Source organism: Bacillus sp. AR8-1 (assembly GCF_008042345.1).
GTDB classification, from domain to species: domain Bacteria; phylum Bacillota; class Bacilli; order Bacillales; family Bacillaceae_G; genus Bacillus_A; species Bacillus_A cereus.
Genome location: NZ_QNUB01000018.1, coordinates 228,737 through 310,719, shown reverse-complemented (window position 1 = coordinate 310,719; position 81,983 = coordinate 228,737). Strand labels below are relative to the sequence as shown.

Sequence of the window (81,983 nt, the reverse complement as noted above, 5' to 3'; positions counted from 1 at the left end):
ATGATGCCGATAATGGATAATAATCAACCACCGAATATGATGCCATATCAAATGCCGTATCAACAGCCCATGATGCCGCCGAATCCCTATTATCAACAACCAAATCCATATCAAATGCCATATCAGCAAGGAGCGCCGTTTGGACCACAATATACGTCTATGCCAAATCCGAATATGATGCCAATGGATAATAATATGCCGCCGCTTGTGCAGGGTGAGGAAGATTGTGGATGCGGAGGAGAAAGTAGACTATATAGTCCACAACCAGGTGGTCCGCAATATGCGAATCCTTTATATTATCAACCAACTCAGTCTGCATATGCACCACAGCCAGGAACGATGTATTATCAACCAGATCCACCAAATGTATTTGGAGAGCCCGTTTCAGAAGAAGAGGACGAAGAAGTTTAAAAAGGCGGGAGTATTCCCGCCTTTTTTGCATTCGTGTTAATTAAGAAAATGCAGTTTTTTTATGAAGTGCTAGAAAATTCCCAGTGAAATATTAACAGTGTAAAAACCTTCTCTGTTACTCATCATAAGAGGGAGCTTTTCAGTAGAGAAGCTCATTCTAACAGAGGGGGTTTTTGTATTGAATACGAAAGTAAAAGTGATTGCTGCTTCTTTGTTAGTTACCAGTGCATTAGCTGCATGTGGTACACCGAAAGATAACAATGCAATGGATGGACGTAACTACAATTACGAACGTACATCTTATAATGATACACACCAGTATCGTGATAATGTGACACGTAATGATCGTTATACAGATTATGTAACATATAGAAATGGTCGTAACGATACAGGATACAATTATTATCGAGATGTAAATTACAATGGACAAATTGCTAATCCGCATCCAACTCGTAATATTACAATGAACAATTCATACATTAACAATGATGGTAAAACAGCTGAAAGAATAACAAATCGTGTGAAACGTATGAATAACGTAGACCGTGTGTCTACAGTTGTATATGGAAACGATGTAGCGATTGCGGTAAAGCCACGTAACACAGTGACAAATGAAACGGCGATGGCGAACGAAATTCGTCAAGCGGTTTCAAATGAAGTTGGAAACAGAAACGTATATGTTTCTGTAAGAAATGATATGTTTACTCGTGTCGATGCAATGAGTACGCGTCTACGTAACGGTACAGTTACAAACGATTTTAATCGTGACATAGTGAATATGTTCCGAGACATTCGTTACGGTTTAACTGGTACAGTGCGATAACAAAACAAAAGAGGAAGGGTGAGCCCTTCCTCTTTATTCATCGTTGTCTTGTAAACGACGTTTTTTAATAAAATAACTAACGGAGTAAGAAACTAAAAAGCATATGAAAAGAATACTACCTGTTAAAATAGCTTCAAACAGTGGTCTTTCTGGACTGAAAATAATATAAATAATAGCCATAACGATTCCTACAATAAGGGAGCGGAAGACAAGTTTATAATAAGGAGTTAACTTTATTTCCTTTTCACTTTCTTCTACATCGATTGAAACACTTAACTGTAAATAACTAAGGACGATACTTGTAAGAATAAATAATAGCCATAATGGAGATTTCGTAATTTGATCCATTCCTTCAGTGAATCCGATATAGCCTAAAATGCCAATTATACCAAGCGATTGAAAAAGAAAGGCAATACGTATGTTTTTTAATGTTTTCAGAATGAGACGTTCATCCTTTATTTTTTTCACAATATCCATCTCCTGTTTATTATGATTTCGCTGTTATATTAATTGTAACATATATGTTACTTTTATCAATTTATAATTTGCATATTATTCAGTTGGATAAAAGAGGGAATAAAATATTTTTATAAACATGTTGCACTTATAATTTATTAATGTTATATTAACAAAGCGATGAGCTAATTTACGTAAGACGAGAGATATGCTTAAGTGCTAAACACGCGAATGTGGTCGCCTGGTCTCTCGCCGTAAACGCATCAAGACGCCTGCTTTGCAGGCGTCTTTCATTTTATATAAAAGTAAATGATACATGCAGATGAGGTAAACCCTTATCTGCATTTTTTATTTTTCGAAAGAAATGTAATATGGATAAAACCCCCATTTCCGGAAAAACTACTAATGAAAGTATGATCTTGCCTAAAAGAGGTGAACGGAAATGAAATGGATACTGATTGCGATGCAAGCTTTCGTTATGATGTTTTGTTTCGTTTATGAAACGAATGTGAAGGCGGAAGGGCCAGTACCAGAAGTAACGGAAAAAGAACCTGAGGTTACAATTTTATTAGAGCGTATGTATGTTGATGGAGAAGTAAGTGAGGAAATACTTACAGAAAAAGTAGCGGATTTAGAAAAGTTTTTACAGCAATATAAAGAATGGCAACTTGTTGATCGTGATGATGTACAAATCGTATTACAAAAGAAAGTTGATGATATTTCTCCGTTATTGAAAACGAGCGGATATTTTGGTGTTTCAGAGGAAGGGATATTACAAATTTTCAAAGGTGTGCCAAAAAGTGATAATGCGATCCATTCTTTCTTTCAAATTGATATGAAAAAGCTTGAGAGTTATGAGCGTGCGAAATTGAAGCGTGGTATTCGGATTAAATCAAAAGAAGGTTTTGTAAAGACGATTGAAAAAATGAAACAATACGCAGTGCAAAATAAGAAAAAAAGCAGCTCATGGTGAGCTGCTTTTTCTTACTTATTTTTAGCTAAAATTTCTTTTGCGATTTCATCAATTAGCATATCTTTTCCAATTGGATTGAATGCTTTCGTATTGAAGACTTCATTTGATACTTCATATACGTGATTATTTTTAACTGCTTTATTGTCTTTCCAAACGGCACTGTTTTTGTAGTCTTCGTACACTTTATCAGCTTCGCCGCCGAAGTTTACAATAAACATTTGATCAGGCTGGAATGCAACTAGACCTTCTAGTGATACTTGCGCCATCGTTTGTTTTAAATCTGTACCTTTTGTTGCAGGAAGTTTTAAGTCGTTAAAGATGATGTCACCGTATCCGAAGCTGCCGTATACACGGAAGTTTTGAGGTGTAACTGCAACGAACATAAAGTTCTCATCTTTTGTTTTCTCTTTAATTTTTTTAGATAAAGAGTCTGCTTTCTTATCGTAGTCTGCAATCCATTTGTCTGCTTTCTTCTCTTCGTCAAATAGCTTACCTACTTCTTTAAACTTACCACGCCAGTCTTCTAAGTTTGTTTCTAGAACAACTGTAGGTGCAACCTTTTCTAGTTGATCATAAATTTTTAATTGACGGTTGTTTAAAATTATTAAGTCTGGTTTTAAAGCAGTAACAGCTTCTAAATCAACTTTAGGTGCCCAGTACCAACCAACTGCTTTTACTCCATCTAATTTGTCTGTTAAGTGATTTTGGATTTTATCTTTATATGTATTTGCTGTACCAACAGGTTTGTGTCCAAGAAGTAATAGTTCTTCTGTTGATCCAGATAAGTCAACAATTCTCTTTGGATTTACTGGAATTGTAGCTTCACCTTTAGCATGTTTTACAACTTTTGTTTTCGGTTGTTCTTTTGCTTTTGATTCTTCTTTTTGAGAAGAACAGCCAACGATAGAAAGAACAACAAGCATAATAGTAAATAAAATAAATAGCTTACGTTTCATCCTGATGTAACCCCTTTAATTAGTATTGATAATCATTATCGACCTCTGTATATTAAGGTGCTTTAACCTTTCTGTCAATGGAAAATAACAGAAGTTTCAAGTGGAGAACATTTGTTGGGGCAGTCTCGCTTTTCTATCATTAAATATGTTAAAATGGAATACATGATTTAAGAGGGAGAGATCGTATTTTGTTTGAATATGTTACAGGTTACGTGGAGTATGTAGGGCCGGAATATGTCGTAATTGACCATAATGGAATTGGTTATCAAATTTTCACACCGAATCCGTATGTATTTCAAAGAAGTAAGCAAGAAATCCGTGTCTATACATATCATTATGTGAGAGAAGATATTATGGCACTTTACGGGTTTAAAACACGTGAAGAGCGTTTATTATTTACAAAGTTGTTAGGCGTGTCTGGCATTGGGCCAAAAGGCGCTCTTGCAATTTTAGCTTCTGGTCAAACAGGACAGGTCGTTCAAGCGATTGAGCATGAAGATGAGAAGTTTTTAGTGAAATTCCCAGGCGTCGGAAAGAAAACAGCACGCCAAATGATTTTAGATTTAAAAGGAAAACTAGCAGATGTCGTACCAGATGCATTTGTGGATTTATTCTCAGACACAGAACGTTTTGATGAGAAGAAAGGTTCATCAGCTGAGCTTGATGAGGCACTGGAAGCTCTGCGCGCACTTGGATACGCAGAACGCGAAGTTTCTCGCGTTGTACCAGAGTTATTAAAAGAATCATTAACGACGGATCAGTATATTAAAAAGGCACTTAGTCTTTTACTAAATGGTAAGAGGTGAGTATAATGGACGAACGTCTCCTTTCAGGGGAATCTGCATATGAAGATGCGGATTTAGAATATTCATTACGGCCACAGACGCTCCGTCAGTATATTGGCCAAGATAAAGCGAAACATAATTTAGAAGTATTTATTGAAGCAGCGAAAATGCGTGAAGAAACGTTAGATCACGTGCTTTTATATGGACCGCCAGGTCTTGGTAAAACGACGCTTGCGAATATTATTGCAAATGAAATGGGCGTTAATGTTAGAACAACTTCAGGTCCCGCGATTGAAAGACCAGGAGATTTAGCTGCTGTATTAACAGCGCTTCAGCCAGGGGATGTATTATTTATTGATGAAATTCATCGTTTGCATAGATCAATTGAAGAAGTATTGTATCCTGCGATGGAAGACTTTTGCCTTGATATCGTAATTGGAAAAGGGCCTTCAGCACGTTCTGTACGCCTAGATTTACCGCCATTTACATTAGTTGGAGCAACGACACGCGCCGGAGCATTATCGGCACCGCTTCGTGACCGCTTCGGTGTACTTTCAAGGTTAGAGTACTACACAGTAGATCAGCTTTCTGCGATTGTTGAACGTACAGCAGAAGTGTTTGAAGTTGAAATCGATTCGTTAGCTGCATTAGAAATTGCAAGACGTGCTCGTGGTACACCTCGTATTGCGAATCGTCTTTTAAGACGTGTACGTGATTTCGCGCAAGTTCGTGGTAACGGAACGGTTACGATGGAAATTACGCAAATGGCATTAGAGCTACTGCAAGTAGATAAATTAGGTCTAGATCATATTGATCATAAATTACTGCTTGGTATTATTGAGAAATTCCGTGGTGGTCCAGTTGGATTAGAAACGGTTTCAGCAACAATTGGAGAAGAATCTCATACGATTGAAGATGTGTATGAGCCGTATTTATTACAAATTGGCTTTTTACAACGAACGCCAAGGGGCCGAATTGTAACGCCGCTTGCGTATGAACATTTCGGAATGGAGATGCCAAAAGTATGATGGAGATGCCCAAAATGCTTATTACAGCGGGAATCTTACTCATCGTTGTTGGATTAGCTTGGAAGTTCATTGGCAGGCTTCCAGGCGATATTTTTGTGAAAAAAGGAAACGTTACCTTTTATTTTCCTATCATTACATGTATTGTGTTAAGTATTGTACTATCTTTTATTATGTATATAATAAATCGATTTAAATAAGAAATAGGTGGATATAGCTATGGATATAAATCTGTTTGATTTTCATTTACCAGAAGAACTTATTGCACAAGTCCCGTTAGAAGATCGTGAAACATCAAGATTAATGGTGTTAGACCGTGAAACAGGTGATATTGAGCATAAACATTTTACGGACATTCTTTCTTACTTACATGAGGGGGATTGCTTAGTTTTAAATGAAACGAAAGTTATGCCTGCTCGTTTGCACGGTGTGAAAGAAGATACAGGCGCGCACATTGAAGTACTTCTTTTAAAACAAGAAGAAGGCGATAAGTGGGAAACGCTTGTAAAGCCAGCGAAACGTGTAAAAGAAGGAACTGTTATCTCTTTTGGCGAAGGGAAATTAAAAGCAACTTGCACAGGAACTGCAGATCAAGGTGGACGTCAGCTTGAATTTTCATATGACGGCATCTTCTATGAAATTTTAGATGAACTTGGGGAAATGCCACTTCCTCCATATATTAAAGAGACGCTAGAAGATCGCGATCGCTATCAAACAGTATATGCGAAAGAAATCGGTTCAGCAGCAGCGCCGACTGCGGGACTTCACTTTACAGAAGAGTTACTTGAGAAGTTAAAGCAAAAAGGCGTTCAGTTGGCATTCATTACACTTCACGTAGGGCTTGGAACATTTAGACCAGTTTCTGCAGACACGATTGAAGAACACCATATGCACGCAGAATATTACCATATGTCTGAAGAGACAGCGGCATTATTAAATCGTGTGAAAGAGAATGGTGGACGTATTATTACTGTAGGTACGACATCAACTCGTACGTTAGAAACAATTGCAACAGATCATGACGGTAAGCTTTGCGCCGCTTCTGGATGGACAGATATTTTCATGTATCCGGGATATGAATTTAAAGCAATTGATGGTTTAATTACAAACTTCCACTTGCCGAAATCAACATTAATCATGCTTGTAAGTGCATTTGCAAATAGAGATAATGTACTTCATGCTTATAATGAAGCAGTAAAAGAAAAATATCGTTTCTTTAGCTTCGGTGATGCAATGTTCGTTGCATCTCACGCTAAAATGAGAAACAAATAAAAGGAGTAAGTTATGACAGCAATTCGTTATGAATTTATTAAGACATGTAAACAAACGGGTGCCCGTTTAGGTCGTGTGCATACACCGCACGGTTCATTTGATACACCAACATTTATGCCAGTTGGTACACTTGCGACAGTTAAGACAATGTCACCGGAAGAATTAAAAGCAATGGATTCTGGCATTATTTTAAGTAATACGTATCATTTATGGCTACGTCCAGGTCATGAAATTATTCGTGAAGCAGGCGGCTTGCATAAATTTATGAACTGGGATCGTGCAATCTTAACAGACTCTGGTGGTTTCCAAGTATTCAGTTTAAGTGACTTCCGTCGTATTGAAGAGGAAGGCGTTCACTTCCGTAATCACTTAAATGGAGATAAATTATTCTTATCACCAGAAAAAGCGATGGAAATCCAAAATGCATTAGGTTCGGATATTATGATGGCATTTGATGAGTGTCCGCCGTTCCCGGCTACTTTTGAATATATGAAGAAATCTGTAGAGCGTACGAGCCGCTGGGCAGAACGTTGCTTAAAAGCGCATGAACGTCCGCAAGATCAAGGTTTATTCGGTATTGTACAGGGCGGGGAGTACGAAGAGCTTCGTCGTCAAAGTGCGAAAGACCTTGTTTCAATGGACTTCCCTGGTTACGCTGTAGGTGGTTTATCTGTTGGTGAACCGAAAGATATTATGAACCGTGTACTTGAGTTTACAACACCACTTCTTCCAGATAATAAGCCTCGTTACTTAATGGGTGTAGGTTCTCCTGACTCATTAATCGATGGTGCAATTCGTGGTATTGATATGTTTGACTGCGTACTTCCAACTCGTATCGCTCGAAATGGTACATGTATGACAAGTGAAGGTCGACTCGTTGTAAAAAATGCGAAATTCGCAAGAGACTTCGGTCCGCTTGATCCAAACTGTGATTGCTACACATGTAAAAACTACTCACGTGCGTATATTCGTCACTTAATGAAATGTGATGAAACGTTCGGAATTCGTTTAACGTCTTATCACAACCTTCATTTTCTGTTAAACTTAATGGAGCAGGTGAGACAAGCTATTCGTGAAGACCGTCTTGGCGATTTCCGCGAAGAGTTCTTTGAACAGTATGGCTTTAATAAACCGAATGCTAAAAACTTCTAATACATAATTTAAAAGGAGGAACAAAAGATGAATGCAGGTATGATGAATATCGTTATGATCGTTGCGATGTTTGCGATTTTCTATTTCTTATTAATTCGCCCGCAACAAAAACGTCAAAAAGCAGTTGCTCAAATGCAAAGTGAGTTAGCAAAAGGTGATGCTATCGTAACAATCGGTGGTTTACACGGTACAATCGAATCAGTAGATGAGACGAAAATCGTTATTAAATCTGGTGGTTCACACTTAACTTTCGATCGCAATGCGATTCGTGAAGTTGTGAAAAACTAATGTGGAAGGCCCTGCATGAAATGTGCAGGGCCTTTTTTAGTTACTTTGCTTTGACATATTTACACCGAAAATACCACCGAGTGTACTCGCCCCCATTAATGCTAATTGATAAAGTAATTGTGAGTTCGATAAGGTTTGAGAAAAGCCTAAATAGTTAACTAAAAAGACGAGTATAGTGAATGTGAGCCCTGTTGTGAAACCTACTAGCCAACCTTTTCCTTGAGCCTTTTTGCCGGCAGTAAATCCAGACATAAGCATAGATAAAAGAGCGAGTATAAAAATAGTAACGGTTAATGTCCCTTCATTTATATTTGTAAACTTTAATAAAAGAGCCATAATCATACTAGTAATAGATGCGAGAATTAGTAGTGTAACAATACCGAAGCCAATTGCAGTTGATAATTTTTTCGTTCCATCCATTTATGCATTCCCCCTTTTTAATACAAGCATATTTTCCTTTTGCCCAAGTTAGACTAGTTTCTTTTTTATAGGGGAGTCTATACGTAAAAAAGGAGATGTAGAAATGGAATGGATATCAATAATTGGACGGACAATGCTTTTGTATATCATCATCTTAATTATTTTTCGTCTTATGGGTAAACGTGAGATAGGAGAGCTAAGTGTATTAGATTTAGTCGTATTTATTATGCTTGGAGAAATGGCTGTAGTGGCAATTGAAAATACCGATAAATCACTTTGGCATCAATTAGTTCCGATGACTTTTCTTATGTGCATCCAAATTATTTTGTCAGTCATTTCCCTAAAGTATCAACGCTTTCGGCATTTAATAGAAGGTGAGCCAGCTATTCTTGTAAACGCGGGGAAGATTGATGAAAAGAAGATGAGAAAGCAACGGTATAATATAGATGATTTAATGATGCAATTAAGGGAACAAGGAGTTGGAGATATTCGGGATGTAGAATATGCTATTTTGGAACCGTCTGGGAAGTTATCTGTCTTTCAAAAACAAAAAAATAAACAAGATACATTACAGTTTACGCTTCCTCTTATTATTGATGGAGAAATTCAATCTAGTCATTTACAAATGATTGAGCATACAGATGAATGGCTTATTGAGAAATTAAAAAACTTAGGTTATAACGATGTAACACAAATTTTATACTGTAGTTTTCAAAACGGACAATTTTTTGTTGATGTAAAAGAAAATTAGAGATTTATCCTTTGAAAGAGTAAGAATGATTGGTTTAACTAATAATCAGTGGAGATTACCCCACTGATTAAAGTTTCATCTTATTTCAAAAATGAAAGTTTACGAATGATAGGGAGACGACTTAACTCTTCTTTTCGAATGAGTTTGAAAGTGAAGAGAAGTACGATATAAACAATTGTTGTTAAAGTGATTTCCCATAATGTTTGTATGCCAAGGGAATGAGAGAAAATAATATATTTATGGAGATAAAAACCGAAGGCGCCTGCGATACCGATGGCAAGTCCGCCGAAAATATAGTCTTTTGCGTAAATGGTAAATGTAATCTTTTTTAAAACAGTAGCGTAGTGAAGAAATGTTACTGTTACAATATTTGCAGCGATAGCAAGTGCAACCCCCATCATTTGAAATTCTGGCCTTGATGCTAGTACAAAAATAACGATTAATTTCACGATGGCACCAATAAATGTATTCATCATTGCAGCCCTTGCTAAGTTTAAAGCTTGCAAAACAGAGGTAAGTGGACTTTGGAAATAATGAAATAAAAAGCAAGGCGCAAGAAGTTGAATGAATGCTGTTGCGCTGTCTGATCCATACATAAGAGTTAAAACAGGAGAAGCGAATACGTATAATATAACGACAGACCATCCGCCGGTAATTAATGAAATTCGAAGTGCTTGTTGTAAACGGTGCTCTACTAATTTATGTTGTCTTTTTGCCATTGCTTCACTAATAGAAGGAACGAGCGCTGTAGAAAGAGCGTATGTAATAAAGGCGGGTAGTGATAGGAGCGGGAATGCATAACCGTTTAATATACCGTATTGCTGGGTTGCAACAGAAGCAGCGACACCAGCGATTGCTAAGCTTTGCATAACGACAATAGGTTCAAAAAAATATGAAACGGAGCCGATTAAACGACTTCCTGTAGTTGGAAGGGCAATATCCATCAGAGAATAAAATGTCCCTTTGCTTTCCTTTACAGTAGTGAAAAATCCAGAGCGTATTGATAAATGTTTTTCTCGCTGAAATAACGTGAGTAAAAATAATAAGGATGCAACTTCACCGAGAACAGCTGATAACATAGCGCCGGCTGCAGCGTATTCTATGCCGTAAGGTAAAAATAACTGGATGCATATAGCGATAATGGTAATGCGGACGACTTGTTCTAGAACTTGCGCATAAGCGCTAGGTTTCATGTTTTGTTTCCCTTGAAAGTAACCACGCAAAACAGAAGAAACAGCAATAACGGGGACAACGGGCAAAATAGCCATTAATGGATAGTACGTTCTTTCGTCGGTTAATAATGTTTTTGCTAAAATAGGCGTGAGGAACATAATTCCGATTGTTAAAATGATACTAATAACGGATGTAACAGCTAGTGATACGGTTAATATTTTTTTAACTCTTTGTTTATCGTTCACAGCTTCTGCTTCTGCTACAAATTTTGCGATGGCGACAGGAAGACCAATTTGTGTCAATGTAATTGCTAAAATGAATGTAGGAACGGCCATCATATAAAGACCAACGCCTTCTTCTCCTAAAATACGTGCCATTACTATGCGGTTGATAAAGCCGAGTATTTTTGTAATAAAGCCGGCTATCATTAAAATAAATGCGCCTTTTAAAAAGCTTTGTCTCGTCATGTTCTTCTCCTACCTTCTCAAAATCAATGGAATGATTTACAATAATTTATATGCACGTACGAGACAAGAATGACAAGCATTTAAGAGAGTGAAGTATGATAGTGCTCTTGAAAGTAGTTATTGCTGTCCATTAGAGCGGGATTAAAGCGACTTTTTCGTGCTGAAATAAGAAGGAGATGTTATAAATGTTAGATAGAGAGGCTTTGGTAGAATCATACCGCGGACAGTTACAAGTCGTTTTAGAAAGTAAAGTAGAAGAGTTTCAAATGTTCGGTTACGACCGAGTAACAGATGATGACATTTGGAAGTTTCTCAAAGTGAAAAAGTGGAAGAAGATAGACAACGATGTTAGATTGTATGAATTAGTTAATGACGTATTAACAGTAAGTACTAATGAATATATGACATATTTAACTGTTGAAGCTTACCAAGCACCGCTTTGGTCATTTGATGAGTACGAAAATAAATAACCGACTGCAATTGGTTTGTTCTTCCTTTTGCAGTATAATGATATGTATTGATAAAGAGGAAATAATTGTGTCTAAGATTATATATAAAGGAGGTAGTGAAGAGGAAAATAAATGATGAAAGTGTAGGGAGTGTAAAAGCTTACCTATACAGCTAGTGATGAGCTAGCAAAAATTATAGAAAGGAAGTCTACTAACTAGGCGTATGCACACGTATAGCAGTGAATCGTAAAAGATTTATTGAAAGTGTTAGTAGCAGAAAGAGGGTACATATGGCAAAGCGTGGTACGAGAATTGCCGCCTTTTTCCTCATCGTCTTATTAATCGGTGGAGTAATTGGTGCGGCAGGAAAAGACATAGCAAAAGGAATTAGTCTAGGACTAGACCTTCGCGGTGGTTTTGAAATTCTGTATGAAGTAAAACCAGCCAAAAAAGGTGATAAAATCGATCGAGACGTACTTGTAAGTACAGTAGGTGCTCTTGAAAATCGTGTCAATGTTCTCGGTGTAAGTGAGCCGAACATTCAAATCGAAGGGCAAGATCGAATTCGTGTACAGCTTGCTGGTGTACAAGATCAGCAAAAAGCACGTGAAATGTTATCAACACAAGCGAAATTAACATTCCGTGATGTGGATGATAACCTTCTTATGGATGGAACGGATTTAAAAGGCGGCGGAGCGAAGCAAACATTTGATGAGCAAGGCCGTGCGAGCGTAGGTCTTACACTAAAAAGCGCTGAAAAATTCCGTGAAGTAACTGAAAAAATTTCTAAAATGCCACCACCAACGAATTTAATGGTAATTTGGCTTGATTTTGAAGAAGGAAAAGATTCGTATAAAGCAGAATCTGCAAAACCGAATCCAAAGTTCTTATCAGCAGCAACAGTAAACCAAGTATTTAACCAAGCTGAAGTATCTATCGTAGGTGGAAACTTCACAGTTGAAAGTGCGAAACAACTTTCATCTTTATTAAATGCAGGTGCACTTCCTGTTGATTTAAAAGAAATGTATTCAACATCTGTTGGAGCGAAATTTGGTCAACAAGCGTTAGAGCAAACGATTTTCGCTAGTGCGATTGGTATCGCTCTTATTTTCTTATTTATGCTTGTATTCTACCGTTTACCAGGACTTGTAGCGGTTATTATGTTAGGTTTATACATTTTCGTTACATTACTTGTCTTTAACTGGATGCATGCAGTTCTTACGTTGCCAGGTATTGCGGCGTTAGTGCTCGGAGTAGGTATCGCAGTTGATGCGAATATTATTACGTACGAGAGACTGAAAGAAGAGCTGAAAATTGGTAAGTCCATGATGTCGGCATTCCGAGCTGGTAACCATCGTTCATTAGCAACAATTTTAGATGCAAACGTTACGACTCTTGCAGCAGCTGGTGTGTTATTCGTTTATGGTAATAGCTCTGTAAAAGGATTCGCAACAAGTTTAATCGTAAGTATTTTAGTTGGTTTTATTACGAACGTATTCGGTACTCGTTTCTTACTAGGTTTACTTGTAAAGAGCCGTTACTTCGATAAAAAACCAGGATATTTTGGTGTGAAACAAAAGGATATTATTCCATTAACAAAAGGTGTAGTGCATCCGCCAACGAGATTTGATCGTATTAACTTCGTGAATATCGGTCATAAATTCCTTATCTTCTCAATTGTAGTTGTAATTGCGGGTGCAATTATCTTACCAATTTTCAAATTGAATCTTGGGATTGACTTTGCAAGTGGTACACGTATTGACTTGCAATCAAAACAAGCCGTTACGGTATCTGATGTTCATAAAGATTTTAAAGAATTGAACATTGATGTGAAGGAAGAAAATATTGTACCGACTGGAGATGACAATAAAGGTTTCGCAGTTCGTACATTAGGTGTTTTATCAAAAGATGAAATTGCCAAAACAAAAACATTCTTCCACGATAAATATGGTACAGATCCAAACATAAGTACAGTTTCACCGACAATCGGTAAAGAAATTGCACGAAATGCATTTATCGCTGTACTGATTGCTTCTGCAGTTATCATTTTATACGTAAGTATTCGATTCCGATTTACGTATGCGTTATCTGCAGTGCTTGCGTTACTACATGACGCATTCGTTATGGTTGTTATGTTTAGTATTTTCCAATTAGAGGTAGACTTAACGTTTATCGCTGCAGTACTAACAATCATCGGTTATTCTATTAATGACTCAATTGTTACATTTGATAGAAACCGTGAATTATACAAGCAGAAAAAACGAGTGCGCGATATAAAAGACCTAGAAGAGATTGTAAATGCAAGTATCCGCCAAACGCTTGGTCGTTCGATTAACACCGTATTAACAGTGTTATTCCCAGTAATTGCACTGCTTATCTTCGGTAGTGAGTCACTACGTAACTTCTCGTTTGCGTTACTTGTTGGATTAATTGTAGGTACGTACTCTTCTGTTTTCGTTGCCTCTCAAATTTGGTTAATGCTTGAAAACCGTCGTTTGAAAAAGGGGAAAAACAAGAAGAAGGTTGAGAAAGTAGAATCTGAACCGCAAGTATAGAAAAGATGATGCCTTATTATGAGGCATCTCTTTTTTCGTTTGTGGATACAATAAGATAGCAACTTTTTGATGGGAAGAAGATGGAAGAAAGTGGTGGTGTTATCGCTGTTTTTGTTAAAATAAAAAGATAGGTTAAGAAAAGAAGGGATTTTAATTATGGAAAAAGATGAACGTTTTAAACAGGCCGAGTTTGGTGCTATTGTCGGGATCGTTGGTAATATTATATTAGCAATTGTAAAGGCGGTAATTGGTTATATTGGGAACAGTAAAGCACTGCTAGCAGATGCGGTGCATTCTGCATCAGATGTAATTGGTTCGCTAGCTGTACTTTTTGGATTGCGAGCGGCAAAGCAGCCACCTGATGAAGATCATCCGTATGGTCATGGTAAAGCGGAATCGATTTCAGCGATTATTGTTGCGGTATTATTATTTATTGTGGGACTTGAAATCGCGATTTCATCTATAAAAGCTTTTTCGCAAGAACTAGAACCGCCGAAAGGAATTACGATTTTTGCTGTTGTTCTTTCAATCGTCGTGAAAGAAGGAATGTTTCAATATAAATTCCGACTAGGGAAAAGGGTAAATAGTGATGCAATTATTGCAAATGCATATGAGCACCGTTCGGATGTATTTTCTTCAATTGCAGCTTTAATCGGTATTTGTGCAGCTATACTCGGTGGTAAGCTTGGTATAGACTGGCTTGTATATGCTGATCCGATTGCAGGATTAGTTGTTTCGCTTCTTGTTGTAAAAATGGCATGGAGCATTGGAGCGGAAGCAATTCATGCAACGCTTGACCATGTTCTTCATGAGGAGGATGTTATTCCGCTTAGAGAAGCAGTTCTTCAAGTAGATGGTGTGAAAAAAATTGGTTCTTTATATGCACGGGAGCATGGTCATTATGTTATTGTCGATATTAAAGTGTCTGTAGATCCATACATTACTGTAGAAGAAGGACACCGTATTGGAAAACATGTGAAAGAAATACTTATGAAACAAGATAATGTACAAAATGTATTCGTACATATAAATCCGTATTCTCCAAATTAAACATCATTAACATTTTAGTATATAGATATTGCATCGTAGTTTGCATTATATTGTCACCCCTTAATCTGTCTTGTATAATGAACAGGTTAAGGGGTGATTTCGTGTTACAACCGAAGACGCGTTGGAAAGAAAAAGAATATAATGACGAACGAGTGAGTGAATTAGCAAGTAAATTACAGTTATCGCCACTTGTCGTTTCATTATTCCTCGGTAGAGGACTAGATACAGAAGATAAGATTTTAGATTTTTTAAATACAGAAAATCAAGAATTTCATGATCCATTTTTATTAGAAGGAATGGATAGAACGGTAGAACGTGTAAATAAGGCGATTCAAAATGGAGAACAAATATTAATATTTGGTGATTACGATGCAGACGGAGTAAGTAGTACAACTGTGTTATATCTTGCTCTTCAAGAATTAGGTGCAGAAGTAGAATTTTATATTCCAAATCGTTTTACAGAAGGGTATGGGCCGAACGAAGAAGCGTTTCGTTGGGCGCATAGCGCAGGGTTCTCACTGATTATTACTGTCGACACTGGCATCGCAGCAGTACATGAAGCGAATGTAGCGAAAGAGCTTGGAATAGATCTAATTATTACAGATCACCATGAGCCACCGCCAGAATTGCCAGAAGCACTTGCGATTATACATCCGAAATTAGATGGCGGTGTATATCCGTTTCACTATTTAGCTGGTGTAGGTGTTGCGTTTAAAGTTGCGCATGCACTATTAGGCCGTGTACCAGAACATTTATTAGAGATTGCAGTAATCGGTACAGTAGCCGATTTAGTGTCACTTCATGGTGAAAATAGGTTGCTAGTGAAACGCGGTTTAAAACATATGCGTATGACGAAAAATATTGGTTTAAAGGCATTGTTTAAAGTTGCTAACGTTTCGCAAAGTGAAATTACAGAAGAGAGTATTGGCTTCTCAATTGCACCGCGTATTAATGCGGTCGGGCGTTTAGAAGATGCAACGCCGGCTGTACACCTTTTATTATCAGATGATCCTGAGGAAGCGAAAGAGTTGGCCGAAGAAATTGATGAGCTGAACAAACTGCGAAAAGATATTGTAAAGCAAATTACAGAAGAGGCTATCGCTGAAGTTGAAAATAACTTCCCACCAGAAGAAAACAAAGTGTTAGTACTTGCAAAAGAAGGTTGGAATCCAGGTGTAATTGGGATTGTCGCTTCTAAATTAGTTGAACGTTTTTATCGTCCGACTATTGTATTATGTATTGATCCTATAAAAGAAACAGCAAAAGGCTCAGCGCGTAGTATTGCAGGATTTGATTTGTTTGCAAATTTATCAGATTGTAGAGAGTTATTGCCACACTTCGGAGGGCATCCAATGGCAGCGGGAATGACGCTACATATGAATGATGTAGATGAATTACGTCGCCGCTTAAATGAACAAGCAGATGCAATTTTAACAGAAGAAGATTTTATTCCAATTACAGCAGTTGATGTTTTTTGTAAAGTAGAGGATGTAACACTAGCGGCAATTGAAGATATGCAAAAACTAGCCCCGTTTGGTGTTGGAAATCCGAAACCACGTATTGCAGTGAAAGATGCAGAGTTAGAAAGTATTCGCGCGATCGGATCAGATGGCTCTCATTTAAAAATGGCTCTTCGTGATGGACAAGCAACACTGGATACAATTGGATTTGGTTTTGGTGCATATGCGAAAGAAATCTCTCCAGTTGCAAAAGTATCTGTAATAGGAGAAGCATCCATCAATGAATGGAATAATTTTAAGAAGCCACAATTAATGGTACAAGATATTGCTGTAGAGGCGTGGCAATTATTTGATTGGCGTAGTATGCGTAATGCAGAAGCAAATTTAGCAGAACTTCCGAAAGAAAAAATAACAATGGTGTATTTTTCTGAAGAGGTATTGAATAAATTTTCTTTAGAGAGCTATAAAGAAAAGCTCATGCATGCTTCAGAAGTAACGCATTTAGATGATCAATATATCGTGTTACTTGATTTACCAAAAGGAACAGATGAATTAAGTGAGCTATTTAAAGTAGGATTCCCAGCGCGAATTTATACGCTATTTTATCAAGAGAATAACCACTTATTTAGTACAGTTCCGACGAGAGAACACTTTAAATGGTACTATTCTTTCTTAAGCCAAAAAACACCATTTTCTTTAAGACAATATGGAGAACAACTATGTCGTCATAAAGGTTGGTCAAAAGATACAGTAAATTTCATGACACAGGTGTTTTTTGAGTTAGAATTTGTTACAATAAAAGATGGCGTCATTTTTATGGCAGACAAAAAACAAAAGCGTGATTTAATTGAATCGAACACATATCGTGAGAAAATGAACCACTTACAATTAGAAAAAGAATTGGTTTATAGCACATATCAGCAACTATATACATGGTTTGAAACGATTCGTAATCATAAAGAAGTAGAACAGTTAGGGTAAAGGATTTGTATTTACAAACCTTTTAGATCTGAGGAGGATTCAGAAATATGGATTTCAAGCAACATATCGCAATTGTACCGGATTATCCGAAAGAAGGTATTGTGTTTAAAGACATTACACCTTTAATGAATGACGGTAAAGCATACAAAGCAGCAACAGATGCAATCGTTGAGTACGCAAAAGAAAGAGATATCGATGTTGTAGTAGGACCAGAAGCTCGTGGTTTCATTATCGGTTGCCCAGTTTCTTATGCGTTAGAAGTAGGATTTGCACCAGTTCGTAAATTAGGAAAATTACCACGTGAAGTAATTACTGTTGACTACGGTAAAGAATATGGTAAAGATGTTTTAACAATCCATAAAGATGCAATTAAGCCAGGTCAACGCGTATTAATTACAGATGATCTATTAGCTACAGGTGGAACAATCGAAGCGACAATTAAGTTAGTTGAAGAGCTAGGCGGAGTTGTAGCAGGGATTGCATTCTTAGTAGAGCTTACTTACTTAGATGGTCGTAAAATGTTAGATGGTTACGATGTATTAGTATTAGAAAAATACTAATCACTATATAGGTAAAACTACGGTGATAAAAAGTACCCGTGAATCTCTTGGAGAGGAGCGGGTACTTTTGTATAATTGAACAAAAAATCATGGTGAAATGTCAGTAAAATCTTTTCCTTTTCACAATTCACAATCATTGGGTTATAATGATAGAATATAATTTATTCTATTAAATAAAGATAAAGTCAATTTTCAATAAAAGGTGATTCGATGGCAAATGAGCAGGTACTAACAGCTGAACAGGTACTCGAGAAAGCAAGTCAATATTTAGCGGATGAAGATATTGAGCTAGTGGCACGTGCCTATGAATATGCACGAGATGCGCATAGCGAACAATATAGAAAATCGGGTGAACCGTATATTATTCATCCGATTCAAGTTGCAGGTATTTTAGTTGATTTACACATGGATCCAGCTACGGTATCAGCAGGTTTCTTACATGATGTAGTGGAAGATACAGAGATCACGTTAGAAGATATTGAACGGGAATTTAACAAAGAAATTGCTATGCTTGTTGATGGTGTTACAAAGCTTGGGAAGATCAAATATAAATCTCACGAACAACAACAAGCCGAAAACCATCGCAAAATGTTTATTGCAATGGCTCAAGACATTCGAGTTATTTTAATTAAATTAGCTGATCGTCTTCATAACATGCGTACATTGAAACATTTGCCTCAAGAGAAGCAGCGTCGCATTGCGAATGAAACGTTAGAAATCTTTGCACCTTTAGCACATAGACTCGGAATTAGTACTATTAAATGGGAGCTAGAGGATACGTCACTTCGCTATTTAAATCCACAGCAATATTATCGTATTGTAAATTTAATGAAGCGTAAACGTGCAGAGCGTGAAGAATACTTAGACGAAGTAATGACTGGTATTCGTGAGAAATTAAAAGAAGTTGCAATTCAACCTGAGATTTCTGGAAGACCGAAACATATTTACAGTATTTATCGTAAAATGGCACTGCAAAATAAGCAGTTCAATGAAATTTACGATTTATTAGCTGTACGTGTCGTTGTAAATAGTATTAAAGATTGTTATGCGGTGCTTGGAATTATTCATACGTGCTGGAAGCCGATGCCAGGTCGTTTTAAAGATTATATTGCAATGCCAAAAGCAAATCTATATCAATCTCTTCATACGACTGTAATTGGACCAAAAGGTGATCCACTTGAAGTGCAAATTCGTACGAAAGAAATGCATGAAATTGCAGAATTCGGGATCGCGGCACACTGGGCGTACAAAGAAGGAAAAACAGCAGAAACAACAGGTACATTAGAGAAGAAACTCACATGGTTCCGTCAAATATTAGAATGGCAAAATGAAGCTTCTAATGCAGAAGAATTTATGGAGTCATTAAAAATTGATTTATTTTCTGACATGGTATTCGTCTTTACACCGAAAGGCGATGTAATGGAATTACCACTTGGATCGGTTCCGATTGATTTCGCGTATCGTGTCCATTCGGAAATTGGGAATAAAACAATTGGTGCAAAAGTAAACGGTAAAATGGTGACTTTGGATTATAAATTAAAAACAGGCGACATCATTGAAATTTTAACGTCGAAACATTCATATGGCCCAAGTCAAGATTGGGTAAAACTTGCTCAAACATCTCATGCGAAAAATAAAATTCGTCAATTCTTTAAGAAACAACGTAGAGACGAAAATATTGAAAAAGGCCGTGAACTTGTTGAAAAGGAAGTACGTGGTCTAGAGTATGAGATGAAAGAAGTATTAGCGCCTGATAACTTAAAACGCGTCGCTGAGAAATTTAACTTTGCAAATGAAGAAGATATGTTTGCAGCAGTTGGATATAGCGGAATTACAGCTTCGCAAATTGTTACGCGACTAACGGACAAGTTCCGCAAACAACGCGAAGAAGAAGAAATTGTTGAAGTTAAAGAAGTTCGTAAACCGATGAAAATTCGAAAATGGGATTCTGGTGTAAAGGTAAGCGGTGCTGATAATTTATTAATCCGTTTATCGAAATGCTGTAACCCAGTTCCAGGCGATGATATCGTTGGATATATTACGAAAGGCCGAGGTGTATCGATTCACCGCCGTGATTGTGTAAACGTTCATACAGAAGAAGCTGTAGAACGTTTATTAGAAGTAGAGTGGGAAGGTAGCCCTGAAAAAGAAATTGAGTATAACGTTGATATTGAAATTTCGGGTTACGATCGCCGTGGTTTATTAAATGAAGTACTGCAAGCTGTTACAGAGACGAAAACGTACATTTCAGCTGTTTCTGGTAGAAGTGACCGTAATAAAATGGCAACAATTAATATGTCAATCTCGATTCGTAACTTACAACACTTGAAAAAAGTAGTAGAACGCATTAAACGCGTTCCAGAAATTTATGCAGTACGACGCATGATGCATTAATAGGGAGTGTAGAAAGATGAGAGTTGTTTTACAACGATCAAAGAAAGCGTCTGTCACAGTAGACGGTGAGATCGTAGGACAAATTCCGTTCGGTTTAACATTACTAGTTGGCATTACGCATGAAGATACAGAAAAAGATGCAACTTATATTGCGGAAAAAATTGCAAACTTACGTATTTTTGAAGATGAGAGCGGAAAGATGAATCATTCTGTACTTGATGTAGAAGGACAAGTTCTATCTATTTCGCAATTTACATTATACGGAGATTGTCGCAAGGGAAGACGTCCAAACTTTATGGATGCTGCGAAACCTGACTACGCAGAGCGTTTATACGATTTCTTTAATGAAGAAGTTCGCAAACAAGGATTGCATGTGGAAACAGGGAAGTTCGGAGCAATGATGGACGTTTCTTTAATCAATGATGGTCCGGTGACCTTAATTGTAGAAAGTAAATAGTGTTGATAAAAAAGAGAGGGTTATATAATCCTCTCTTTTTTATACATTGTTGTATGTTTTGTTCATTTATTTGGAATCAATAGCAGTTTCGGTTATGTATAACTCTCTCATCAATATGGAACAATAAAAAGTAAAACATCCATATTGAATGTGAGGGATATACGTATGCGTATGAATGAAAAAGGGCATTCTGTTACAAATGGTGCAAATCAACTGTTTAACGTGAATTTTCATGATTTTATTTCAAAAGAGCAAAATAATACTTCAATGGAGCTTGCTTCCGAGTTTGGGATTTCTCTTCAAGATGTAAAGCGTTTAAAGAAGCAGATTGAACGTTCTTAGAGCACTTGACAATCCTACTTAACAAACGTATAGTAATTTTATATTTACATATGAATATAACCGTTGATAGAGAAGAGTAAATGAGATACACATGGAAAGAGAAGGAATGTCTTAGGCTGAAAACATTTCTGCATGATGACTGATTGAATGACACTCTAGAGGTTTCAACTTGAACGGCATATATGCTTAGTAGGGATGAACGCATATTTAAGCGTTATTAAAAAAGTGGAAGCATACGTGCTTCAATTAGGGTGGCACCACGGGTATAATACTCTCGTCCCTACTGTTTAAACAGTAGAGGCGGGAGTTTTTTTATTTTTATTAAGATTAAAACAATTTGAGGAGGAACTGAATATGTCTATTCAAATCCCACGCGGAACGCAAGATATTCTTCCAGGCACTGTTGAGTTATGGCAGTATATCGAAGGGCAAGCACGCGAAATTTGCCGTCGTTACAATTATAAAGAAATTCGTACACCAATTTTTGAGCACACTGAGCTATTTTTACGCGGTGTTGGTGATACGACAGATATCGTACAAAAAGAAATGTACTCATTCCAAGATCGTGGAGAGCGTAGCTTAACATTACGTCCAGAAGGTACTGCACCTGTTGTACGTTCTTACGTTGAAAATAAAATGTTTGGTGATGCAACACAACCAACGAAATTATACTATATCGGTCAAATGTTCCGTTATGAAAGACCACAAGCAGGTCGCTATCGTCAATTCGTACAATTCGGTATCGAAGCAATCGGCAGTAATGACCCTGCAATTGATGCAGAAGTAATTGCACTTGCTGTTGAATTTTACCGCGGCATGGGCTTAAAAAATATTAAAGTTGTATTAAACAGTTTAGGTGACGCAGCGAGTCGTCAAGCACACCGTGATGCATTAATCGCACACTTTGAGCCACGTATCGGCGAATTCTGCTCTGACTGTCAATCTCGCTTAGAAAAGAACCCACTTCGAATTTTAGACTGTAAGAAGGACCGTAACCATGAATTAATGGCAACAGCTCCATCTATTACAGAATACTTAAACGAAGATTCAGCAGTATACTACGACAAAGTACAAGAACTATTAACGATGATGGATGTTCCATTTGAAAAAGATCCGAACTTAGTGCGTGGTTTAGACTACTATCAACATACTGTTTTTGAAATTATGAGTGAGGCAGAAGGTTTCGGTGCGATCACTACATTAAGCGGTGGTGGCCGTTATAACGGACTTGTACAAGAAATCGGTGGACCAGAAATGCCAGGTATCGGTTTTGCAATGAGTATTGAACGTTTAATTATGGCGCTAAAAGCTGAAAACATTGAATTACCACTTGAACATAGCATTGATTGTTACGTTGTAGCGCTTGGTGAAAAAGCGAAAGACCATGCTGCAAAAGTGGCATTCGATCTTCGTAAAGCTGGATTGTCGGTTGAAAAAGATTATTTAGATCGCAAAATGAAAGCACAATTTAAATCAGCAGATCGTCTAAAGGCGAAATTTGTAGCTGTATTAGGAGAAGATGAGCTAGATAAAGGCATCATTAACTTAAAAGATATGGCAACAGGTGAACAAGAAGAAGTAGCGTTAGATGTATTTGCTTCATACGTAGCAGAGAAATTAATATAGGGGGAACTTACAGTGGCTGAAAGAACACATGCATGTGGAAAAGTAACAGTAGAAGCTGTTGGACAAACAGTTCAATTAAAAGGTTGGGTACAAAAACGCCGTGACTTAGGTGGATTAATCTTTATCGATTTACGTGACCGTACAGGTATCGTACAAGTTGTATTTAACCCAGAAACATCAAAAGAAGCGTTAGAAGTAGCAGAAACAATTCGTAGCGAATACGTATTACACATAGAAGGTACAGTTGTTGAACGTGGTGAAGGCGCAATTAATGACAATATGGCAACTGGTCGTATTGAAGTACAAGCAACAAAAGTAAATGTACTAAATGCAGCGAAAACAACACCAATTATCATTGCTGATGATACAGATGCATCAGAAGATGTGCGTTTAAAATATCGTTATTTAGACTTACGTCGTCCTGTAATGTTCAACACATTCAAAATGCGTCACGACGTAACAAAAACAATTCGTAACTTCTTAGATACAGAAGAGTTCTTAGAAGTAGAAACACCAATTTTAACGAAAAGTACGCCAGAAGGAGCTCGTGACTATTTAGTACCAAGTCGTGTACATGACGGTGAATTCTATGCATTACCACAGTCACCACAGTTATTTAAACAGCTTCTTATGGTCGGCGGATTTGAGCGTTACTATCAAGTAGCACGTTGTTTCCGTGATGAAGATTTACGTGCAGATCGTCAACCGGAATTCACGCAAATCGATATCGAAGCTTCATTCTTAACACAAGATGAAATTTTAGAAATGATGGAGCGTATGATGACGAAAGTTATGAAGGATGCAAAAGGTGTAGAAGTTAGTGCACCATTCCCTCGTATGAAATATGCTGATGCAATGGCTCGCTACGGTTCTGATAAGCCAGATACACGCTTTGAAATGGAACTAACAGACTTATCTGAGTTTGCAGCAGGTTGTGGCTTTAAAGTGTTTACAAGTGCTGTAGAAAGCGGCGGACAAGTAAAAGCAATCAATGCAAAAGGTGCTGCAAGTAAATATTCTCGTAAAGACATCGATGCATTAACTGAATTCGTGAAAGTATACGGTGCAAAAGGTCTAGCTTGGCTTAAAGTTGAAGAAGACGGCCTAAAAGGACCGATTGGGAAATTCTTCGGTGAAGAAGATGCAAATGTGTTAATGAGCACATTAGAAGCTACTGCTGGCGACTTATTACTATTCGTAGCAGATAAGAAGAGCGTTGTTGCAGATAGCTTAGGCGCACTTCGTTTACGTCTAGGTAAAGAGCTTGAGTTAATTGATGAAAGTAAATTTAACTTCCTATGGGTAACTGATTGGCCACTTCTTGAGTACGATGAAGATGCAGATCGTTATTTCGCAGCTCATCACCCATTCACAATGCCATTCCGTGAAGACGTTGAGCTACTAGAAACAGCACCAGAAAAAGCACGTGCACAAGCATATGACCTTGTATTAAACGGTTATGAGCTTGGTGGTGGATCACTTCGTATTTACGAGCGTGACGTACAAGAAAAAATGTTCAAAGCACTTGGATTCTCACAAGAAGAAGCGCAAGAGCAATTCGGATTCTTATTAGAAGCATTCGAATACGGTACACCACCACACGGCGGAATCGCATTAGGTTTAGATCGTCTTGTTATGTTACTTGCAGGCCGTACGAACCTTCGTGATACAATTGCATTCCCAAAAACAGCAAGCGCAAGCTGCTTATTAACAGAAGCTCCAAGCCCAGTTGCAGAAGCACAGCTTGAAGAGTTAAACTTAAAATTAAGCTTAAAAGAAGAGAAGTAAGAATAGGGTCTAGATGGTTATACTAATACCATCTAGACTTTTTTAATGGATATTTAAAAGAAGAAACAAAATCCCAGTTTACACTATGTTTTCATTATCGAAATATGTATTTTTAGGAATTCTATAACTTTTTCTATACAAATAGTCGGAAAAACGCTAGAATACATGGTAGACCATTTTTGTAATAGGAGTGTAGAGCTGAATGTTACATCAATTTTCACGTAATGAATTAGCCTTCGGTAAAGAAGGACTTGAAATATTAAAAAATAGTACAGTTGGTATTTTAGGAATTGGCGGCGTAGGCTCTTTTGCAGCTGAAGCGTTAGCACGTTCTGGCGTTGGACGTCTTGTATTAGTTGATAAAGACGTTGTAGATATTACAAACGTAAACCGTCAAATTCACGCTTTAGTATCTACTGTAGGACGTTCAAAAGTAGAATTAATGAAAGAGCGTATCGCAGACATTAACCCAGAGTGTGAAGTAATTGGACTTGAAATGTTTTATACAGATGAAACATATGAAGAGTTCTTTAAGCACGGTTTAGATTTCGTAGTGGATGCATCTGATACGATTACGTTCAAAATCCATTTAATTAAACAATGTTTACGTCGTAAAATTAAAATTATCTCATGTATGGGTGCAGCAAATAAAATGGATCCAACTCGTTTCCGTATTGCGGACATTTCTAAAACACACACAGATCCAATTGCGAAAGTCATTCGTACGAAGCTTCGTAAAGAGGGTATTAAAAAAGGTGTAAAAGTTGTCTTCTCTGACGAAAACCCAATCGTAATTCGTGAAGAGGTACGTAAAGAAATCGTACCAGACGAAAATGCAAAAATTCGTAAAGCGAAATTACCGCCTTCATCAAATGCATTCGTACCATCTGTGGCAGGCTTAATTATGGCAAGTCACGTTGTACGTGAACGTATTAAAAATGTAGAAGTGAAACGTGTAGGGCAAGAATAAAAGAAAAGCATATATCTATTTTGGATATATGCTTTTTTATATGTATTAAAGAAATATGGATATTTGCATTACTACTAGTTCAAATGTAAGTAAGGTAAGTAAGTAAAAATCATATTTATCTGATTTATAGGCGGATGTCTTTTTTAGACTGTTAATGGTGAAAAGAGCTAAAGTCAGGACGAGAAGGCCAAGAGTTATTTTGAAGATTATTAATGAAATAGCAACCATCCCCCTTTAAAGGTATATGTTTATAATAACATTTTAGTAAAAAATATCTAATCCGTTTTAGGAGTTTCCTTGTATGACAAGGAGGAATGTTATTGTCAATCTTTGTCGTTAAATCGATATCCTTTATTAAATCGTTGATATATTGCAAGTTGTGATAGATATATTCGAAAAATCGTTGATATATTGCAAGTTGTGATAGATATATTCGAAAAATCGTTGATATATTGCAAGTTGTGATAGATATATTTGAAAAATCGTTGATGTAATTTCATTTACCGACATGTATATATATGATTTACCGAAAACAAACAGGGATGTCACTCAGTCAAAAAAGTGACATCCCTGTTTTTAATTCTCAGCAGAATAAATAATATCTAAATTCCCGTTTTGATCGGTTTTGAAAATCGGGGCAATTTGCTCTTCTTGCTCTTCGACCGAAACAAGTTTTCGAGCACGATCCATAATTCGAACAAGCATCGCGTAATCTTCTTCGATTGCTTGTTGTTTTTTTGTGAGTACCGCTAATTTCGTTTCAAGTTCATGATTCGTTTTTTGCAGAGAAGTGAGCTGAGCTTGTAATACATCATTTTCAGTTTGCAACTTTGCGAGTGAAGGGTTATTATGCTCCAAGTTTTGCAAAAATGAGATGACATTTTGCATCGTAAGTTCTTGTTTACTTGGCGTAATATCTTCAGAAAACTCAGCATCGATTACGAGTTGTTTCGTTTTCGTGAACTGATTTTTTTCTATTTTAGCTTCAGAGCGCTTTAATTCTTTACGTTGTTTCTTCGCAAGCTGCACAGCATCTTCGTAATTCGGCCTTACTTCAGCATTCCATCTAAAGCCGCAAGCTGCTGAAGTCCGGTTCAACGTATCGCCGACTTCATCAAATGCTTTTATTTGTGTACTTCCGCTGCGAATATGTCGTAAAACAGTTTCTGCTAAAAGGAGATCATCTTCTTTTGTCCATGCATCTTGACGTGTTTTCATAAGCGAAGCCTCCATAATGGTGACGTTTTCGTTTATGTTACCCTTTATTTTTCGTTTTATTCGAAGTTTGTAATCTTTCATAAACAGTAGAAAGGGCTTGCTCAAATTTCCCTGTCGTTTTCGGTTTATAATATTGCTTGTTTTTTATTTTATCAGGTAAGTATTGTTGCCTTACCCAGCCATTTGGATGGTCGTGTGGATATAAATATCCAATGCCTCTTCCGAGTGATTCTGCGCCTTTGTAATGACTATCTTTTAAATGGCTTGGAATGTCACCTGTTTGACCGTTGCGTAAATCGTGTAATGCAGCATCAAGTGCTTTATAAGCTGAATTTGATTTTGGTGATAAGCATAGTTCTATAACGGCATTTGCAAGTGGGATGCGTGCTTCTGGGAATCCAACTCGTTCAGCTGATTCAATTGCAGCTAGTGTACGCGGTCCAGCTTGTGGGCTAGCAAGTCCAATATCTTCATAAGCCATAATAAGAAGGCGTCTGCCAATACTTTGTAAATCACCTGCTTCAATAAGGCGTGCTAAATAATGGAGCGCTGCATTTACATCACTTCCGCGCACTGATTTTTGAAATGCTGATAATACGTCATAATGAGCATCGCCGCCTTTGTCGTGAACGAAGCTCTTCTTTTGTAAGCATTCTTCCGCAATCTCGAGTGTGATTTCAGCCGCTTGATCGTCTGTAGTAAAGCTAGATAATACAGCAAGTTCAAGTGCGTTATAAGCGGAACGCATATCACCACCAGAGGCATTTGCAAAATGATGTAGTGCTTCATCTGTTACCGTTACAGCATATTCTCCAAGGCCTTTTTCTTTATCTTCTAAAGCTCTTTTTAACCCAATTAAAATATCATCTTCTGTTAGTGCGTGTAATTCGAAAATTTGACACCTGCTTCGAATAGCCGAGTTTATTGCATGGAATGGATTACTTGTCGTTGCACCAATTAAAGTAAGAAGTCCGCTTTCTAAGTGAGGTAATAGAAAGTCTTGCTTTGCTTTATCTAGACGGTGAACTTCATCTAAAATTAAAACGAGGTGTCGATGCATCTTTGCTTCTTGTACGACAACTTCCATATCTTTTTTATTGTGAGTAACAGCGTTTAATAGACGAAACGGGGTACCGGTACTTCCTGCAATTGCACTGGCAATGGATGTTTTTCCTGTACCTGGAGGACCGTATAAAATCATAGATTGAAAATGATTTGCTTGGACCATTCGCCATAAAATCTTTCCTTCACCAACTAAATGTTGTTGCCCAATAATTTCTTGAATATTAGTAGGGCGCATTCGATGTGCGAGTGGTTGTTTCATTTAGACCGTCTCCCTTAATATATAATCTCGTTCTATCGTATCATTTTTTTCTACGAAATTTGAAATAGGATGCTGTTTTATGGGAAAAATGAAGAATAATATTTTCATTTTTCTTTCAATTGTAATAATTTCCGAGTTTTTCAATGTGATTTTATGTTATCATTTTGATACACAAGTTGAAATTTCTTATAATACTATATTATGCTATAATTTCATAGGATTTTAAATTGTGTTCTTTTTATAAATAAGATATAACCAATAGAAGTGAAAATTTGAAAAGAGGTGCAAAATAGATGAAAATTTCAACGAAAGGCCGCTATGGCTTAACAATTATGATTGATCTTGCAAAAAAGTTTGGTGAAGGTCCAATTTCATTAAAATCAATTGCGCAGGCGCATGACTTATCCGAGCATTACTTAGAGCAATTAATTTCACCACTTCGTAACGCTCGTCTTGTAAAGAGTACGCGCGGGGCATATGGCGGATATGTATTATCTGATCAACCGGCTAACATTACAGCTGGGGATGTAATCCGTGTATTAGAGGGACCGATTAGTGTTGTAGAAATGATAGAAGAAGAAGAGCCAGCACAGCGCCAGTTATGGATGCGTGTTCGTGATGCCGTGCAAGAAGTGTTAGATAGTACAACGTTAGAAGATTTAGTACGTTATGAGGAAGAAAATCACGGGGGCTATATGTTTTACATTTAATTCCTTGTGAAACGATTTGGAAAGAAGGAGATTTAATGGAACGCATTTACTTAGATCATGCTGCGACATCTCCGACTCACCCAGAAGTGGTCGAAAAGATGATTCCATATATGACAGAAATATTCGGGAACCCGTCTAGTATTCACTTTTATGGACGTCAAACTCGTCACACAGTAGATGAGGCGAGACGAGTGTGTGCACGCAGCATTCATGCGAATCCGAATGAAATTATATTTACGAGCGGTGGTACAGAAGCTGATAATTTAGCGCTTATAGGTGTAGCACGTGCGAACCGTCATAAAGGTAACCACATAATAACGACGCAAATTGAACATCATGCGATTTTGCATACGTGCGAATTGTTAGAGCGTGAAGGGTTTGAAGTGACATATTTACCTGTCGATGAAACAGGACGCATTCAAGTTTCTGACATACAAAAGGCATTAACAGAAGAGACGATTCTTGTATCTGTTATGTTTGGGAATAATGAAGTAGGGACAATGCAACCAATTGTGGAAATAGGAAAGCTGCTAAAAGAGCATCAAGCTTATTTCCATACAGATGCGGTACAAGCTTACGGTTTAGTAGAATTTGACGTGAAAGAGTTTGGTATTGATTTATTATCAATTTCAGCTCATAAAATTAATGGGCCAAAAGGTGTAGGGTTCTTATTCGCTGGTGCAAATGTGAAATTTGAGCCGTTATTAATAGGCGGAGAGCAAGAAAGAAAACGCCGTGCTGGTACGGAAAATGTGCCTAGTATTGCTGGGCTTCAGCATGCAATTCTTATAGCTGAAAAAACTCGTGAGCAAAAAAATGCCCAATATGAAGAGTTTAAAGATATAATGGTATCTGTCTTCAAAAATGAAGGCATTACTTTCGAGGTAAACGGAAACTTAGAACATCGCTTACCGCATGTACTTAATGTAAGTTTTACAGGAATGAACATTGAACCGTTTCTTGTGAACTTAGACCTAGCTGGCATTGCAGTATCAAGTGGTTCTGCTTGTACAGCTGGTTCGATTGATCCATCACATGTATTAGTAGCGATGTTTGGAAAAGACTCCGATCAAATACGTTCATCCGTACGCTTTAGTTTTGGACTTGGAAATACGAAAGAGCAAATTGAAAAAGCGGCGTACGAAACAGTGAAAATCGTGAAGCGATTAACACAAAATTAGCATGGGAGGTGACATGATGAACAAACTACCTCACGAAACACGCGTTGTCATCGGAATGTCCGGTGGCGTCGATTCATCTGTAGCAGCACTTTTATTAAAAGAGCAAGGTTATGATGTAATCGGAATTTTTATGAAAAACTGGGATGATACAGATGAGAATGGTGTCTGCACAGCAACAGAAGATTACAATGATGTAATTGAAGTGTGTAACCAAATTGGTATTCCGTATTATGCAGTAAACTTTGAAAAACAATACTGGGATAAAGTATTTACGTACTTCTTAGATGAGTACCGAGCTGGTCGTACACCAAACCCAGATGTAATGTGTAATAAAGAAATTAAATTTAAAGCATTTTTAGAGCATGCAATTGCGCTTGGTGCCGATTATGTAGCAACAGGTCATTATGCACGCGTTGCTTATATGGACGGCGAATATAAAATGCTTCGCGGCGTTGATGACAATAAAGATCAAACATACTTCTTAAATCAATTAAGCCAAGAGCAATTATCAAAAACAATGTTCCCGTTAGGTGAACTGAAGAAACCACAAATTCGTGAAATGGCGAAAGAAGCTGGCTTAGCGACAGCGGCGAAAAAAGATAGTACAGGTATTTGCTTCATTGGTGAGCGTAACTTTAAAGATTTCTTAAGTAACTACTTACCAGCACAACCAGGTGTAATGCAAACATTATCTGGTGAAGTGAAAGGGAAGCATGACGGTTTAATGTATTATACAATTGGACAACGTCATGGTCTTGGAATTGGTGGTAATGGTGATCCATGGTTTGCTGTTGGAAAAAATCTAAAAGAAAACATTTTATATGTTGATCAAGGATTCCATAACGAACTTCTATATGGTGATGAAGTTATTGCTACGAATGTAGGATGGGTAAGTAACAAAGAAAAAGAAACAGAATTTAAGTGCACGGCGAAATTCCGTTATCGTCAAGAAGACAATAAAGTAACGGTTCAAATCGTTGATGAAAATACAGTTCGTATTCTTTGTGATGAGCCAATTCGTGCAATCACACCAGGACAAGCAGTCGTTTTCTATGATGGAGATGAGTGCTTAGGCGGTGCTACAATTGATGAAGTATACCGTAGTGGTAAGAAATTGGATTATTTAGGATAAATGAGAAGCCTCTGCCGATTAGCGGTTAGAGGTTTCTTTTACATAAAGCGAATTTTCGTTCGCTTGGAAAATACATTCTTTGTTATAATTTGTTGTAGAGGTGAAGGACATGTCAAACAAACTTGAAACAGGTATTCAATATATGCAAGAAGGAAATTGGGAAGAAGCAGCTAAAAATTTTACAGAAGCAATTGAAGAAAATCCGAAAGATGCGCTTGGATACATTAATTTTGCAAATTTATTAGACGTATTAGGTGATAGTGAGCGAGCGATTTTATTTTATAAACGTGCATTAGAGTTAGATGATAAATCTGCAGCTGCTTATTATGGCTTAGGAAACGTATATTATGGCCAAGAGCAATTTACTGAGGCGAAAGCTGTATTCGAACAAGCAATGCAAGCTGGATTACAATCAGCTGATGTAACATTTATGTTAGGTATTACACATGTACAGCTTGGAAATGATCGTCTTGCACTACCATTCTTACAAAGAGCAACAGAATTAGATGAAAATGATGTAGAAGCTGTATTCCAGTGCGGACTTTGCTTTGCGCGACTAGAACATATTCAAGAGGCGAAACCTTATTTTGAAAAGGTATTAGAAATGGATGAAGAGCATGCAGATGCGTATTACAATTTAGGTGTTGCTTACGTATTTGAAGAAAATAACGAGAAAGCTCTCGCTTTATTTAAGAAAGCAACTGAAATTCAGCCAGATCACTTTTTAGCTGGTAATGGCGTTCGTTTATTAGAGCAAGAAGCTGAATAAGATGAAAATATAGTTTAATGGGTAGTTATCCCTCATCTAAAAAGGTGGGGGATGTACTGCTCATTAAAGTGAAAATATCGGAAAGGAGAGGAAAGATGGGAAATCAACATGCAATGGATTTGTTTGAGGAAGAGAAAAAATTTATAAAAGCGCAAGTTCTTCATACCATTTTCCACAACGAAGAAAACCTCTATTCCGTTGTCAGTATGAAAGTCATTGAAACGAATGAAACGTATGACGAAAAGAAAGTAATGATAAACGGTCATTTTCCCCGCATGCATGAAGATGAAGTGTTTACATTGACAGGTCACTTTAAGGACCATCCAAAGTATGGAAAACAATATATGGTTGAAACATTTAAAAAAGAATTGCCGCAAACAAAAGCAGGTATGGTGCAATATTTAGCGAGTGATTTATTTAAAGGGATAGGAAAGCGTACAGCGGAAAAAATTGTGGATCATCTCGGGGAACATGCTATTTCTAAAATTATGGATGACCCTGAGGCGTTAAATGGTGTTGTTAACAAACAAAAGGCTCAGGAAATATATGAGACAATTGTTGAACATCAAGGATTAGAGAAAGTAATGAGCTTTTTAAATGGTTACGGTTTTGGAACGAAACTTTCTATTAAGATTTACCAGCAATATAAAGAGATGACATTAGAAGTGATTCGTAATAATCCGTATCAACTTATTGAAGAAGTGGACGGGATTGGTTTTGGACGAGCGGATGATATAGGGCGTGCGTTAGGGATATCGGGTAATCACGACGACCGTGTACGAGCGGGATGTTTTTACACATTAGAGAATGTCTCATTGCAACTTGGTCACGTTTATATGAGGAAAGATCAACTTGTAAGAGAAACGATGTCACTTTTAAACAATCAAGAAGGAAGAGTGACTGAAGAAGATATTATAGGTTGTATTGAAACGATGCAAAGTGAAGGGAAAGTCATCATAGAAGAAGAACGAGTGTATTTAGCAACTTTATTCTACTCTGAAAAAGGTGTTGTAAAGTCTATTCGTCGATTGATGAATCAAGAGGAAACACCTTCATTTCCTGAAGCAGAAGTGTTAAAAACATTAGGTGAAATTGAAGAACAGTTGAATGTACAATATGCACCGTTTCAGCAAGAAGCGATTCAAACGGCACTTCATAAACCGATGATGTTATTAACAGGTGGACCAGGAACAGGAAAAACAACCGTTATTAAAGGGATTGTTGAAATGTATGCGTCACTTCACGGATTATCGTTAAATCCGAATGAATACAGTGATGATAATCCATTTCCAATACTATTAACAGCTCCAACAGGAAGAGCAGCGAAGCGGATGAGTGAATCGACAGGACTTCCAGCTTGCACAATTCACCGTTTGCTTGGCTGGACGCCAGAAGGATCTTTCCAGCGTAATGAAACGGATCCTGTCCAAGGTAAGCTCCTTATTATCGATGAATTTTCAATGGTTGATATTTGGCTCGCAAATCAGCTATTTAAGTCGCTACCAACGAATATTCAAGTTATCGTTGTAGGTGATGAAGATCAGTTGCCATCTGTAGGACCTGGACAAGTATTAAAAGATTTATTAAATGCAGGTGCAGTTCCGACAGTGAAGCTTACTGAGATTTATCGTCAAGCAGAAGGCTCATCTGTTATTCAACTTGCCCATGCGATCAAAGACGGCACACTCCCACCAGATTTAGCGCAAAATAAAAAAGATCGTTCGTTTATCAGCTGTACAGGGGCTCAAATTGTTGAGGTTGTGAAAAAAGTTTGCGAAAACGCTAAAACAAAAGGCTTTAGTGCAAGGGATGTTCAAGTATTAGCACCGATGTACCGCGGGCCTGCTGGTATTAATGTATTAAACGAAGCGCTGCAACAAGTATTTAACCCGAAAAGGGAAAAGAGTAAAGAAATCCAGTACGGTGATGTTGTATACCGAAGAGGCGATAAAGTACTGCAACTCGTTAATCAGCCGGAGAGCCAAGTGTTTAATGGGGATATCGGAGAAATTGTTTCGGTGTTTTATGCGAAAGAAAACGTTGAGCAACAAGATATGATTATCGTTTCATTTGATGGAATTGAGGTAACGTATACAAAGCCGGATTTAAATCAAATTACACATGCATATTGTTGTTCGATTCATAAATCACAAGGTAGTGAATTTCCGATTGTTATTATGCCGATTGTGAAAAGTTACAACCGTATGTTACGCCGTAATTTAATTTACACGGGCATTACAAGAAGTAAGAAGTTCCTTATTATTTGCGGGGAGGAAGTAGCTTTCCAATCTGGTGTAAATCGCCTTGATGATGCAATGCGTCAAACAACTTTAGCTAGTCGCTTGCAGGAATCACAAGGAGAAGTACAGATGGTCACAGTTAATGGCGAGGAAATGGACGTGGAAAACATTTCACCGTATGATTTCATGTAACAAGGTGAAATTATATAGTGAAACTTTCAAACGCATAGCGTTGAAAGGCTCCAGCAATGTATAAATGAATGCGGTTTGGACATAATGGCGAATAGAATCTGGGAGACTGTAAGGAGATGAAAGCCATATGTTCATTTGTCCAAATTGCAAAGGGAAAGACATTGGAAAAATAGGTGTCAACCAATTTTATTGCTGGAATTGTTATATCGAATTATCGGTTTCAAAGGGGAAAATCCATACGCATCAAGTTGAGGAAGATGGTTCATTAAGCTCTCTTGATGATTTATTTGATGAGAATGAAAGAACGATCGGATAACGAAAAGGGGGATTTACTTTGAATCTACGCAATTCATTAATCGCATTAGGTGTTGGAGCTGCAGCATATCAATATGCTCGTAAGCAAGATGTATTTTCAAAACGCAATATGAAAAAAGCACGTAAGATGATTAAGTCTTACTTATAATCATTTCGATAAAGTGAAAAACTCCCTTATAGACAAGGGAGTTTTTTTATGCACTCATATGCAAATAAAAAAGTCCAATTTCTGAGAAAAGATAAGATAAACCGTAACAGCCAACGCCAAGTATTCCATACTGCCATAATTGCTTCGCTTTTTCTTTACGTGAGGAACGAATAAAGAACCCCTTCCAAATACCAAAGCCGATACAAATCCATTCAAGAATCATAAAAAGTGCTGATAATCCAAGCATAAACAAAACCATAATTAGCCCTCCTGATTACATTATTTCATGCTGTATTCTCAGGGGTGGTTGTCCTTGTTATGTTATTTATATGTACGTCTTTAAAAAACAGTATGGTCCGTATGAAAAGATTTTAAAAGTTTCACACATAACCTAACCCATTTATTTTCAAAATAAAGGTGGAGGAGGTTTTTCATGTGAAGAATCTTAAAATCATTTGGATATATCGTTTAGGATTATTGTTACTTGTTTTTCTTTGTTTGCTCGTCTTTTTAAAAATTAAGCCACTATGGGCACCGATTATTTTTGTATTTAAAGTAGCAATTACGCCGTTTCTTATCGCCTGTTTTATTGCGTATTTATTGCACCCTTTAATTGAAAAAATTCATAAGGAAGGGATGCCCCGTACACTTGCCATTTTGCTCATTTATATCCTTTTCTTCGGCGGAATTGGTTATGGGATTTATAAAGGAACACCAGTCGTTATTAAACAGTTACAAGAGATTAATGAACAATTTCCGCAGTTTACAAAGATGTACGATTCGTGGATGGATGGCGTTACAGAACAAACAGCGAATTTCCCTTCGTTCATTCATGAAAAGGTGAAACAACTTTTTGTGGGTGTGGAAACGAAGATTCAAGCGCTTTTAAATAAAGTGATGAGTACAGCTCGTGGTGTACTCGATTCATTGCTCATTATTTTCTTAATACCGTTCATTGTATTTTACATATTAAAAGATTATGGTGAGTTTTATCATATCTTTTGGAAACTAGTCCCAAGTAAATGGCGAGGTACGGGGCAAATGCTTGCGAAAGAAATTGATAAGTCACTTGGAAGTTATATTCGAGGACAGTTATTTGTTTGTTTAGTATTAGGGGGAGTATCAGCCCTTTCTTTTTGGTTTATCGGTATGAAATATCCATTATTGCTTGGCATTATTATTGGGGTAACGGATATAATCCCGTACTTTGGTCCTATTTTAGGAGCGATCCCGACGTTAATGATTGCAGCAACAGTATCAACGAGTTTACTTATTAAGGCGGGGATTACGATTGCTATTTTGCAATTTGTGGAAAGTAACATTTTATCGCCTTACATTGTTGGTAAGTCACTTCGTATGCATCCTGTTATTATTATGCTTGCATTACTTGTTGGAGGGGAAGTAGCTGGTATTGTAGGATTACTAATATCGGTTCCGATTTTAGCAGTTATTCGTACTGTCATTGTTCATGTGAGACCTCTCTTGAAAAAAGAAAATGTGTAAGTATAGAAGCCCTCTATGTAAGAAATAGAGGGCTAATCATATATTTATTTAGAAAGCTGCTCGTGTATCTTTTGAACGAGGGAGCTCACATCATTTGTTTGAATATGTTTTATTTTTTTCCATTCGTTATCATACATAAATACAATTTGATTGTTGAAAAGACGCTTTTGTTCTTTTAGATTAGAAATTTTTGCGAAAGAGTACTCTTCAAATATTGGATTCTTACTTACATCTGGCCCGTAAAAGAATAGCCTTTTGTTCGTTAAAATTAGCAATCCTGGCCTTGCGACGGAACGATAAATAAATATGTCTAATGAACATGCTGCGTAAAATAATATCGTTTCGTCAGTCGCTAATATGTTTTTAGCTTTGTTAAGTAAGGTTGTCATTGTGATCGCTCCTTTATTTTATTAACAATAATTTAATTATAGCAAAAAAAGTAATATTTAGAAATTTTTATAAATAATTATTGTAAGGAGATTCCAATTTATTAATAAACGCATAATATATGAAAAGGCTGTTAAGAATGAATAGTAGAATACCTATGATTAATAAGCGATTAATACAATATAAATGATTATCTACATTGACAAACTTAAGAGAATTCTATTATATTTAGTCATATAATACATTAAATCAATGACGGAACAAGTACGTTACAGTCCATTTATAGAGAGAAGCTTCCATATGGCTGAAAGAAGCTTTAAATGAAGGGTAACAGAAAGCTAATCCTGAGAGCAGCTAATCACTGCCGTCTTGCCACGTTACGGCACCATGAGGTGATGAATTGATTGTTATTGTAATCAATTCATAATTAGGGTGGTATCGCGAGTTAACTCTCGTCCCTTTTATAGGGACGGGAGTTTTTTATATTTAAGGAGGAAAATACAATGAAACAACTAACAGGCGCACAAATTCGTCAAATGTTTTTAGACTTTTTCCAAGAAAAAGGACATGCAGTAGAACCTAGTGCATCACTAGTTCCACATGAAGATCCATCTCTTCTATGGATTAATAGTGGTGTAGCAACATTAAAAAAATATTTTGATGGACGTGTAATCCCACAAAATCCACGTATTACAAATGCTCAAAAATCAATTCGTACAAACGATATTGAAAACGTAGGGAAAACAGCTCGTCACCATACATTCTTTGAAATGTTAGGAAACTTCTCAATTGGTGATTACTTCAAAGAAGAAGCAATTACATGGGCTTGGGAATTCTTAACGAGCGACAAATGGATCGGATTCGATAAAGAATTACTATCAGTTACAATCCATCCAGAAGATGAAGAAGCATTCACAATTTGGAATGAGAAAATGGGCGTTCCAAAAGAGCGTATTATCCGCTTAGAAGAAAACTTCTGGGATATCGGTGAAGGACCAAGTGGACCGAATACAGAGATTTTCTATGACCGCGGAGAAGCTTACGGTAATGACTTTAGTGACCCAGAATTATATCCAGGCGGAGAAAACGAGCGTTACTTAGAAGTATGGAACCTTGTATTCTCTCAATTTAATCATAATCCAGATGGTTCATATACACCACTTCCTAAGAAAAACATTGATACAGGGATGGGTCTAGAACGTATGACATCTATCGTTCAAGATGTGCCTACGAACTTTGATACAGATCTATTCATGCCGATGATTGGTGCAACAGAATCAATTTCTGGTGAGAAATATCGTAATGGCGATTTAGAAAAAGATATGGCGTTTAAAGTAATTGCTGACCATATCCGTACAGTAACATTTGCTGTTGGTGACGGTGCTCTTCCTTCTAACGAAGGCCGTGGTTATGTATTACGTCGTTTATTACGCCGCGCTGTTCGTTATTCGAAGAAATTAAACATTAACCGTCCATTCATGTTTGAATTAGTACCGGTTGTTGGAGAAGTAATGAAAGACTTCTATCCAGAAGTACTTGAAAAGAAAGATTTCATTGCGAAAGTTGTGAAAAACGAAGAAGAGCGTTTCCATGAAACACTTCATGATGGTGAAGCAATTTTAGCTGAAGTTATTACAAAAGCAAAAGAAGAAAAAACAACTGTTATTTCTGGAGTAGATGCGTTCCGTCTATATGACACATACGGTTTCCCAATCGAATTAACAGAAGAATATGCAGAAGAAGCTGGTATGACAGTTGACCAAGAAGGCTTCGAAAATGAAATGGAAAAACAACGTGAGCGTGCACGTGCTGCTCGTCAAGACGTTGACTCAATGCAAGTTCAAGGCGGTGTACTTGGAGAAGTTAAAGTAGCGAGTGAGTTCGTTGGTTACGGTACAGTTGCAACAGAAAGTAAAGTTGTTGCACTTGTGAAAAACGGCGAATACACAGATAGCTTACAAGCTGGTGAAGAAGGACAATTAATGCTTGATGTAACACCATTCTATGCTGAGAGCGGTGGACAAATTGCAGACCGTGGTTACCTTCTTGCTGATGGCGTGAAAGTTCTTGTAAAAGACGTGCAAAAAGCACCAAATGGTCAAAACTTACACAAAGTTGTTGTTGAAGAAGGTACATTAACGAAAGATGCGGCTGTGAAAGCTATTATCGATACGAAAAACCGTAGTAGCGTTGTGAAAAATCATACAGCAACTCACTTACTACACCAAGCATTAAAAGATGTACTTGGAACACACGTTAACCAAGCAGGTTCTCTTGTAACTTCTGAACGTTTACGCTTTGACTTCTCTCACTTCGGTCAAGTACAAGCTGACGAATTAGAAAAAATTGAGCGTATGGTAAACGAGAAAATTTGGGAAAGTATTGATGTTGAGATTTCTCAAAAAGCAATCGAAGAAGCGAAAGAAATGGGCGCAATGGCATTATTCGGTGAAAAATACGGTGATGTTGTACGCGTTGTACAAGTTGGCGATTACAGCTTAGAGCTTTGTGGTGGTTGTCACGTTGATAATACAGCTTCTATCGGTATTTTCAAAATCGTTGCTGAGTCTGGTATCGGTGCAGGAACTCGTCGTATTGAAGCAGTAACTGGTAAGTCTGCATACGAATTAATGAACGATCAAGTAGGTTTATTAAAAGAAGCAGCAGGAAAAATGAAAACAAATCCGAAAGATATTTTAACAAGAGTTGATGGTCTATTTGCCGAAGTAAAACAACTGCAAAAAGAAAACGAATCTCTTGCTGCGAAATTAAGCAATATCGAAGCTGGAAACTTAACTGATTCTGTAATGACAGTTGATGGTGTGAATGTATTAGCAGCGAAAGTAAATGTCGCAGATATGAACAACTTACGTACGATGATGGATGATCTAAAAAATAAATTAGAGTCGGCAGTTGTTGTATTAGTGTCTGTTAATGACGATAAAGTAAATATCCTAGCAGGTGTAACGAAAGACTTAATTGGCCAAGGTTACCATGCTGGTAAACTTGTGAAAGAAGTAGCTTCTCGTTGCGGCGGTGGCGGTGGTGGCCGTCCTGATATGGCACAAGCAGGCGGTAAAAACCCAGCTCAAGTCGAAGAAGCTTTAGCATTTGTACAAGAGTACGTTAAATCTGTTTCAAAATAAAGAGATAGTAGTGTACAATGGTAGGGAGAGGAGAAGTTCTTCTCCCTATACTTACTATATAAGTGAGGTGCTTGAAATGGACGGTTTTGATAAAACAATGAAGTTTAGCATTCAAGATGAAAAACAGAGTGTCCATGTAAATGATGTACTTTTAACTGTGTATGATGCACTTCAAGAAAAAGGCTATAATCCGATTAACCAAATCGTCGGTTATTTATTAAGTGGAGACCCAGCATACATACCTCGCCATAAAGATGCACGTAGCATCGTTCGCAAGCTTGAACGTGATGAGATTATTGAAGAGCTTGTGAAGTCTTACTTGAAACATCATCGTGAGGAGTAGTTTATGCGGATATTAGGTTTAGATGTAGGTACAAAAACAGTCGGAGTTGCAATTAGCGACGAAATGGGCTGGACAGCACAAGGATTAGAAACAATTAAGATTAACGAAGAACGAGGTCACTTTGGTTTTGATCGTATTTCTGAGTTAGTAAAGCAGTACAATGTGGATAAAATAGTAGTAGGTTTACCTAAAAATATGAATGGTACAATTGGCCCACGTGGTGAAGCGTGCCAACAATTTGCAGAAAACCTACGAGAGCTGTTACAATTAGACGTTGTAATGTGGGACGAGCGTTTGTCAACGATGGCAGCGGAACGTCTACTCATTTCAGCTGATGTAAGTCGTAAGAAGCGAAAACAAGTAATCGATAAGATGGCTGCAGTCGTAATCTTACAAGGATTTTTAGATAGTAAATAAGAGGTGACCAAAATGGAAGAAAATCAAATTACAATTGTAGACGAAAAAGGTAACGAACATTTATGTGAAATTATTTTCACTTTTGATGCTGAAAAATTTGGTAAAAAATCATATGTAGTCTTCTCTCCAATCGGTGAAGTAGACGAAGATGGAGACCCAATTTATGATGCAATGGCTTATGAGCAAAATGAAGAAGAGGGCGGAAGCTTACTTCCAATCGAATCTGAAGAAGAGTGGGAAATGGTACAAGAAATGTTCAACACTCTTGCTGATGAGCAAGAAGCTGAATAATAAGTACTGAAAAGATGGACGACATACAGTCCATCTTTTTTTGTATTTATATGTAAAATGAAAGATTTTTTGTCGAAACTGTGTAAGTCTTTGTAGTATAATGAGACGGATTGTAGAAAAATAAAGTGTCTATTAAAAAAGATAAGTGAATTTGTTGCGTTTTTACATCGTGCTGTATAGAAAGGTGTACATACGGTCTACAATTAAGTAAGGAGGAAATGTTTTGATAGAGAATCAAGTGAAAAAGAAGCGTAGACGCATCTTTTTATTTTCGATTATTGCACTGCTTTTAGTTTGTGGTTCAGTCTATGCGTATATTTCATCCGCATTAGGACCAGTTGATAGCGGGAATAAAAAAGAGATTGAAGTAGAAATTCCGAAAGGATCATCTACAAGTAAAATTGGAGAAATTTTAGAAGAAAAAGGCGCTGTAAAAAACGGTACAGTTTTTAGTTTTTATACAAAGGCTAAATCGAAAAGTTTACAAGCAGGTACATATTTATTAAACCCTTCAATGAATGCTGAAGATGTGATCGAACAAATGTCATCTGGCAACGTGCATCGTCCAGCTCTTTATAAAGTGACGATTAAAGAAGGGGCGCAAGTAACTGAAATTGCAGAAACGATTGCGACAGAACTAAAGTGGAATAAAGATGATGTTACGCGTCAATTAAACGATAAAGCATTTATTCAAAAAATGCAGCAAAAGTATCCGAAGTTATTAACGGATAAAATCTTTGATAGTAATATTAAATACCCATTAGAAGGTTATTTATATCCTGCAACGTATTCGTTTTATAAGAAAGATACAACGTTAGAAGAAATTGTAATTCCGATGCTTGAGAAAACAAATGCAATCATTGTTCAAAATGAGGCGAAAATGAAAGCGAAGAATTGGGATGTTCATCAGCTTTTAACATTATCTTCACTTATTGAAGAAGAGGCAACTGGTTTTACAGATCGTCAAAAGATCGCTAGTGTCTTTTATAATCGTTTAGCAAAAGGTATGCCGCTTCAAACGGATCCAACGGTATTATATGCACTTGGAAAGCATAAACAACGTGTATTATACGAAGATTTAAAGGTCAACTCACCGTACAATACGTATGTTGTAAAAGGATTGCCGGTAGGGCCGATCGCAAACTCTGGTAAACATTCAGTGGAAGCTGCGTTAGAACCTGCGCAAACAGATTATTATTATTTCTTAGCTGCACCAAGTGGTGAAGTGTACTATGCGAAAACATTAGAAGAGCATAATGCATTAAAGCAAAAATACATTACGAAAAAACAGTGAAATGGGGAGGGATAGCGAAAAAAGTCGCACATCCCTCTTTTTTGTGGTAAAATATATCGGGTTAAAAACTGGCAGAAGAATCGTTTTTAATATCAAAACGGGACGTACAAGCTAAGGGTAAAGCTGGCTTGTATTTTTATTGCATTCTATGTGGGAAAAGACGTCATAGAGGCACTTCTCCATGTAAATAAGGAGGACCATTTATGGAGGATGCAGTTAACGAGTACCTATTATCATTTATTGATCCGAAAGATAAATTAATTCTTGAAATGGAAGAATATGCAACAGAAAATCATGTGCCGATTATGGATCGACTTGGAATGGAATTTATGCTGCAATTTTTACGTTTAATTGGACCGAAAAGCATTTTAGAACTTGGAACAGCAATCGGTTATTCTAGTATTCGTATGATGCAAGCTATTCCAAATTCACGTATTGTGACAGTTGAGCGCAATCGTGAGCGATATGAAAAAGCACTTGAATATATAGAACGTTCCCCAGTAACAGATCGTATTTCAGTTATTTACGGTGATGCGTTAGAGACAGGTGAACAAGTAAAAGAACACGGGACATTTGACGTTATTTTTATTGATGCAGCAAAAGGACAGTATCGTCGCTTTTTTGACTTATATGAACCGTTATTAAATCCTGGTGGCGTAATTATTTCAGATAATGTTATGTACCATGGTCTTGTAACGACAAAAGAGAAGATTGAAAACAGACGTACACGTGGTTTAATCCGTCGTATTAAGACGTACAATGAGTGGCTTATGAACCATGAAGGATATGATACAACGATTTTCCCAATTGGTGATGGAGTAGCTGTTAGTAAAAAGAGAGGGTGACCAAGGTATGAAGAAACCTGAATTGTTAGTAACGCCAAGAGCGGTGGCGGATATCGAACTTCTTGCGAAAGCAGGAGCAGATGCGGTAATGATCGGTGAGCAAAAGTTTGGTTTACGTTTAGCAGGGGAGTTTTCACGTGAAGATGTAAAACAAACTGTGAAGATTGCGCATGAAAATGGTGTGAAAGTATACGTAGCAATGAACGCTATGTTCCACAACGATAAAGTAGAAGAATTAACAGATTACGTTTCATTTTTAAATGAAGTAAATGTAGATGCAATTGTTTTCGGAGATCCAGCAGTATTAATGGCTGTTCGCGAAGTAGCGCCAAATATGCAGTTGCACTGGAATACAGAAACGACAGCAACGAATTGGTTCACTTGTAATTACTGGGGCCAAAGAGGAGCGAAGCGTGCTGTATTAGCTCGTGAGCTGAGCTTAGATGAAATTGTTGATTTAAAAGAAAATGCTGAAGTGGAACTAGAAGTACAAATTCACGGTATGACTTGTATGTTCCAATCGAAGCGTTCATTAGTAGGAAACTACTTTGAGTATCAAGGACGTAATCTTGACGTTGAAAAGAAAAAATATGAAGAGAATATGTTCTTATATGACCCAGAGCGTAATAATAAATATCCAATCTATGAAGATGAAAATGGTACTCATATTATGAGTCCGAACGATATTTGTTTCATCGATGAATTAGAGGAACTAATCGAAGCTGAAGTTGACAGCTTAAAAATCGATGGTGTACTAAAAAGTTCTGAATACATTATTGAAGTAACGAAGAAATATCGTCAAGCGATTGATTTATGCGTAGAAGATCGTGATGCGTATTATGACGTGAAAGATGCTCTATATAAAGAAATAGAAGAAATGCAACCAGTAAATCGTCCGTTAGACACAGGATTCTTCTTTAAAGAAACGGTTTACTAAACGAGGAGGGTGTAGGAAATGACTGTACAAGAAATTTCACGAGTGATCGATGGCAAGCGCGTTATTGTGAAGAAACCTGAACTGTTAATCCCTGCGGGTAACTTAGAAAAATTAAAAGTAGCTATCCATTATGGGGCAGATGCTGTATATTTAGGTGGACAAGAATTTGGTCTTCGTTCGAATGCAGGTAACTTTACGCTGGAAGATATGGCAGAAGGCGTTGAATTTGCAAAGAAATATGGAGCGAAAATATATGTAACAACAAATATTTTCGCACATAATGAAAATATGGACGGGCTAGAGGAATATTTAAAAGGGATTGAAAAAGCTGGCGTAACGGGAATTATCGTTGCTGATCCGCTTATCATTGAGACGTGTAAACGTGTAGCGCCTTCTGTTGAGGTGCATTTAAGCACACAGCAATCACTATCCAACTGGAAAGCAGCACAGTATTGGAAAGAAGAAGGTTTACATCGTCTTGTATTAGCTCGTGAAGCAAGCTATGAAGAAATGAAAGAAATTAAAGACAAAGTGGATATTGAAATTGAAGCATTCGTCCATGGTGCAATGTGTATCGCATATTCAGGAAGATGTACACTAAGTAACCATATGACAGCGCGTGACTCTAATCGTGGCGGTTGTTGCCAATCTTGCCGCTGGGATTATGATTTAGTTCAAACAGTATCACAACATAAAGATGCAAAAGAGCTTCCTCTATTCCAAGAAGAAGATGCTCACTTTGCGATGAGTCCAAAAGATTTAAATTTAATTTTATCAATTCCGAAAATGATTGAAATTGGAATCGATAGTTTAAAGGTAGAAGGACGTATGAAATCAATCCATTACGTAGCGACTGTAGCAACTGTATATCGTAAAGTAATTGATGCTTATTGTGCGGATCCGGATAACTTTGAGTTTAAACAAGAATGGTTAGATGAGCTTGATAAATGTGCAAATCGTGATACAGCTCCTGCATTCTTTGAAGGGGTTCCAGGACATCAAGAGCAAATGTTTGGAAATCATAGTAAGAAAACAACGTATGATTTTGCTGGTTTAGTGTTAGATTATAATGAAGAAACGGGCATCGTAACGCTTGAGCAACGTAATCATTTCAAACCAGGACATGAAGTGGAGTTCTTTGGACCAGAAATAGAAAACTTTACGCAGACGGTGGAGAAAATTTGGGATGAGGATGGAAACGAATTAGATGCAGCGAGACATCCGTTGCAAATCGTGAAATTCAAAGTGGATCAACCAGTGTATGTGAATAATATGATGCGCAAAAGCATACTTCAATAAGAAAGAGTGGTAGTCGAATGGGGACGAATAAGCCTGTTGTAATTGGAATCGCTGGTGGTTCAGGATCAGGAAAAACAAGTGTAACGAAAGCGATTTTTGACCATTTTAAAGGTCATTCCATTTTAATCTTGGAGCAAGATTATTATTACAAAGATCAAAGCCATTTACCAATGGAAGAGCGTTTAAAAACAAATTATGATCATCCGCTTGCGTTTGATAATGATCTGTTAATTGAACATTTGCAGCAGTTGCTTGCATATGAGCAAATTGATAAGCCTGTATATGACTATACATTGCATACGCGTTCAGAAGAAATTATTCCAGTTGAGCCGAAAGATGTAATTATTTTAGAAGGAATTCTTATTTTAGAAGACCCACGTCTTTGTGAGTTGATGGACATTAAGTTATTTGTTGATACAGATGCTGACCTTCGTATTCTGCGCCGCATGCAGCGTGATATTAAAGAGCGCGGTCGTACGATGGATTCAGTTATTGATCAGTACGTAACTGTTGTACGTCCAATGCACAATCAATTTATTGAGCCTTCTAAGAAGTTTGCGGATATTATTATCCCTGAAGGTGGACAAAACCATGTTGCAATTGATATTATGGTGACAAAAATTGCAACAATTCTTGAACAAAAAGTAAATTTGTAATAGCATAGTAAAAGATATACGGTAGGAAGGGATTTTTTCCCTTCCCATCGAATACAATGAAACATGCAACCTCATCTATATATAGGTGAGGGCATATTTATATCAACTTTCCATACATATCTTCTTTATATAAAGAAGAATTGGAAATACGGGGTTGTATGTGACAACTCCGCTAGTGCAAGGGTACTAGAAACCTCCGCTAACAATGGAAGCGGAGGAGTTTTCATATGGAACTCCTCTTTTTTTCGGGGGATTGGTATATAAAAGGAGTGGAAAATATGTCAACAGAAAAAACATACCCTATGACGCAAGAGGGTAAGCAAAAACTAGAGAACGAACTTGAGCAATTAAAAACAGTAAGACGTAAAGAAGTAGTGGAACGTATTAAAATCGCACGTAGCTTCGGGGACCTTTCTGAGAACTCTGAGTACGATGCAGCAAAAGATGAGCAAGCGTTCGTAGAAGGACGTATTACACAATTAGAAAATATGATTCGTAACGCAGTTATCATTAAAGATAATGGCGAAGTATCTACTGTTGTTACATTAGGTAAAACAGTAACATTTAAAGAATTACCAAATGGAGATGAAGAAGCGTACACAATCGTAGGTAGTGCGGAAGCTGATCCATTTGAAGGAAGAATTTCTAACGATTCTCCAATCGCAAAAAGCTTATTAGGTAAGCAAATTGGTGAGAAAGTAACAATCCAAACACCAGGCGGAGAAATGCAAGTAGAGATTGTCTCTGTAAAATAATAAAAAAATCACTCGTGTAAAAACGAGTGATTTTTTTATTTGTATAAAAGATGAAACACTCCGTCCAAACTATAATAGACGAGGTGTTTTTTTATGAAAATAAAACGGAGAATTACAATTGTTTTAATTTGTTTTATGGGCATTATGTTTTTATTGCTTTGTCGTTTAATTCAAATCCAAATTATAGATACAGAATCATTTACTGATCGCAAAATAAATTTAATTGAAAAAAGTGTTACGCAACGTACGCAATCCATTGCAGTAGACGATGGACGTGGGCAGTTTATAGATCGTAGTGGTAAAGAAATAGGTGAGGAAAAGTATCCTGTTTTAATTGTTTTTCCATTTTTACAAATAAAAAATGACATGTTAGAGAAAATCGCGCATATCATTGGTGTGTCGAGACAAGAGATCAGAAGACAAATGAAAAATAAAAAAAATGCATTTATACTGCAAGGGGAAACTGCTCCATTTCGAGTGACACGAGAGCAGATGGAGAAGGTGAATCAATTACATGTATTAGGTATTGTAGCAGCTGAAGTGCGATTAAAACAAACTGGGGAGATAAATCATTTAATTGGTGATGTAGGGGAGAACGAAAGAGAATTTCAAAAGCGATATGGAGAAGTGAAAAAAATTTCAAAACAAACGCCGATAGGTATTTCAGGATTACAGCAATCTTTTGATGAATTTTTATTGACTGATGGAGAGGCAAAAGTATTGTATCAAGTAGATCGGCAAGGAGAACCAATTTTCGGAAAGCAAGCGAAATATACTTCACCAGGAAATCCATTTTACCCAGTTAGGATTCAAACTACTTTACATAAAGGGTTGCAGCAAAAAGCAGAAGAAGTGATTGAAGCAAATGAAATAAAGAAGGGGGGATTAGTATTACTTGATGTAAAGACAAATGAAATATTAGCGATGGTCAGTAAGCCGTCTTTACAAGTAAGAGATAAGAATTTATATAAGACTACACTTGAAAATCAAATGTTAACGCCGCATTTTCCAGGCTCTGTTTTTAAAACAGTAGTTGCAGCTGCAGTCATTGATCAAAAAGTAAATTTGTTTAATCGGACATTTAATTGTAATAAAGATTTATATGGTGAAAACGACCCACAAGTTATGATGGGTACACTTAACTTCAAAGAGAGCTTTGCTAGGAGCTGTAACAGGACATTTTCCGAGTTAGGTAACGAGCTATTACAAAAGGATAGGACGGTGCTAGAAACATACGTAGCAGCTTTAGGAGCAAATGAAAAGGTCGGATGGAAAGGTTCTGTATTTCATACACCTCATTTCGAGCAAATGCCAGAAGAAAAAGGCACTACTATTTGGGGGAATGAAGAAAACAAAAATAGTAAAAAAGCGGTAGAGCAAACAGCGATTGGACAGAAAGATGTACGTATATCACCTCTAGCAATTGCTAATATGATGGCGACGATTGCGAGGAATGGAGAAAAGATGGAAGTGAAAGCTGTTGAAAAAATAGTATATAAAAATGGAGCGGATTTTTTTACATTTGAGAACCATACGTTACATGGAAAACAGCTTTCGTATGAAACAGTGAAAACATTACAAGAGTTATTAAGAGGCGTTGTAACAAGGGAGAAAGGAACAGGAACGGCATTCCGCTCGTTACCGCTCAGTGTCGCTGGAAAATCCGGGACAGCGCAAACAGGGAAAGGGACGAGGGTGAATCGCTGGTTTGCAGGTTATTTTCCGTATGAGAATCCAAGATATGCTTTAGTTGTTGTTGATCTAGAGACTGATAACAAAGTGAATAAAGTAACACCTATTTTTAAAGATATGGTAGGAGCAATCTATCAATTGGAGAATGAAAAGTAATCTTGCAATTTATAGTGAATTGTTTTCATTTCATGAAAATATCATTGTAAATGTTCAACCTTTCTAGATTTAATGTTACAATAGCAATTAGGAAAAACTGCATGGAGGTTTGGAGAATGGCAGGAGGATCAAGATTCCAACAGAAACAACAAAAACGTCGTCAAAACGGTGTTTTAAATATTGCAATCGCTATTGTATTACTATTAGTAGCTATTGTAGCATATCAATTGTTCGTTCCTAGTACGAAAGAGCAAGCATCTTCTACTGATAAGAAAGTCTCTCAACAAACAACAAAGAATGAGAAAGCTGGAAAATCAGAAGATAAAGAATCTGCTAAGAAAAAAGAAAAAGAAAAAGAGCAAGCAGAAGCTAAGCAAAAAGCTGAAGAAGAGAAGTTAAAGGCTGAGGAAGAAAAGAAAAAAGCTGAAGAAGAAGCGAAAGCTAACGAGAAAGTATCAGCTGAAAAAACTGTATCCAAGGCAAAAGAGGCTTATACAAAACCTTCTTGGAAAGCTGTAGGAACAGAACAAGGTTCATCACCAGCGATGACGTTTAAACAGGGGTCATCAGATTGGAATGAGATGCAAAGTGCAATTGCTGCAGGTATTGAAGTACCGAAGGAGCAATTAGTATTCCATTTTGTTGGAAGAGACAAAACTGGAAAGAGTAAAGCTTATGGTGACGTTCAAGATAAGCAAAGTGGAAAAAGATATTACGTAAATATTGATTGGGTAGACAATGAGGGCTGGAAACCAGTACTTGTTCAAACTCTAAACTAAAAAAGAGAAGCTCCTTAGGAGCTTCTCTTTTTTAGTTAACGCAATTTCTTTAATTTAAAATGAACAACCGCGCTATAATACGGTCTTTTGCTTTTACGTAAATATTGATTGGGTAGACAATGAGGGCTGGAAACCAGTACTTGTTCAAACTCTAAACTAAAAAAGAGAAGGGAGCTTCTCTTTTTTAGTTAACGCAATTTCTTTAATTTAAAATGAACAACCGCGCTATAATACGGTCTTTTGCTTTCAGGATCCATAACCATTTGATGTGAGATGTGATGAACTTCAAGCATAAGTGCTTTATTATTATCGATTTGTTCACTAATTTTTCGTTCTAAAGAAGCTAAGTCTCCCGCTTCAAAAAATTCTACTTTATCTTCTAACATTTCAAAGGTAAATGACATGAAGACGGCCCCTCTCCTATGTAATCAACTATAGTGTAACAAAGAAAAGAAGGAAATACCATGTACATTTCAATTGACATTTTTAGAAAGAGGGAATATCATACTGATAAAACCGATAAGAAAAAGGGGAATTTTTATGGGCACAGAATTTAATGGTTTATTTGATGAGTGGGCTCATACGTACGACTCATTCGTACAAGGCGAAGATATACAATATAAAGAAGTTTTCGCCCATTATGAGGATATTCTAGAGGATGTAGTTAACAAGTCATTTGGTAATGTATTAGAATTTGGTGTCGGTACAGGTAATTTAACAAATAAATTATTACTTGCTGGCCGCACAGTTTACGGTATAGAACCGTCGCGTGAAATGCGTATGATTGCAAAAGAGAAATTGCCAAAAGAATTTTCGATTACAGAAGGTGATTTTCTTTCGTTTGAAGTCCCAAATTCAATTGATACCATTGTAAGCACCTATGCATTTCATCATTTAACAGATGATGAAAAAAATGTAGCGGTTGCGAAGTATAGTCAATTGCTAAACAAAGGTGGTAAAATAGTGTTTGCTGATACGATATTTGCAGATCAAGATGCATATGATAAAACTGTTGAAACAGCAAAACAAAGAGGTTTTCACCAGTTAGCAAACGATTTGCAAACGGAATACTATACACGTATTCCAGTTATGCAGACTATTTTTGAAAACAATGGCTTCCATGTAACGTTTACGAGATTAAATCATTTCGTTTGGGTAATGGAGGCAACTAAGCAATAGAAAGAGGGATTAGATTGAGAATTGCTGTAATTGGAGCAATGGAAGAAGAAGTACGTATTTTACGTGACAAATTAGAACAAGCAGAAACAGAAACGGTTGCAGGTTGTGAATTTACGAAAGGGCTATTAGCAGGACATGAAGTAATCTTGTTAAAGTCTGGTATTGGTAAAGTAAATGCAGCGATGTCAACGACAATTTTATTAGAAAAATATAAGCCTGAAAAAGTAATTAATACTGGTTCAGCTGGTGGATTCCATCATTCTCTAAACGTTGGTGATGTAGTTATTTCCACTGAAGTTCGTCACCATGACGTAGATGTAACAGCATTTAACTATGAATATGGTCAAGTACCAGGAATGCCGCCTGGATTTAAAGCTGATGAGGCGTTAGTTGCATTAGCTGAGAAATGTATGCAAACTGAAGAAAATATTCAAGTTGTAAAAGGCATGATTGCAACAGGCGATTCATTTATGAGTGATCCGAACCGCGTTGCAGCCATCCGTGATAAATTTGAAAATCTTTATGCGGTAGAAATGGAAGCAGCAGCTGTCGCACAAGTATGCCACCAATATGAAGTTCCGTTTGTTATCATTCGCGCACTTTCTGATATTGCTGGTAAAGAATCAAATGTTTCATTTGATCAGTTTTTAGATCAAGCAGCTCTTCATTCTACAAACTTTATCGTAAAAGTGTTAGAAGAGTTAAAGTAATGTAACAAAAAGGCAACTGTCTCATATAAAGAAAATACATACAGTTGCCTTTTCTTTATTGGCAAACAAGGGGGAGAACACGATGAATGTATATCGTGGAGTTCATGAGTTAATTGGTCATACACCAATTGTAGAAATTACTCGTTTTTCACTTCCGAAAGGGGTCCGCTTATTTGCAAAGCTTGAATTTTATAACCCAGGCGGAAGCGTTAAGGATCGTTTAGGAAGAGAATTAATCGAAGATGCGCTAGAAAAAGGGCTTGTTACCCAAGGTGGAACAATTATTGAACCGACTGCTGGGAATACTGGTATTGGACTGGCACTTGCAGCATTAGAACATGATTTACGTGTTATCGTTTGTGTACCAGAGAAATTTAGTATTGAAAAACAAGAATTAATGAAAGCACTAGGTGCAACGGTCGTGCATACACCGACTGAGCAAGGAATGACCGGTGCAATTGCAAAAGCAAAAGAATTAGTAAATGAAATACCGAATTCATACTCTCCAAGTCAGTTTGCGAATGAAGCAAACCCGCGTGCTTATTTCAAAACACTAGGTCCTGAACTTTGGGATGCACTGAATGGAGAGATTAACATATTTGTTGCTGGAGCAGGAACTGGCGGTACGTTTATGGGGACTGCATCTTATTTGAAAGAAAAAAATATAGATATTAAAACAGTTATCGTAGAGCCAGAAGGATCTATTTTAAATGGTGGTAAGGCTGGTTCACATGAGACCGAAGGAATTGGACTGGAATTTATCCCGCCATTTTTGAAGACATCTTATTTTGATGAAATTCATACGATTTCTGATCGAAATGCATTTTTACGAGTGAAAGAATTAGCGCAAAAAGAAGGACTTCTCGTTGGGAGCTCTTCAGGAGCAGCATTTCATGCGAGCTTACTTGAGGCAGAGAAGGCAGCACCAGGTACAAATATTGTAACCATTTTTCCTGATAGTAGTGAGCGCTATTTAAGTAAAGACATATACAAAGGATGGGAATAAAAAATGAGAGCAAAGACAAAGTTAATTCATGGTATTCGCATAGGAGAACCTTCAACTGGATCTGTAAACGTACCGATCTATCAAACAAGTACGTACAAACAAGAAGCGGTTGGTAAGCATCAAGGATATGAATATTCACGTACAGGTAACCCAACACGTGCAGCTTTAGAAGAAATGATTGCTGTATTAGAAAATGGTCATGCTGGATTTGCATTCGGTTCTGGAATGGCTGCTATTACAGCGACAATTATGTTGTTCTCAAAAGGTGACCACGTTATTTTAACAGATGATGTTTATGGTGGAACGTATCGTGTTATTACGAAAGTATTAAACCGCTTCGGTATTGAACATACATTTGTAGACACAACAAACTTAGAGGAAGTTGTAGAAGCAATTCGTCCAAATACGAAAGCGATCTATGTGGAAACACCAACGAACCCATTACTAAAAATTACTGATATTAAGAAAATATCTACTCTTGCTAAAGAGAAAGATTTATTAACAATTATTGATAATACATTCATGACGCCATATTGGCAGTCGCCGATTTCTTTAGGAGCAGACATTGTACTTCATAGTGCAACGAAATATTTAGGAGGTCATAGTGACGTAGTTGCAGGTCTAGTAGTGGTAAATAGCCCACAACTAGCAGAAGACCTTCACTTTGTACAAAACTCAACAGGAGGTATTCTTGGACCACAAGATAGCTTCTTACTACTTCGCGGTTTAAAAACATTAGGAATTCGTATGGAAGAACATGAAACGAATTCACGCGCTATTGCTGAATTCTTAAATAATCATCCAAAAGTAAATAAAGTATATTACCCAGGTCTTGAATCACATCAAAACCACGAATTAGCAACAGAACAAGCAAATGGATTTGGTGCTATTATTTCGTTTGATGTAGATAGTGAGGAAACATTAAATAAAGTACTTGAGAAACTGCAATACTTTACACTTGCTGAAAGCTTAGGAGCAGTAGAAAGTTTAATTTCTATCCCATCTCAAATGACACATGCATCAATCCCAGCAGATCGCCGTAAAGAATTAGGAATTACAGATACATTAATTCGTATTTCTGTCGGTATTGAAGATGGTGAAGATTTAATTGAAGATTTAGCACAAGCGCTAGCGTAATAAAAAATGCACTGCTAATGTGGAGCAGTGCATTTTTATTACGTTAATTTGTGAAACATTTCACAAATTAGACATACACAAATGAAATGATTTCATGTATATTGAATTCATGAAATGTTATTCACGAGTAAACTTGTGAAGTGTTTCACAAACAATGGGATTCATGTAGGACGGTAACTCTATTTTTTTTCGCTAATCGGGACTTATTATGACCTGTAGGGACTTATAAAGACCGTGATAACAGAATAGGAGGAAATTTACATGGTAGTCAAAGAGAAAGTTGTAAATGAAATGCAAGAGGTAAAAGAGATGATTGATACGTTAGTAAATAACGGTCAACAAGCTTTACAAGCATTAGAAAGTTTTACACAAGAGCAGATTGACAACATTGTTCATGAAATGGCATTAGCAGGTGTTGATCAACATATGCCACTTGCAAAATTGGCTGTTGAAGAAACAGGCCGTGGTGTCTATGAAGACAAATGCATTAAAAATATTTTTGCCACTGAATATATTTGGCATAGTATAAAGCAAGATAAAACGGTAGGAATTATTCACGAAGATCCTCATGAAGAAATAATAGAAATTGCAGAACCTGTCGGTGTAGTAGCTGGGGTAACACCAGTAACGAATCCAACGTCGACAACAATGTTTAAAGCTTTGATTGCGATAAAAACGAGAAATCCAATTATTTTCGCATTTCATCCTTCTGCACAAAATTGTTCGGTGGCAGCAGCGAAAACCGTATATGATGCAGCAATGAAAGCTGGTGCACCAAAACATTGTATTCAATGGATTGAAAGACCGTCTGTCGAAGCGACAAAACAATTAATGAACCATGAGGGTGTGGCACTCGTTCTAGCAACTGGAGGCGCTGGTATGGTGAAATCAGCTTACTCTACTGGAAAACCAGCACTAGGTGTAGGTCCTGGTAATGTACCGTGTTATATAGAAAAATCAGCACATGTAAAACGAGCTGTTAATGATTTAATTTTATCGAAAACATTTGATAACGGTATGATTTGTGCATCGGAACAAGCAATCATTGTCGATAAAGAAATCTATGATGATGTTAAAACAGAAATGATCGAAAACAATTGTTACTTTGTAACAGAAGAAGAAAGAAAAAAATTAGAAAAGCTCGTTATAAATGAAAATACATGTGCAGTAAATAGTGATATTGTAGGAAAATCAGCACAGTATATTGCCGAATTAGTTGGGATTACTGTTCCTGAACATACAAAAATGCTTGTAGCTGAAATTCAAGGTATCGGAGCAGCATACCCGTTATCTCGTGAGAAACTGAGCCCAGTATTAGCCTGTGTGAAGGCGAATTCATTAGAAAAAGGATTTACATATTGCGAAGAAATGTTGAACCTCGGTGGTTTAGGACATTCAGCAGTTATTCATTCTACAAATAAAGAAGTGCAAAAGCAATTTGGATTACGTATGAAAGCTTGCCGTCTCATTGTAAATGCACCTTCATCACAAGGTGGAATAGGGGATATATATAACGGATTTATTCCATCACTTACACTTGGTTGTGGTTCTTACGGAAAAAATTCAGTTTCCCAAAATGTAACAGCGACTCATTTATTAAATATAAAAAGGCTGGCAAATAGAAAAAAGAATATGCAGTGGTTCAAATTGCCGCCAAAAATTTATTTTGAAAAACATGCTACAGCGTATTTAGCAAATATGCCTAACATTTCACGTGCATTTATTGTAACGGATCCTGGAATGGTTGAACATGGCTATGTGGATACAGTCACGCACTATTTAAACAAGCATGCAAATGATGTGAAAATTGAAGTTTTCTTTGAGGTCGAACCAGATCCATCAGATGAAACTGTCTTTAAAGGTGCGGAAATGATGAGAAGCTTTAAGCCAGATGTAATTATCGCACTTGGTGGTGGTTCAGCTATGGATGCAGCAAAAGGAATGTGGTTATTCTATGAGCATCCAGAAACGACATTCTATGGCATTAAACAGAAGTTTTTAGATATAAGAAAACGTACATGTAAATATCCGGAATTAGGAAATAAGGCGCAGTTTGTTGCGATTCCAACAACATCAGGAACAGGATCAGAAGTGACACCATTTGCGGTTATTACAGATAAGAAAAATAATATAAAGTATCCGCTCGCAGATTATGAATTAACACCAGATGTAGCAATTGTTGATCCGCAATTTGTAATGACAGTACCACCACATGTAACAGCAGATACTGGTATGGATGTTTTAACACATGCAATTGAGGCGTATGTGTCTGTTATGGCAAATGACTATACAGATGGATTAGCATTAAAAGCTATTGATCTCGTATTCAAATATTTACCGAGAGCATATAAAGATGGAAATGATGAAGAAGCACGGGAAAAAATGCATAACGCTTCTGCAATTGCAGGGATGGCATTTGCAAATGCTTTTCTAGGTATTAATCACAGCTTAGCACATAAAATTGGTCCAGAATTCCATATTCCGCACGGACGTGCAAATGCAATTCTTATGCCGCATGTAGTCCGCTATAATGCTATTAAGCCAAGAAAACACGCATTGTTCCCAAAATATGAGCACTTTGTAGCAGATGAACGCTATGCACATATTGCGAGAATGCTCGGGCTTCCAGCAAGCTCAGTAGCAGAAGGTGTGGAATCACTCGTCAAAGCAATTATTGAGCTTGGAAAAAGCTTAAATATTAATATGAGTATTGCCGGACAAGGGGTAGATAAAGAGCAATTTGAAGAGGTTGTTGGAGTATTAGCAGAAAGAGCTTTTGAAGATCAATGTACAACTGCTAATCCAAAGTTACCGCTTATTTCAGAGCTGAAAGAAATTTATATGGAAGCATATAAAGGTGAATAATGATTAAAAAAGAGCCGCAGTAAAGCGGCTCTTTTTTTGTTGGAAAACATCTCCCAGAATGGCTGTATTTACTGGTCTTTCAGTTTCATAGAATATGATAAAGTGAAATGGAGGAGTGAGAATATAATGAAAGAATTACAAGGGAAAATAGAAGATTATACTAGGTTCGGACAAATTCTTCTCGCTGTAAGTACATTGTTAATGGTTGGCTTGTTGATTCCGGATGGAGCAAAAGAGACAATCCAATTTTTTGTTATGATGGGGAGCATCGTTATATTTTTAAGTTTATCGTTCTTTTTCTTTCAGCGTGTGAAAGTGATGCGTGACCAGTTAGAGGAAAATGAATGTGAATAATATTGTTAACTAGAGCACGGCGAAAAGAAAGAATCTTTTGTCGCGCTTTTTGTTTTTTGTAGAAAAATGTATGCGTTTCATGTTGACAATGATAATCCTTATCAATTAAAGTAGAATAGTAGTTAATGATTATCATTATCAATTAGAGGTGAAGGAATGAAAAAATCTATTACGCTATTTACAGCGTTTTTATCTATTTTTTTCTTGTTAATAGGTTGCAGTGCCAAAGAGGACGAAAAAGCGTCTGCAACCAAAACAGAAAAAGGAAAAGAAAAAATCGAAATTACCGACCTGTCAGGGAGAAAGGTAACATTCGATAAAGTACCAGAAAGTTTTGCAACATTAAGTATGGGAGACATGGATATTATTCATGCTTTAGGTGGAAAAGTAGTAGGTCGTCCGGATACGAAATTAACTCTTCCAGAGGAGTTAAAGAAAGCAAAAATAATCGGGAATGCACATCAACCGAACTTTGAGCAAATTGCTAGTTTAAAGCCCGATGTACTTGTTGCTAACAATGGATTCCAAAAGAATGTGCCAACGGTTGAAGGACAGGGAACGAAAGTAATCATTTCTTCTGCGAATTCTGTACAAGATATTCAAAAGAATATTGAATTATATGGAACGGTAATGAAGAAAGAAGATAAAGCAAAAGAACTTAATCAAAAAATCAATGATCAAATGAAGAAATATGAGAAAAAGAGCGATGTGAAAGCATTGCTAGTGTATGGCGCACCAGGTACTTATTTAGCGGCATTACCAACATCTTTATCAGGTGATGTTTTAGAAAAAACAGGCGGGAAAAATATTGCTTCTGATTTTCCAGAAACGAAAGAATATCCGCAATATGCACAGCTAAGTGTAGAACGTATTATTGAGGCGAATCCAGATGTCATTTATTTAATTACACACGGAGATCCAAAAAGTGTGAAAAAAGCATTCGAAGGCGAAATGATGAAAAATGAAGCGTGGAAAAATTTAGATGCAGTAAAACAAAACCGCGTAGTTATTTTGCCACCTGATTTATTTGGATCTAATCCTGGGACAAAAGTTACAGAAGCAATGGACTTTATGTATAAAAGTATACAAGATGTAAGGAAATGATACGTATGGAAAGTAGTGAAGTAGTAAGAGAAAAGGAACATCCTTTTGCGAAAAAAAGATGGATAATAGCAGTTACTTTAGTTGTATTAACAATTCTAGGCCTCTTTTACGGACTTTTCGCAGGAAGTTTATCTTTTTCTGTACGAGACATTCTAACAGGTATACAAGATGAAGGTTCGACAGTTCATCGAATTGTATGGGATCTTCGCATACCGAGAGTTCTCGTTGGGTTTATAGTAGGAACATGTTTGGCTGCATCTGGTACACTGCTGCAAGGGGTTATGAGAAACCCTCTTGCAGATCCTGGTATTATCGGGGTTTCATCTGGGGCAGGCCTTGTAGCAATTGTCATCATGATTTTATTCCCACAGCATCTAGCTTTTTTACCACTAGGGGCGTTTTTAGGAGCTTTCATAACAGCGATGGTTATTTATGCTTTATCATGGCAAAAAGGGGCACCACCTTCAAGAATCGTCTTAGTAGGAGTGTCAATCAATGCATTAATTGGTGCAGCAACGTCAGCTTTAATGTTATTACATAGTGACAAAGTACAATCCGTGTTACCGTGGCTAGCGGGCGGCATTGGTGGTGTAAGTTGGGCACATTTAAACATGATTATTTATTATGCAATATTCGCCATTATATTAGCTTTCTTTGGTATTAAGCATATTCGAGTGTTAATGCTTGGAGATGAAATGGCAAAACTATTAGGACATAATGTGGAAAAAAGTCGGTTTTATTTAATCGTAGTAAGTACATTATTAGCTGGAATTGCGGTAAGTGTGTCTGGTCTTATTGGATTTGTCGGTCTTGTCGTACCACATATGCTACGTTTATTAGTTGGAAATGATTATAGATATTTGCTACCTTTATCATGCCTTGGCGGCGGGGTATTACTTGTTTTTGCGGATGCAATAGCTCGAAGTTGGTTTGACCCAATCGAATTGCCTGTTGGTATTTTACTGTCCTTCTTAGGTGGTCCTTTCTTCTTATATTTAATTCATAGAGGAGGAAAACAACGTGATTTCCGTTAACAAAGTGTTTTATGCACACTCTGAAAGATTTCAAATGCAAAATATGAATGTACATATTAAGGTTGGAGAAATCGTTAGTTTAATTGGTCCGAATGGATCGGGAAAATCTACTTTGCTTCGTTTAATAGCAAGGCTACTGAAACAAAGCGAAGGGGACATCATTTTAGATGGGAAAAATATTCATATGATGAAGAGTGCTGATGTAGCGAAGCAATTAGCGATGTTACCACAAATGCATGATCATCAATTAGATTTGACAGTGAAAGAACTAATTGAGTTCGGAAGAGGTCCACATAAATCATGGAGTAGCCGCTTAAATAAAGAAGATGAAGAAATTGTTGATTGGGCATTGTCTGTTACAAATCTTGAAGGGTATGAATATCGTCTTTTACATTCTTTATCAGGAGGGGAACGGCAACGTGCTTGGATTGCGATGACGCTAGCGCAACGTACAAATGTCTTATTATTGGATGAACCAACAACCTTTTTAGATATCGTTCACCAGTTGGAAGTAATGGAACTTGTGAAACGATTAAATGAGGAGTTTGGAATGACAATTATAATGGTTTTACATGACATTAACCAAGCTGCTCAATATAGCGATCGTTTACTCGTATTAAAGCGAGGAAAGATTCAGTATGATGGTATACCAGAAGAAGTACTATGCCATGAAATGTTTCAACATGTATTTGGCATAGATGTAGATATTTTTCAAGGAAATGACAAACCGTTTTTTACACCGAAACGAATTTCTAGAAGGGGAGAAGAGCGATGCAAACAGAAGAGCGTATTACCACTGAATTAGTAAGAGAATTTGTTATGGCAGCTCACGGGGATTTAGAGAAAGTACAAGAGCTATTGGTTGAATCACCAAGCTTACTTCACGCCTCTTATAATTGGGGTGGATCAGATTGGGAAAGTGCGTTAGGCGCATCGGCACATGTAGGTCGTAAAGATATTGTTCTTTATTTACTAGAAAAGGGTGCTCGGATGGATATTTTTGCAGCAGCTATGCTTGGTGAATTAGAAGTTGTACAAGCTATTTTAGTAGCTCAACCAGAAGCATTGCGTGCATCTGGCCCTCATGGTATTTCTCTTCTTCAACATGCACGAATGGGTGGAGAGAAATCTAAGCGTGTATATGATTATTTAGCAATACTATCTTAATGAACGAAGGAAGTTCTTATGTGCGGTAAACTTTTCACTTGAAACAATTGGAAAGTTTACCGCCCGTTAGAACGGGATAAGTATCTAGTATATTTGAAAATCCTACACCCCCCTCAATTGTAGTTTTCTTTATGCTAGTTATGATATGGATGCAGTGGACAATATTTGTCTACTGCTTTTTTTAGTTATTAAGAATGAATATTCTGTATTTTATCGTTGGTTCATTTATCCCGCTATTTTCCAGGCAGTAAGACTCCCGCCTAAAAATTCGGCTAAAGCAAAGAAGTTAGACGGGAGATCCACTGCCCGTAAACGCCTAGTTGGTGAAGGCTAATAATCAGTGGGGATGAACAAAATTTCCCACTGATTAAAGTTTCACTTTATAATAAATAGTAACATTTCGTATACACACAAAACGTGATCGTGAAATGAAGAAAAAATTAGTGGAAAGGAGTGCCAGCATGTTTCATACAGAACGTTTACAAATTCGCAAATATACAATGGATGATTTACAGTTCTACGCTTCACTATGGGGGAACGAGAAGGTAATGCGTTATATTGGAAATGGGACGTTAAAAACATATATGCAGTGTAAAAAAAGTCTGGAGGAATGGGTGATTCCTAGCTATAAAAACGGTCTCGGTTTATTTGTATTGATTGAAAAGGAAACGGGAACAAGAATTGGTCATGCAGGGCTGGTAAAGCAGAAGATAGATGGAAAAGAGGAAATTGAAATTGGTTATTGGTTACTTCCTCAGTATTGGGGAAAAGGGTATGCAAAAGAAGCGGCGGCAGCATTTCGTGACTACGGTTTCCAAGCATTACGAATGAATAAATTAATTTCTCTTATTAATCCGAATCATCCCGCCTCAATATTTGTTGCTAGAAAAACCGGGCTCAGCTATGAGAAAACAACGTCATTTCATGGAATCGATGTTCTAGTTTATTCTATTAAGCGTGTTGGATGAAAAAATTACTTTTTTAAAGGTAAATTGCATTTTTTGAAGAATGGTATATGAAAATAAAGGGAGGGGTTACATGTACATTTATCATAATGGACTTATTATTCGTGAGGGAACGAGTAGCGTACCAGCATATGCAATTAAAGCTTTGTTTGAAGATGCCGGTTGGAGTAATGATAATATCCCTTCTTGGCAAATTGAAAAATTTACGATAGCATTCGAAAATTCAACATGGGCTTTCACAATTTGGGATGAGGAAGAGATGGTTGCGATGGTTAGAGTTATTTCTGATGGAATTATGATTGCGAACATAGTAAATTTAGTTGTGAAGTGTGAATATAGAGGGAAGGGATTAGGTAAGAAGCTTGTAGCTCTTTGCCTGCAAAAACTTCCCCACGGTGATTGGTTTGCGCATACATCAGCGAACAATTTTGATTTTTATAGAAGTTGTGGATTTGAAGTTAGAGAGCTATCGAGAAATGGAACATGTGCGTATTATGGATACCAAGTCGCGAAAAGAGATGGTCACCGATAAATGAATGGAAAGTAAAAAAGTATAGCGAGGTAATTTTGAGACTTTTGATAATAGAGAATGGATTGAGGCTCGTTTTATGATAAAATAAAAGAAAATTCTGTTTATTATTAGGGGGATAAAAATGAGTGTAAAAGCTGGGGATGTATTTAAATATGAAAGAAGATTTACTGAGGAAGAAGTTTTTGAATTTGCAAATATTACCGGTGATAAAGGTAGACACCATGTGGAATACGATGAAAATGGAAGATTAATGGTTCATGGTTTATTGACTGCTAGCATTGGGACGAAAGTGGGAGAAGAGTTACATTACATAGCAAGAGAATTAGTAAGTGAGTTTATTAGACCAGTTTTCACAGGAGATACGATCACTTGTGAACTAACTTTAACAAATGTTGAGCAAATGGAAGGCTATAAAAAAGTTTCAATCGAGTCAGTTTATCGCAATCAGCATGAAAAGACTGTACTAGTTGGGACAAGTTATGGAATTATAAGGGGATAAAAAAGAAGCCTGTTTAACAGGCTTCTTTTTTTTATTATTTAATAAACACGTTTTCGATTTTCCGCATAACTAGAGATGAGTAATAATGCAGTTTCTTCTCCTATATTACGAACAATATGAGGAACGCATGCATTCCATGAGAAAGAATCACCTTCTTCTACAATTGCAATATCTTCACCGTGCTGAACTTCTAGTTTTCCGCGTAATACAAGGTGACATTCTTCCCCTTCATGGGCATTTGGTGAGTTTTCTTTCGGGAATCCAGTAGGGATTTCTACTAAAGATAGGCGAAGGCCCCCTTGCTCCGCAACATGTTCAATTCTTTGCTCATCTTTGCCGTATACACTGTATTTCCGTTCTTCTTTTTTGACAATTTTTAATCGATCTTTTTGCTCTAACAATAAATAGGGAAGGGGAACGTTTAAAAAATTGGAGATCGTTTCTAAAGTTGAGATAGATGGTGATGTTTTATTATTTTCAACCTGACTCATAAATCCTTTAGAAAGACCTGTTCCCTCGCAAATTTGTGCAATTGTTATGCCTCTACGTTGACGGATTTCACGTATTGCAGAACCAATATTCATAAAATCAAGCTCCTTTTTGTAAACAACTATTTGTATCATAGCAAAAAAAATATATTTTTTCCCAGTGAAAATGAATTGACGAATAAAAAAAATTAGTGTATGTTTTGTAATGTAAATAAAAGTTTTGTATAAGAAAACTATAAAGGAGAGAATGAAATGAATCAACATATTGGTAACTTAATTATTCGTATCGTGTTAGGGGTAACATTCTTCATGCACGGTTTAACAAAATTCCAATCAGGAATTGACAATATTGCAGGGTGGTTTACAAGTATTGGTTTACCAGGAGGACTTGCATACGGTGTAGCAACAATGGAAGTAGTTGGTGGGCTATTATTAATTCTAGGTTTAGGTGTAAGATATATTGGGTTATTATTTGCACTTGTTATGGTTGGAGCAATCGTAAAAGTGAAATGGTCAGCTGGTTTATTGGGAGATGGAAAAAATCCTGGTTTCGAATTAGAACTTGCATTATTAGCAATGGGTGCATACTTATTTATTGCAAAAGCTGATGGTTTTGTAGATAATTTCTTAAAAGAAAAAATGTCAAAGAAGAACTAATTTAAATGGGGGGCTAACAAGATGAGTTTTCAACTTCATCCCGATACAACACTTGATGTTGTTCATTTATACGTATCTAATGTAAAGAAATCACTAGAGTTTTATACGGAAGTACTAAGTATGAAGGTGCTAAGAGAAGAAGAAGCAGTCGTTACATTTGGGAATGAAAATGATGAACCACTTCTTATCATTGAAGAAAAGAAAGAAGCTTTTCCGAAGCAAAGAGGAAGAACAGGGTTATATCATTACGCAATTTTATTACCAAGTAGACAGGATTTAGCGAATGTTCTTCGTCATCTTGTAGAGATGGTATATCCACTACATGGCGGAGCCGATCATTACTTTAGTGAAGCTCTTTATTTAGCTGATCCAGATGGAAACGGGATTGAAATTTATCATGATCGACAAAAAGAAGTTTGGCGTGATGAGAATGGAGAACTCCCATTTGTTAGTAACCCGTTAGCTGGTGAAGAATTATTACAGCAAGGAAGTACATGGAATGGCTTTCCAGCTGGTACTGTGATGGGGCATATTCATTTTCATGTAGCTGATTTAGAGGAAGCGAAACGTTTCTATGTTGATGGTCTTGGTTTTGAAGTAACGATTCCAGCTCGTAATGGAGCATTGTTCGTATCTGCAGGTGGTTATCATCATCATATCGGTTTAAATACATGGCAAGGTGAAGAGGTACCACCGCAAATGCCAGGTTCTGTTGGTTTGAAATATTTCACAGTTGTACTAGCGAATGAAAAACAAAAAGAGCAAGTATGTGAAAGCTTAAAAAATATTGGCAAGATTGCTACGTACAAAGATGGAATATTACAAGTCGAGGATCCATTTGGACATTGTATCCATTTCAAAATAAAAGGAGAAGCCTAAAAAGGCTTCTCCTTTTATTTTCTTATAATTGCTTTTTCGTTTTGTAAAAATAGTTCATCAAATTGTTTTGCAAGCTCAAAATCTAGTTTCGTTAAACCTTTTGCATTCCAAGATGACAAAGTAATAATAACTGCTTTATACTGGATAAGGATAAATGGATGGTGATTATGTTCTTCTGATAGTTTGGCGGCTTCAGAGACAAATTCGACTCCTTTTAAGTAGTCGGAAAACATATATTTTCGTTCAATCCATTTCTCATCTTTTACCATCCATTTATCTACCTTCAATAATTCTTCGTGAACTTCTTCTTCAGTTAATCTTAGCATCATTTTTCACATCCTTTACTGGAAGTAACGCAAGACCATTGTTAATAAGGCGTGTTACAGCTTCGTCAGTTGTGAAAGTAGAAAGTTGATGTAGTAATGCTGCCGATGTTTCATGCCCTTTGTTATGCTCTAAAAGTAACTCTAATACTTCAAGGCGCAGCAACCATTCTTTCGCATAAAATTTATTTAATACTTCTTGAATTGCTACTAATTGATCGATATGCGCGTCGTGTAAAATCCCTTCACTTCGAATATCTCGAACTGTTTGATACATACGTTCAAGTTCATTCAGTACAAGTGGAGCAGGAATTTCGTGAACTTCTTCATCCATTGGGAAAAATGCTGCGGCATCTGCGGCACCTGGGAATACTGAAGTGATTTGTGAGCCAACAGCCATATCAAATGCGCCCCATGAAGCATCAAATAAAACGCGGGCGTTATAAGTAACTGTGCAATTGATAAAGGAAATAAGAGCAATTTTCTTATCGTTTTTTACAATATCTGTTACTGTTCCTTTTACATGAATACCACTTGCAAAAGTAAACTCAGCGATAGTTCCAATTGTAATCCCTAATGATTGTAGTTGTTCGTCTGTACAATTTTCTAATGCAATATTTTCAGTGAGTAATCCAATCGGTGTTCCAAATCCGTCACTGTGTACAGAAGTAGAATGATTTGCTAACTGTTTATTATGAAGTGCTAATGCCGTTGGCGAATTTGTTCGCATGTAAATTAATTCACCTGCATCGTTTTCAATTGTCTCGCTAAATGTACCTGTAATTTGTAATCCACTATTTAGCTCAGCTGTTGCATAGTTCTCAGAGCGAATTGCTTTTTCTAAACCTTCTTTTCCACCTGTTTTAAAGGCCATTGTTTTAGAAAATGTTTCAAGCGCATCTGTTAATTCTTCAAAGGATTCACAAACAAATAGTTGTGGTTGCATTTTTGTTACGTCATAAGTTGTCCCTATACATGCTTCGATAGAAAATGGAACCTTTTCTACAGCGTCTGTTAAGCAATGTTTGCTTTCGCCAACAGAAGAAAGGAGACCAGCACCATATATCTTTGGATCATCTATATTTCCGATCAATCCATATTCTACTGTCCACCAGAAAAGACGTGAAATTTGTTCAGCTTCTGATAAACCAGAAACTAAGTTTTGTTTTTCAATTACAGCATTTTCAGCAGCCTTAACTTCATCAGGAGTAGAAGTAGGGCTTTCTTTTACTATCGTTAATGTACGAACAGCTTCAAATGCATCATGTTCTTCTTTTGTAGAGAAAGCTTTTGCACCAATTTGCCCAAAACGTTTCACATATTTTGCATATGTAGGATCAAGTAAAATCGGTGCGTGTCCTGCGGCTTCGTGTACGATATCTGGAGCTGGTGTGTACTCGATATTTTCTACTTTCCGAATATCTGTTGCGATCGGTAGTAATCCGTGTCCTTGAAAATCGAAGAATGCTACGCCGGGAATAAGTCCGTCAATCGTTACAGCGCCCCAGCCACTTGGTGCCAAACACTCATTCATTTCTTCTACTTTTGGAATTGCATCTATATTAATACCAGATGATTGTAGTCCGTTCACATAGGCTGGATGAGCAACGTCTTTTAAGAAGCTATGATTTTGTCTCATAATGTAACGCCACACAGCGTGATTCACCGGTGTGTATTGATCATAATGTTGTGTGGATACGAATGGTTTTAAATGCGATGGAATTTCTGTTTTCTTTGTCATTTAGACATCCTCCTTTTTTTCTATAAAATTGAATATCGATTTCGTATAGCTTGTATCACCTCCCTTCATTATTTGTAAGCGCTTATAAAATTTTATCATAAGATTCGGAATTATTTAACATCTGTTTCTGTGAGAAATAGAAAAAGCCCCTATCGGAAAATCCGATAGGGGCGAAAGAATCGCGGTACCACCCTATTTGTAAGTGAAAATATACTTACATCTCAATTAATGATAACGGAAAAATTCCGTCTTTTCCTTCATGCATAAAATCACTACGAAAAAGAAGCTCCAGAATTGTAATTCATACTTATATATGTGCTAATTTCCACCGACCATTAGCTCTCTGTAACAGGGATATAAGATACTACTGCGATTCTTTCAACGCGTATATATGAAATTGTGTAAGAGGATGGACGCAAAAAAGTCCCTATCGGAAAATCCGATAGGGACGATAAAAATCGCGGTACCACCCTATTTGTAAACAACTAATTGTTTACCACTCACTTTACGATAACGGAAAGATCCGTCTTTCTCTTCATGCATAAAAAGCATTACGGGAAAGAAGCTCCAGAATTGTAATTCACGCTTGTATATGTACTGATTCGCACCAACCATCAGTTCTCTGAGACAGTGATATAAGTCGCTACTAGTATTCCTTCAAAGCCGATATATAATTCGTTCAACTAAACTATGTTTTGTATTATAAAACTATATTAAAAAAATTGTCAACAAAAATTTTTTATCCCGTGTTAATGAGCAGTAAAATTCCTACCTCAAAATTCGGTTGGAGTAAAGAAGTGAGAGGGAAGATTAACTGCCCGTAACTCCCGATTGGTGAAGGCTAATAATCAGTGGGGATGAACGAAATCTCCACTGATTAAAGTTTCACTTTATTTCACTTCTAAATTAACAGTTAAATTAGAGGTATTGCCAGCTGCATCAGTTGCTACAATGTGAATAGTATTTTTTCCTTCTTGTAATTGAGTGCGATCGAAATAAATGTCATAGCTTTTCTCCCAAGGGTTCAGGAATGCCTGTTCCCATACACCATTTCCGTTAATTTCATATTGTATTCTCACTGGAATACCAGGTGCTATCCAACCAGATTCTGACATCCAATCTAGTAGAATATCATCAACTTTCCCTCTAATTACGAGATTTTCTTGGTCAACTTCGTGTGTTAACTTAGGTGCAGTTTGATCAAGGAATACAGCAGCTGTTTGCTTTGTTTCTCCGCCAGAATTAGAAGCAACTGCTTCAATTTGATATAGCCCGTCAGCTAAAGGAGTGCCATCTGCTTTTGTACCATTCCATTTGAAAGGTTTGTATCCAGGAGTTGCATTTTTAGCTTGATGGATAATCCCTTGATACGTTACACGTTCTTTCGTAACTAAATTTGCATGCAATGTTACATCATCCACAGGCGCAACTAAATAGTAGTTGATGAGATTATCATCTAGTACGTGGTCGCCATTTGGGCTAAAAGTAGAATTAATAATTTCAAGTCCATCGATACGTTTATAATCTTTAGGATCGATACTAAATGTGAATGGAATTCGAATTTCTTCTTTTGCCCCTTGTTCTTTTACATATACATTTCCAGTATACACACCTTGTGGTAGTGAGCTATCTACAGTGATAGTAAATGGTTTTTCGGTACTACTATTCGGTTGTATGTTAATCGATGAAGGGACAGAAGCTCTTACTTTTGTGTTTGTGCTTGCATCTAGTAATTCCACACGAGTTGAAAAACTTTTCTTTTTACTAGAAAGGTTTTGTAATGTAACATTTTGCGTCAGTTTTACTTTTCCGCTATTTGGCTTAATAAGACCAAAGCTGACATTGTTAGGTTTTACTAATACATTTGTTTGAGCTGCTTTCGGAATGTTAATTAAACCAGACCCTTGTGCCATAACAGGGTATGTATTTTCATTGACATCATGTAATGTTTTTGCGTTGTTAGCAAGAGCCGCTTTCAATTGTTCTGTCGTCCATTCAGGATGCATTTGACGCAAGAGGGCAACCGCTCCAGCTACTTGCGGAGCAGCCATACTTGTTCCGTTATGCGATTCATAGCCGCCTCGCGGTACTGTACTAGTAATTTGTACTCCAGGTGCAACAACATCAGGCTTTATTAGCCAACTTCCTTGTGATGGTCCTCTTGAACTAAAGTTACCGATAAGTTCTGTTTGCTTTGGTTGGCCAATTTTTATATTTTTCTTTCGTTTTGTAATTAAAGTTTTTAATTCTTCCCCATTTGTATTTGATAATTGCATTACTGGGACAGCTAGATGTTCACGTGAAAAATATTCCGGCATCATATTAACTTCTTTTTCGCTAGAGATTAATAACACACCAAGTGCACCAGCTTGTTTCGCTTGTTCTGCCTTTACTAATGTACTAGAAGTACCTTGTAAAATAAGTGCGAATTTCCCTTTCACATCTTGTTTTGCATAATCACTTGGATTGCCATAACCAACGTATACAAGAGGGGAATCATTTCCTATTGGAAAATCGGATTTTGATAACGGTAACCCTTGATATGTTTTGCTGGAACCAGCTACTTGGAATGTTGGAAACGGGATAGAAACCGTAGATGCTCCAACAGAAATGACACTACTTGCGTTACCGGGAGCATCAACAGACCAAGGTTTTGGTCCGTCATTTCCATTTGAAACGACAGTAGTAACACCAAGTTTCGCTGCTCGTTCTAACGTTAATGTTACAGGCTGATCAGGTACATTTAAATCCTGCCCAAGGGAGAGGTTTAACACATCCGCACCATCTTGAATCGCTCGCTCAATCCCTTGGATAATATCATCTGTTGTACCAGTTCCACCGTCATTCATTACACGATAGGCTAGAATAGAAGCGTTTGGAGCAACGCCTTTAATTTTTCCATTACCCGCAATAATTCCAGCTACATGAGTACCATGTACGTTACCATCCATTGGATCGCTATCTTCATCAACCGTGTCATATCCACCGATATAATTTACCTTTAAGTCAGGGTGTGTATAGTCTACGCCAGAGTCGATAATGGCTACTTTCATGCCTTTTCCATCAAGCGGTTTGCCAGATGGATCTTTTAAATTCCACGCGTCAGGTGCACCAATTGTCGGTCCACCGATATTTGGTGCTTCTTCGTTAGTAGTACTTTTTGATGTTTCATGCAATTTATATGTTAAGTTCGGATAGACTGCTTTTACTTCAGGTAAAGAGGCAAGAGAGGTAATTTGATCTCCAGGAACTGAAATAGAGAATCCGGAAAATAACGTATTATACACTTCTTTAATTTTTGCACCAGGTGCTTTTTCTTTTATTTTCTTAGTCGTATCTTCTTGTGCTTTTTTTAGCTCAGCATGATAAGACTGCGCATTACTATTTTGTAAATCTGGAGCATGCTGAATATTACTTTGAGCAGCGAGAGGTGCATGTTGCAATTCTACAATTACTGATATTTCTTTTGTTGTTTTCGTTTCAACATTTTGAGCAATTTTATGTTCTCCCCACTGTTCAATCGTTGTTTTTAATTGTGGACTAAATTGCTTCTCCTTTTGTAGTGATTCAGCATGAGCGCTTAAAGCTCCAAAACTAGAAAAGACAAGCGCCATGCTTAATAGTGTAGATGTAGTTTTTTTCATTGATACTCCCCCTAACAAAAAGTGCCAATATTCAGAAGTGTAATCTTACATTTTAGTTAGAACTTATAAATATAAATGTTGGCTAAACTATACTTTCGACATAATTCATACCAATCCTCTATGAATTGAAAATTTCTTGGGAAATTTTTTCTGATTATGTCGAATCGATATTTTTCACATATTGTAGGAAGAAAGTGAGGAATGCTATGAGGGAAATGGAGTGATGGTATGAAAAGGCTAATAGTAAGTGGTAGTGTAGTGTTGTTTATGTTTGTATGTTCTATCACTATTACTAGCGCAGAAAATAATAGTGTGAAAGTTGCTTTTATTCGTCATCATAACCTTTGGATTAAAGTTGATGGGAAAGAAAAACAACTTACAAAAGGAGAGAACATAACAGGGCCAAAGTGGTCACATGATGGAGAATGGCTGGCATATGTAAAAGGGAAGAAACAAAATATTCTTGAGTTATATCGGCTGAAAGATGGAAAGAAAGTTACACCGTTTCACTCAGAAGCATCGAATTATCAATGGTCACCAACAGAAAATATAATTGCATTTATATTTACAGGTACATTGAATACATTTGATGTAGAAAAAAAGAATGCAGATTTTGAAAATGTATCGGCTGGTGTGGGTGATTATGCATGGTATCCTGATGGAAAGAACTTTCTTGTATCCTCTGAAGCGCACTTACTTCCAACAGGATGGACAGGTGCTCAGCTATATGAAGTGCAAAAAGATGCACATATGAATCCTCACAAAATGAAGCATTTGTATGCATTGCCAAATGAACATGACGATTTTCTAGCGCTAGTAGCAAGTGGCTTTAAGTGGTCACCAGATCAAAAGTGGATTTCATTTTTAGCGGTACCGACAGCTTCATTGTCAGCTGATAGTAATACGCTTTGCTTAGTTCGAGGAGATGGTAGTCGGTTTGAAATAGTAGATCAAATGCTATTAAATACAGAATGGTTCAAATGGGCGCCATCAAAAAACATATTGGCTTATATTGAAGGAAGCGGGAGAGTTGCATTAGAGAATAAACATTTAAAAATAAAAGAACTGCCAGTACTCCAGCAGCAAACATTTACGCCGAAAGGATATGTGGATTGGGATTTTACATGGAAGAACGATAATGTAATTATCGTTTCACGAGCAAAAGAGGGAGGGTTTGAAACTCTGCCAGAAAAAAGGCCATTTCCATCTTTATATGAGATAAATAGCACAAGCGATAAACAATATCAAATTACAAAGTCATCTAATAAGCAAGGCGATTATCATCCAATTTTCATGAAGAAGAGCAATCAATTAATATGGATACGTTCAGATCGTAAGAAAGCTAATATATGGATAGCTCATAGTGATGGAAAACATGAAAAAAAGTGGATTGAAAATGTAGATATACCAGAGTGGTATTATGAGAAATGGAATTGGGAAAATGTTATCTCGGTGAAAGAAGAATAAAAAACTGCCTAAAAGATTGTTTTAGGCAGTTTTTTACTGTTATTTATGTGTTTTATTTGGCTTTTTTTTCGCTGGGTTTCCGTTCCCTTGGCGCTTTCTATTTCGTTCATCTTTTGCTTGTTTTTCATGTAGTGTATCTAAAAATTCATTCGAGTTACTCATGTTTATATCTCTCCTTTCATTTTGTCATGATTACTATAACCATTTAGGAGGATAATCATGAGTTAGAAGTTAGGCACTTAATTTTCTTCGATAATGTAAGTAAAATATTCCATACATAACAAATAGCATGAGTAAAACTTGTAACTCTACATTTGCCTTTAAAATAGCTGCGATAGGGTCTAGTAAGTACGGTGATTTATCATTTGTGCTTAAACCTAACCATTTATTTAAGAGGCTAATGGTACAAAACATAAAAACACCGGACCAGCTTGCCGTAATTGCTTTTTGTTTAATTTTTGTTTCACGTTCATCATCTGTAATCCAAGGATTAGCAGTTTTATCACTACTAAAGAAGCCGTTTATATATCCCCATACAATCATTCCAATAAAGACAATTATCCATTTCATATATGTAATTCTCCTTTCGGTGTAAAAAGTATTTTACATGTAATATTGTAATATTTTACAAACCTTCGTGTCAAACCTTTTTTACATATCGGTTTTTATACAGCAGGAATAAAGAATGCAATAGGGAAGAAATATGTGTGAGGATTTTATAGTAAGAGGAGACTGAATATGAAAATAGTTTTTGTTCGGCATGGTGAAGGTGAACATACAACGGATTTACCAGAAAGTTTACAAGTGTTTGACCCACCATTGACGAGAGTAGGAAAGGCTCAAGCTAAGTTACTTCAACGTGATGTATCATTACAAGAAGCGGATATATTAATTGTTAGTCCTACACTTAGAACTTTACAAACGGCGACAATATGGAGTGCGAAAGTAGCTTGTCAAAAAATAGTCCATCCATATGTATCTCCGCGTATTTTTCCTTATCGAGAAGGAGCGAAAACATTACCGTGCGATTATATAGTAGATCAGGGAATGATAACAAAGTTATTTCCGCATTTTTCGATAGAGAAAAGCTCAAATAATCAGTTATGGAAGGAAGGTATAAACACTATTTCAGAGAATAGTTTTCAGCAAATAGTAGATGAATTTCTTCTTTGGTGTTATGAACTGGGTGCGGAAAGAATTTGCATTGTATCTCACGATGGAACAATTACAGCATATAGGCAATATTTACATAAAGTCGTTTTAACTAGATCAGATTTTTTGAAAGAAACAGGTATATATGAAATGGATTTATCCCATAAAAGTCTGATTGATAAGGGCTGATTATAGGATGGAGGTTGTTTGTTGAATATTGCATTAGTAGTTGGTTTTAATTCGGATTTAGAGGCGCAATCAATACGAGCATCTCTTGAGTATTTTGGTGCAAGAGTTGTGACATATTGGATTGGTAGACCGAAAGATTTTGTGGAAGTTCTTTCTGGAAAGAACTTATTTAACGATATTAATTATATTATTTTTTGCTTTCATGGTGAAGAAGGGAAGTTTGTCATGGAAGAGTTAGGCGAAGAAGTATATGAACAAGATGAACCGAGAGGGTATTTTGGTAAAGCAGAAATTTATAAATATGCAAAATTGCATAATACACATATTGTAAATAGCGGGTGCACATTAGGGGAGCAAAAACTTGCAAAATCTTTTTTACATAGTGGTGCGAAATCATATATTGGATCGATTGATTATGTAGATGGAAATGCAGCACTTATGTTTACTATACGCTTATTTTATGGGGTTATTAACCATGGGAAAACGTTAGAAGAAGCGTTTCAAGAAGCGAGTTTAATTGATGAGGAGACACATACATTTCGATTCTATAATTAGTATGAAACACGTTTATTCTATATTCGAATAAACGTGTTTCACATTTAACTCACAATTTTTTTACATTTTTTTCAATGAAAATGATTATCACCTGTGGTATGATATGTTCAAGTTTTTACAGGTAATAAAAGTTACTATATAAACGTTAGCATTTAATGTTTCATACACATGTCATGAATTATTCATAAATAACGTTTGAAAAATAAGTAACTAATGTTATTATATTAACTGTAACTAACTTAATTACAACTTTAGGAGGAAGATATGGTTATTCAATTTTTAAGAGAAAACAAAGCAGTTTCTTTTGTATTAGCAGTAATTCGAGTATATCTTGGTTACACATGGTTAATGGCTGGAATCGGTAAACTACAAGGAAAAGGATTCGATGCAACAGGTTATTTGCAAGGCGCAATTGAAAAATCTAAAGGCGCACAACCGGCTGTTCAATCTTGGTGGGCATCATTCTTACAAGAATTTGCAATTCCAAATGTAGATTTGTTTAATACACTTGTAACATGGGGAGAAATTTTAGTCGGAATTGGTTTAATTGTAGGCTGTTTAACAAAAACAGCGGTCTTTTTTGGTCTTGTAATGAACTTTTCCTATATGTTTAGTGGGTCAATTGGTGTGAACCCTGAGATGGTTATCTTATCTATGTTTGTTCTTGTTGCCGGTATGAACGCTGGGAAATTTGGAATGGATGGCTTCGTTATCCCGAAAGTATTAGGATCAAAAACGCCAAAACGCCAAAAGCAAGCTGCTTAATATATGAAAACGGGTATCTCAAAATGAGATACCCGTTTATGTTATTTTTCAACTTTGATCGGATTGTTCTTAAAGAAGTCTTGTACATACCCGACAAATTCTCGTGGTTCTTGGCGAAATGGTGCATGATATCCTTTTTCAATAATATGTAAAGTGCTATTTTTTAAGAATTGATGATACGTTTCTCCTTCTTTCCAAGAAACGCTACTATCATTTCTGCCCCATATAATTAAAGTTGGCTGTTTCATTTCATTCGCATTAATTTTAAGACGTCTAGGCCATAGTTTCATTTTGTTATAATGCTCTTCATCGTTACGTTTGAATTTCACTTTGCTCTCATCATAATCAGTAATAGAAGAAACGGCATTTAAATCAGTCGGCAATTGTGGTTTTGGTGAGCCTTGTTTAGTAACGAATGTATGAGGACCACCTGTAGCATCAGTTAAAATAAGGTGAGTAACTGCTTCAGGATATAAATATGTTAAATTTAGAGAAATTTCTCCCCCCATGGAATGCCCCAGTATTGCGAATGAATCATACCCTAGTTTTTTCATTAATTTATAATACAAATTTGCATGAGTTGGAAAAGAATAATAAAAATCCATTGGCTTAGATGAGCGCCCGAATCCTAAAGCATCTACAGAAATAATTGTATGATCTTTTGCTAAATCGGAGTAAATCTTTTGAAAACCATCTGATGACCCTCCAAAGCCATGAATCATAAGTAAAGGTGGTTTTTCATTACCAATCTTTTTAAAGTAAATGGTTTGACCATCTATTTCTACCATTTTTTCCTCGGTAGCTAGTTTAGCTGTAATTGTATTTTTCACTTGCTTTACTTGTTCTACTGGCTTTTCTGCTGCACTACATCCTACTAATAGTGTAAGAGTAAGACAACCTACCATAAAATAGCTAAATCGCTTCAATTAGGTGTCTCCTTTCTAACATAACGCTGTATCTATCATAGCAAATAGCATATTACGATTTCCAGGAAGTTGGCTACCATTTTTTATCATAAGAGGTGAAAGGAGCGTTTCTTGGAAATTTTCTGTTTGAAGAAATTTACGAAATATAAATTGTGAGTGTGGGACATCAATTCGTACTATACCATTCCAACATTCACATATCTTTTTTAATAATTGAATAGCATCTTCTTCTTGCTTGGCGATAAGTGGATGGATACATAATATATTGCCCTTTTGTATGCATAATGAAAAAGCTTCTATACGGTTATTTCTTTCAATTTTAAAAGCGTGTATGGCCCTTGGTAATAGCAAAGAGTAAAGTAGAGAACGATTCACACCAGTTGCAATTTGATCAAGAGAAGTAAGAGATATAAGGTCTTCTTCTCGTACTTGTTGTAAGTGAGAAGGATACGTCTTAGTAGTTTGCTTTTCAAAACGATGAATTGTTGTTGCTGTTTGAAATCCACATGATGTGTATAGAGGTTCGCCAGCTTTTGTCGCAATAAGTGCAATTGGTTGTTTTGGATGAATTTGTTCCAAGCAATGATTTAGCAACATGCGCCCTATTCCTCGTCCTTGAAAGTTAGGGTGAACGATTAACATACCAATGGAAGCGAAGTTACTTGTAAAGGGAAATACTCCTCCAGTCGCAATGAGTTTGTTTTCATGAATATAACCTACAAGTGTGCCGATAGAAAGATACATTTCGAATTGTTTTTTCATAAAAATTTCATCGTGTAACCATCCAACAGATTTGCAAAGATTAAGTAATTCAAAAATAAAAGACTCATTTAGCTTTACTATTTTCATAAAGGCTCACCGCATTTCTATTTAATTTCATAAAAATAGAGTCAAAATGTAAAAAAAGAGATTTACGTTAAATGAAATCCAACTTGTTTATATTTAAATTGTAAAGGGCGGGATGGTTGATACGAAAAGACAAAGTTATACAAATTATAACTGATATTTACATAAGTTAACAAAAAATTTACATACAGCTAATTTTCTCTTAATAGTCTTCCATTAAATTTGATAGTGGGAAATGAATAACCTAATTAGGGGGACAAGACAGTGAAAAAGTTTGTGAAAAAAGCATGGCCATTTGCAGTTGTGGCATCATTAGCAGTTACTTCGGTAGCAACATGGAATTTTACTCGTTCTAGTGAGGTTAATGCAGATGAGAACGGAAGCAATGCAAAGATTAAAAATGTTATCGTATTAATTGGGGATGGTATGGGCCCTTCATATATGACGGCTCACCGTTATATGAAAGATAATCCAAAAACCTTTGAAATGGAATCTACAGAATTTGATAAGCATCTTGTAGGAACACAAAAAACATATCCAGAAGATGAACATGAAAATATTACAGACTCTGCATCAGCAGCAACAGCTATGTCAGCAGGGATTAAAACATATAATGCTGCAATTGCAGTTGATAATGATAAAGCGGAAGTGAAAACAGTTCTTGAGCAAGCGAAAGAAAAAGGGAAATCAACGGGACTCGTTGCAACTTCTGAAATTACACATGCAACACCAGCTGCTTTCGGTGCGCATGACATTAGCCGTAAAAATATGGACGCAATTGCAAATGATTATTTTGATGAGAAAATTAAAGGGAAGCATAAAGTAGATGTTATGCTTGGCGGCGGCGTAAAGAACTTTGTTAGAAAAGATCGTAATCTTACAGAAGAGTTTAAGAAATCTGGTTATAGCTATGTAACGGATCGAGATCAATTGTTAAATGATAAAAATGATCAAATTCTTGGTTTATTTGCACCAGGTGGATTAGATAAAATGATTGACCGTAATGATAAAACACCTTCATTAGAAGAAATGACTAATGCAGCAATTGAGCGTTTGAACAAAAATAAAAATGGTTTCTTCTTAATGGTGGAAGGAAGTCAAATCGACTGGGCTGGACATGATAATGATATCGTTGGTGCAATGAGTGAAATGGAAGACTTCGAAAAAGCTTTCAAAGCAGCGATTGAGTTTGCGAAAAAAGATAAAAATACGTTAGTTGTTGCAACGGCAGACCACGCTACAGGTGGATTATCTTTAGGTGCCAATGGCGAGTATAACTTTAAAGTAGATCCAATTAAAGCTGCAAAACGCACACCAGACTTTATGGCAAATGAGATTGCAAAAGGTGCAAATGTAGAAGAAACATTGAAAAAGTATATTGATTTACAATTAACTCCAGAAGAAATTCAAGCTGTAAATAATATAGCTCCGTCAAAAGATGTAACAAAGATTGATAATGCAATTGAAGATATTTTCAATAAGCGCTCGGTTACAGGCTGGACAACTGGTGGACATACAGGGGAAGATGTGAACGTGTATGCATTTGGTCCAGGTAAATACTTATTCTCAGGCGTTCAGGAGAATACAAATATAGCGAAACGTGTCTTTGATATTGTTGGCGGCGGCGATCCGAATAAAGGAAGACGTTAATTAAGAGCGAAAGTGAGGCGAAATGCCTCACTTTTCTTTTTAGGAGTTGGGAATATGGGGGAATTATTTAGAAAATTAAGATTTTTTATAGTGTTTGTAGTATTACTAGTTGGATGTCAACAAGAAGAGAATAACGTAGAACAAAAATCTACTACTAAAAAATCTGAGGAAAAGGTACAAATAACAAAAGAAGAAGAGAGATCTATTCAAGATGTTATTACTACATTTGTGCGAACGACGAATGAAAAAAATCTTGCAGAACATATGGAGTTATTTTCAAAGAAGATGCCTAGTGCTGAAGACTTAAAAACACAAAAAGAAGCCGCATTTCAAAAGGGAAATAAGAAGATTGAATTGGAACATATAGATATGAAAGCTAGTAAAGTAGGGTATGTTATTGTTGAAACGAAAGAAAAGGAAGTAGACGATAGTGTCACTCTTCAAAAGAAAGTACAGTACGCTCTTGGAAAAGAAGATGAGAAATGGAAGATTGAAGAGGTTCGCACGATAGAGAAAAAATAACGTGAAACTTTAATAAGTGTGGGAGTCACACCTCCAAAAAAATGGTATAAAAAAAGGTTCTCATTGGCGAGAACCTTTTTTTATAGTGGTAGCATAATTTGATTTGAGCATGCCTCAATATCATCAATATCTTGACGAATTGTGGCCATTTTATTATCAAGATCTTCAGCTTTCATTGCTGCATCATGTAGTTCATCTTTTAAATACTCCGGTATTTTCCCTTCATATTTATAATAAAGTTTGTGTTCTAAACTTGCCCAAAAGTCCATTGCCAGTGTACGTAACTGAATTTCTGCAAATACATCTTTTGTACCAGAATTCAGTGATAAAGGATATTTAATAATCATGTGTAAACTTTTATAACCGTTTCGTTTTGGGTTAGCGATATAATCTTTTACCTCTATGATTTCCATATCTTCACGCTTTTGAATGACTTCTTTTAAATGATAAATATCTTCTACGAAGCAACATGTAATACGAATACCAATAATATCTTGTAAATGCGTTTGGGCATTTTCAACTGTCGGTAATAAATTTTTACGTTCAAGCTTTTTAATAATACTTTCAGGTTGTTTTAGTCTTGTTTTTATATGTTCAAACGGGTTGTAATCCTCTAAAAATTGAGCTTCCCGGTTCATAATTTCAAATTTAGTTTTTAACTCTTCTAAAGCAAATGTATATGGTAATACAAAAGCTTTCCAGTAGTTAACTGTTGATTGATTATATTCCATTTATATACACACCTTTTCCTATTTACAAGTGAGGTTGTTATTATACTAAATACCAAATCATATAAGCACAAGCAGCAAATGATGAGATCATAAAGCGATATTTAGTTTTCATACTTTCAACTCCTTTCGAGTAAGATTCTATATAAATAAACGTGATTGTTAATAAGTTCACTATGTACAATTTCTATAGTAATAGATTCGTGTGAATTTCGTATGAACTAATTGTTTCAGCTTTTTGTCTTTTTTGCTGTTAATCATAATTATTATTCGGATTTAAAGTGTTTTTATTTGATTTATCCATTTGTATAAATTAATGTATATTTAAATTTATAGTTATTAAGGAGGATATACGGTGAACTTTGAAGAATTAGCAATTGCTAGACGTTCTGCAATGAAATTTATACAAGGTATAGAAATCCCTGATGAGGATTTTAAAAAAATATTTGAGTTAACTAAGCTTTCTCCATCTTGCTATAATTTGCAGCACACACATTATGTTGTAATTCGTGATCAAGAGCGAAAAGAAAGATTAAAAGAATTAGCGTTTGGTCAATATAAAGTATCGAGTGCATCAGCGGTAGTGCTCGTTTGTGGTGATAAAAGAGCATACCAAAATGTTGAAAATATTTACTTCGGTATGAAAGTTTTAAAAATGATTGATGAATGCGAATATGAAGATACCATTAGGCAAACGAAAGGGTTATATGAAGGAAAAGGAGAGCGTTTCATGGAGGATGAAGCGATTAGAAATGCTTCGTTAAGTGCGATGACTTTTATGTACGCAGCTAAATATTATGGATATGATACATGTCCAATGATTGGTTTCGATGAAAAAGCAGTACAAAGTGAATTAAATATGCCAGAGCATGTAATACCTGTTTTAATGATTACGATAGGGAAAAGTGATACGACTAAAGTTCGTCCAAGAGGATATCGAAAGCCAATTAGTGAGTTTGTTACATACGAATCGTTTTAATAAAATTTATTTAACTATAAAAACAAGGGGATTCTAAATAGAATCTTCTTGTTTTTGCAATTGACAAATAGAATGAAGTTTTATAATATGTAAATCGTAATCATTACGTTTTAGTTTGCGATCTTTGAAAGAAAGGAGAATTACCTATGCGTGTAAATATTACATTAGCTTGTACGGAGTGCGGTGATCGTAATTATATTTCTAAAAAAAATAAACGAAACAATCCAGAACGCATCGAACTAAAAAAATATTGTCCACGATTAAAGCGAGTAACGTTACATCGTGAGACGAAGTAGAAGACTAGAGATATCTCTAGTCTTTTTTTGTTAATAAGTTTTGGTTTTCTTTGTTATAATTACCTTAAATTGTAACGAAGGAGAGGATATGGTGAATCAAAAAGATAAAGAAAGAAAAGAGCACGTAGCTCATATTATTGAAATTCCAGATGAATATAGGCTTGTTGTAGATGATCAAGAAGGGGTTGATGACCCGTATCATCTATTATGGTGGGGACATAAAGATGATGAGGAGAAACAGATACAAATTACATTAAATAGACATACTGGTAATTTAATTGAATTTAGGATAGATGATGGAAATTCTTTTTCGAGTGATAAGGGAGCGATAGAGGAGAATAAAGCAAGAGAGGTTGCAAATACATTCTTAAAAAAATATACAAAAGAAGGATATGAATTCTATACATATGTAACGGTTAAGGACGACAGGCGCGGTTGGAAAGAAGTAAATTATATGCAAGAAGTGAATAGCTATCCATTGCCGAATACTGGGTGTGTTGTGCGAGTGCACCCTTCAGGTAATGTTGTGCATTTTCATTACAATGGACAAAAAGCCATAGAGAAAAAACCGTTATGGCCAAGTGAAATTGTTGGGGAGAATATCGTTTTAGAAAATTTGAAAGCTAGACAAGATATGAGACTTGTATTTGTAGATTTAACATACTCTTCATGTGAGTATGAAAACGGGGAAGAAGTAAAAGGGTACCATCTTGTATATGAACCAGAACCTAGTCATGCGCTTATTGATGCAAGTACAGGTAAAGATTTATATGGGCCAGAACACTATAAATTACCTTCTACAGTACTTGTTGATAAACCGCTAAAGAGTAGTCAAAAAAAAGATGTGTTTGATTTATTTGATTGGGACAAGGGGAAGTTTGTCAAAATAGATGAAAAAGTAGATGAGGATGAAGTCCGGATAAAATTTGTATTAAAAGAAGAATTACAAAAAGAAATAGAAGAGAAGGATTCATATTCAATGGATGAGTTTTATAAAAAACATTTTCCAATGTTGAAACATGATGAATTCGTTATAATTACTCTAGATAAAGAAACAAATCAATTGCTTTCTTTTTTTATGTGGAAGAATGAGAAAAAAAGGAAAACAATCTTATCAAGAGAGCAATGTTTAAGCAAGGCACTTCAATTTTTAGAGCATATTATCCCAGATGCGACAAAGTATGTTCAACTTTGGGATAATTATGAGGAGGAAGAGGGGATAGAGAGGTTTTCCTTTTCAATCTATGTAAATGACATTCATGTAGAGCGGAAATATATTATGATCAACATCAATGCAGAAAATGGTGCTGTGATGCACTACTCTGGAGAGTCTGGCAACTTTATAAAAGAATTACTTACATATGAAACAACACCAAAAGTAACAAAAGAAAAAGCGTTAGAAATATACAGAGAGGCTATCCGAGTTAAATTAGAATGGTTTGTGGATCATCATGCAGAGGAAACGAAATACAAACTACTGTACAAACAAACGACAGATGAAAAACATAAAGAACCTTTTGATTGTAGTCGGGAAATTCGTTATATTGATGCCCAAACTGGGAGAAAGATTTGGAGTAAGTAAAATAAAAAGAGTTATTTTTCAAAGAAATAACTCTTTTTATTTTTATAATTTGTCTGTTCGTTTTTCAAAATTAAATGTGATAGGAAGATTGGAAGAAGAATTATCACTTTTAAATGTTACTTTCCATTCTTTAGTATGGGCTTTAATTTCAAAATTAAGAAGATTCATCGCTCTACGTTTATCTATTTCTAAAAACATATTATGAATTTCTGGTTCTTGCTGTAAATTAAGAGCCTTTAGTGTGACTGTTAATGTGAAAAAATTTTGCCCTTCATATACTATTTTTGATATTTTTGTTTTTTGTGTATTTAACAGTATATAAAAACGGTCTGATGGAGTTAATTGTACAGAGTCATCAGTAATTTCATTCTCGCTATTATAAAGTTCAACTAAGAAAGATGTACTATGGGAAGAATGTTTTTTGCTTGTAATCTGTAATTCAGTAGGAATCATCGGTATTTCATAAAAATCATTCCTTATTATGTTATTGTAATCCTCTGAAAATTTACGGACTTCTTTTGGAAAAGAGTCTTCTTGTGTACTTAAAAAAGTTTTATGTTGCTTTGGAGTTTTTTTACTAAAATTTAATGTTTCTTTAAAGTAATAATTGGATCCAGTTAAAAATAAAAAACTACAAATTAATAAAAAAATTCGATACGGATTTGGAAAGTTAAAGAACAGTAGTATACATGTAATAAATCCAATTACATAGAAAATAAAGATAAGTAG

At 36.4% G+C, this 81,983-nt stretch carries 83 protein-coding genes, 2 pseudogenes and 4 other annotated features (1 of these 89 cut by a window edge); of the genes and pseudogenes, 66 read left to right on the top strand and 19 right to left on the bottom strand.

Features of this window, described 5'->3' with window-relative positions; translation table 11 throughout:
- Together DN400_RS15020 and DN400_RS15015 are read left to right on the top strand one after the other, a co-directional pair.
- Nucleotides 1-411 (top strand): annotated as a pseudogene (locus DN400_RS15020) (peptigoglycan-binding protein LysM); the annotation flags it as partial.
- Between the two features lie 178 nt (nt 412-589).
- A complete protein-coding gene (locus DN400_RS15015) occupies nt 590-1,234 on the top strand; it encodes a YhcN/YlaJ family sporulation lipoprotein (RefSeq protein ID WP_001093537.1) in 645 nt (214 codons plus the stop codon).
- Between the two features lie 33 nt (nt 1,235-1,267).
- Here DN400_RS15015 and DN400_RS15010 read toward each other — a convergent pair whose 3' ends face one another.
- Nucleotides 1,268-1,702, bottom strand: coding sequence for a hypothetical protein (locus DN400_RS15010; RefSeq protein ID WP_023523099.1), 435 nt, complete (start codon nt 1,700-1,702; stop codon nt 1,268-1,270).
- Nucleotides 1,703-2,132: 430 nt separating this feature from the next.
- Here DN400_RS15010 and DN400_RS15005 point away from each other — a divergent pair, with 430 nt between their 5' ends.
- Nucleotides 2,133-2,663: a BofC C-terminal domain-containing protein gene (locus DN400_RS15005; RefSeq protein ID WP_000871172.1), complete on the top strand. Its 531-nt coding sequence runs from the start codon at nt 2,133-2,135 to the stop codon at nt 2,661-2,663.
- Nucleotides 2,664-2,674: 11 nt separating this feature from the next.
- Here the strand turns inward: DN400_RS15005 and DN400_RS15000 are convergent, their stop codons facing one another.
- Entirely contained in the window at nt 2,675-3,619 is a 945-nt protein-coding gene (locus DN400_RS15000; RefSeq protein WP_000823606.1) for an iron-hydroxamate ABC transporter substrate-binding protein, read from the bottom strand.
- 188 nt (nt 3,620-3,807) lie between these two features.
- On the opposite strand from DN400_RS15000, the gene ruvA reads away from it, so the two are divergent.
- Genes ruvA through yajC form a run of 6 tightly spaced genes read left to right on the top strand, consistent with a single transcriptional unit; the run spans nt 3,808 to nt 8,141 of the window.
- Complete coding sequence (ruvA, locus tag DN400_RS14995) at nt 3,808-4,425, top strand: Holliday junction DNA helicase RuvA (RefSeq protein WP_000464511.1); 618 nt, start codon at nt 3,808-3,810, stop codon at nt 4,423-4,425.
- A gap of 5 nt (nt 4,426-4,430) precedes the next feature.
- Nucleotides 4,431-5,432, top strand: a complete 1,002-nt coding sequence (ruvB, locus tag DN400_RS14990) for a Holliday junction branch migration DNA helicase RuvB (RefSeq protein ID WP_000344450.1) — start codon at nt 4,431-4,433, stop codon at nt 5,430-5,432.
- Nucleotides 5,429-5,629 carry a DUF2905 domain-containing protein gene (locus tag DN400_RS14985; protein WP_000970410.1) on the top strand — a complete coding sequence of 67 codons (201 nt, stop codon included), beginning with the start codon at nt 5,429-5,431 and terminating at the stop codon, nt 5,627-5,629. Before ruvB ends, DN400_RS14985 begins: the two co-directional genes overlap by 4 nt.
- A 19-nt stretch (nt 5,630-5,648) precedes the next feature.
- The gene (queA, locus tag DN400_RS14980; RefSeq protein WP_000354014.1) at nt 5,649-6,701 is read left to right on the top strand and encodes a tRNA preQ1(34) S-adenosylmethionine ribosyltransferase-isomerase QueA; all 1,053 of its coding nucleotides are present in this window, start codon (nt 5,649-5,651) and stop codon (nt 6,699-6,701) included.
- 12 nt (nt 6,702-6,713) lie between these two features.
- Nucleotides 6,714-7,853, top strand: coding sequence for a tRNA guanosine(34) transglycosylase Tgt (gene tgt, locus DN400_RS14975; protein ID WP_000125365.1), 1,140 nt, complete (start codon nt 6,714-6,716; stop codon nt 7,851-7,853).
- A 27-nt stretch (nt 7,854-7,880) separates the two neighbouring features.
- A complete protein-coding gene (yajC, locus tag DN400_RS14970; protein WP_000991115.1) occupies nt 7,881-8,141 on the top strand; it encodes a preprotein translocase subunit YajC in 261 nt (86 codons plus the stop codon).
- A 36-nt stretch (nt 8,142-8,177) separates the two neighbouring features.
- On the opposite strand, the gene DN400_RS14965 is transcribed toward yajC, so the two are convergent.
- Nucleotides 8,178-8,561, bottom strand: coding sequence for a TIGR04086 family membrane protein (locus tag DN400_RS14965; protein WP_000349148.1), 384 nt, complete (start codon nt 8,559-8,561; stop codon nt 8,178-8,180).
- A 103-nt stretch (nt 8,562-8,664) separates the two neighbouring features.
- Between DN400_RS14965 and DN400_RS14960 the strand changes: the two genes are divergently transcribed.
- A complete protein-coding gene (locus DN400_RS14960) occupies nt 8,665-9,312 on the top strand; it encodes a DUF421 domain-containing protein (protein WP_000454821.1) in 648 nt (215 codons plus the stop codon).
- 80 nt (nt 9,313-9,392) lie between these two features.
- Here DN400_RS14960 and spoVB read toward each other — a convergent pair whose 3' ends face one another.
- Nucleotides 9,393-10,952 carry a stage V sporulation protein B gene (spoVB, locus tag DN400_RS14955; RefSeq protein WP_000198301.1) on the bottom strand — a complete coding sequence of 520 codons (1,560 nt, stop codon included), beginning with the start codon at nt 10,950-10,952 and terminating at the stop codon, nt 9,393-9,395.
- 185 nt (nt 10,953-11,137) lie between these two features.
- Here spoVB and DN400_RS14950 point away from each other — a divergent pair, with 185 nt between their 5' ends.
- The 11 genes from DN400_RS14950 to DN400_RS14905 all read left to right on the top strand — a co-directional run bounded on the left by DN400_RS14950 (nt 11,138) and on the right by DN400_RS14905 (nt 25,584).
- Nucleotides 11,138-11,422, top strand: coding sequence for a post-transcriptional regulator (locus DN400_RS14950; protein ID WP_016512296.1), 285 nt, complete (start codon nt 11,138-11,140; stop codon nt 11,420-11,422).
- 269 nt (nt 11,423-11,691) lie between these two features.
- The gene (gene secDF, locus DN400_RS14945; RefSeq protein WP_001119065.1) at nt 11,692-13,956 is read left to right on the top strand and encodes a protein translocase subunit SecDF; all 2,265 of its coding nucleotides are present in this window, start codon (nt 11,692-11,694) and stop codon (nt 13,954-13,956) included.
- Between the two features lie 156 nt (nt 13,957-14,112).
- Complete coding sequence (locus DN400_RS14940) at nt 14,113-15,006, top strand: cation diffusion facilitator family transporter (RefSeq protein WP_000409746.1); 894 nt, start codon at nt 14,113-14,115, stop codon at nt 15,004-15,006.
- Between the two features lie 101 nt (nt 15,007-15,107).
- Complete coding sequence (gene recJ, locus DN400_RS14935) at nt 15,108-17,447, top strand: single-stranded-DNA-specific exonuclease RecJ (protein ID WP_000941225.1); 2,340 nt, start codon at nt 15,108-15,110, stop codon at nt 17,445-17,447.
- Nucleotides 17,448-17,494: 47 nt separating this feature from the next.
- A complete protein-coding gene (locus tag DN400_RS14930) occupies nt 17,495-18,007 on the top strand; it encodes an adenine phosphoribosyltransferase (RefSeq protein WP_000346215.1) in 513 nt (170 codons plus the stop codon).
- 210 nt (nt 18,008-18,217) lie between these two features.
- Nucleotides 18,218-20,401 (top strand): GTP diphosphokinase, encoded by a 2,184-nt coding sequence (gene relA, locus DN400_RS14925; RefSeq protein WP_001262795.1) that lies wholly within the window; start codon nt 18,218-18,220, stop codon nt 20,399-20,401.
- A 16-nt stretch (nt 20,402-20,417) separates the two neighbouring features.
- Complete coding sequence (locus DN400_RS14920; RefSeq protein ID WP_001266965.1) at nt 20,418-20,858, top strand: D-tyrosyl-tRNA(Tyr) deacylase; 441 nt, start codon at nt 20,418-20,420, stop codon at nt 20,856-20,858.
- Between the two features lie 165 nt (nt 20,859-21,023).
- Entirely contained in the window at nt 21,024-21,200 is a 177-nt protein-coding gene (locus DN400_RS29480) for a hypothetical protein (protein WP_001242605.1), read from the top strand.
- Nucleotides 21,201-21,254: 54 nt separating this feature from the next.
- Nucleotides 21,255-21,485 (top strand) — a binding site (T-box leader).
- 69 nt (nt 21,486-21,554) lie between these two features.
- Complete coding sequence (gene hisS, locus DN400_RS14915) at nt 21,555-22,826, top strand: histidine--tRNA ligase (RefSeq protein WP_000027079.1); 1,272 nt, start codon at nt 21,555-21,557, stop codon at nt 22,824-22,826.
- Nucleotides 22,827-22,838: 12 nt separating this feature from the next.
- The gene (gene aspS, locus DN400_RS14910) at nt 22,839-24,614 is read left to right on the top strand and encodes an aspartate--tRNA ligase (protein ID WP_147801726.1); all 1,776 of its coding nucleotides are present in this window, start codon (nt 22,839-22,841) and stop codon (nt 24,612-24,614) included.
- A 202-nt stretch (nt 24,615-24,816) separates the two neighbouring features.
- A complete protein-coding gene (locus DN400_RS14905) occupies nt 24,817-25,584 on the top strand; it encodes a tRNA threonylcarbamoyladenosine dehydratase (protein WP_000903176.1) in 768 nt (255 codons plus the stop codon).
- A gap of 576 nt (nt 25,585-26,160) precedes the next feature.
- Here DN400_RS14905 and DN400_RS14895 read toward each other — a convergent pair.
- Entirely contained in the window at nt 26,161-26,802 is a 642-nt protein-coding gene (locus DN400_RS14895; RefSeq protein ID WP_000857722.1) for an RsfA family transcriptional regulator, read from the bottom strand.
- Nucleotides 26,803-26,839: 37 nt separating this feature from the next.
- The gene (locus DN400_RS14890; RefSeq protein ID WP_000812919.1) at nt 26,840-28,126 is read right to left on the bottom strand and encodes a replication-associated recombination protein A; all 1,287 of its coding nucleotides are present in this window, start codon (nt 28,124-28,126) and stop codon (nt 26,840-26,842) included.
- Nucleotides 28,127-28,419: 293 nt separating this feature from the next.
- On the opposite strand from DN400_RS14890, the gene cymR reads away from it, so the two are divergent.
- The 7 genes from cymR to DN400_RS14855 all read left to right on the top strand — a co-directional run bounded on the left by cymR (nt 28,420) and on the right by DN400_RS14855 (nt 34,813).
- On the top strand, nt 28,420-28,836 hold the full coding sequence (cymR, locus tag DN400_RS14885) for a cysteine metabolism transcriptional regulator CymR (protein ID WP_000704116.1): 417 nt from the start codon (nt 28,420-28,422) through the stop codon (nt 28,834-28,836).
- A gap of 35 nt (nt 28,837-28,871) precedes the next feature.
- Nucleotides 28,872-30,017, top strand: coding sequence for a cysteine desulfurase family protein (locus DN400_RS14880; protein WP_016512300.1), 1,146 nt, complete (start codon nt 28,872-28,874; stop codon nt 30,015-30,017).
- Nucleotides 30,018-30,033: 16 nt separating this feature from the next.
- Nucleotides 30,034-31,149, top strand: coding sequence for a tRNA 2-thiouridine(34) synthase MnmA (gene mnmA / locus DN400_RS14875; RefSeq protein ID WP_001038010.1), 1,116 nt, complete (start codon nt 30,034-30,036; stop codon nt 31,147-31,149).
- A 109-nt stretch (nt 31,150-31,258) separates the two neighbouring features.
- On the top strand, nt 31,259-31,918 hold the full coding sequence (locus DN400_RS14870) for a tetratricopeptide repeat protein (RefSeq protein WP_000066406.1): 660 nt from the start codon (nt 31,259-31,261) through the stop codon (nt 31,916-31,918).
- Between the two features lie 95 nt (nt 31,919-32,013).
- Nucleotides 32,014-34,350, top strand: a complete 2,337-nt coding sequence (recD2, locus tag DN400_RS14865) for an SF1B family DNA helicase RecD2 (RefSeq protein ID WP_000528080.1) — start codon at nt 32,014-32,016, stop codon at nt 34,348-34,350.
- A gap of 127 nt (nt 34,351-34,477) precedes the next feature.
- Nucleotides 34,478-34,666: a hypothetical protein gene (locus DN400_RS14860; protein WP_000469281.1), complete on the top strand. Its 189-nt coding sequence runs from the start codon at nt 34,478-34,480 to the stop codon at nt 34,664-34,666.
- 18 nt (nt 34,667-34,684) lie between these two features.
- Nucleotides 34,685-34,813: a YrzQ family protein gene (locus DN400_RS14855; RefSeq protein ID WP_001053553.1), complete on the top strand. Its 129-nt coding sequence runs from the start codon at nt 34,685-34,687 to the stop codon at nt 34,811-34,813.
- Between the two features lie 46 nt (nt 34,814-34,859).
- On the opposite strand, the gene DN400_RS14850 is transcribed toward DN400_RS14855, so the two are convergent.
- Nucleotides 34,860-35,072: a hypothetical protein gene (locus tag DN400_RS14850; RefSeq protein WP_000242539.1), complete on the bottom strand. Its 213-nt coding sequence runs from the start codon at nt 35,070-35,072 to the stop codon at nt 34,860-34,862.
- Between the two features lie 176 nt (nt 35,073-35,248).
- On the opposite strand from DN400_RS14850, the gene DN400_RS14845 reads away from it, so the two are divergent.
- Entirely contained in the window at nt 35,249-36,316 is a 1,068-nt protein-coding gene (locus tag DN400_RS14845; protein ID WP_000793129.1) for an AI-2E family transporter, read from the top strand.
- Nucleotides 36,317-36,360: 44 nt separating this feature from the next.
- Here the strand turns inward: DN400_RS14845 and DN400_RS14840 are convergent, their stop codons facing one another.
- On the bottom strand, nt 36,361-36,705 hold the full coding sequence (locus DN400_RS14840) for a PH domain-containing protein (protein ID WP_000209466.1): 345 nt from the start codon (nt 36,703-36,705) through the stop codon (nt 36,361-36,363).
- 241 nt (nt 36,706-36,946) lie between these two features.
- Nucleotides 36,947-37,166 (top strand) — a binding site (T-box leader).
- 40 nt (nt 37,167-37,206) lie between these two features.
- On the opposite strand from DN400_RS14840, the gene alaS reads away from it, so the two are divergent.
- The 13 genes and pseudogenes from alaS to DN400_RS14775 form a co-directional block, all read left to right on the top strand.
- On the top strand, nt 37,207-39,849 hold the full coding sequence (gene alaS, locus DN400_RS14835) for an alanine--tRNA ligase (RefSeq protein WP_000811815.1): 2,643 nt from the start codon (nt 37,207-37,209) through the stop codon (nt 39,847-39,849).
- A 76-nt stretch (nt 39,850-39,925) separates the two neighbouring features.
- Nucleotides 39,926-40,192: an IreB family regulatory phosphoprotein gene (locus DN400_RS14830; RefSeq protein WP_000348591.1), complete on the top strand. Its 267-nt coding sequence runs from the start codon at nt 39,926-39,928 to the stop codon at nt 40,190-40,192.
- A 3-nt stretch (nt 40,193-40,195) separates the two neighbouring features.
- Nucleotides 40,196-40,609 carry a Holliday junction resolvase RuvX gene (gene ruvX, locus DN400_RS14825; protein WP_001221193.1) on the top strand — a complete coding sequence of 138 codons (414 nt, stop codon included), beginning with the start codon at nt 40,196-40,198 and terminating at the stop codon, nt 40,607-40,609.
- Between the two features lie 12 nt (nt 40,610-40,621).
- Nucleotides 40,622-40,900, top strand: coding sequence for a DUF1292 domain-containing protein (locus DN400_RS14820; RefSeq protein ID WP_000392245.1), 279 nt, complete (start codon nt 40,622-40,624; stop codon nt 40,898-40,900).
- A 223-nt stretch (nt 40,901-41,123) separates the two neighbouring features.
- On the top strand, nt 41,124-42,194 hold the full coding sequence (gene mltG, locus DN400_RS14815) for an endolytic transglycosylase MltG (protein ID WP_000572135.1): 1,071 nt from the start codon (nt 41,124-41,126) through the stop codon (nt 42,192-42,194).
- Nucleotides 42,195-42,397: 203 nt separating this feature from the next.
- Complete coding sequence (locus DN400_RS14810; RefSeq protein ID WP_000389102.1) at nt 42,398-43,039, top strand: O-methyltransferase; 642 nt, start codon at nt 42,398-42,400, stop codon at nt 43,037-43,039.
- 7 nt (nt 43,040-43,046) lie between these two features.
- Nucleotides 43,047-43,976 carry a peptidase U32 family protein gene (locus tag DN400_RS14805; RefSeq protein WP_000742795.1) on the top strand — a complete coding sequence of 310 codons (930 nt, stop codon included), beginning with the start codon at nt 43,047-43,049 and terminating at the stop codon, nt 43,974-43,976.
- A gap of 18 nt (nt 43,977-43,994) precedes the next feature.
- Entirely contained in the window at nt 43,995-45,275 is a 1,281-nt protein-coding gene (locus tag DN400_RS14800; RefSeq protein WP_000217961.1) for a peptidase U32 family protein, read from the top strand.
- 17 nt (nt 45,276-45,292) lie between these two features.
- Entirely contained in the window at nt 45,293-45,931 is a 639-nt protein-coding gene (gene udk, locus DN400_RS14795) for a uridine kinase (RefSeq protein ID WP_000537080.1), read from the top strand.
- Between the two features lie 278 nt (nt 45,932-46,209).
- The gene (greA, locus tag DN400_RS14790; RefSeq protein WP_014894880.1) at nt 46,210-46,686 is read left to right on the top strand and encodes a transcription elongation factor GreA; all 477 of its coding nucleotides are present in this window, start codon (nt 46,210-46,212) and stop codon (nt 46,684-46,686) included.
- Nucleotides 46,687-46,779: 93 nt separating this feature from the next.
- The gene (locus DN400_RS14785) at nt 46,780-48,534 is read left to right on the top strand and encodes a peptidoglycan D,D-transpeptidase FtsI family protein (RefSeq protein ID WP_000695142.1); all 1,755 of its coding nucleotides are present in this window, start codon (nt 46,780-46,782) and stop codon (nt 48,532-48,534) included.
- 116 nt (nt 48,535-48,650) lie between these two features.
- Nucleotides 48,651-49,313 (top strand): YrrS family protein, encoded by a 663-nt coding sequence (locus tag DN400_RS14780; protein WP_000897094.1) that lies wholly within the window; start codon nt 48,651-48,653, stop codon nt 49,311-49,313.
- Between the two features lie 91 nt (nt 49,314-49,404).
- Nucleotides 49,405-49,473: pseudogene (locus DN400_RS14775) on the top strand (DUF1510 family protein); the annotation flags it as partial.
- Between the two features lie 28 nt (nt 49,474-49,501).
- On the opposite strand, the gene DN400_RS14770 reads toward DN400_RS14775, so the two are convergent.
- Nucleotides 49,502-49,717 (bottom strand): YrzA family protein, encoded by a 216-nt coding sequence (locus DN400_RS14770; protein WP_000010984.1) that lies wholly within the window; start codon nt 49,715-49,717, stop codon nt 49,502-49,504.
- A 136-nt stretch (nt 49,718-49,853) separates the two neighbouring features.
- Here DN400_RS14770 and DN400_RS14765 point away from each other — a divergent pair, with 136 nt between their 5' ends.
- The 13 genes from DN400_RS14765 to DN400_RS14695 all read left to right on the top strand — a co-directional run bounded on the left by DN400_RS14765 (nt 49,854) and on the right by DN400_RS14695 (nt 61,865).
- Nucleotides 49,854-50,492: a class I SAM-dependent DNA methyltransferase gene (locus DN400_RS14765; RefSeq protein WP_000536323.1), complete on the top strand. Its 639-nt coding sequence runs from the start codon at nt 49,854-49,856 to the stop codon at nt 50,490-50,492.
- Nucleotides 50,493-50,506: 14 nt separating this feature from the next.
- Nucleotides 50,507-51,202, top strand: coding sequence for a 5'-methylthioadenosine/S-adenosylhomocysteine nucleosidase (mtnN, locus tag DN400_RS14760; RefSeq protein ID WP_001217027.1), 696 nt, complete (start codon nt 50,507-50,509; stop codon nt 51,200-51,202).
- A gap of 82 nt (nt 51,203-51,284) precedes the next feature.
- Nucleotides 51,285-52,208 carry an O-acetylserine dependent cystathionine beta-synthase gene (locus tag DN400_RS14755; RefSeq protein WP_001103877.1) on the top strand — a complete coding sequence of 308 codons (924 nt, stop codon included), beginning with the start codon at nt 51,285-51,287 and terminating at the stop codon, nt 52,206-52,208.
- 3 nt (nt 52,209-52,211) lie between these two features.
- The gene (locus DN400_RS14750; RefSeq protein ID WP_001201921.1) at nt 52,212-53,345 is read left to right on the top strand and encodes a bifunctional cystathionine gamma-lyase/homocysteine desulfhydrase; all 1,134 of its coding nucleotides are present in this window, start codon (nt 52,212-52,214) and stop codon (nt 53,343-53,345) included.
- A gap of 261 nt (nt 53,346-53,606) precedes the next feature.
- Nucleotides 53,607-56,210, top strand: a complete 2,604-nt coding sequence (gene adhE, locus DN400_RS14745) for a bifunctional acetaldehyde-CoA/alcohol dehydrogenase (RefSeq protein ID WP_000260463.1) — start codon at nt 53,607-53,609, stop codon at nt 56,208-56,210.
- Between the two features lie 126 nt (nt 56,211-56,336).
- Complete coding sequence (locus DN400_RS14740) at nt 56,337-56,564, top strand: YrhC family protein (protein ID WP_000661454.1); 228 nt, start codon at nt 56,337-56,339, stop codon at nt 56,562-56,564.
- A 156-nt stretch (nt 56,565-56,720) separates the two neighbouring features.
- Nucleotides 56,721-57,668 (top strand): ABC transporter substrate-binding protein, encoded by a 948-nt coding sequence (locus DN400_RS14730; RefSeq protein WP_025118466.1) that lies wholly within the window; start codon nt 56,721-56,723, stop codon nt 57,666-57,668.
- 5 nt (nt 57,669-57,673) lie between these two features.
- Nucleotides 57,674-58,702, top strand: a complete 1,029-nt coding sequence (locus tag DN400_RS14725; RefSeq protein ID WP_002082127.1) for a FecCD family ABC transporter permease — start codon at nt 57,674-57,676, stop codon at nt 58,700-58,702.
- Entirely contained in the window at nt 58,689-59,507 is an 819-nt protein-coding gene (locus DN400_RS14720; protein WP_071739179.1) for an ABC transporter ATP-binding protein, read from the top strand. The genes DN400_RS14725 and DN400_RS14720 overlap by 14 nt, the downstream gene beginning before the upstream one ends.
- Nucleotides 59,474-59,869, top strand: coding sequence for an ankyrin repeat domain-containing protein (locus DN400_RS14715; protein WP_001192767.1), 396 nt, complete (start codon nt 59,474-59,476; stop codon nt 59,867-59,869). The genes DN400_RS14720 and DN400_RS14715 overlap by 34 nt, the downstream gene beginning before the upstream one ends.
- 428 nt (nt 59,870-60,297) lie before the next feature.
- Complete coding sequence (locus tag DN400_RS14705) at nt 60,298-60,837, top strand: GNAT family N-acetyltransferase (RefSeq protein ID WP_002024815.1); 540 nt, start codon at nt 60,298-60,300, stop codon at nt 60,835-60,837.
- A gap of 70 nt (nt 60,838-60,907) precedes the next feature.
- Nucleotides 60,908-61,366 (top strand): GNAT family N-acetyltransferase, encoded by a 459-nt coding sequence (locus DN400_RS14700; RefSeq protein ID WP_000276127.1) that lies wholly within the window; start codon nt 60,908-60,910, stop codon nt 61,364-61,366.
- Between the two features lie 121 nt (nt 61,367-61,487).
- Nucleotides 61,488-61,865, top strand: a complete 378-nt coding sequence (locus tag DN400_RS14695; protein ID WP_000111564.1) for a hotdog family protein — start codon at nt 61,488-61,490, stop codon at nt 61,863-61,865.
- 38 nt (nt 61,866-61,903) lie between these two features.
- Here DN400_RS14695 and DN400_RS14690 read toward each other — a convergent pair whose 3' ends face one another.
- The gene (locus DN400_RS14690; protein ID WP_001020693.1) at nt 61,904-62,449 is read right to left on the bottom strand and encodes a helix-turn-helix domain-containing protein; all 546 of its coding nucleotides are present in this window, start codon (nt 62,447-62,449) and stop codon (nt 61,904-61,906) included.
- Nucleotides 62,450-62,605: 156 nt separating this feature from the next.
- Here DN400_RS14690 and DN400_RS14685 point away from each other — a divergent pair, with 156 nt between their 5' ends.
- Together DN400_RS14685 and DN400_RS14680 are read left to right on the top strand one after the other, a co-directional pair.
- On the top strand, nt 62,606-63,010 hold the full coding sequence (locus DN400_RS14685) for a DoxX family protein (protein ID WP_001071555.1): 405 nt from the start codon (nt 62,606-62,608) through the stop codon (nt 63,008-63,010).
- Nucleotides 63,011-63,031: 21 nt separating this feature from the next.
- A complete protein-coding gene (locus tag DN400_RS14680; protein WP_000009846.1) occupies nt 63,032-63,889 on the top strand; it encodes a VOC family protein in 858 nt (285 codons plus the stop codon).
- A 14-nt stretch (nt 63,890-63,903) separates the two neighbouring features.
- On the opposite strand, the gene DN400_RS14675 is transcribed toward DN400_RS14680, so the two are convergent.
- The 3 genes from DN400_RS14675 to DN400_RS14665 all read right to left on the bottom strand — a co-directional run bounded on the left by DN400_RS14675 (nt 63,904) and on the right by DN400_RS14665 (nt 69,597).
- The gene (locus DN400_RS14675) at nt 63,904-64,218 is read right to left on the bottom strand and encodes a 4a-hydroxytetrahydrobiopterin dehydratase (RefSeq protein WP_000979537.1); all 315 of its coding nucleotides are present in this window, start codon (nt 64,216-64,218) and stop codon (nt 63,904-63,906) included.
- On the bottom strand, nt 64,199-65,953 hold the full coding sequence (locus DN400_RS14670; RefSeq protein ID WP_098255606.1) for an aromatic amino acid hydroxylase: 1,755 nt from the start codon (nt 65,951-65,953) through the stop codon (nt 64,199-64,201). Before DN400_RS14670 ends, DN400_RS14675 begins: the two co-directional genes overlap by 20 nt.
- 163 nt (nt 65,954-66,116) lie before the next feature.
- Nucleotides 66,117-66,344 (bottom strand) — a binding site (T-box leader).
- A gap of 50 nt (nt 66,345-66,394) precedes the next feature.
- Nucleotides 66,395-66,623, bottom strand: a binding site (T-box leader).
- 220 nt (nt 66,624-66,843) lie between these two features.
- Entirely contained in the window at nt 66,844-69,597 is a 2,754-nt protein-coding gene (locus DN400_RS14665; protein WP_147801725.1) for a S8 family peptidase, read from the bottom strand.
- Nucleotides 69,598-69,825: 228 nt separating this feature from the next.
- Here DN400_RS14665 and DN400_RS14660 point away from each other — a divergent pair, with 228 nt between their 5' ends.
- Entirely contained in the window at nt 69,826-71,064 is a 1,239-nt protein-coding gene (locus DN400_RS14660) for a TolB family protein (protein ID WP_065229381.1), read from the top strand.
- Between the two features lie 39 nt (nt 71,065-71,103).
- Here DN400_RS14660 and DN400_RS14655 read toward each other — a convergent pair whose 3' ends face one another.
- Complete coding sequence (locus DN400_RS14655) at nt 71,104-71,226, bottom strand: DUF4023 domain-containing protein (RefSeq protein WP_016512308.1); 123 nt, start codon at nt 71,224-71,226, stop codon at nt 71,104-71,106.
- Between the two features lie 69 nt (nt 71,227-71,295).
- Nucleotides 71,296-71,634: a hypothetical protein gene (locus DN400_RS14650; RefSeq protein ID WP_016512309.1), complete on the bottom strand. Its 339-nt coding sequence runs from the start codon at nt 71,632-71,634 to the stop codon at nt 71,296-71,298.
- Nucleotides 71,635-71,802: 168 nt separating this feature from the next.
- On the opposite strand from DN400_RS14650, the gene DN400_RS14645 reads away from it, so the two are divergent.
- From DN400_RS14645 to DN400_RS14635, 3 genes are all read left to right on the top strand, one after another.
- The gene (locus DN400_RS14645; protein ID WP_000706247.1) at nt 71,803-72,405 is read left to right on the top strand and encodes a histidine phosphatase family protein; all 603 of its coding nucleotides are present in this window, start codon (nt 71,803-71,805) and stop codon (nt 72,403-72,405) included.
- Between the two features lie 18 nt (nt 72,406-72,423).
- Nucleotides 72,424-72,960, top strand: a complete 537-nt coding sequence (locus DN400_RS14640; protein WP_025118463.1) for a hypothetical protein — start codon at nt 72,424-72,426, stop codon at nt 72,958-72,960.
- A 264-nt stretch (nt 72,961-73,224) separates the two neighbouring features.
- The gene (locus DN400_RS14635; protein WP_016080236.1) at nt 73,225-73,725 is read left to right on the top strand and encodes a DoxX family protein; all 501 of its coding nucleotides are present in this window, start codon (nt 73,225-73,227) and stop codon (nt 73,723-73,725) included.
- 41 nt (nt 73,726-73,766) lie between these two features.
- On the opposite strand, the gene DN400_RS14630 is transcribed toward DN400_RS14635, so the two are convergent.
- Nucleotides 73,767-74,651, bottom strand: a complete 885-nt coding sequence (locus DN400_RS14630; protein WP_065229375.1) for an alpha/beta fold hydrolase — start codon at nt 74,649-74,651, stop codon at nt 73,767-73,769.
- Nucleotides 74,652-74,666: 15 nt separating this feature from the next.
- Complete coding sequence (locus tag DN400_RS14625; protein ID WP_065229374.1) at nt 74,667-75,500, bottom strand: GNAT family N-acetyltransferase; 834 nt, start codon at nt 75,498-75,500, stop codon at nt 74,667-74,669.
- Nucleotides 75,501-75,761: 261 nt separating this feature from the next.
- On the opposite strand from DN400_RS14625, the gene DN400_RS14620 reads away from it, so the two are divergent.
- Nucleotides 75,762-77,147 carry an alkaline phosphatase gene (locus DN400_RS14620; protein WP_000714909.1) on the top strand — a complete coding sequence of 462 codons (1,386 nt, stop codon included), beginning with the start codon at nt 75,762-75,764 and terminating at the stop codon, nt 77,145-77,147.
- A 54-nt stretch (nt 77,148-77,201) separates the two neighbouring features.
- A complete protein-coding gene (locus DN400_RS14615) occupies nt 77,202-77,669 on the top strand; it encodes a hypothetical protein (protein WP_061659952.1) in 468 nt (155 codons plus the stop codon).
- A gap of 80 nt (nt 77,670-77,749) precedes the next feature.
- On the opposite strand, the gene DN400_RS14610 is transcribed toward DN400_RS14615, so the two are convergent.
- The gene (locus DN400_RS14610) at nt 77,750-78,400 is read right to left on the bottom strand and encodes a GTP pyrophosphokinase (RefSeq protein WP_000456218.1); all 651 of its coding nucleotides are present in this window, start codon (nt 78,398-78,400) and stop codon (nt 77,750-77,752) included.
- A 352-nt stretch (nt 78,401-78,752) separates the two neighbouring features.
- Here DN400_RS14610 and DN400_RS14605 point away from each other — a divergent pair, with 352 nt between their 5' ends.
- From DN400_RS14605 to DN400_RS14595, 3 genes are all read left to right on the top strand, one after another.
- The gene (locus DN400_RS14605) at nt 78,753-79,376 is read left to right on the top strand and encodes a nitroreductase family protein (protein ID WP_001008498.1); all 624 of its coding nucleotides are present in this window, start codon (nt 78,753-78,755) and stop codon (nt 79,374-79,376) included.
- 146 nt (nt 79,377-79,522) lie between these two features.
- Nucleotides 79,523-79,672 carry a 50S ribosomal protein L33 gene (gene rpmG, locus DN400_RS14600; protein ID WP_001265617.1) on the top strand — a complete coding sequence of 50 codons (150 nt, stop codon included), beginning with the start codon at nt 79,523-79,525 and terminating at the stop codon, nt 79,670-79,672.
- A gap of 88 nt (nt 79,673-79,760) precedes the next feature.
- The gene (locus DN400_RS14595; RefSeq protein WP_065229373.1) at nt 79,761-81,254 is read left to right on the top strand and encodes a YcdB/YcdC domain-containing protein; all 1,494 of its coding nucleotides are present in this window, start codon (nt 79,761-79,763) and stop codon (nt 81,252-81,254) included.
- A 42-nt stretch (nt 81,255-81,296) separates the two neighbouring features.
- Here DN400_RS14595 and DN400_RS14590 read toward each other — a convergent pair whose 3' ends face one another.
- Nucleotides 81,297-81,983 carry the 3' portion of a hypothetical protein gene (locus DN400_RS14590; RefSeq protein WP_080017650.1) on the bottom strand. 234 nt of this gene lie beyond the right edge of the window, so the window shows 687 of its 921 coding nt (coding positions 235-921); the start codon falls outside the window, past its right edge — the gene reads right to left on this strand; it ends in the stop codon at nt 81,297-81,299.

Bases quoted from the DNA above. Each gene is read 5' to 3' on its own strand.
- DN400_RS14635 (WP_016080236.1), top strand. From the start codon at position 73,225: ATGGTTATTCAATTTTTAAGAGAAAACAAAGCAGTTTCTTTTGTATTA.
- DN400_RS14670 (WP_098255606.1), bottom strand. From the start codon at position 65,953: ATGACAAAGAAAACAGAAATTCCATCGCATTTAAAACCATTCGTATCC.
- DN400_RS14685 (WP_001071555.1), top strand. From the start codon at position 62,606: ATGAATCAACATATTGGTAACTTAATTATTCGTATCGTGTTAGGGGTA.
- alaS (WP_000811815.1), top strand. From the start codon at position 37,207: ATGAAACAACTAACAGGCGCACAAATTCGTCAAATGTTTTTAGACTTT.
- DN400_RS14930 (WP_000346215.1), top strand. From the start codon at position 17,495: ATGGATTTCAAGCAACATATCGCAATTGTACCGGATTATCCGAAAGAA.
- DN400_RS14695 (WP_000111564.1), top strand. From the start codon at position 61,488: ATGAGTGTAAAAGCTGGGGATGTATTTAAATATGAAAGAAGATTTACT.
- DN400_RS14715 (WP_001192767.1), top strand. From the start codon at position 59,474: ATGCAAACAGAAGAGCGTATTACCACTGAATTAGTAAGAGAATTTGTT.
- spoVB (WP_000198301.1), bottom strand. From the start codon at position 10,952: ATGACGAGACAAAGCTTTTTAAAAGGCGCATTTATTTTAATGATAGCC.
- DN400_RS14750 (WP_001201921.1), top strand. From the start codon at position 52,212: ATGAGAGCAAAGACAAAGTTAATTCATGGTATTCGCATAGGAGAACCT.
- adhE (WP_000260463.1), top strand. From the start codon at position 53,607: ATGGTAGTCAAAGAGAAAGTTGTAAATGAAATGCAAGAGGTAAAAGAG.
- DN400_RS14850 (WP_000242539.1), bottom strand. From the start codon at position 35,072: ATGGTTTTGTTTATGCTTGGATTATCAGCACTTTTTATGATTCTTGAA.
- mnmA (WP_001038010.1), top strand. From the start codon at position 30,034: ATGAACAAACTACCTCACGAAACACGCGTTGTCATCGGAATGTCCGGT.
- DN400_RS15000 (WP_000823606.1), bottom strand. From the start codon at position 3,619: ATGAAACGTAAGCTATTTATTTTATTTACTATTATGCTTGTTGTTCTT.
- DN400_RS14610 (WP_000456218.1), bottom strand. From the start codon at position 78,400: ATGGAATATAATCAATCAACAGTTAACTACTGGAAAGCTTTTGTATTA.
- DN400_RS14950 (WP_016512296.1), top strand. From the start codon at position 11,138: ATGTTAGATAGAGAGGCTTTGGTAGAATCATACCGCGGACAGTTACAA.
- DN400_RS29480 (WP_001242605.1), top strand. From the start codon at position 21,024: ATGCGTATGAATGAAAAAGGGCATTCTGTTACAAATGGTGCAAATCAA.
- DN400_RS14820 (WP_000392245.1), top strand. From the start codon at position 40,622: ATGGAAGAAAATCAAATTACAATTGTAGACGAAAAAGGTAACGAACAT.
- rpmG (WP_001265617.1), top strand. From the start codon at position 79,523: ATGCGTGTAAATATTACATTAGCTTGTACGGAGTGCGGTGATCGTAAT.
- ruvB (WP_000344450.1), top strand. From the start codon at position 4,431: ATGGACGAACGTCTCCTTTCAGGGGAATCTGCATATGAAGATGCGGAT.
- ruvX (WP_001221193.1), top strand. From the start codon at position 40,196: ATGCGGATATTAGGTTTAGATGTAGGTACAAAAACAGTCGGAGTTGCA.
- DN400_RS14960 (WP_000454821.1), top strand. From the start codon at position 8,665: ATGGAATGGATATCAATAATTGGACGGACAATGCTTTTGTATATCATC.
- greA (WP_014894880.1), top strand. From the start codon at position 46,210: ATGTCAACAGAAAAAACATACCCTATGACGCAAGAGGGTAAGCAAAAA.
- udk (WP_000537080.1), top strand. From the start codon at position 45,293: ATGGGGACGAATAAGCCTGTTGTAATTGGAATCGCTGGTGGTTCAGGA.
- DN400_RS14615 (WP_061659952.1), top strand. From the start codon at position 77,202: ATGGGGGAATTATTTAGAAAATTAAGATTTTTTATAGTGTTTGTAGTA.
- DN400_RS14765 (WP_000536323.1), top strand. From the start codon at position 49,854: ATGGGCACAGAATTTAATGGTTTATTTGATGAGTGGGCTCATACGTAC.
- DN400_RS14810 (WP_000389102.1), top strand. From the start codon at position 42,398: ATGGAGGATGCAGTTAACGAGTACCTATTATCATTTATTGATCCGAAA.
- DN400_RS14965 (WP_000349148.1), bottom strand. From the start codon at position 8,561: ATGGATGGAACGAAAAAATTATCAACTGCAATTGGCTTCGGTATTGTT.
- DN400_RS14805 (WP_000742795.1), top strand. From the start codon at position 43,047: ATGAAGAAACCTGAATTGTTAGTAACGCCAAGAGCGGTGGCGGATATC.
- DN400_RS14725 (WP_002082127.1), top strand. From the start codon at position 57,674: ATGGAAAGTAGTGAAGTAGTAAGAGAAAAGGAACATCCTTTTGCGAAA.
- DN400_RS14700 (WP_000276127.1), top strand. From the start codon at position 60,908: ATGTACATTTATCATAATGGACTTATTATTCGTGAGGGAACGAGTAGC.
- DN400_RS14785 (WP_000695142.1), top strand. From the start codon at position 46,780: ATGAAAATAAAACGGAGAATTACAATTGTTTTAATTTGTTTTATGGGC.
- DN400_RS14830 (WP_000348591.1), top strand. From the start codon at position 39,926: ATGGACGGTTTTGATAAAACAATGAAGTTTAGCATTCAAGATGAAAAA.
- DN400_RS14770 (WP_000010984.1), bottom strand. From the start codon at position 49,717: ATGTCATTTACCTTTGAAATGTTAGAAGATAAAGTAGAATTTTTTGAA.
- DN400_RS14920 (WP_001266965.1), top strand. From the start codon at position 20,418: ATGAGAGTTGTTTTACAACGATCAAAGAAAGCGTCTGTCACAGTAGAC.
- DN400_RS14730 (WP_025118466.1), top strand. From the start codon at position 56,721: ATGAAAAAATCTATTACGCTATTTACAGCGTTTTTATCTATTTTTTTC.
- tgt (WP_000125365.1), top strand. From the start codon at position 6,714: ATGACAGCAATTCGTTATGAATTTATTAAGACATGTAAACAAACGGGT.
- DN400_RS14660 (WP_065229381.1), top strand. From the start codon at position 69,826: ATGAAAAGGCTAATAGTAAGTGGTAGTGTAGTGTTGTTTATGTTTGTA.
- DN400_RS14940 (WP_000409746.1), top strand. From the start codon at position 14,113: ATGGAAAAAGATGAACGTTTTAAACAGGCCGAGTTTGGTGCTATTGTC.
- DN400_RS14675 (WP_000979537.1), bottom strand. From the start codon at position 64,218: ATGATGCTAAGATTAACTGAAGAAGAAGTTCACGAAGAATTATTGAAG.
- DN400_RS14780 (WP_000897094.1), top strand. From the start codon at position 48,651: ATGGCAGGAGGATCAAGATTCCAACAGAAACAACAAAAACGTCGTCAA.
- DN400_RS14840 (WP_000209466.1), bottom strand. From the start codon at position 36,705: ATGACAACCTTACTTAACAAAGCTAAAAACATATTAGCGACTGACGAA.
- DN400_RS14880 (WP_016512300.1), top strand. From the start codon at position 28,872: ATGGAACGCATTTACTTAGATCATGCTGCGACATCTCCGACTCACCCA.
- DN400_RS14645 (WP_000706247.1), top strand. From the start codon at position 71,803: ATGAAAATAGTTTTTGTTCGGCATGGTGAAGGTGAACATACAACGGAT.
- DN400_RS14905 (WP_000903176.1), top strand. From the start codon at position 24,817: ATGTTACATCAATTTTCACGTAATGAATTAGCCTTCGGTAAAGAAGGA.
- DN400_RS14740 (WP_000661454.1), top strand. From the start codon at position 56,337: ATGAAAGAATTACAAGGGAAAATAGAAGATTATACTAGGTTCGGACAA.
- DN400_RS14680 (WP_000009846.1), top strand. From the start codon at position 63,032: ATGAGTTTTCAACTTCATCCCGATACAACACTTGATGTTGTTCATTTA.
- DN400_RS14690 (WP_001020693.1), bottom strand. From the start codon at position 62,449: ATGAATATTGGTTCTGCAATACGTGAAATCCGTCAACGTAGAGGCATA.
- DN400_RS14860 (WP_000469281.1), top strand. From the start codon at position 34,478: ATGTTCATTTGTCCAAATTGCAAAGGGAAAGACATTGGAAAAATAGGT.
- cymR (WP_000704116.1), top strand. From the start codon at position 28,420: ATGAAAATTTCAACGAAAGGCCGCTATGGCTTAACAATTATGATTGAT.
- DN400_RS14755 (WP_001103877.1), top strand. From the start codon at position 51,285: ATGAATGTATATCGTGGAGTTCATGAGTTAATTGGTCATACACCAATT.
- DN400_RS14595 (WP_065229373.1), top strand. From the start codon at position 79,761: ATGGTGAATCAAAAAGATAAAGAAAGAAAAGAGCACGTAGCTCATATT.
- hisS (WP_000027079.1), top strand. From the start codon at position 21,555: ATGTCTATTCAAATCCCACGCGGAACGCAAGATATTCTTCCAGGCACT.
- secDF (WP_001119065.1), top strand. From the start codon at position 11,692: ATGGCAAAGCGTGGTACGAGAATTGCCGCCTTTTTCCTCATCGTCTTA.
- DN400_RS14895 (WP_000857722.1), bottom strand. From the start codon at position 26,802: ATGAAAACACGTCAAGATGCATGGACAAAAGAAGATGATCTCCTTTTA.
- DN400_RS14985 (WP_000970410.1), top strand. From the start codon at position 5,429: ATGATGGAGATGCCCAAAATGCTTATTACAGCGGGAATCTTACTCATC.
- DN400_RS14655 (WP_016512308.1), bottom strand. From the start codon at position 71,226: ATGAGTAACTCGAATGAATTTTTAGATACACTACATGAAAAACAAGCA.
- DN400_RS14870 (WP_000066406.1), top strand. From the start codon at position 31,259: ATGTCAAACAAACTTGAAACAGGTATTCAATATATGCAAGAAGGAAAT.
- queA (WP_000354014.1), top strand. From the start codon at position 5,649: ATGGATATAAATCTGTTTGATTTTCATTTACCAGAAGAACTTATTGCA.
- yajC (WP_000991115.1), top strand. From the start codon at position 7,881: ATGAATGCAGGTATGATGAATATCGTTATGATCGTTGCGATGTTTGCG.
- recD2 (WP_000528080.1), top strand. From the start codon at position 32,014: ATGGGAAATCAACATGCAATGGATTTGTTTGAGGAAGAGAAAAAATTT.
- DN400_RS14800 (WP_000217961.1), top strand. From the start codon at position 43,995: ATGACTGTACAAGAAATTTCACGAGTGATCGATGGCAAGCGCGTTATT.
- DN400_RS14705 (WP_002024815.1), top strand. From the start codon at position 60,298: ATGAAGAAAAAATTAGTGGAAAGGAGTGCCAGCATGTTTCATACAGAA.
- DN400_RS14665 (WP_147801725.1), bottom strand. From the start codon at position 69,597: ATGAAAAAAACTACATCTACACTATTAAGCATGGCGCTTGTCTTTTCT.
- DN400_RS14650 (WP_016512309.1), bottom strand. From the start codon at position 71,634: ATGAAATGGATAATTGTCTTTATTGGAATGATTGTATGGGGATATATA.
- relA (WP_001262795.1), top strand. From the start codon at position 18,218: ATGGCAAATGAGCAGGTACTAACAGCTGAACAGGTACTCGAGAAAGCA.
- DN400_RS14625 (WP_065229374.1), bottom strand. From the start codon at position 75,500: ATGAAAATAGTAAAGCTAAATGAGTCTTTTATTTTTGAATTACTTAAT.
- DN400_RS15005 (WP_000871172.1), top strand. From the start codon at position 2,133: ATGAAATGGATACTGATTGCGATGCAAGCTTTCGTTATGATGTTTTGT.
- DN400_RS14890 (WP_000812919.1), bottom strand. From the start codon at position 28,126: ATGAAACAACCACTCGCACATCGAATGCGCCCTACTAATATTCAAGAA.